The 114039-nt window shown below is 69.0% G+C and carries 110 protein-coding genes, 3 tRNA genes and 1 riboswitch (2 of these 114 only partly in view); of the genes, 58 read left to right on the forward strand and 55 right to left on the reverse strand.

From position 1 onward, the window contains the following. On the forward strand, positions 1 to 394 hold the end of the coding sequence (locus AB0M48_RS13080; RefSeq protein WP_363840139.1) for a hypothetical protein. It extends 1292 nt beyond the left edge of the window; only the last 394 of its 1686 coding nucleotides appear in the window; the start codon falls outside the window, past its left edge; the stop codon is at positions 392 to 394. A 63-nt stretch (positions 395 to 457) separates the two neighbouring features. Here AB0M48_RS13080 and AB0M48_RS13085 read toward each other — a convergent pair whose 3' ends face one another. Continuing rightward, positions 458 to 1843 (reverse strand): glycerol-3-phosphate dehydrogenase/oxidase, encoded by a 1386-nt coding sequence (locus AB0M48_RS13085; protein ID WP_363840141.1) that lies wholly within the window; start codon positions 1841 to 1843, stop codon positions 458 to 460. Continuing rightward, positions 1840 to 2415 (reverse strand): TetR/AcrR family transcriptional regulator, encoded by a 576-nt coding sequence (locus tag AB0M48_RS13090; protein WP_363840144.1) that lies wholly within the window; start codon positions 2413 to 2415, stop codon positions 1840 to 1842. The genes AB0M48_RS13085 and AB0M48_RS13090 overlap by 4 nt, the downstream gene beginning before the upstream one ends. On the opposite strand from AB0M48_RS13090, the gene AB0M48_RS13095 reads away from it, so the two are divergent. Further along, positions 2414 to 3976 carry an FAD-binding oxidoreductase gene (locus tag AB0M48_RS13095; RefSeq protein ID WP_363840147.1) on the forward strand — a complete coding sequence of 521 codons (1563 nt, stop codon included), beginning with the start codon at positions 2414 to 2416 and terminating at the stop codon, positions 3974 to 3976. The two genes, AB0M48_RS13090 and AB0M48_RS13095, sit on opposite strands and share 2 nt — an antisense overlap. 392 nt (positions 3977 to 4368) lie before the next feature. Here the strand turns inward: AB0M48_RS13095 and AB0M48_RS13100 are convergent, their stop codons facing one another. The 11 genes from AB0M48_RS13100 to AB0M48_RS13150 form a co-directional block, all read right to left on the reverse strand. Further along, positions 4369 to 5382 (reverse strand): NADP-dependent oxidoreductase, encoded by a 1014-nt coding sequence (locus AB0M48_RS13100; protein WP_363840149.1) that lies wholly within the window; start codon positions 5380 to 5382, stop codon positions 4369 to 4371. Positions 5383 to 5467: 85 nt separating this feature from the next. Beyond that, positions 5468 to 6181, reverse strand: a complete 714-nt coding sequence (locus AB0M48_RS13105) for a GNAT family N-acetyltransferase (protein ID WP_363840152.1) — start codon at positions 6179 to 6181, stop codon at positions 5468 to 5470. Beyond that, positions 6182 to 6625 carry a hypothetical protein gene (locus tag AB0M48_RS13110; protein ID WP_319990078.1) on the reverse strand — a complete coding sequence of 148 codons (444 nt, stop codon included), beginning with the start codon at positions 6623 to 6625 and terminating at the stop codon, positions 6182 to 6184. Further along, positions 6622 to 9441 (reverse strand): FtsK/SpoIIIE domain-containing protein, encoded by a 2820-nt coding sequence (locus tag AB0M48_RS13115; RefSeq protein WP_363840156.1) that lies wholly within the window; start codon positions 9439 to 9441, stop codon positions 6622 to 6624. Before AB0M48_RS13115 ends, AB0M48_RS13110 begins: the two co-directional genes overlap by 4 nt. Then, on the reverse strand, positions 9441 to 9692 hold the full coding sequence (locus AB0M48_RS13120) for a hypothetical protein (RefSeq protein ID WP_090007412.1): 252 nt from the start codon (positions 9690 to 9692) through the stop codon (positions 9441 to 9443). The genes AB0M48_RS13115 and AB0M48_RS13120 overlap by 1 nt, the downstream gene beginning before the upstream one ends. Continuing rightward, positions 9692 to 9952 carry a hypothetical protein gene (locus AB0M48_RS13125; protein WP_030481403.1) on the reverse strand — a complete coding sequence of 87 codons (261 nt, stop codon included), beginning with the start codon at positions 9950 to 9952 and terminating at the stop codon, positions 9692 to 9694. The genes AB0M48_RS13120 and AB0M48_RS13125 overlap by 1 nt, the downstream gene beginning before the upstream one ends. A 239-nt stretch (positions 9953 to 10191) precedes the next feature. Further along, positions 10192 to 10623 (reverse strand): hypothetical protein, encoded by a 432-nt coding sequence (locus AB0M48_RS13130; RefSeq protein WP_363840160.1) that lies wholly within the window; start codon positions 10621 to 10623, stop codon positions 10192 to 10194. Positions 10624 to 10639: 16 nt separating this feature from the next. Beyond that, positions 10640 to 11116, reverse strand: a complete 477-nt coding sequence (locus tag AB0M48_RS13135) for a hypothetical protein (protein WP_363840162.1) — start codon at positions 11114 to 11116, stop codon at positions 10640 to 10642. Further along, positions 11117 to 11707 (reverse strand): DUF4232 domain-containing protein, encoded by a 591-nt coding sequence (locus tag AB0M48_RS13140; RefSeq protein ID WP_363840165.1) that lies wholly within the window; start codon positions 11705 to 11707, stop codon positions 11117 to 11119. It lies immediately after the preceding gene. 64 nt (positions 11708 to 11771) lie between these two features. Next, positions 11772 to 12641, reverse strand: coding sequence for a gamma-glutamylcyclotransferase (locus tag AB0M48_RS13145; protein ID WP_363840168.1), 870 nt, complete (start codon positions 12639 to 12641; stop codon positions 11772 to 11774). A 343-nt stretch (positions 12642 to 12984) separates the two neighbouring features. Beyond that, positions 12985 to 13329: a helix-turn-helix domain-containing protein gene (locus tag AB0M48_RS13150; RefSeq protein ID WP_363840172.1), complete on the reverse strand. Its 345-nt coding sequence runs from the start codon at positions 13327 to 13329 to the stop codon at positions 12985 to 12987. 74 nt (positions 13330 to 13403) lie between these two features. Between AB0M48_RS13150 and AB0M48_RS13155 the strand changes: the two genes are divergently transcribed. Then, entirely contained in the window at positions 13404 to 14168 is a 765-nt protein-coding gene (locus tag AB0M48_RS13155) for an SDR family oxidoreductase (protein WP_363840174.1), read from the forward strand. Positions 14169 to 14367: 199 nt separating this feature from the next. Here the strand turns inward: AB0M48_RS13155 and AB0M48_RS13160 are convergent, their stop codons facing one another. The 5 genes from AB0M48_RS13160 to AB0M48_RS13180 form a co-directional block, all read right to left on the reverse strand. Beyond that, positions 14368 to 15318, reverse strand: a complete 951-nt coding sequence (locus AB0M48_RS13160; RefSeq protein ID WP_363840176.1) for a LysR family transcriptional regulator — start codon at positions 15316 to 15318, stop codon at positions 14368 to 14370. 187 nt (positions 15319 to 15505) lie between these two features. Beyond that, positions 15506 to 16780 carry a PhzF family phenazine biosynthesis isomerase gene (locus AB0M48_RS13165; RefSeq protein ID WP_363840179.1) on the reverse strand — a complete coding sequence of 425 codons (1275 nt, stop codon included), beginning with the start codon at positions 16778 to 16780 and terminating at the stop codon, positions 15506 to 15508. Between the two features lie 15 nt (positions 16781 to 16795). Beyond that, positions 16796 to 18190, reverse strand: coding sequence for a hypothetical protein (locus tag AB0M48_RS13170; protein ID WP_363840182.1), 1395 nt, complete (start codon positions 18188 to 18190; stop codon positions 16796 to 16798). Further along, positions 18187 to 19986, reverse strand: coding sequence for a dynamin family protein (locus AB0M48_RS13175; RefSeq protein ID WP_363840185.1), 1800 nt, complete (start codon positions 19984 to 19986; stop codon positions 18187 to 18189). The genes AB0M48_RS13170 and AB0M48_RS13175 overlap by 4 nt, the downstream gene beginning before the upstream one ends. 213 nt (positions 19987 to 20199) lie before the next feature. Beyond that, positions 20200 to 21099, reverse strand: coding sequence for an IniB N-terminal domain-containing protein (locus AB0M48_RS13180; RefSeq protein ID WP_363840187.1), 900 nt, complete (start codon positions 21097 to 21099; stop codon positions 20200 to 20202). Between the two features lie 221 nt (positions 21100 to 21320). On the opposite strand from AB0M48_RS13180, the gene AB0M48_RS13185 reads away from it, so the two are divergent. The 3 genes from AB0M48_RS13185 to AB0M48_RS13195 all read left to right on the forward strand — a co-directional run bounded on the left by AB0M48_RS13185 (position 21321) and on the right by AB0M48_RS13195 (position 27349). Beyond that, complete coding sequence (locus tag AB0M48_RS13185) at positions 21321 to 22544, forward strand: Hsp70 family protein (protein WP_363840190.1); 1224 nt, start codon at positions 21321 to 21323, stop codon at positions 22542 to 22544. 2 nt (positions 22545 to 22546) lie between these two features. Continuing rightward, a complete protein-coding gene (locus AB0M48_RS13190) occupies positions 22547 to 24862 on the forward strand; it encodes a LuxR C-terminal-related transcriptional regulator (protein WP_363840193.1) in 2316 nt (771 codons plus the stop codon). Between the two features lie 432 nt (positions 24863 to 25294). Then, positions 25295 to 27349 carry a diguanylate cyclase gene (locus AB0M48_RS13195; RefSeq protein WP_363840196.1) on the forward strand — a complete coding sequence of 685 codons (2055 nt, stop codon included), beginning with the start codon at positions 25295 to 25297 and terminating at the stop codon, positions 27347 to 27349. Here AB0M48_RS13195 and AB0M48_RS13200 read toward each other — a convergent pair. The 4 genes from AB0M48_RS13200 to AB0M48_RS13215 form a co-directional block, all read right to left on the reverse strand. Beyond that, positions 27324 to 27821 carry a DUF2165 domain-containing protein gene (locus AB0M48_RS13200; protein WP_363840199.1) on the reverse strand — a complete coding sequence of 166 codons (498 nt, stop codon included), beginning with the start codon at positions 27819 to 27821 and terminating at the stop codon, positions 27324 to 27326. The two genes, AB0M48_RS13195 and AB0M48_RS13200, sit on opposite strands and share 26 nt — an antisense overlap. 55 nt (positions 27822 to 27876) lie before the next feature. Beyond that, the gene (locus AB0M48_RS13205) at positions 27877 to 31686 is read right to left on the reverse strand and encodes a hypothetical protein (protein ID WP_363840202.1); all 3810 of its coding nucleotides are present in this window, start codon (positions 31684 to 31686) and stop codon (positions 27877 to 27879) included. A gap of 260 nt (positions 31687 to 31946) precedes the next feature. Beyond that, positions 31947 to 32846: an LCP family protein gene (locus tag AB0M48_RS13210; RefSeq protein WP_363840205.1), complete on the reverse strand. Its 900-nt coding sequence runs from the start codon at positions 32844 to 32846 to the stop codon at positions 31947 to 31949. 46 nt (positions 32847 to 32892) lie between these two features. Beyond that, positions 32893 to 33864, reverse strand: coding sequence for a nucleoside hydrolase (locus tag AB0M48_RS13215; RefSeq protein ID WP_363840209.1), 972 nt, complete (start codon positions 33862 to 33864; stop codon positions 32893 to 32895). Here AB0M48_RS13215 and AB0M48_RS13220 point away from each other — a divergent pair. Together AB0M48_RS13220 and AB0M48_RS13225 are read left to right on the forward strand one after the other, a co-directional pair. Further along, a complete protein-coding gene (locus AB0M48_RS13220; protein WP_363840212.1) occupies positions 33863 to 34345 on the forward strand; it encodes a GNAT family N-acetyltransferase in 483 nt (160 codons plus the stop codon). The two genes, AB0M48_RS13215 and AB0M48_RS13220, sit on opposite strands and share 2 nt — an antisense overlap. A 108-nt stretch (positions 34346 to 34453) precedes the next feature. Further along, entirely contained in the window at positions 34454 to 34936 is a 483-nt protein-coding gene (locus AB0M48_RS13225) for a hypothetical protein (RefSeq protein ID WP_363840215.1), read from the forward strand. Positions 34937 to 35003: 67 nt separating this feature from the next. Here the strand turns inward: AB0M48_RS13225 and AB0M48_RS13230 are convergent. Then, positions 35004 to 35079 (reverse strand) — tRNA-Arg (locus tag AB0M48_RS13230). A 173-nt stretch (positions 35080 to 35252) separates the two neighbouring features. Between AB0M48_RS13230 and AB0M48_RS13235 the strand changes: the two genes are divergently transcribed. Together AB0M48_RS13235 and AB0M48_RS13240 are read left to right on the forward strand one after the other, a co-directional pair. After that, positions 35253 to 36089: a hypothetical protein gene (locus AB0M48_RS13235; protein ID WP_363840218.1), complete on the forward strand. Its 837-nt coding sequence runs from the start codon at positions 35253 to 35255 to the stop codon at positions 36087 to 36089. Between the two features lie 10 nt (positions 36090 to 36099). Beyond that, positions 36100 to 36837, forward strand: a complete 738-nt coding sequence (locus AB0M48_RS13240; protein WP_363840221.1) for an FkbM family methyltransferase — start codon at positions 36100 to 36102, stop codon at positions 36835 to 36837. A 55-nt stretch (positions 36838 to 36892) separates the two neighbouring features. Here the strand turns inward: AB0M48_RS13240 and AB0M48_RS13245 are convergent, their stop codons facing one another. Further along, positions 36893 to 40093: a penicillin acylase family protein gene (locus tag AB0M48_RS13245; RefSeq protein ID WP_363840224.1), complete on the reverse strand. Its 3201-nt coding sequence runs from the start codon at positions 40091 to 40093 to the stop codon at positions 36893 to 36895. Positions 40094 to 40544: 451 nt separating this feature from the next. Between AB0M48_RS13245 and AB0M48_RS13250 the strand changes: the two genes are divergently transcribed. Then, positions 40545 to 41192: a response regulator transcription factor gene (locus AB0M48_RS13250; protein WP_030481367.1), complete on the forward strand. Its 648-nt coding sequence runs from the start codon at positions 40545 to 40547 to the stop codon at positions 41190 to 41192. Positions 41193 to 41223: 31 nt separating this feature from the next. On the opposite strand, the gene AB0M48_RS13255 is transcribed toward AB0M48_RS13250, so the two are convergent. Together AB0M48_RS13255 and bluB are read right to left on the reverse strand one after the other, a co-directional pair. Continuing rightward, the gene (locus AB0M48_RS13255) at positions 41224 to 42681 is read right to left on the reverse strand and encodes a diguanylate cyclase (RefSeq protein WP_363840227.1); all 1458 of its coding nucleotides are present in this window, start codon (positions 42679 to 42681) and stop codon (positions 41224 to 41226) included. A gap of 86 nt (positions 42682 to 42767) precedes the next feature. Further along, a complete protein-coding gene (bluB, locus tag AB0M48_RS13260) occupies positions 42768 to 43400 on the reverse strand; it encodes a 5,6-dimethylbenzimidazole synthase (protein WP_363840230.1) in 633 nt (210 codons plus the stop codon). An 84-nt stretch (positions 43401 to 43484) separates the two neighbouring features. Here bluB and AB0M48_RS13265 point away from each other — a divergent pair, with 84 nt between their 5' ends. Further along, positions 43485 to 43841: a hypothetical protein gene (locus AB0M48_RS13265; protein ID WP_363840232.1), complete on the forward strand. Its 357-nt coding sequence runs from the start codon at positions 43485 to 43487 to the stop codon at positions 43839 to 43841. Here the strand turns inward: AB0M48_RS13265 and rpsR are convergent. Genes rpsR through rpmB form a run of 4 tightly spaced genes read right to left on the reverse strand, consistent with a single transcriptional unit; the run spans position 43789 to position 44738 of the window. Further along, on the reverse strand, positions 43789 to 44019 hold the full coding sequence (rpsR, locus tag AB0M48_RS13270; RefSeq protein WP_363840236.1) for a 30S ribosomal protein S18: 231 nt from the start codon (positions 44017 to 44019) through the stop codon (positions 43789 to 43791). The genes AB0M48_RS13265 and rpsR overlap by 53 nt on opposite strands. Then, on the reverse strand, positions 44019 to 44312 hold the full coding sequence (gene rpsN / locus AB0M48_RS13275; RefSeq protein WP_030481362.1) for a 30S ribosomal protein S14: 294 nt from the start codon (positions 44310 to 44312) through the stop codon (positions 44019 to 44021). The genes rpsR and rpsN overlap by 1 nt, the downstream gene beginning before the upstream one ends. Before the next feature lie 4 nt (positions 44313 to 44316). After that, entirely contained in the window at positions 44317 to 44484 is a 168-nt protein-coding gene (rpmG, locus tag AB0M48_RS13280) for a 50S ribosomal protein L33 (RefSeq protein WP_030481361.1), read from the reverse strand. After that, the gene (gene rpmB, locus AB0M48_RS13285; protein ID WP_363840241.1) at positions 44484 to 44738 is read right to left on the reverse strand and encodes a 50S ribosomal protein L28; all 255 of its coding nucleotides are present in this window, start codon (positions 44736 to 44738) and stop codon (positions 44484 to 44486) included. Before rpmB ends, rpmG begins: the two co-directional genes overlap by 1 nt. A gap of 39 nt (positions 44739 to 44777) precedes the next feature. Here rpmB and AB0M48_RS13290 point away from each other — a divergent pair, with 39 nt between their 5' ends. Genes AB0M48_RS13290 through rpmF form a run of 3 tightly spaced genes read left to right on the forward strand, consistent with a single transcriptional unit; the run spans position 44778 to position 46071 of the window. After that, positions 44778 to 45662, forward strand: a complete 885-nt coding sequence (locus tag AB0M48_RS13290) for a GTP-binding protein (RefSeq protein WP_363840244.1) — start codon at positions 44778 to 44780, stop codon at positions 45660 to 45662. Beyond that, positions 45659 to 45910 (forward strand): type B 50S ribosomal protein L31, encoded by a 252-nt coding sequence (locus AB0M48_RS13295; RefSeq protein WP_030481358.1) that lies wholly within the window; start codon positions 45659 to 45661, stop codon positions 45908 to 45910. The genes AB0M48_RS13290 and AB0M48_RS13295 overlap by 4 nt, the downstream gene beginning before the upstream one ends. Continuing rightward, complete coding sequence (gene rpmF / locus AB0M48_RS13300; protein ID WP_030481357.1) at positions 45910 to 46071, forward strand: 50S ribosomal protein L32; 162 nt, start codon at positions 45910 to 45912, stop codon at positions 46069 to 46071. Before AB0M48_RS13295 ends, rpmF begins: the two co-directional genes overlap by 1 nt. Here rpmF and AB0M48_RS13305 read toward each other — a convergent pair. Beyond that, positions 46068 to 46715, reverse strand: a complete 648-nt coding sequence (locus AB0M48_RS13305; protein WP_363840249.1) for a histidine phosphatase family protein — start codon at positions 46713 to 46715, stop codon at positions 46068 to 46070. The two genes, rpmF and AB0M48_RS13305, sit on opposite strands and share 4 nt — an antisense overlap. Positions 46716 to 46789: 74 nt before the next feature. Between AB0M48_RS13305 and AB0M48_RS13310 the strand changes: the two genes are divergently transcribed. From AB0M48_RS13310 to lepB, 8 genes are all read left to right on the forward strand, one after another. Next, positions 46790 to 47107 (forward strand): EthD family reductase, encoded by a 318-nt coding sequence (locus AB0M48_RS13310; protein WP_363840252.1) that lies wholly within the window; start codon positions 46790 to 46792, stop codon positions 47105 to 47107. Then, positions 47104 to 47919, forward strand: coding sequence for a 3-hydroxyacyl-CoA dehydrogenase family protein (locus tag AB0M48_RS13315; RefSeq protein WP_363840255.1), 816 nt, complete (start codon positions 47104 to 47106; stop codon positions 47917 to 47919). Before AB0M48_RS13310 ends, AB0M48_RS13315 begins: the two co-directional genes overlap by 4 nt. Before the next feature lie 10 nt (positions 47920 to 47929). Continuing rightward, on the forward strand, positions 47930 to 49087 hold the full coding sequence (locus AB0M48_RS13320; RefSeq protein WP_363840258.1) for a GNAT family N-acetyltransferase: 1158 nt from the start codon (positions 47930 to 47932) through the stop codon (positions 49085 to 49087). A 53-nt stretch (positions 49088 to 49140) separates the two neighbouring features. Continuing rightward, positions 49141 to 50124 (forward strand): nucleotidyltransferase domain-containing protein, encoded by a 984-nt coding sequence (locus AB0M48_RS13325; protein ID WP_363840261.1) that lies wholly within the window; start codon positions 49141 to 49143, stop codon positions 50122 to 50124. Between the two features lie 21 nt (positions 50125 to 50145). Beyond that, on the forward strand, positions 50146 to 50757 hold the full coding sequence (locus AB0M48_RS13330) for a trimeric intracellular cation channel family protein (protein WP_363840264.1): 612 nt from the start codon (positions 50146 to 50148) through the stop codon (positions 50755 to 50757). Between the two features lie 69 nt (positions 50758 to 50826). After that, positions 50827 to 51522, forward strand: coding sequence for a response regulator transcription factor (locus tag AB0M48_RS13335; protein ID WP_090065467.1), 696 nt, complete (start codon positions 50827 to 50829; stop codon positions 51520 to 51522). Then, positions 51522 to 52904 carry a HAMP domain-containing sensor histidine kinase gene (locus tag AB0M48_RS13340; RefSeq protein WP_363841294.1) on the forward strand — a complete coding sequence of 461 codons (1383 nt, stop codon included), beginning with the start codon at positions 51522 to 51524 and terminating at the stop codon, positions 52902 to 52904. The genes AB0M48_RS13335 and AB0M48_RS13340 overlap by 1 nt, the downstream gene beginning before the upstream one ends. Before the next feature lie 10 nt (positions 52905 to 52914). Beyond that, positions 52915 to 53784: a signal peptidase I gene (gene lepB / locus AB0M48_RS13345; protein WP_363840268.1), complete on the forward strand. Its 870-nt coding sequence runs from the start codon at positions 52915 to 52917 to the stop codon at positions 53782 to 53784. Between the two features lie 60 nt (positions 53785 to 53844). Here lepB and AB0M48_RS13350 read toward each other — a convergent pair whose 3' ends face one another. The 3 genes from AB0M48_RS13350 to AB0M48_RS13360 are packed head-to-tail and all read right to left on the reverse strand — an operon-like array spanning position 53845 to position 56938. Further along, positions 53845 to 54747 (reverse strand): carbohydrate ABC transporter permease, encoded by a 903-nt coding sequence (locus AB0M48_RS13350; protein WP_363840272.1) that lies wholly within the window; start codon positions 54745 to 54747, stop codon positions 53845 to 53847. Next, the gene (locus AB0M48_RS13355) at positions 54744 to 55697 is read right to left on the reverse strand and encodes a sugar ABC transporter permease (RefSeq protein ID WP_319990030.1); all 954 of its coding nucleotides are present in this window, start codon (positions 55695 to 55697) and stop codon (positions 54744 to 54746) included. Before AB0M48_RS13355 ends, AB0M48_RS13350 begins: the two co-directional genes overlap by 4 nt. Next, the gene (locus tag AB0M48_RS13360) at positions 55694 to 56938 is read right to left on the reverse strand and encodes an ABC transporter substrate-binding protein (RefSeq protein WP_363840276.1); all 1245 of its coding nucleotides are present in this window, start codon (positions 56936 to 56938) and stop codon (positions 55694 to 55696) included. Before AB0M48_RS13360 ends, AB0M48_RS13355 begins: the two co-directional genes overlap by 4 nt. 306 nt (positions 56939 to 57244) lie before the next feature. Between AB0M48_RS13360 and AB0M48_RS13365 the strand changes: the two genes are divergently transcribed. From AB0M48_RS13365 to AB0M48_RS13400, 8 genes are all read left to right on the forward strand, one after another. Beyond that, the gene (locus AB0M48_RS13365) at positions 57245 to 59227 is read left to right on the forward strand and encodes a beta-galactosidase (protein ID WP_363840279.1); all 1983 of its coding nucleotides are present in this window, start codon (positions 57245 to 57247) and stop codon (positions 59225 to 59227) included. A 1-nt stretch (position 59228) separates the two neighbouring features. Further along, the gene (locus AB0M48_RS13370; RefSeq protein ID WP_363840282.1) at positions 59229 to 60026 is read left to right on the forward strand and encodes a DeoR/GlpR family DNA-binding transcription regulator; all 798 of its coding nucleotides are present in this window, start codon (positions 59229 to 59231) and stop codon (positions 60024 to 60026) included. Further along, the gene (galT, locus tag AB0M48_RS13375) at positions 60023 to 61111 is read left to right on the forward strand and encodes a galactose-1-phosphate uridylyltransferase (RefSeq protein ID WP_363840285.1); all 1089 of its coding nucleotides are present in this window, start codon (positions 60023 to 60025) and stop codon (positions 61109 to 61111) included. The genes AB0M48_RS13370 and galT overlap by 4 nt, the downstream gene beginning before the upstream one ends. Positions 61112 to 61381: 270 nt before the next feature. After that, complete coding sequence (locus AB0M48_RS13380) at positions 61382 to 62668, forward strand: trypsin-like peptidase domain-containing protein (RefSeq protein ID WP_363840288.1); 1287 nt, start codon at positions 61382 to 61384, stop codon at positions 62666 to 62668. Positions 62669 to 62836: 168 nt separating this feature from the next. Continuing rightward, on the forward strand, positions 62837 to 63523 hold the full coding sequence (locus tag AB0M48_RS13385; protein WP_363840291.1) for a response regulator transcription factor: 687 nt from the start codon (positions 62837 to 62839) through the stop codon (positions 63521 to 63523). A 23-nt stretch (positions 63524 to 63546) separates the two neighbouring features. After that, complete coding sequence (locus tag AB0M48_RS13390; RefSeq protein WP_363841297.1) at positions 63547 to 64407, forward strand: HAMP domain-containing sensor histidine kinase; 861 nt, start codon at positions 63547 to 63549, stop codon at positions 64405 to 64407. A gap of 5 nt (positions 64408 to 64412) precedes the next feature. Further along, positions 64413 to 64913: a molybdenum cofactor biosynthesis protein B gene (locus AB0M48_RS13395; RefSeq protein ID WP_089909148.1), complete on the forward strand. Its 501-nt coding sequence runs from the start codon at positions 64413 to 64415 to the stop codon at positions 64911 to 64913. After that, the gene (locus tag AB0M48_RS13400; RefSeq protein WP_363840296.1) at positions 64900 to 65085 is read left to right on the forward strand and encodes a hypothetical protein; all 186 of its coding nucleotides are present in this window, start codon (positions 64900 to 64902) and stop codon (positions 65083 to 65085) included. The genes AB0M48_RS13395 and AB0M48_RS13400 overlap by 14 nt, the downstream gene beginning before the upstream one ends. Positions 65086 to 65560: 475 nt before the next feature. On the opposite strand, the gene mscL is transcribed toward AB0M48_RS13400, so the two are convergent. The 4 genes from mscL to AB0M48_RS13420 all read right to left on the reverse strand — a co-directional run bounded on the left by mscL (position 65561) and on the right by AB0M48_RS13420 (position 67596). Next, positions 65561 to 66001 carry a large-conductance mechanosensitive channel protein MscL gene (gene mscL, locus AB0M48_RS13405; RefSeq protein ID WP_363840299.1) on the reverse strand — a complete coding sequence of 147 codons (441 nt, stop codon included), beginning with the start codon at positions 65999 to 66001 and terminating at the stop codon, positions 65561 to 65563. After that, complete coding sequence (locus AB0M48_RS13410) at positions 66001 to 66555, reverse strand: SAF domain-containing protein (RefSeq protein WP_363840302.1); 555 nt, start codon at positions 66553 to 66555, stop codon at positions 66001 to 66003. The genes mscL and AB0M48_RS13410 overlap by 1 nt, the downstream gene beginning before the upstream one ends. Before the next feature lie 71 nt (positions 66556 to 66626). Further along, positions 66627 to 66935 (reverse strand): FmdB family zinc ribbon protein, encoded by a 309-nt coding sequence (locus AB0M48_RS13415; RefSeq protein WP_363840305.1) that lies wholly within the window; start codon positions 66933 to 66935, stop codon positions 66627 to 66629. Between the two features lie 94 nt (positions 66936 to 67029). Further along, on the reverse strand, positions 67030 to 67596 hold the full coding sequence (locus AB0M48_RS13420) for a 5-formyltetrahydrofolate cyclo-ligase (RefSeq protein WP_363840308.1): 567 nt from the start codon (positions 67594 to 67596) through the stop codon (positions 67030 to 67032). 38 nt (positions 67597 to 67634) lie between these two features. On the opposite strand from AB0M48_RS13420, the gene AB0M48_RS13425 reads away from it, so the two are divergent. From AB0M48_RS13425 to AB0M48_RS13465, 9 genes are all read left to right on the forward strand, one after another. Further along, on the forward strand, positions 67635 to 68519 hold the full coding sequence (locus tag AB0M48_RS13425) for a UTP--glucose-1-phosphate uridylyltransferase (RefSeq protein ID WP_319990041.1): 885 nt from the start codon (positions 67635 to 67637) through the stop codon (positions 68517 to 68519). Positions 68520 to 68536: 17 nt separating this feature from the next. Then, on the forward strand, positions 68537 to 69760 hold the full coding sequence (gene glp, locus AB0M48_RS13430; RefSeq protein WP_363840312.1) for a gephyrin-like molybdotransferase Glp: 1224 nt from the start codon (positions 68537 to 68539) through the stop codon (positions 69758 to 69760). Continuing rightward, positions 69757 to 70410 (forward strand): GNAT family protein, encoded by a 654-nt coding sequence (locus AB0M48_RS13435; protein WP_363840315.1) that lies wholly within the window; start codon positions 69757 to 69759, stop codon positions 70408 to 70410. The genes glp and AB0M48_RS13435 overlap by 4 nt, the downstream gene beginning before the upstream one ends. A 156-nt stretch (positions 70411 to 70566) precedes the next feature. After that, on the forward strand, positions 70567 to 71283 hold the full coding sequence (gene glpR / locus AB0M48_RS13440; protein ID WP_363840318.1) for a gephyrin-like molybdotransferase receptor GlpR: 717 nt from the start codon (positions 70567 to 70569) through the stop codon (positions 71281 to 71283). Positions 71284 to 71340: 57 nt separating this feature from the next. After that, a tRNA-Ala gene (locus AB0M48_RS13445) sits at positions 71341 to 71413 on the forward strand. A gap of 119 nt (positions 71414 to 71532) precedes the next feature. Beyond that, positions 71533 to 72255 carry a hypothetical protein gene (locus AB0M48_RS13450; protein WP_363840321.1) on the forward strand — a complete coding sequence of 241 codons (723 nt, stop codon included), beginning with the start codon at positions 71533 to 71535 and terminating at the stop codon, positions 72253 to 72255. A gap of 93 nt (positions 72256 to 72348) precedes the next feature. Then, positions 72349 to 72723 (forward strand): cupin domain-containing protein, encoded by a 375-nt coding sequence (locus AB0M48_RS13455; protein WP_030481326.1) that lies wholly within the window; start codon positions 72349 to 72351, stop codon positions 72721 to 72723. A 210-nt stretch (positions 72724 to 72933) separates the two neighbouring features. Beyond that, positions 72934 to 73359 carry a hypothetical protein gene (locus AB0M48_RS13460; RefSeq protein ID WP_363840326.1) on the forward strand — a complete coding sequence of 142 codons (426 nt, stop codon included), beginning with the start codon at positions 72934 to 72936 and terminating at the stop codon, positions 73357 to 73359. Between the two features lie 255 nt (positions 73360 to 73614). Continuing rightward, positions 73615 to 75582, forward strand: a complete 1968-nt coding sequence (locus AB0M48_RS13465; RefSeq protein ID WP_363840329.1) for a protein kinase — start codon at positions 73615 to 73617, stop codon at positions 75580 to 75582. A gap of 142 nt (positions 75583 to 75724) precedes the next feature. On the opposite strand, the gene AB0M48_RS13470 is transcribed toward AB0M48_RS13465, so the two are convergent. Beyond that, positions 75725 to 76327, reverse strand: coding sequence for a hypothetical protein (locus AB0M48_RS13470; RefSeq protein WP_363840332.1), 603 nt, complete (start codon positions 76325 to 76327; stop codon positions 75725 to 75727). Positions 76328 to 76391: 64 nt separating this feature from the next. Between AB0M48_RS13470 and AB0M48_RS13475 the strand changes: the two genes are divergently transcribed. Next, the gene (locus AB0M48_RS13475) at positions 76392 to 76913 is read left to right on the forward strand and encodes an RNA polymerase sigma factor (RefSeq protein ID WP_363840335.1); all 522 of its coding nucleotides are present in this window, start codon (positions 76392 to 76394) and stop codon (positions 76911 to 76913) included. After that, positions 76903 to 77562: a hypothetical protein gene (locus tag AB0M48_RS13480; RefSeq protein WP_363840338.1), complete on the forward strand. Its 660-nt coding sequence runs from the start codon at positions 76903 to 76905 to the stop codon at positions 77560 to 77562. The genes AB0M48_RS13475 and AB0M48_RS13480 overlap by 11 nt, the downstream gene beginning before the upstream one ends. Here the strand turns inward: AB0M48_RS13480 and AB0M48_RS13485 are convergent. After that, on the reverse strand, positions 77549 to 79087 hold the full coding sequence (locus AB0M48_RS13485; protein WP_363840341.1) for a phospholipid carrier-dependent glycosyltransferase: 1539 nt from the start codon (positions 79085 to 79087) through the stop codon (positions 77549 to 77551). The two genes, AB0M48_RS13480 and AB0M48_RS13485, sit on opposite strands and share 14 nt — an antisense overlap. Positions 79088 to 79111: 24 nt before the next feature. Between AB0M48_RS13485 and rsmI the strand changes: the two genes are divergently transcribed. Beyond that, the gene (gene rsmI, locus AB0M48_RS13490) at positions 79112 to 79957 is read left to right on the forward strand and encodes a 16S rRNA (cytidine(1402)-2'-O)-methyltransferase (RefSeq protein WP_363840344.1); all 846 of its coding nucleotides are present in this window, start codon (positions 79112 to 79114) and stop codon (positions 79955 to 79957) included. Between the two features lie 55 nt (positions 79958 to 80012). Here rsmI and AB0M48_RS13495 read toward each other — a convergent pair whose 3' ends face one another. The 3 genes from AB0M48_RS13495 to AB0M48_RS13505 are packed head-to-tail and all read right to left on the reverse strand — an operon-like array spanning position 80013 to position 82261. Next, complete coding sequence (locus AB0M48_RS13495) at positions 80013 to 80726, reverse strand: ABC transporter permease (RefSeq protein WP_363840347.1); 714 nt, start codon at positions 80724 to 80726, stop codon at positions 80013 to 80015. Then, a complete protein-coding gene (locus AB0M48_RS13500; protein ID WP_363840350.1) occupies positions 80716 to 81648 on the reverse strand; it encodes an ATP-binding cassette domain-containing protein in 933 nt (310 codons plus the stop codon). The genes AB0M48_RS13495 and AB0M48_RS13500 overlap by 11 nt, the downstream gene beginning before the upstream one ends. Before the next feature lie 58 nt (positions 81649 to 81706). Further along, on the reverse strand, positions 81707 to 82261 hold the full coding sequence (locus AB0M48_RS13505) for a PadR family transcriptional regulator (RefSeq protein ID WP_363840353.1): 555 nt from the start codon (positions 82259 to 82261) through the stop codon (positions 81707 to 81709). Positions 82262 to 82315: 54 nt separating this feature from the next. On the opposite strand from AB0M48_RS13505, the gene metG reads away from it, so the two are divergent. From metG to AB0M48_RS13550, 9 genes are all read left to right on the forward strand, one after another. Continuing rightward, entirely contained in the window at positions 82316 to 84109 is a 1794-nt protein-coding gene (gene metG, locus AB0M48_RS13510) for a methionine--tRNA ligase (protein WP_363840356.1), read from the forward strand. Between the two features lie 26 nt (positions 84110 to 84135). Next, positions 84136 to 84930, forward strand: a complete 795-nt coding sequence (locus AB0M48_RS13515; RefSeq protein ID WP_363840359.1) for a TatD family hydrolase — start codon at positions 84136 to 84138, stop codon at positions 84928 to 84930. A gap of 302 nt (positions 84931 to 85232) precedes the next feature. Continuing rightward, positions 85233 to 86642, forward strand: coding sequence for a transglycosylase family protein (locus AB0M48_RS13520; RefSeq protein WP_363840362.1), 1410 nt, complete (start codon positions 85233 to 85235; stop codon positions 86640 to 86642). Positions 86643 to 87543: 901 nt separating this feature from the next. After that, positions 87544 to 88374, forward strand: coding sequence for a 16S rRNA (adenine(1518)-N(6)/adenine(1519)-N(6))-dimethyltransferase RsmA (gene rsmA, locus AB0M48_RS13525; protein WP_363841299.1), 831 nt, complete (start codon positions 87544 to 87546; stop codon positions 88372 to 88374). 88 nt (positions 88375 to 88462) lie between these two features. Then, a riboswitch (SAM riboswitch) is annotated at positions 88463 to 88556 on the forward strand. A 221-nt stretch (positions 88557 to 88777) separates the two neighbouring features. Beyond that, complete coding sequence (locus tag AB0M48_RS13530; RefSeq protein WP_363840365.1) at positions 88778 to 89776, forward strand: methionine ABC transporter ATP-binding protein; 999 nt, start codon at positions 88778 to 88780, stop codon at positions 89774 to 89776. Further along, positions 89773 to 90456, forward strand: coding sequence for a methionine ABC transporter permease (locus AB0M48_RS13535; protein ID WP_363840368.1), 684 nt, complete (start codon positions 89773 to 89775; stop codon positions 90454 to 90456). The genes AB0M48_RS13530 and AB0M48_RS13535 overlap by 4 nt, the downstream gene beginning before the upstream one ends. Positions 90457 to 90484: 28 nt before the next feature. After that, positions 90485 to 91285: a MetQ/NlpA family ABC transporter substrate-binding protein gene (locus AB0M48_RS13540; RefSeq protein ID WP_363840371.1), complete on the forward strand. Its 801-nt coding sequence runs from the start codon at positions 90485 to 90487 to the stop codon at positions 91283 to 91285. Between the two features lie 54 nt (positions 91286 to 91339). After that, the gene (locus AB0M48_RS13545) at positions 91340 to 92305 is read left to right on the forward strand and encodes a 4-(cytidine 5'-diphospho)-2-C-methyl-D-erythritol kinase (protein WP_363840374.1); all 966 of its coding nucleotides are present in this window, start codon (positions 91340 to 91342) and stop codon (positions 92303 to 92305) included. A gap of 125 nt (positions 92306 to 92430) precedes the next feature. Further along, complete coding sequence (locus AB0M48_RS13550) at positions 92431 to 94197, forward strand: ABC-F family ATP-binding cassette domain-containing protein (protein ID WP_363840377.1); 1767 nt, start codon at positions 92431 to 92433, stop codon at positions 94195 to 94197. A 26-nt stretch (positions 94198 to 94223) separates the two neighbouring features. Here the strand turns inward: AB0M48_RS13550 and AB0M48_RS13555 are convergent, their stop codons facing one another. Further along, positions 94224 to 95555, reverse strand: coding sequence for a DivIVA domain-containing protein (locus tag AB0M48_RS13555; RefSeq protein WP_363840380.1), 1332 nt, complete (start codon positions 95553 to 95555; stop codon positions 94224 to 94226). A 100-nt stretch (positions 95556 to 95655) separates the two neighbouring features. Between AB0M48_RS13555 and AB0M48_RS13560 the strand changes: the two genes are divergently transcribed. Beyond that, the gene (locus tag AB0M48_RS13560) at positions 95656 to 97269 is read left to right on the forward strand and encodes a fatty acyl-AMP ligase (RefSeq protein WP_363840383.1); all 1614 of its coding nucleotides are present in this window, start codon (positions 95656 to 95658) and stop codon (positions 97267 to 97269) included. On the opposite strand, the gene AB0M48_RS13565 is transcribed toward AB0M48_RS13560, so the two are convergent. The 9 genes from AB0M48_RS13565 to AB0M48_RS13605 all read right to left on the reverse strand — a co-directional run bounded on the left by AB0M48_RS13565 (position 97266) and on the right by AB0M48_RS13605 (position 105470). After that, positions 97266 to 97574, reverse strand: coding sequence for a hypothetical protein (locus tag AB0M48_RS13565; RefSeq protein WP_363840386.1), 309 nt, complete (start codon positions 97572 to 97574; stop codon positions 97266 to 97268). The two genes, AB0M48_RS13560 and AB0M48_RS13565, sit on opposite strands and share 4 nt — an antisense overlap. A 35-nt stretch (positions 97575 to 97609) precedes the next feature. After that, the gene (gene pth / locus AB0M48_RS13570) at positions 97610 to 98173 is read right to left on the reverse strand and encodes an aminoacyl-tRNA hydrolase (RefSeq protein WP_319990071.1); all 564 of its coding nucleotides are present in this window, start codon (positions 98171 to 98173) and stop codon (positions 97610 to 97612) included. Continuing rightward, on the reverse strand, positions 98163 to 98669 hold the full coding sequence (locus tag AB0M48_RS13575; protein WP_319990072.1) for a DivIVA domain-containing protein: 507 nt from the start codon (positions 98667 to 98669) through the stop codon (positions 98163 to 98165). Before AB0M48_RS13575 ends, pth begins: the two co-directional genes overlap by 11 nt. A gap of 62 nt (positions 98670 to 98731) precedes the next feature. Beyond that, positions 98732 to 99334, reverse strand: a complete 603-nt coding sequence (locus AB0M48_RS13580; protein WP_319990073.1) for a 50S ribosomal protein L25/general stress protein Ctc — start codon at positions 99332 to 99334, stop codon at positions 98732 to 98734. Positions 99335 to 99954: 620 nt separating this feature from the next. Then, entirely contained in the window at positions 99955 to 100926 is a 972-nt protein-coding gene (locus tag AB0M48_RS13585; protein WP_319989537.1) for a ribose-phosphate diphosphokinase, read from the reverse strand. Positions 100927 to 100940: 14 nt separating this feature from the next. Beyond that, positions 100941 to 102413, reverse strand: coding sequence for a bifunctional UDP-N-acetylglucosamine diphosphorylase/glucosamine-1-phosphate N-acetyltransferase GlmU (gene glmU, locus AB0M48_RS13590; protein ID WP_363840391.1), 1473 nt, complete (start codon positions 102411 to 102413; stop codon positions 100941 to 100943). Positions 102414 to 102460: 47 nt separating this feature from the next. Then, on the reverse strand, positions 102461 to 104149 hold the full coding sequence (locus AB0M48_RS13595; protein WP_363840394.1) for a GGDEF domain-containing protein: 1689 nt from the start codon (positions 104147 to 104149) through the stop codon (positions 102461 to 102463). A 23-nt stretch (positions 104150 to 104172) separates the two neighbouring features. Continuing rightward, a tRNA-Gln gene (locus tag AB0M48_RS13600) sits at positions 104173 to 104243 on the reverse strand. An 87-nt stretch (positions 104244 to 104330) separates the two neighbouring features. Continuing rightward, a complete protein-coding gene (locus AB0M48_RS13605) occupies positions 104331 to 105470 on the reverse strand; it encodes an alpha/beta fold hydrolase (protein WP_363840397.1) in 1140 nt (379 codons plus the stop codon). Positions 105471 to 105598: 128 nt separating this feature from the next. On the opposite strand from AB0M48_RS13605, the gene AB0M48_RS13610 reads away from it, so the two are divergent. Beyond that, a complete protein-coding gene (locus AB0M48_RS13610; RefSeq protein WP_363841302.1) occupies positions 105599 to 106198 on the forward strand; it encodes a TetR/AcrR family transcriptional regulator in 600 nt (199 codons plus the stop codon). 159 nt (positions 106199 to 106357) lie between these two features. Here the strand turns inward: AB0M48_RS13610 and AB0M48_RS13615 are convergent, their stop codons facing one another. Further along, a complete protein-coding gene (locus AB0M48_RS13615; RefSeq protein ID WP_363840401.1) occupies positions 106358 to 107467 on the reverse strand; it encodes a PQQ-dependent sugar dehydrogenase in 1110 nt (369 codons plus the stop codon). Between the two features lie 7 nt (positions 107468 to 107474). Further along, on the reverse strand, positions 107475 to 108008 hold the full coding sequence (locus tag AB0M48_RS13620) for a DUF4291 domain-containing protein (protein WP_363840404.1): 534 nt from the start codon (positions 108006 to 108008) through the stop codon (positions 107475 to 107477). Positions 108009 to 108161: 153 nt separating this feature from the next. On the opposite strand from AB0M48_RS13620, the gene mfd reads away from it, so the two are divergent. The 4 genes in view from mfd to AB0M48_RS13640 are tightly spaced (at most 29 nt apart) and all read left to right on the forward strand, a layout consistent with a single transcriptional unit that may run on beyond the window. Further along, positions 108162 to 111716: a transcription-repair coupling factor gene (gene mfd, locus AB0M48_RS13625; protein WP_363840407.1), complete on the forward strand. Its 3555-nt coding sequence runs from the start codon at positions 108162 to 108164 to the stop codon at positions 111714 to 111716. Positions 111717 to 111730: 14 nt separating this feature from the next. After that, positions 111731 to 112672: a hypothetical protein gene (locus AB0M48_RS13630; RefSeq protein WP_363840410.1), complete on the forward strand. Its 942-nt coding sequence runs from the start codon at positions 111731 to 111733 to the stop codon at positions 112670 to 112672. Then, on the forward strand, positions 112669 to 113589 hold the full coding sequence (locus AB0M48_RS13635; protein ID WP_363840413.1) for a MazG family protein: 921 nt from the start codon (positions 112669 to 112671) through the stop codon (positions 113587 to 113589). Before AB0M48_RS13630 ends, AB0M48_RS13635 begins: the two co-directional genes overlap by 4 nt. A gap of 29 nt (positions 113590 to 113618) precedes the next feature. Then, positions 113619 to 114039, forward strand: the beginning of a protein-coding gene (locus AB0M48_RS13640) for a S41 family peptidase (RefSeq protein ID WP_363840416.1). Its footprint extends 2750 nt past the window's final position; only the first 421 of its 3171 coding nucleotides appear in the window; the start codon lies at positions 113619 to 113621; its stop codon lies off the right edge, out of view.

Below are 114039 nucleotides of genomic sequence, written 5' to 3' on the forward strand. Positions count from 1 at the left end.
CGCGTCCGCCGCGGCCGGTGGTGCCGGTGGCGGAGCAGGCGGCGGCATGCCCAAGGGCGGCGGCGGAGGTGGCGGAGGCGGTATGCCTCCCGGCTTCGGCGGTGGCCCGGCCGGCGGCGGTGGTGCCGGCGGCACCTCGGCCACCCAGTTCGGTGGCGCGGCCGGTGTCATGGCGGCCGGTAGCGGTGCCGCTCCCGCGGCGCCGGCCGCCGCCGGTGGCGCTGGTGGTGGCCCCAAGGGCGGCGCCGGCATGGCCCCGATGATGGGTGGCGCCCCGATGGCCGGTGGAGCCGGTCAGCAGGGCGGCAGCAACGAGCACAAGCGCAAGGTGCGGATCGAGGGCGAGTCCCTGGTCGAGCCCCCGAAGGCCGCGAAGCCGGTCATCGGCGAGTGACCTGGCACCAGCACTGAGTCCTTTGCGCTGAGAACGGGGCGTCCTTCGCGGGCGCCCCGTTCTTCATGCGTTCGCCATGAGCTTCTCGATCTCGGGGGCGGCCTTCTCGCGGTCCTTCGGCACCAGGCCGATGCGCGTGCGCCGGTCGAGGACGTCGTCGGCGTCCAGCGCGCCCTCGTGCCGGATCGCGTGGACGACGTCGGCCTCGGTGACGCCCGGCGCGATCGGAGTCGTCGGCGCCGGGCTGTCGTCGACCAGGCGGATGTCCTTGGTGCGGCAGGGGATCCGCGTCAGGTTCGTCGCGTCGACCGCGTCCGCCGCCATCCTGCGATAGGTGGTGAGCTTGCCGCCGACGACCGTGATCACGCCGTTCGGCGCGGTCAGCACGGCGTGGTTGCGGGAGAGGTCCGCGGTCCGGCCCTCGGCCTCGAGCAACGGGCGCAGGCCCGCGTAGCTGCCGATGACGTCGTCCCTCGTGAGCTTCCGTTGCAGGACGTGGGAAGCGGTCGTGAGCAGGAAGTCCACATCGGACTCGGGGACCCGCGGCACGTCCGGGATGGCGTCCACGGGCTCGTCGGTGAGGCCGAGGTACGCGCGGCCGTTCGCCTGGGGCAGCAGCAATGCGTAGCGGTTCTGCTCGCCGGGGACCGGAATGGTCAGCGCCGTGCCGGTGAGGCCCGCGCTCCTCGCGTCGATCACCAGGTGCGAACCGCGCGACGGGCGCAGCTGCACCGGGGCGAGCGTGCCGGCCCAGACACCGGTCGCGTTGATCACCGCCCTGGCTCTCACGGTGAAGGTGGTGCCGGTCAGCGTGTCCTCGACCTCGGCACCGTCGCCCTGCAGCGTCCTGACCTTCGCCCGGGTGATGATCCTCGCGCCCTGCCCGGCGGCGGTCCTGGCCAGCGCGACCACGAGCCGCGCGTCGTCGACGAGCTGGCCGTCGTAGCTCAGGAGACCGCCGGTGAGCTTCGCCGGGTCGAGGCCGGGGACCAGCGCCAGGGCCTCGTGCCGCTGCACCCGGCGAGGGCCGGGCAGCACGTCCGACGGCGTGCGTGCGGCGATGCGCAGCGCGTTGCCGGCGCGGAACCCGGACATGACGAAGTGGCCCGCGGTGGCGTGCAGGGGGAACAGCATCGGCAACGTGCGCGTGAGGTGCGGTGCCGTCCTGGTCATCAGGATGCCGCGCTCGACGGCGCTCTCGTGGGCGAGCCGCACGTCACCCTTCGCTAGGTAGCGCAGGCCGCCGTGGACGAGCTTGCTGGACCACCGCGACGTCCCGAACGCCAGGTCGTGCGCCTCCAGCAGGACGGTACGGAGGCCTCGGGAAGCCGCGTCGAGCGCGACCCCCGCGCCCGTGACGCCGCCGCCGATGACGAGCAGGTCGGCGACTTCCCGTTGCGCTGCTTCGAGGTCCAGCAGGCGCCTCGCGGCGTTCAGGGACGTGTTCACGGTTTCAGGGCTCCGTCCAGCTGTTTGGCGACCTCGTCGAGGAGCGCGGTGAAGTCGAGCCCGGACGTGGCCGGTCTGGTCGAGAGCACCATCGACTGCGTGGTCAGCAGCACCACGCGGGCCTGCGTCTTGGCGTCACCGAACCGGATCGAGCCGTCGAGGTGCCCGGCCTCGACCTGCGCGACGAGGAACTGCTCGACCAGCCGCTGCGTGCTGCCCAGCCGGTCGGTGAGGTACGGCAGCATCAGGTCCGCATCGAGCTGCAGGACGCGCTGCATCAGCGGGTTGGCGTCGAGCAGCCGGATGGCGTCCACGGCCCGCTGGACGAGCTGCTCGCGCGCGTTGCCCCGCCCGCCCGACCGTTCGACCTCTTCGAGCAGCGCGGCGAACTCCCTGGTCATCAGGGCTCTGACGAGGTGGTCGACGTCCGGGTAGCGGCGGTAGAGCGTCATGCGGCTCACGTTGGCCCGTTTCGCCACGTCGGTGAGGGTCGTCCGGCGGACACCCACCTCCAGAACACACTCACGGGTGGCGTCGAGCAGAGCGTCGTGGGTGTGACGTTGAGACGTCATGTGTAACACTGTATCAGTGACCAGGGCTCGATGGACCTCCGAAACCGTGCCGTTGCCGCCGCATGCGCTGGCTTGGCTGAGTCAGCGCGTCGGGCTGGGGGAGCCCCTGCCCGAGGTGCCCGTCGCGGTGCCGCCCTCCGAGTTGAGCGAGGACGCGTTCACGGCGCTGGAGGCCGTGTGTGCGGTGTCTTTGGAGGACGCGGATCGGCTTGGGCGTGCTGGTGGGCTGTCGTACCTGGACCTGTTGCGTCATCGCGGGCATGGGGAACTCGCGGTGCCGGACGCTGTGGTGCAGCCTGCCTCGCCTGACGAAGTTCTCGAGGTCCTTCGGGTCTGCGTTGAGTACGACATCGCTGTGGTGCCGTTCGGTGGTGGTACTTCCGTGGTGGGTGGCGTTGAGGCGTTGCGCGGGTCCAAGTCCGCTGTGGTGGCGTTGGACCTTGCCGGGCTTGGGCGTTTGGTCTCCGTCGATCCTGTGTCCCGGATTGCGGTGTTGCAGGCCGGGATCAGTGGGCCTGAGGCGGAGAAGTTGTTGGGGGAGCACGGGTTCACGCTTGGGCACGTGCCTCAGTCTTTTGAGCGGGCCACTATTGGTGGGTTTGCCGCTACTCGGTCCGCTGGGCAGGCTTCGTCCGGGTATGGGCGGTTCGAGGACATGGTCGAGTCGGTCCGGGTCGCTACGCCTGTGGGGGAGTGGGTTGCTGGGGCTGCTCCCGCTTCTGCGGCTGGTCCGGATTTGAAGCAGTTGGTGCTGGGTAGTGAAGGGTTGTTCGGGGTTATCACCGAAGTTTCTGTTCGCGTGCGGCCTCGGCCTTCCGCTCCTCGGTACGAGGGGGTTGTTGTCGACGGGTGGGAGGCTGGGGTTTCGCTTGTGCGGTCGCTGGCTCAGGCTGGGGCTTTGGCCGATGTCACTCGTCTGTCCGATGTGGACGAGACTGAGGTTGCTTTGGAGATGGCCGGGGCCAAGGCTGATCTGGTGAAGAAGTACTTGCGGTTGCGTGGGGTTTCGCAGCCTTGCCTGGTGATTCTCGGGTGGGAGTGCCGGTCCCGTGCCGCGACTGTTCGTGCGTTGCGTGGGCACAAGGTTGTTCGGCTTGGGCGGGCTATGGGGGCTTCTTGGCTGCATGGGCGGTTCAACGGGCCTCGGCAGCGGGATGCCTTGTTGGATGCCGGTGTTTGTGTAGAGACTTTGGAGACTGCTACTTGCTGGTCCCGGGTTTCTGAGCTGCGTGACGCTGTTCGGGAGGCGTTGGTTGCTGAGCTTGGGAATCCTGTGGTTATGTGCCACGTCTCGCATGCTTATGAGACTGGGGCTTCGCTCTACTTCACCGTGTTGGTGCCCCGGGATCTTGGTGATCCTGTTGGGCAGTGGGCCGCGGCCAAGGTTGCGGCCTCTGATGCGATCTCTCGGCTGGGGACTATTACCCATCACCATGCTGTTGGTCGCGATCACCTTCCCTGGTTGGAGAAGGAGATCGGGGCTGTGGGGGTTTCTGTGTTGCGGGCGGTGAAGGAACGGGTTGATCCGACTGGGATTTTGAATCCTGGGAAGTTGGTTTAGTCGCGGGTCTGTTGCGTTCCCCAGGTTGCGGGCGGCGTGGTCGCCTTGCGTGCTTTCTCTGGGGGCTCTGCCCCCAGACCCCCGGCAATCTGATCGGGGGATGGCGCCGTGCGCGGGTAGATGGCACGTCTGTTGCTTTGGGCGGCTGCCGGTTGCTTTGAGAGTTGCGTTGGCGGTGGGGTCCCGTCACGAGCCGCACCAAGAGCGGGCCACACCTGAAGAAGGGTGTCAAGCGGACGAAAGCGTGTCCGCTTGACACCCTTCTTCAGGTGCAGCAAGTGCTATGGCGCGACTCGTGACGGGACCCCACCGCCCTTGCCTTCTGGTAAGGACGGCTCGCCTTCGGCATCGCTTGGGGAGGGGTGGCTCGCCTTCGGCTTCGCTTGGCGTGCTTAGAACTTGACGAGCATCTTGCCGGTGTTCTCGCCTCGCAGCATGCCCAGGAATGCGGACGGGGCCTGGCGGACGCCGCCCTCGATGACCGTTTCGGAGTACTTGAGTTCGCCGGAGGCGATCCAGGCTGCCACCTCGGACACGAACTGCTCCTGCAGGGCCTTGTGGTCGCCTACGAGCATGCCGCGCAGGGTCAGGCGCTTGGCGAGGATCTGGATCATGTTGCTCGGGCCCGACGGCTTCTCGGACTCGTTGTACTGCGAGATGGCGCCGCACATCGTGATGCGGCCGTTGAGGTTGAGGACCTCGATGGCGGCTTCGAGGTGTTCGCCGCCCACGTTGTCGAAGTAGACGTCGATGCCGTCGGGGGCGGCGTCCGCCAGCTGCTTGGCCACCGGGCCGTCCTTGTAGTTGAAGGCGGCGTCGAAGCCCAGTTCCTCGGTGAGGTACTTGACCTTGTCCGGGGAACCTGCGGAGCCGATCACCCGGCTGGCGCCCTTGAGGCGGGCGATCTGGCCGACGATCTGGCCCACTGCGCCAGCCGCGCCGGAGACGAAGACCGCGTCGCCCGGCTTGAACTCGGCGGTCGCGAGCAGGCCCGCGTAGGCGGTCAGGCCCGGCATGCCGAGGACGCCGAGGTACGCGGAGAGCGGGGCGATGGTGCCGTCCACCTTCACGGCGTGCTTGGTGTTGACCACGGCGTAGTCGCGCCAGCCCAGGCCGTGCAGGACGTTGTCGCCCTCGGCGAAGCCCTCGACGTTCGCGCCCACTGCGACGATCTCGCCTACCGCGCCGCCGTCCAGCGGGGCGCCCACCTGGAACGGGGGGACGTAGGACTTCACGTCGTTCATCCGGCCGCGCATGTACGGGTCGACGCTCATGACCACGTTGCGCACCAGGATCTGGCCTTCGCCCGGGGTGGGGATCTCGACCTCGGCGATCTCGAAGGTCTCCTCCGTCGGCCAGCCGTTGGGGCGGGACGCGAGCCGGACCTCTAGTGCGGTGTTCGACATGGTCTGAGCATCTCCCTGTCTTGAGTCATGCGGATCAGTTATCCGTTTCAACCGTCCGCTGGTGACGACTGTTCCGGAATGTGACCTAGGCCGCAGGAAGAAGTGTCGTGACGTCGCGATAGGCGAAGCCGAGCTTGCGGTACACGGCGATGGCCGGGGCGTTGTTGTTCTCCACGAAGAGGGCGCAGGTGCCGTAGAGGGTGAGCAGGGAGGAGGCGACGAACTGGCAGATGCGTCGGCCCAGGCCCTGGTTCGTGTGGGACGGGCGGACGGCCACGCCCATCATGAAGCCGACGTCGGTGGACGACCAGGCTTCGGCCGCCGTGGCGACCAAGTCGCCGCCCTCGTGCACGCCTGCCCAGCGCCGAACGCCCTTCTCGCCGGGCCAGGCCCAGGAATCCGGGTTGGCCTCGCGCAGGAGGGGTTCCACGCCGTCCGGGGTGCCCAGCCAGGCGGCCTCGGCCGGGAGGTCCAGCGTGCCCGAACGGTCCATCCAGCCGAAGGGTTTGTCCTCCAGCCACGGGGTCGGCATCAGGGACGTCACCTCCAGCGCCAGCGGGCGTTCCAGCAACGGCCGCAGCTGTACGCCCCGGCCGTGTGCCGCGAGCAGGGACGCCACGCCCTCGGCCGGTCCGGACAGGACCAGCCGGCGGCGGCGGGTGAGTGATGGCGCGTACACGGCCACCGCGTCGCCGTGTGCCCAGGCCGCACCGCCCGACGACAGTGCCTGGGCTGCCCAGCGGACCATCGGGTCGTCGCTGGCGTCCTGCACGTCGGCGGTGGTGCGTAACCGGCGCACTCAGTCCTTCTGCTTGCGGCGCAACAGGGTTCGCTTCGCGAGCGACTCCTCCAGTGCCTGGTACGCGAGGTCCATCGCCCGGTTGTACTCGCCCTGGGGGCGTGGGGGGACGGACTCGTCGGGCTGCGGGAACGTGACCATCTGCAGCCAGCGCTCGTTCCAGAGCTGCTCGACCGCCGCCTCCCAGTGCAGGGCGGCGCCCATCCGCACGACCCGCTCGCGATCGCGCACCTCGGCGATCTCGTGCTGGGTCGACGCGAGCCGCTCGGCGAGTTCGGCGCACCGCACCTCGTCCAGCTTGCGCTGGCGAGCAGCCGCGTCGGTGGCGATGGCGATGATCTCCTTGTAGCGCTCGACCGCGGAGATCGTCGGCACCTCGATCACCTCCTCGCTCTGACGCTGCGACGGGACCGACTCGAACATCGTCGTCATCATCGGGTTCATGACAGCTCTCCTGTGTCGAACGGGATGATCACTTGCGGTCGCGAGTGCTCGAACCGGTCGAAGAACAGGCCGCGGCGCGGCCTCGGCGACCACGACATCACCTGCTCCGGTCCGAGCGACAGCAGTTCCTTGCCCTGGACGTCGAACGCCACCCAGGCGCCGATGTCGTCGTAGACGCCGGGCGGGAGGCTCGCCTTCAGCCTCTGCACGCCGCGCCACCAGCCCAGCACGTGCGTGCGGTTCTCCGGGCCGTGCTTCAGAACGGTGCGGAGACTGTCCACACCGGACATCCGGGTCGCCGGATCCTTCTGCTCCAGCAACGTCTGTGCGGCGTCGACGCCGTACAGCACCAGGTAGTGCGGCGACAGCGGCGCGTCGGTCTGGCCCGTGTTGATCGACTGCAGCCTGGCCGCCGTCTCGTCCAGCAGCCTGCGGATGCCGTCGATCTGGACCACCTCGGCGTCGTGCCCGTCCGCGCTCAGGCGCTTCGACAGGTACAACGCCGAGGGCATCGCCTCTTCCACCAGGCAGGCCAGCGAGAACCTCGCCTCGTGCGGGTGGTGCTGCCTGCCCAGCGACGCGGCCGCTCCGCCGAGCACCGCGGCCGCGTCCTGGACCACGGAGCCGATCACCGCGATGTTGCGGCCCGGGGTCCGGGCGAAACGCACACGTGCCGCGCTGCCCGCGACGTCGATGACCTGTCCGAGGAGAACGGTAGGCGATGCCTCGCCCGGCCGCAGGTCGAGGAAGTCCTGCGTCGCGTCGATCAGCGGGATCTTGCTGCCGTCGAACAGGCCTGGCGCCCGGCCCGGCTGGCGGCGCCACAGCTCGGTCTGCAGGGAGTCCATGGTGCCCTTGGACGTCGAGTCCGGGACGCGGCAGATCTCGTTGCCGGGCTTGACGCCCGACTCGTGGTTGATCACCGCGTGCCAGCGGGGCAGCTCCACGGCGGCGTCGTTCTGCGGCTCGGCCAGCACCCGGCGGGCCTTGGGCAGCGCGATGCGGACGGTGAACTGCTCGAAGATCGCCGACTTGCCCCAGAAACCCTCGATGCCCGAGACGTCCTGCGACGACAGCACGAGGTGGATGCCCTGCGAACGGCCGCGGCGCGCCACGTCCTCCAGCAGTTGCGTCGCGGCGGCGGTGACCTGGTCGCGTTCGCCGAACAGGTACTGGAACTCGTCGATCACGGCGACGATCCGCGGCCAGCGGCCGGTCGGGTCCTCGGCGCGCAGGTGCTCCAGCTTGGTGACCTCGTGCAGCTTCGCCGCGTCCGCCCGCCGGCGCATCTCGTCGGACAGGAACCGCAGCAGCGCCACGCCGAACTCGCGGTCGGTGTTGACGTTCACGCCGACCAGGCGCGCGTGCGGCAGCCACGACGGGTCCTTGCGGCCCGGTGCGAACTGCGCGAACGACACGCCTTCCTTGAAGTCCAGCAGGTAGAGCTCCAGCTCGTTCGGCGAATAGCGCGCGCACAACGAACCGAGCATCGCGTAGAGGAAGTTCGTCTTGCCGGAGCCCGAAGGCCCGCCGATCAACGCGTGCGGTGAGGTGTCGCCGAGCTGCACGCAGACCTGTTCGCCGTCGTCGAAGCCGACGGGTGCGATGACGCCGGCCGACGAGTTCTCCGTCCACGGCCGGTCCGGCAGCAGGTCGTCGAACTTGCTCATGCGCGAGCGCCGTTCCTCGCGCTTCTCCGCGATGGCGGCACAAGCGCGCGGCACCAACGTGCGCGGCAGAGCGGGATCCAGCGTCACGGTCACGTCTTTGCCGGTCATCGTGCAGAACGCGGTGCCGTCGCCCCGCAACGACACCGTCTCCACCGGCGAGTTGATCGTGATCGGCACGTCCACGATGAACAGCTGCACGCCGCACGCCAAACCGTTGCGCGCCACGCGTTGCAGCTGTTGCTGCTGGTCTTCCTTCAACGCCTTGCGGTTGCCGAACAGCACGGCGATCCGCCACGGTTCGGTGCGCCGGCCCTCACCGCTGACCGCGCGAACGGTCAGGTGGCCGTCGACCAGGACCTTGGTGTGCACCTGGCGGATGTGCTCGGACATCTCGTCGAGCAGCTCGTGCAGCCGCGCCGGATCGTGCACCGTCAGCAGGTTCGCGCGGGTCAGCGGGTAGAGGCCGGGCAACGACCCGGTCAGCTGGCCGACGTCCCACACGTGCACGTGCACGAGCCCCGGCTGGAAGTGCGACAGCACGCGCAGCAACAGGTTCTCCACCAGCGTGTCCGCGAGCTGGCGGGTGTCCGGTGTGGACGAGATGTGCAGGTGCGCCTGGTCCAGCAGCGGCACCGCGACGGGGAACGGGGCGGGCGTCGGCGCCGACGTCACCACGCCGGTGCCGATCCGCCACAGCTCCGGCACACCCTCGCTGCCGTCGTGCGTGCCGGGATGGCCGAGCCACGACTCGTGCGGCAACGACGCGGGGCCGGCGGCGACCGAGTGCACCAGCTCGGTCAGCTGCTCGGGGCCCGTGGTCGTCCACTCGTGGAACGACTGCTCCCAGTCGTGCCTGATCTGGGCGAGCCGCTCGGCGAACTGCGGCATCGAGAGCGGTGCGAGACGCGGGTTCCTCGTGCGCTTCTCGTCGACCGTCAGGAACGAGGTCACGTCCTTCAGGGCGGCGTCCTGCAAGGCCTTGTCGACGCCCATGCCGCGCACGGTGAACTCGAACATGTCCTTGGCGTGCTCGGTGGCGAGCAACCGGTGTTCGCGCGCCACGGAGCCCAGCGCGGCCGAAACAGCGCGCTGGAACTCCACGAAGGCGTCTTCGATCCTCTGCCGCCGGTCGTCCCGCCTGCTCATCACAGCTCCACGGTGAGTCGTTGGATGCGCTCTAGGGTTCCCACCATCAGTTCCAGCTGATCGGGGAATCTTTCCTTCGCGCGCACGAACTCCACTGGAAGCAACGACTCGTGGTGGTTCTCACTCGACTCGGCGAGGATGGCGACCGCCTCGTCGAGGCCCTCCTGCGCTGATCGCACGTTGCGGTACGACTCACGCAGGATCTCGCCCGCCTGCTCGAGCGCGGCACGAACCTCGCCGATGGACGCCATCAAAGCCTGCTGTTGATGCCCTCGGCCCCGGAAATGCCGGCGCCGAGGTAGTTCTGCAGCTCGCTCACGCCGGACACGACCTGGGCGAACTGGGCGTTCGTCGTCTCGACGTCCGCCTGCACGGAGCCCTGCGTGACCGATGTCAGCAGCTGCTGCGCGTCCTCGGCGAGCTCAGCCGCCTGTTGGAGGGCCGACTGGCTTTGAGCCGCCTTGTCGATCGCCTGGGCAATTGCGGCACGGACCTCTTCGATGCTGGCCATGTCGACTCCCGAACCCTCCGGAACAAGATGGTCTGACGACCACCCTTAGTAGAGATTGTGCCCAGATTTTCACAGTTGAGAGCGAAGATCGGCTAACCGGGTGGATGCCTGAATCCACTCGAACGGGCCTTGATTTAATGATCAGTTCAGCCCGCCGCAGGCCGCCTGTCCACGCGTGTAGCAACTCTCACAACGACGCCTACAGCCCGTTGAGCGTTCGTGTCTACCGGCCGGGTGAATCAAGACGGCTTCGAGGGCGAGTTGTCACGCAAAGTTCCTGCCCCGAAAGGGTCATCTCCGGCCCAGACCTCGACCAGAACGCGCTCGGCGCCCGGAACGAGGTCGTTGATCAGCTCGGGTTCGTCCAGAACGGTCCACGCCGTCGGCGGCTCGCACGCCACCCGCGGCGCCGAGAAGCCCTCACCCAGCCCGCGCACGAACGTGCGAACGGCCCGCGCCAGCGCGGCGGAGACGTTGTGGGTGGCCTTCTCCGTGCTCGGCCGTGTGATCACCACGGCCCAGCAGCCCGGCTCTTCGTCGGAACAGTCGCGGGCGTCCACGATCTGAGCGCCCGCACGGCTGATGAGCGCGTCGCACGCGGCACGCGCCTGTTGCTCGTCCGCTGCCTCGACCACCACGGTGATCAGCAGCACGAGGTCGTCTTCGTCCATGACACCCGAAATGGTGTCAGATGACCCGCCGCGTGAACTCCAGCACCCGAGTGACGGCCTCGCCGTCGGTCAGCAGCCCGTCCGCGACGTACTCCTCGAACGCCGAGCCGCGGATGCGGTCGATGCCCTCGCGGGTGTCCGAGATCGGCACGATCTCGTCGTCCGAGCCGTGCAGCCACAACGTCGGCAGGTCGCCCAGCGCCGGCCCGGAGCCGACCTCGTCCATCAGGTCGGCCAGTTCGTTCGACGCGCCGTCCCACAGGCCGAGCACCGGTGACACCAGCACCAGTGCGGCGATCCCGGAGTGCGTCTGTGCACAACGGACCGCGGCGGGCGCGGCGGTGAACTGTCCAATGAGGACGACCGGCCGGTCAGCGGTCTCGATCACCGCTTCGAAGTTCTCGCTCACCACCACCGGAACGCCCGCGGTGCGCAGCGAGAAGGCGATGCGCTCGCCGTGCGGCAGCACGGCGAGCCATCCAGGTACGTGCATCTACGAAGCGTAGAAGGCGCTTATCTCGATCCGGCCACCCGAGCAGACGGGGCCCAGGTTCCACGGCAGGGACAGCGGTGCCGTCTCGTTCGGCGGGATCGCCGCGACCTTCGACGGCTCCGGCTGGCACGTGCCCTCCACCGGCTCGCCGCCCGCGGGCACGACGCTCCAGTGCAGGTTCGCGGTGGCCTTCGCGCCGGGTGCGAGTGTCAGAGCGGCAGGACCGGGGTCGGCCTTGCGCTCCAGTTTGGTGGGCACGGCGCCGGATGCGTTCTCCAGCTGGAAACCGCTGTAGCCGTTCAACGTGCACGGCACCGTTCCGCCGTTCGTCACCACGAACTTGCCGTACCTGTTTCCCGCACCGGCATCAGTGGGAACGATCTCGCCCTTCAGCGCCGCCGAGTCGCAGCGCTTCCCGTCGGGCGAGACCGCCTGGGGGTTGTCCGACGCGGGAGCGGACGAGGAATCCGTCGACGACGGTGTCGACGGTGCCGTCGGCAGCGTTTGCGCGGCCTCTTCCGGCGTTCTCGTCCCGCATGCCGTAACGGAAGCGAGCACCAGCAGTCCGCAAGCGATCAACCGTCGTGTCATGGGTGCACCTCCTACCCCGAGGATGTGCCCAATTCCCCACAAGCCAACGCAACGTGCCGGAAATTCACCGGATCTGGTGGACGTCCCATCCGTCCGGAAGTTCCGCCATGCCCTGCACAGCGGCGGTCCAGAGGTACGTCCAGGCGATGCGCCCGTCGGGCAGCACGACGCGCACGCGGCGGTAGTCGTCGCCCTCGTACTCGTCGAGCAGCGGCAGCGCGTCCTCGGGCGACTTGAGCCGCAGCACGAAGCCGGGCACGCCCAGCCCGGCGCCGGGGCGCAGCGCGGGATAGCCCTGGCCGGTGTCGAACAGCGTGCCGGGCAGGTGGGTCTCCTCGGACTCCACGACGTGCGGCTCCATCAGGTGCCAAGCGCTTGCGCCCGGCTGGAGGGTGCCGTAGACGAACAGCAGCTCGGGCCAGTCGTCGGCGGACGGCTCGCCGTGGACCTCGGTGACGTCCAGTCCGTCGCTCATCGCAGGCCTCTCGCCCAGCACGCGCGCGCCCCGCTGTGAGACGTCCGCGCAACGGACCATGCGGCCGTTGAAGAGCACGGGCATCCGCTTCTTGGAGCCTGCGGTGTACGCCAGAACGCTGTCGATGACGCCGCCGTTGTAGAGCACCACACGGCCCGTGTGCACGCGTACAAGCCGATAGCGCAGTCCGCGTCCCTCGCATCGGTCCAGCACACGCAACTGCTCAGGCGTGGCGAACCAGATGGAGTGCTCCTCAGTCACGCCGGGCGCCCCCGCGAGCGTCGCCGGCCGCTGCCCGTCACGCATGCGCAGCCCGGCGGCCCAGACAGCAGTAAGGCCCTCGCACCGTGCGCGCAGCACGACCGCGGGGCCTTCGAGACCGAGCTCCTCGCGGAGCCAGGTGAGCTTGCTGGGATTGGCGTTCGACCCGTAGCCGAGCACGGGCATTCGGCCCGCCAACGGAGGCTCACCGTGGTTCGCCAGCCATTGGTCTAGATCGATGTTCTCCGGCTCAACACGCCATCCCGACTCCATGGTGAGGTCCGGTCGCACTGGCCAGCCCGTTTCGTCGACGTGGACGAAACAGTGGTCTGGACGAGTGCCCGGATAGGGCTCAGCCGGATGGCTTTCGTCGGTGAACGGTTGGGCCATTGGTCCATTGTGCCAGTTCGAGGGGCCAGATGGCGCCCCCTAACCGTGACCCATCCGATGTCTACCCCCGATTTTCGGCGTTCAAGTGAGAACGTTCACTGCGCAATCGGGTGACTAGCCCGATGTCTGCTCGCTGCTGCTCCGGCGAACCTCAGGAGCCGTCATAGTGTTCCTGCGCCTGGGTGACCTCGGGCTGGTTCGCGGCGATCCACGAGGCGAGCGCCACGAGGTGACTGGCCGCCCCCTTGCCGAGCGGCGTCAACGTGTACTCGACGTGCGGCGGGATCACCGGATGCACCTCCCGGTGCACGAACCCGTCCCGCTCCAGCGTCCGCAGGGTCTGCGTGAGCATCTTCTCGCTGACGACCTCCAGCTCACGCCGCAGATCGCTGAACCGCCAGGAGGCCCCGTCGAACAGGGCCTGCAGCACCAGCACGCCCCACTTGCTTGTGACGTGCTCCATGACCGCCCGCTCGGGACACGTCGTGACCTGCATGCTCACCTCCACGTAAGTACCCAACTTCAAAGTGGGTACTTTCCAAAGGTTAGCGCTAACCGCAACCTGAACGCATGACGATCCTCATCACCGGAGCAACCGGCCAGTTCGGCAACGCAGTGGTCCGCCACGTCCTCGGCCGCACGAACGAGCAGGTCATCGTGTCCGTGCGCAGCCCGGAGAAGTTCACCCTCGAAGGCGTGAAGGTCCGCCAGGGCGACTTCAACGAGCCGGGGACCCTCGACTTCAGGGGCGTCGACAAGCTCCTGATCGTGTCGGCCGACGACCACGACACCGACGTGCGCATCAGGCAGCACAAGAACGCCATCGCCAAGGCCGTGGAGCACGGCGTGGGCCACATCTTCTACACGAGCATCACCGACGCCGACACGTCCCCGTCGCTCGCCGCACCGGTCCACAAGGCCACCGAGGAGGCCATCCGCGCCACGGGCGTCCCGTTCACGTTCCTGCGCAACGGCATGTACCACGAGAACTACCTCGAGGCCCTCGCCCAGGACACCGTGGCGATCTCCACGAAGGACGGCCGGGTGGCCAGCGCGTCCCGCGACGACTTCGCCCAGGGCGCCGCTGTCGCCCTCACGACCGAGGGCCACGAGAACCAGACCTACGAGCTCACCGGTTCGACCAGCTGGTCGTTCCCCGAGCTCGCGGGCGACAGGTACCGCGACGTCACCGACGACGAGCTGATCGCCGCGGGCGTGCCCCCGTTCCTGGTCGACTTCTTCAAGTCGATCCGCAACGGCGTCTTCGCCGAGGTCCGCCCGGACCTGGAGAAGCTGCTCGGCCGCCCGACCACGCCGATCAAGGTCACCGTCTGACCCGATGTCTCCGGAACTGCCGGACGTGGGCGCGTTTCATGTCCGTTGACCGCACGCGGGGAGCTTTCGTACGGTCAGACCGCACGCGGGGGCCCTGCGTGCGGTGGGAAGGCACGCGGGATCCCCGCGTGCGGGCTGGAGCGGCGGGGAAGAGGAAGGCCGGCGCTGGTTGGCTCGGACACGACCTCTGGCCAGGCGCTCAGGTGAACTCGGGATGCGCCTCCGGGTGCGCGTCCCACCACCTGCGGTACTCCGGGTTGCGGTCCAGCACCGATCGGTAGGCGTCGGCGGCGCACGCGAACACCTCGTGCGCCCGCCCCGCCACCGGCGAGTCCCTGCGCGTGGCCACGAAGATGTCCGTCATCAACGGCATCCCCCGCAACCGCCGGATCACGATCCCCTCCCCGGTCCGGGAAGGCGCCGCGGCGAACGAGACACACCCGCCGGCGACCAGCCCGCGGGCCATGCTCGCCTCACCGGTGTGGTGGGTGAGCCGGGGCACGAACCCGGCGTCGGCACAGGCCTGGAACAGCTGCGTCCGGCTGCCGATGTGCTGCTTCGGCGGAGTGACCCAGTCCCGGTCGGCCAGGGAAGCCAGGTCCACCTCTTCCAGCCCGGCCAACGGATCCGTTTCGGACAACGCCACGAACGCCGGCTCGGTCACCAGCTTCCGCAGCTCGATGCCGGCCAGGTCGCGCGCGTGCATGCCGTCGAAGAACTCGAACAGCGCCACGTGGACCTGCCCGGCCTCGAGCATCTCCACGATCTCCGCGGACGACGGCCTGACCTCGGCGCGCACGTCCGCGTTGAGCCCTCGCAGGCCCTCCACGAGCTTGGCGAAGTACAGGATCGGGATGCAGCCGAAGAAGAGCGGCCCTCGGCGGTCCGTCTCGCGGGTGTTGGCCATCAGCTGTGCCATCTCGTCGAGCACCAGCCGTGCGGTGCCCAGCACGCGGCGGCCCAGGTCGGTGGGGACGCACCCGTTGCGCGTCCGGTCGAACAGCTGGCCACCGACGAGTCTCTCGACGGTGCGCAGCTGGGCGGACAGGGCGGGTTGGGTGAGTCCGAGCCGCGTCGCGGCCCTGGTGACGCTGCCTTCCTCGGCGATGGTTCGTACCGCGCGGAGGTGTCGGAGCTCCAGCTCGGGCATAAAGACCTTGTATCCCCCTTCTGAATGCGCCGCCACCCTTCGATCGGGGCATAGTGGCATCGATCGATCTTCCGGCCCGGCGCTTGCGGCAGCGCCTTCGGGTCCGGCGCGGGAGGGTGCGCACCCCTCGGTCCGACGCTGCTGCCACGCACCCTGCGCACCGTGACAGCAGCGTCGGACCTATGCGTCAGGGGATGGGAACGGCCGCGCCCGTCACGGTCACCCGGCGGTCCTCGCGGGTGGCGTCGACCTCCAGCCGCGACGGCCTGCCCATGTCCTCTCCCTGGCTGATGACGAACCGCTGCGGCCCTTCGAGGTCGCGCAGGTAGCCACCGAACGCGGCGGCGGCAGCGCCCGTGGCCGCGTCCTCGACGACACCGCCGACGGGGAACGGGTCGCGGGCGTGCACGAGGTCCGCGGACTCCCGCCAGAACAGGTGCACCGTCGTCAGGTCGTGCGCCAGCATCAGGTCGCGCAACGCGTCGAAGTCGTAGTCGAGCTCGCGCAGCTGCTCGCGGTCCTTCAGCGGGATCAGCAGATGGCGTGCGCCGCCGAAGCCGACGTGCACCGGCCCGTCGCCGATCTCCTTGTAGCCCAACGCCTCCAGCGCGTCCGCGACCAGCGCGGGGTCCGCGGCGGACGTGCTCGTCGGCACGCTGGTCAGCGAGGCGGTGCCACCCGAGGTCTCGATGGTGATCTCGCCGGCCCGCGTGTGGAACGTCAGCGGCCCGTCCCCGATCCGCTCGGCCAGCGCGACGGACGTCGCGATCGTGGCGTGCCCGCAGAACGGCACCTCGGCCTTCGGGCTGAAGTACCGGACGTCGAACTCGCGCTCGGTCCGCGGCACCACGAACGCGGTCTCCGAGTACCCCACCTTCGCCGCGATCCCGAGCATCTCGTCGTCGCTCAGATCGGACGCGTCGAGCACCACACCCGCCGGGTTCCCGCCGGCCGGATCGGTCGTGAAAGCGCTGTACCGCAGGACGCCCTTGTCGCTCATACCCCGGTCCAACGCGTAGCAGTGCTGAAGTCTTCCGCCCGTGTTCTTGCTGGTGAAGTACCTCAGCCCGGCCTTCTCCAGCACCCGCCCGGAGGCGGCGTTCCTGGCGTCGGTCCCGGCCACGACCCGGTCCGCGATGGCGAGCGCCCGGTCCCGCAGCTCCACCGCGACCCGGGAGGCGACCCCGCGGCCCCACCAGGCGGGGTCGATCCAGTAGCCGATCTCGATCTCGCCGAGGTCCCCGTCGAGCATCTGCGCGAGCCCGATGACCACGCCGTCCTCGACGACGGCGTGCAGGCCGAAGCCGTGCACCTCCCAGTGCCGCAACGCCTGCTCGTGCCGTTCCGCCACGTAGTCAGGGGTCCAGGGCATGCCGTTGCCGACGTACGCCGTCATCCGCGGGTCGGACGCCCACCGCAGCAGGTAGCCGAAGTGCTCGTTCTCCCACCGCACGAGTTCCATGAGGACCATCGTGCCTCAGCTGAACTGCTGGAGCAGTCCCTCGCACGTGCGGACCACGACTTGGGCGGCCTTGCGATGGGCGTGGGTCGCGTGGACGTCCGCGGCCTGCGCCTGCCACCGGACCAGCGCGTCGAGCAACGCCTCGCGCAGCTCACGGACGTCGGCCTCGTACTCGAAACCCAGCCGTGCCAACGGAGCCACGCCCTCGGCGCCGACGAGCCGCAGCGCCTCGGTCTGCAGTTCGGCGGGCAGCTTCGTGCGACCGGACTGCAGCGCGGCCACGAGCCGCAGCTCGCGGAAGTCGTGCGCGGAGGCGACGACCCGTTCCAGGTCGGCCATCAGCTTGCGCGCGTTGTGCCGCGGCTCCATCCGGAACAGCACGTCGAGCGCCAGCAGCGCCGAGCGCGCCTTGAGGATCTCGCGGCGCTCGACGAAGTGGACCGCGATCGAGTCGCGCAGCTCGCCGAGCCCGCTGCGCTGCACCAGCTGGCCGGTCAGCTTCACCTGCGAGTCGAAGCCCTGCCTGATCAACGCGGTGATCAGCCGGACGCCGAAGATCCCGAACCGCTCCAGCAACGCCTGCCGCACAGCGGGTTCCATCGTCACCGGGAACTGCTCGCCGGCGAACCGGTCCGCCGACAGCAGGTGGTCCTCCAGCTCCTCGCGCCCCAGGGACGACAGCACCCGCAGGGCGGCGAACTCGTCCTCCCGCAACGTCTTCGCGGCCACCGCCAGCAGCCCGGCGACCGAGACCACGTTCTGGCACAACGGTTGCACGGCCGGGTCGCGGCGGTAGCGGCGGGCGATCTGCTTGGCCGACGACAGCGCGTCGATCCGCCCGGCCCCGATCTCGTCGGCACGGGCGAGCACCGCGACCGTGTGCACCGCGGCGGTCCTGGCGATCGGGTGGTCGTTGGCGGACTGCAGGAACTTCAGGTCCTCGTCCTGCACGTGCCGCATCAGGTACAGCAACGCGTCCGCGTCACCGAGCACCTGTTCCGGCGTGGCCTCGGACGGGGTGTCGATCAGCACGACGTCGCGCAGCGTCCGCGCGGGCCAGTCGACGACGATCCGGTCGGAGCGGTCGAACTGGCCCGTCTCGACGTGGTTGCGGCTGCCCCGCCTGCCGATCGAGACCTCGTGCGGCCGGCCGGGGCCGTGGAACACGTGCGCCCGCTGCTCGGTGCCGCCGCGGTACCAGACGAACGAGTTCTGCGGTGTGAACTCGTCGCCGACCAGCGCGTTGACCACAGTGGACTTGCCGATCCGCGACCGGCCGGCCACCGCGATCCGCACGGGTTCGGTGTAGCGCTCGACGTGCGAGCGCAGCCAGGCCGTGGCGCGAGGGCTGTCCCGGTAGACCGCCAGCGCCTCTTGCAGCATCGACCAGACGACGCGGTCCAGTGTCACGCGGTGAGCTCCATCGCGGGACCCCCGAGTGCCTGCACCCGCTTGTAGAGCGTGACGAGCTTGTCCAGCTCCTTGCGGCCTTCCCGCATCCTGCGCTCACGTTCGGTCTGGTCGTCCTGCACCGCGCGCTTGGCACTGCGGGCCGACTCCAGCAACGTCTCCTGCAGCTCTTCGGCGAGCGTGCTGAAGTGGTTGCGCAGCGAGCGCTGGATGTGCCGCCCGGAATCGCGGACGTCCTTGGAGAACTTCATGAAGAAGTCGTCCACGTGCCGTTGCGCGGCGGCCTTCGCGGCTGCCTGACGGCGCTTGAGCCGCTGGTCGCTCTCGTCCAAGATGGACTTCCCGCCGAACAGCGCGCCGGCGCCGAGCGAGATCACGTTGATCAGCGGCATGCCCGCGAGCGAGGTGACCAGGCCGAACATCAGCACGCCGCCGTAGGAGCCGCGCAGACCGGTGAAGAGCTTCTGCGGCATCGAGAACGGCTCGATCTTCGGCTTCTCCAGCTTGCTCGCCGGTTCGAGGAGGTCGTCCGGCAGCACCGAACCCGGGATCAGGTCCTCGCGGTAGACGGGGAAGTTCCTGGCGACCTTCGCCGCCACCCACTCCGCGCGTTCCATCAGCCAGGCGAAGTTCGTGGTGGCGGCCTCGTTGAGGTTGTCCTCCAGCCACTGCTCGAACTTGTCCCAGCCGATCGCGGGGTCGGCCTCGTCGTAGGTCTTGTCGACCTCGCGCAGGATCTTGCGGGTCCTGTCGCGCAGGTCGTACTCGACGTCGGAGATCAGGTCGGCCATCTCGTCGTTGAGCACGTTCTGCCAGCGCGCGGACCGGCGGCGCAGCTCGTCGACGCGCCGCTGGGCCTCCTGCAGCGTCGAGATCGTGGCGACCGTGCGGGACGAGTCGTGAGCCGTGAGCTCCTCGCGCAACGGCGTGACCAGCTGCGTGATCGCCGACGACGCCACGACGGCGACGGCGCGGCGGGCCAGCAGGTCGGCGCTCGCCACGATGTCGCTCTGCACGCACGTCACCAGTTCCGGGAACCCGGACTCGGTGTTGAGGCGCTGGTCGCCGGTCTTCGCGGCGCGCAACCGCAGCGCGGACGAGACGGGGATGAGCTTCGCGCGGATGCCGGCGCGGGCGAGCAGTGCCCGGTTGCGCTCCACGACGTGCCGCCAGCCCGGCACGAGGTCGATCTTGGTGACGACCACCGTGACGTTGGGGCAGGCCTCCATGACCTTCTTGAGCAGCGTCATCTCCGCCGAGGTCAGCTCACCCGTGGCGTCGGAGACCAGCAGCACGGCGTCGGCCTGCATCAGCGTCGCGAACGTGCTGGCGGTGTGCGCGGAGCGGGTGTCGCCGACACCGGGGGTGTCGATCAGGACCAGGCCGCTGTCGAGCAGCGCGCGCGGAATGCCGATCTCGGCCCGCACGACGTGCTGCGCGGCGGCCTGTTTCGTCACCTGGTCGATCGGCACGGCGATGCGCTCGGTCGGGGTGTGGAAGATCGATCCGCCCGCCGAGGCGTTGCGGACCAGAGCCGCGGACGGGGTGTCCGCGTGCTGGACGAAGGTCGGCACAGTCGTCGTGATGTCGTCGCCCACCGCGCACACGGGTGCGTTGAGCAACGCGTTGACGAGCTGGCTCTTGCCTTGTTTGGACTCGCCGACGACGAGAACGCGCAACTTGGGGTCCAGTTGCTGTGCCCGCTTCTCCCGCAGCCGGGCCTCCAGATCGGGCCTCCGGTGCGTGACGCAGGCCCCGATCGTCTCGTCGAGCACGTCGAGCCAGGGCGGTGCCATCACCTGACTCATAGTGCCGTGTTCACCCCCTTGGGTGAAAGCCTGGAAACCGATACCGGTTTAGTTCGCGCGGACGAGGCTGTTCGGAAGGGCGGTGACGTTGCTCACCGCGTGGAACGTGAATCATTTTGAGCTTTTTGTCAGCCAGGGACTGGAGACGACGAACCGGCCCTGTCTGCGAGAGACAGGGCCGGTTCGCGTCGCGAGGGTGGCTCAGCCGAGCAGGCCCAGGTCCAGGTCGCCGACGACCGGGACGTTGTGGGTCACGTCGGTGACGGTGCCGAGCACGTTGCCGACGCCGTGGTCACCGGCAACGCCGGTCGCGCTGGTGGCGACATCGGTCGCCGTGCCGACGAGGCCGGTCGCGGTGCTCGTGACCTGGCCGATCGTGTCGACGGAGTGCGCGCCGACGTCGCCGTTGGCCAGGTCGTCCAGGCCGCTGGTGTTCAGCACGCCCAGGCTGAGGTCGCCGCCGCCGAGCACGCCGAGCGCGTCGTGGCCGAGGCCCGTCACGCCGCCGAGCTGGCCGAGGACGCCGTCGAGGCCCGGAACGGCCGAGGTGACGCCGTCGAGCGGCGCGTCGACCGTGGCGGTGGCGGTGTCCGCCACGTCGAGGACGGTGCCGGTGACCGGGGACGCGGTCTGGTCGAGGACCGACGTCACGTCGGTCACGGCGGAGAAGTCACCGTCGATGCCCAGGCCGACACGGGCGTACTCGCCCAGGCTCTGGTTGGCCGCCGCGAGCTGCAGGCCGTCCTCGCCCACCGCGAGCATGCCGGCGGAGGAGGTCTGCAGGTCGGTGAGGTTCACGCCCGACGAGGTCAGCTGAGACGCGACCGCCTGCAGCTGGCTGATGGCGCCGAGCGGGCCGTCCGCGAGGACGTCACCGGCGGGCAGGGTCAGGTCGACACCGTCGATGGCGGGCAGGCCAGCGGGGGTGGCGGGCAGCAGGTCGAGGACGAGCGGGATGACTTCCTGCACGTCGACGGCGGTGATGTCGGCCAGACCAGCCTGCTCCAGGGTGCCCTGAGCGTCGGCCGCGAAGGCGTCCTTGAGCGACGGGTCGCTGAGCAGGTTGAGCACGAAGTCGTGGAGCGTGCTGGGCTGGATCATCTGAGGGAACTCCTGAATGAAGGCACGAATTCGGTCGGGGTGTGTGGCTGAAAGTTATGAGAGCGGGCCCCTGACCGGCATCGGGGATCACTCCCAGTGAATCCCCGTTCCCCGATGGGGTGACGGTCGTTGACCCCCTAGGGGGTTAGGGGCCTCGCTTGAGCGTCTCTTGTTCACCCGTGTAGGTACTGGTCGCTGCTGCGAACAGGTGAGGAAGAGACTTGGCGTACGTACTCGGAGTGGATGTCGGGACCACCCGGACGACGGCTGCCGTGTGCCGCCTCGACGGTGCCCGGGATGCCGAGATCGCCCTCGTGGTGCCGTCGTCGCTGCAGCTCACGGAAGCAGGAACGTTCACGGTCGGCGAGCGCGGCGTGGCCGGGTGGACCGCCTCCGGCTTCGCACGCCGGGTCGGTGACGCGGTGCCGTTCGCGATGGGCCCGGAGCTGTGCCCGGCCGAGGAGCTCACCGCGTTGCTGATCATGTGGGTCGTCGGCGAGGTCGTCGCCCGAGAGGGTGAACAGCCCCGTCACCTGGCGGTGAGTCACCCGGCCGGGTGGGGTCCCTATCGCCGGGGGCAGCTCCACGCGGCCCTGCGGGCGGTCGGACTGCCCGACGCGACGCTCGTGCCGGAGCCGCTCGCGGCCGCCGAGAACCACGCCGTGCGTTCCCGCGTGGTGCTCGACGCGTCGTTGGCGGTCTTTTCGCTGGGCAGCCACGCTTTTTCCGCGTCGGTGGTCCGGCGTGCGCAGAACCGGACGTTCGAACTGGTCAACCACGTCGACGGCGTCGACCACCACACCGGCGCCGACTTCGACGACCTGCTCTTCGGGCTGGTGCGCGGCCGGCTCGGCAAGGACGGCCACGTGTCGTCCGCCGAGTGCGAGGCGGCGAAGCGGGCGTTCGGCCCCTCCGCACCGTCGGTCGTGGTGAGCGGCGTGGAGATCGCGCGCGACGAGTTCGTGGATGAGATCCGGCCGTCCGTCGACCACCTGGTCAGCACCTTCGTGCGCGCCGTGGGGACCGTGCAGCCCGACGCGGTGCTGCTCGTCGGCGGCGCCTGCCGGATGCCCGTGATCGGCGACGCGCTGTCGTCCGCGGTCGACTGCCGCGTGCTGGCCGAGGCCCGCCCCGAGCACTCGGTCGCCAAGGGCCTCGCGGTCGCCGCACGGCTGGTCCTGATGGGCCCCGAGGTCGAGCCGGAACCGCTCGACACGTCGGTCCTCGTGCACACCCGCGAAGCCGCCATGCGCTTCCCCGTCGGCGAGGTCCCGAGCCTCGACGACGAGTTCGCCCCGCCACCGCCCCGCCCGCCGGTGGACGTGTCCCCGCTGGAACTGCCGCCGAGGCGGGTGAAGCGCGTCGCGCGCGTGCTGAAGCCCGCCGGTCGCCGCGCCGGTTCCAGCAGCTCCCGATCCCGAGACGATGATGAGGACGGCCGTTGAGCGTGACCACGCGAGCCAGGTTGGTGCTGGACGCCCCGGTGCGGGGTGTCCTCGACCGGATCAACGAAGCCGCCGCCGGCACCCGCCTGCGCGTTGTCGTTGCGGCGCCTGGTGGTTACGGCAAGACAGCGCTGCTTTCGGAGATCACCAACTCCGCTGTGCGTGTGGTGGACGACGCGCACCTGCTGGACGACGCCTCCCTGCGCTCGCTTGCCGCGGAACCTCTTCTGGTGCTTGCCCACCGGCCCTGGCCACGCCGTGCGGCGCTGGCCGAACTGAGCCGCGCCGCCGTTGTGGTGCCGCTGGCGCCGCTGTCCCGTGAGGGTGTCCGCGAACTGCTCGGCGCCGCCAAGCCGGTCGCCGACTTCGTGTTCGCGCAAACCGGTGGCGTGCCGCTGTTCGTCGAACGCCTCGGAGCTGTGTCCGAGGTTTCCGCTGACGCGCTCGGCGCGTTCCGCGCGGATCTCGACTGGCTGGACGCGGACCTGCAGAAGTTCCTGCTGGCCGCCGAGGCGGGTGCCGCCCAGCGGCTGGACCTGCTGTCCGCGTTGCTGGACAAGGACTTCGACGAAGTCAGCGACATCATCGAGGCCGCGCGGGCGACGGGCATGCTCGCCGAGGACGGCACCCTGCTGCCGTTGGCGCTGCGGGCCGTCGGTGCGCTGACCCGCGCCGAACGCCGGATCGCGGTGCGGCAGAAACTGGCGCAGCTGCAGCTCGACCGAGGTGGGCCGGTGCTGGACCTGGTCCGGCCTCTGCTCGACACCGGGATCGGCGGACCCGTGTTCGTCGCGGCTGCCCGTGAGGCCCTGGCCGCCGACCCCGCACTCGCCGCCCGGTTGTTCAAGGCCTCGACCGGCGGAGGCACGCCTTCCGCGGAAACCGCTGCCTCCTGGGCCACCGCTTCGGCCATGGCCGGGGACCTGGACGGCGCTCTGCGCCTTGCCGACCAGGTCATCAGCGTCGCCGACTCGCCGCACCGGCGGACCGCCGCCGAGGTGGCGGCCGTCGCGCTGGCCCACCGCGGACAGCTGGCGCGCAGCACCGAGTTGTTCCGGTGGGCTGCCACTCCCTACGCGGCTGCCTTCGCCGGGATCGGGCTGATCGGCACCGGGCATCTGTTCGAGGAGACGCCTCCGCAGCCTCCCACGATGCTGGGTGGAGCGGCTTCGTTGATGTTGCAAGGGGTTCGGCAGTCGGTGGCCGGCGGCGAGACCGCGGCACTGTCCACTTTGGTACGTGCTTCGTCGATGCTCGAACCTGCCGGTGGAGCGGTGTTGCTGCCGGACAGCCCGGCTGCTCTGGCCGCCCTGGTCGCTGTGCACTGCGGTGAGCCGAACGTCGCCGAGTCGGTGCTGGACCGGGCCGTCGAGACCGGTACCGGCGGGGTGCTGATGTCCGTCCGGCACCGGTTGTTGCAGGCTTGGCTGCAGATGTTGCGCGGGAACCTGGCCGTGGCCCGCGAGACGCTGATGTCCGTTCGAGGGGCTTTCGAGCCCCGTGACTGGATCTTCGCGGTGGCCCTCGAGGTCGGGGTGGCCCGGCGGAACTCCGATCTCGCGACGTTGCGGCGGACCTGGGAGCAGGCCTGCGAGGCCGTTCTCCGGCATCCTGTGGATCTGTTCAGCCTGTTGCCGTTGGGGGAGTTCGCCGCTGCTGCTGCCCGGTTGAGGGACAAGGAGCGGTTGGCTCCGCACCTGGCCCAGGCCGCTGCGTTGTTGCGGTCGTTGGGGAATCCGCCGCTGTGGGCCACGCAGCTGCACTGGAGTCTGCTGCACGCGGCGATCATCGACGAGAACACCGCGGCTGCTGAGGAGCATGCCGCGGCGCTGGCGGTTCATCGGGAGCGGAGCCGGTACTGCGCGATCTTGTCCGCCGCGGCTGAGTGCTGGCTGGACGTCGTCGCTGGAGATGTCGACGCGGACCGGGTCGAGGAGTCTGCTCGCAGTCTGCACGCGGTCGGGTTGTGGTGGGACGCTTCCCGGCTCGCCGGGCAGGCTGCGATCCGGACCTCTGATCGGCAGGCGATGGTTCGGCTGCTGGACTGTGCCCGGTTGTTGCAGGGGAGGCCGGTTTCCGCTCGGCGTGCTGCTGAGGCTGATGTCGTGGCCGTGGCCGAGGATGCCGGGAAGTTGAGCGATCGGGAGCGGGAGGTGGCTCAGCTGGTGGTGGAGGGGATGACCTATCGGCAGGTGGGGGATCGGTTGTTCATCTCCGCCAAGACTGTTGAGCACCACATGGCTCGGATGAGGCAGCGGTTGGGGTCCACGTCTCGGTCCGATCTGCTGGCCCAGTTGCGGCACATCGTCGGGGGTTGAGGGTCCGGGCTTCCTGGGGCTCCGCCCCGGACCTCGCGTGATCCTGGGGCTCCGCCCCAGACCCCGCCAATCTGATCCAAAGCCGGGGTCCGCGCCGTGCGCGGGTAGATGGCACGCCTGTTGCTCTGGGCGGAGGCGCGTTGCTTAGTTTGGTTGCGGTGGTGGGGTGGCTTCGCTGCGATCAGGTGCTTGCCGTGAGTGTGCTGGCGTTTGCCTGGCCGTTCGCCCTTGCCAAAGCTCCGTTGGCCGTGCGTCAGTCGATGTGACGTCGAGGGTTGGGGCGGTTCGTGAGAAAATTGGTCCGATCGAGCTAGTAATTGTTGTAACGCGCAGAGATCGTTATTACCCCGTTGGAGGGAACGTCTTCGCGCGTTTCGACGGTGTGGGTTGCTGGCGGTAGGCTTCCGCACCGTTGCTCGCCGAGCAGGTCAGGTGGAACGGTTGCCGAGCCAGGACGACGCGAGACCGTCACGTCAGGTGGGACGTGACGAACTGGCGCGCGACTGGGCGATGAAGATCAGTCGCACCTCGTACATACCGCTTTCCGCGGAGAAGCTGACCGAAGAGTTGCGTGAGCTGCTCAACGTGGTGGCTGAGGCGGTTGCCGACGAACCTGGCGTGGCCTCGTGGGTCGGTACCCGGCTGGTCGAGATGCACTGCGTCGGCGCCGAGAGCTTGCTGGAGTCGGTCGAGATCCTCGCGCGGTTCGTCGTGCAGGAGGGGGCGGACGCCCAGCAGGCCGCATTGGTGATCGGTGCCGTGTCTGCCGCTTACACGGCGGCGATTCAGTCTTTTGTGCTGGAGCAGCAGGAAAGTGTCAGTCAGGCGTTATTGCGGGCGAATCGGGCTGTGCAGCTTGATTTGCAGGCCAGCGAGGAGCGGTTCGAGGACATTTTCGCGCACTCGTCCACCGGCATTGCGATTGTCGGTCTCGACGGGGAGTTGCTGCGGGCCAACGAGGCGTTGTGCACCATCCTCCGGCGTGACGACGTTGCCGGGATGACGCTCACGGATTTGATCGCTCCCATCGACTTACCGCTCGTCAACGACGCGCTGGCCGGTCTGCGGTACGGGCGGATGCGGCGGGTCGAGGAACGACCCCGGCTCATCGATCGCGATGGCGAGCACTTCCGGGTGTTGCTCGCGGCGACCCTGCAGAAGGACGCCGAGGACAACCCCCGGCACTACGTGGTGATGATCGACGACGACAGCCAGCTGACGTTGCTCGGCGGGCGGTTGCAGTACCAGTCGTTGCACGACGCGCTGACCGGGCTGCCGAACCGGCAGTACCTCACCACCCGGCTGGAATCGTTGCTGCACAGCGACATCGAGCACGGGGTGACGCTCTACCACCTCGATCTCGACGCCTTCGCGGTGATCACGGACGGGCTCGGGCGCGAGGTCGGGGACAAGGTGCTGAGGCTCGTCGCCGAGCGGCTCAGTTCCGTGTTCTCCGCTGAGAAGGCGATGGTCGCTCGCCTCGAGGGTGACGAGTTCGCCGTGCTGGTGGAGAACGGGGTCGACACGCCGGACGTCGACACGACGATCCGGACGATCGAGCACGAGCTCGCCGAGCCCGTCTACTTCGGTGAGCACGGGGTCGCGGTGTCGGCGTCGATCGGGGTGTTGCCCCGGTTGCACCCTGGAGATCATCCCGCCGAGGTGCTGCGGGCCTCGGACATGACGTTGCGGCGGGCCAAGCGCAGTGGGCGGCGGCAGTGGGGGCTGCACGACGCGACGCAGGACAAGCGGGAGCAGGAGGACCTCGCGCTTGCCGCCGTGATGCCAGGGGCCTGGGAGAGCGGCGAGATCGAGGTCGTGTTCAACCCCGTCATGAAGCTCGACGGGTCGGCGCGGGTGTGCGTCGAGGCCGAGCTGAACTGGCGGCATCGCGACGTCGGGCTGATCCAGCACGAGAAGTGCGTGTCGATGGCCGAGCACACCGGGCTGATGCCGCCGCTCGGCGAGTGGATGTTGCGGACGGCCGCCGAGACCGCCTGCCGGTACGACGAGATGCTCGCGGTCTGCCTGACCGAGAGCCTGGCGAACAACCCGGACCTCGTTCGGGACGTGCGGCGTGTGCTCGCGGACACCGGGTTGCAGGCCGGGCGGTTGTTGCTGGGCTTCCCCGTGCACGTGCTCGCGTCCCAGGACAGCGAGGCCGCCGACAACCTGGATCTGTTGGCGGACATGGGCATCCACATCGGGGCGCGCGACTTCCAGGGTTCCACCGCCGAGATCGAGCTCGTGCGCTCGCTCGGGGTGGCGGCCGTGCGGGTGAAGGGGCGTTGCCAGAAGCCGGACGACTTGGTGTCGCACGTGCTCAGCGACCTCATCGGGTTCGTGCACGAGGCCGGTGGGCTCGTGGTGGTCGACTCGATCGAGGACGCCGAGCAGCGCGACTGGTGGGACGAACTCGGCGCCGACGCGGGTGTCGGGCCGGTGTTCTGCGTGAAGCCGACTACTGCGTGGCCCGACGCGGGTTGAGGTGCACGAGGATCAGCGCGAAGCCCGCGATGGTCACCATGCGCAGAGCCGCGCCGATGCCGTTCCAGTCCTTCGACTGCCACATCGCGAACCACTCGCCGCCGATGGTGATGAAGCCGCCGAGGAACAGCGCCACGATCATCAGCAGTCCGGCGGACGCGAACTTGCGCGCGCTGTCCTCCTTGTCGCGGAGGTAGGCGATGGTGCCGGCGGTCAGCAGGACCGCGGAGATCGCCTCCCACAGGATGATCGCGACGTAGACGATCGTCACGACGGCCGGGCTCGTGATGGCCCGCCACTTCAGCCCCTCGCCGAACGTGGTGTCCATCGCCAGGACGTGCTGCACGAACGCCTCGTTCGTGCCGTAGTCCGTGACGTTGCCGAGCACCACCAGAATCATGTTGAGAGCGATGAACCCGACGGTCACCGCGACGATCGCGCGCAAGCTGCCGACCCGAGCAAGAAGACGCATGAGGCGGACAGTAACCGATGCGGTGCCGGCTGTGAGAGCAGTTGCGCGATGAGGGTCAGCAGGGATCCCGGAAGTCCATCTGAGACAGACGTTCCTGCCACAGCGCGGGCGTCAGCACACCCCTGGTGGCCGTGCAGATCCGCTTGATCTCGTGCTCCACGTCGAGGTCCCACAGCCGGACGATGCCGTCCGCGTTGCCGGTGGCGAGCACGTCGCCCTGCGGCGCGAACTGGGCCAGCGGTTCCGCCGCCCAGTCGCCCGCGATCTGCCGGCCCAGGTAGTACGGCTTGGCCGGGTCCTCGACGTTCCACAGCCGGAACGTCCTGTCGGCGCTGCTGCTCACCAGCGTCCTGCCGTCCGCGCTGACCGAGATCGCGCTGATCGTGCCGGTGTGCCCAGACAACTCGCTGATCCGCACGGGGTGCTCGCGGTCGCGCACGTCGTAGAGCCGGATCACCTTGTCCTGCCCCGAGGTGATGAGCGTGTGCCCGTCCGCGGTGAAGATCGCCTGTCCCACGACCTGCGGCGCCTTGATCGGCTCTCCCAGCTGCCGCGGCCGCGCCGGATCGCTGACGTCCCAGAGCCGCACCGTCTTGTCGCTGCTCGCCGTGGCGACCGTGCGGCCGTCCGGGCTGAACTCCGCGTCGTTGACGTAGGCGTCGTGCCCTGTCAGCGGGACACCGAGTGGCACGGGCCGCGCCGGGTCTCGCACGTCCCACAACCGCACCGACTCGTCGGTGTTGCTGGTCAGCAGCACCTGGCCGTCCGGGCGGAACACCGCCCACGCCGAGAACCGGTTCGACAGGACGAGCGGTTCGCCCAGCTGTTTCGGATGCTCCGGATCGCTCACGTCCCACAGCCGCACGGTCTTGTCGCCGGCCGCGGTGGCCAGCACCTTGCCGTCCTGGCGGAACCGCGGCCTGCTGACCGAACGTTCGTGCCCCAGCAGTGGTTGCCCGATCTGCTTGGGGTGCTGCGGGTCCGAGACGTTCCACAACCGCACGGTCTTGTCGCCGGAGCCGGTCGCGACGATCTTGCCGTCCGGGCTGAACGAGGGTGTCGTCACCTGGGAGGAATGGCCGATGAGCATCGCCTGCGGCAACGACCACAGGTTCACCGCGTTCTCCAGCGACCCGGTCGCGAGCGAGTCGCCGTCCGGGCTGAAACCGACCGCGAAGAGGCCGGCTCCGCGTGCGGCGAGCGGCCGGCCGAGCGGGGTCGGTGAGGCCGGGTCGGTGAGACTCCACAGCCGTGCGGTGGCATCGGACGCGCCGGAGGCGAGCGTGCGGCCGTCCGGGCTGAACTTCACCGACCACACCGGTCCGGTGTGGCCGACGAGCGGCTGCCCCACCGGTTCCTGCGTGGCCGGGTCCCACAGCCGCACCATCTTGTCGTCGGCGCCGCTCGCGAGCAGCTTGCCGTCCTGGCTGAACGCCACGCTGTGAATGCCGAGCGTGTGGCCCGTCATCGGCTTGCCGACAGTCCTTCTCGTGGCGACGTCCCACAGCCGGATCGTCTGGTCGTCGCCCGTGGTGGCCAGGGTCCTGCCGTCCGGGCTGAACGCGAGCGAGCGGACCGAGGCGGTGTGCTCGCGCAGCGGCTCGCCGGACGGCTGGGGGTTCGCCGGATCGCGGACGTCCCACAGCCTCGCCGAGCGGTCCTCGTTCGCCGCGGCGAGCAACGTGCCGTCCGGGCTGAACTCCAGCAGGTACGAGGGGCCGTTGCCGGTCTCGATCGTCTTCAACGCCCTGGGGGAACTCGGGTTCGCCACGTCCCAGAGCCGGATCGTCGCGTCCTGGCCGGTGGTCGCGAGCACCTTGCCGTCCGGGGAGAACACCGCCGAGCTCAGCCAGTTCCTGTGCTCGGCGATCACCGCGAGCTCCTTGGGGCGGCTGCGGTCACGGACGTCCCACAGGCGTGCGGTGCGGTCGTAGCTGGCGGTGGCGAGCAGGGAGCCGTCCGGGCTGAACGTCGTCAGGTAGACCGCGCCGGTGTGCCCGACGAGCGGCACGGCCAGCGGGACCTGCTGGATGGCGAGCAGCTTCGCGACCACGCCCTGGTCGGCCGGGCGCATGCGGTGCGCGACCATCAGGAACTGCGCCGACAGCGACGGATCACTCGCGGTCAGCCGGTCGGCCTCGGCGACGACCTGGCGGAACTGGGCGTCGTTGCGCTGGTTCACCGCTATCACGGCCGCACCCGCCGCGATCAGTGCGAACACCGCCACCAGCGCGACCGCAGACCTGCGCAGCCAGACGTTCTTGCGGTGCTGCCGTTCGGACGTGCGCACGAACTCCTTGGCGATCGTGGTGACGTCCCGCTGCTGCCGCACTCCCTCCAGCCGTGCGCCGCGATAGAGCAGTGACGAGTCGCGGTCGTGCGCGGACCACGTCGCCGCGTCCTCCTCCAGCCGCTGCCGGGTGAGGTTGCCCGCCCGGTCCTCGTCGATCCAGCTGCGCAACCGGGGCCAGGCCTGGAGCAACGCCTCGTGCGTGATCTCGACCGAGCCCGCGTCCGCGGTGACGAGGCGGGCGTGCGTGAGGACTTCCAGCGCGCGTTCCGTGGCGGGGAGGTTCGTGCTGGCTTCGAGCAGGCTGTGACGGCTGGAGCGGCGGCGGGTGTCCTGCGTGTCGTCGCCGACCCTGACCAGGCGCAGGAGCAGCTGCTTCGCGGCGGCCCTGGCCGGTTCGTCGAGATCCGACCAGGCTCGTTCGGCGGTGGCGGCGACGGCACCCTGGATGCCGCCGGCCGCCCGGTAGCCGGCGATCGTGAGGCGCCCCGCCTGCCTGCGTTGCCACGTCACCAGCAGTGCGTGGCTGAGCAGGGGGAGCGCGCCGGCGTCGTACGCGTCCTTGCCGCGGCGGTTGTGCGTGCCCAGGTCGCGCAGCACGAGGTCGACCAGACCGGCCTCCAGCTGCAGGCCGGCGGCCTTGGCCGGGCTCGTCACGGCGTCGCGCACCTCGGCCGCGGACATCGCGCCGAGCACCATCTGCCTGCTCTGCAGGGCCTCGGCGAGCTCGGGGAAGTCGAGGCAGCGGGCGTAGAAGTCGGCCCGCACGCCGAGCACTACCGCGCTCTTCTCCGCCGCCGCGTGCAGGGCCTGCACGAAGATCCGCAACCGGTTCTCGTCGCCGCCGAGGGTGAACGCCTCCTCGAACTGGTCGACGATCACCACCCGGTCGCCGATCGCGAGCTGCACCTCGTGCGTGAGGTCGACGTGCCCGTCCGCGGCGACCGCCGACTCCAGCGCGGGGATCAGCTCCGGCACCTGGAGCCCGAACTCCTTCAGCGGATCGGTGCCCGGCGAGATGACGATGGTCTCTTTGTCCAGCCGCGGCAGCACGCCCGCTTTCATCAAACTGGACTTGCCGGCGCCGGACGCGCCCACGAGCATTGTGATGCCGTTCTCGTTCAGCCGGTCGAGAAGTGCGTTGGTCGCCATTTCCCGGCCGAAGAACCAATTCGCGTCCTGCGGCCCGAATGCGCTCAGACCCATGTACGGGCAGACGGAGTCGTCTCCCTGAGGGGGTGCGTCGGTTTCGGTGACGGGGCTCGCGAGCGCCTCTTCCCACAGAGCGCGCCACGCGTCGAGTTCGTACAGGCCGTCGATCGCGGGCTGGGGCTTGCGCTTGCGGGCCTCGCCGACGAGGACCTCGAGGACGGCGCTCAGCCCGCTGAACCTGGCGGGGACGTTGCGCCCTCGCCGCCAGTCGCTGACCCGCTGGGCGGGCACTCGCAGCGGCCTGCCCTGCTCGTCCGATCGGCGGGCGCGGGTGACCGATTCCGTGACCCTCTTCAGGGGAGGGTCGCCTGCCTCCGCGTAGAGCAGCGCGAAGCGCTCCGCGAAGACGCCACGGGGTCCCAACCGGCCTCCTCCTCGTCCGGACCGGAAAACGAGGACCGCCCGTCTGAGCTGCGGCGCACGCACCGCACAGGCAGTCAGAGACCCACCATAACGAGGTGGTCTGACAACCTCGACCCCACGTCCTTCACGAGCAGGGGAGAGCGCCATCGTGAGAGTGACCGACTGGGGCAGAGCGACCACGGCTGAGGAGCACTGGGGGTCTCCTCAGCCGTGGCCAGCGGGTCCGCTTCCCGGTGAGTGGCAGGGAGCGGTCTGCTAGGTCAGGCGGCCTGCCAGAGCGCGTCCGCCTCCGGTTGCTTCGGCTGGACCCGGTTCGGATCGGGGAGATAGGTCTCGGTCGGGAGCGTCACGTACGTGATGGCGTCCGGTTTCAACGCGGTGAGTTTGCCCGCGAGATCGGCCAGTTTCGGAATCGAGCCGATTCCGGTGTCCGTCACGACGGACTTCGTGAGGATGTCGGCGAGTTCGAGCGTTTTCGCCGGACTGGCGAGCCAGTTCTCGTTGGCCAGTTTTTCGCTCAGCGCCCGCATGAACAGCTGCTGGTTCTTGATGCGGTTCAGGTCGCTGCCGTCACCGATGCTGTAGCGGGTGCGCACAAATGCGAGTGCCTGAGTTCCGTCGAGCTTCGTGGGCCCGGCCGGCACGTGCAGCCCGCTCTTCTCGTCGTCGATCGCCTCGGGCATCGTGACGTCGATGCCGCCGAGCCGGTCCACGACGTCGCGGAACCCGTTGAAGTCGATCTGCACGAAGTGGTCGATCCGGATGCCGCTCATCTGCTCGACCGTCGCCACGGTGCACGCGCCGCCGCCGGTGGAGAAGGCGCTGTTGAACATGGCGATCGCGGCCGGCGGGCTGTCCCCGCAACGCGGCCTCGGCACCATCGTGTCGCGTGGGATGCTGATCACGCGGGCCTGGTCGCCCTTCGCGTTCAGCTGGACGACCATGGCGGTGTCGGACCGGTCGTCGTCCTTGCCGACGAGCAGGATGTTGAGGGGCCGGCCAGGCGTCGACGGAGGCCTGGGATGAGTGATCTCCTTGGCGAGATCGACGGTCTTGAGATTGCTCTCGAGCCGCCAGTAGGAGCCCCCGGCCACGACGCCCGTCGCGATGACCACGGCGGCCCCCGAGACCGCGAGCCATCGTTTCAAGTGGACGTTCATGCTTCTCACGGTCCCCGTCGTTCGTCCAGGTCCCGTCGGTGGTTCGTCATGGTTGTGTCACAGCGTGCCTCAGTTGGCCGAGGAACCGGGCGTTGTCCGCCGTGACGGCGTACTTGGCCCTCGTGCGTTCGGTGGCGACGTCACGTCCGAACGGGCTGCCCTCAGCCAGGACCCGCTGGTCGGCGACGATCTTGCCGCGCGTGTACCGGCCGGTGAGCTCGATCGCGAACCGGTCCTCGTGATAGGTCGCGAGGTCGGGGTCACACAGGATCGCCGCCGCGAGCGGGTCGTGCGGGACGAAGCCCTTCTTGCCGAGGAAGCTGCCGTAGAAGTCGGCGTAGAAGCCGAGGATCCGCCTGGGGAAGCAGTCGAGGGGCAGCGCGTCGAGCCACTCCTGCGGCGCGTGTCCCTCCATGGTGACGTCGAGCCCGACGATCGTGAGGTCCTCGAAGCCGGCGGCGAGGACGAGGTCGGCCGCTTCCGGGTCGTGCCAGAAGTTGGCCTCGGCCTGGGAGGTGATGTTGCCGGGCACGTTGAGCGCGCCACCCATGACGACGACCTTGCCGAGCAACCGCGGCAGGCGCGGCTCGATCTGCAGGGCGAGAGCGACGTTCGTGAGCGGTCCGATCGCGAGGAGGCTCAATTCCCCTGGGTTCTCCCGTGCCAAGTTCGCCAGCTGCTCGGCAGCGCTTTCTCCGGTGGGAGATGCCGTGGGCTCGTCTCCCGCGTGCCCGCCGAGGCCGTCCGGGCCGTGCACGTCCTCCGCGGTCATGAGGGGCTGCGCCAGCGGTTTCGCCGCACCCATGGCCACCGGAACGTCGAGCCCGAGCCGTTCGGTGAGCCTCAACGCGTTGGACGTGGCCTGCTGGACCGGCACGTTGCCGTGGACCGTGCCGATGGCGACTATTTCGATTTCCGGCCGCGCCCGCAGGTAGTACAAAGCGAGGGCGTCATCGATGCCGGGGTCCGCGTCGACGATGATCCGCATGCGTTCGATCATGCCAGTGGGGGAAGCCATGACGGTCCGTCTCGCAGTCACCTCCGACGCTCCAGCCGTAGCGTCGGTGCACGTCCAGACCTGGCAGGCCGCTTACCGAGGCCTGGTGCCGGATCCCGTGCTGGACGACCTCTCCGTCGAGGAGCGTTCGTCGATGTGGGAGCGGGCCATCCCGCGCGGCGGGGTCTGGGTCGGCCTCGCCGACGACGCCGTGGCCGGTTTCTGCGCCGTCGGCCCGTCCAGCGAGCCCGACGCCGCGTTCCAGCTGTACGCGCTCTACGTGCTGCCCTCGGCGTGGGGCACCCCGCTGGGGTACGAGCTGGCACGTGCGGCGCTCGGCGCGGAGCAGGACGTGGTGCTGTGGGTGTTCGACGACAACCCGCGGGCGCGGCGGTTCTACGAACGCCTCGGGTTCCGCGCCGATGGCACGGCCAAGACCGAGAGCATCGGCGGGGTCGAGCTGAAGGAGATCCGCTACCGGCTCACGGGCGTCGCAGCCTGATCTCGATCAGCACGCCTGGGCTGTCTTGTCCATACAGGACTCGGTTATGTGGGTGTACCCCGTGACATCCTTGCCTGACCAGCCCGAAGCCAGAGCAGGGGAGCCATCGTGGTGTTCCGACCTGTGTTCCGCCGCAACCTGGAGTCGCACGAGGCCTCGATAGCCCGCGAGGTGTTCGGCGACGCCCTGGACATCAGCGCACTGAGCCTCGCCGAAGGCGGCCTCCTGGGCAGCTTCGGCGTGGCCCGCACCCTCCCGCGCCTCGTCACCTTCCCCAAGGGCGTCCTGACCAGACCGCAACACCAGGCCCGTTACGAGCGCTGGCTGGTCCACGAACTGACGCACGCCTACCAGTACCAGCACGGCCGCAGCGTCCTGAGCCTCCTGCCGACCGCGATCGCCGGGTTCTTCGCGAAGGGCCTCTACGACTACGGCGGCCCGGAGGGCCTGGTCGGGAAGACCTTCGCCGACTTCAACACCGAACAGCAGGCCAACATCGTGGCCGACTACTACTACCTCAGCAGGTACGAACCGTCGCGTGACCTGTCGGCCTACGAGCCGTACATCAGTCACGTCCGCGCCGGCAGGTGACTGCTCGAAAAGATCAGGGCCCGACAGCGTTTCAGCATGTCAGACCCTGATTTCACCCGGCGAAAGGTGGTGCCCCAGGCAGGATTCGAACCTGCGACACACGGTTTAGGAAACCGATGCTCTATCCCCTGAGCTACTAGGGCTGGCGACAGCAGTCTACCGGGGTGGCGCCAGCGAGTTGACCAGCGCCCCCGGCTACCGCCGACAGGCAGGTCGCTCACGCACCGTGAGGGCTGCCCAACCGAAGCTGCGGCCGTTGGAGGGAAGTGAGGCAGGCCACCTTCTGCCGGGCACAAACGTCAGGTAGGGAGAGGGCGTGAGCAGACCCTGGCCCGACTTCCGTCCTGGCCCGCTTGGCTCCCTCAAGGCCTGGTGGCGCAGGAGGGTGCCCAAGCGCGTCGACGACATCACCTTCGTGCCGCCGGCGAGCAGTCATCAGCAGGAGTTCGAGACGCCGTTGGCCAGTGCGGTCTACGGGCTGGACTTCCACTTCAAGTTCACCGTGGTGTGGCGGCTTGATCTGGCCACCGGGTTGCGGCACAACTCGCCGCGCAGTGCGGCCATTCATCACGTTCTGCAGCGGGCCAAGGAGATCAGTTCCAAGGCGATGCTGGTGCATCACGCCGCCCTGCAGGTGCAGTTGGGGGATGAGCTCGCCACCGAACGGCAGGTGCCCGGGACGCATGTCTGGGCGCGGGCCGAGCAGGTGAAGATCACGGTCGGGGACGAGGACCTGGAGATGGCCCGGAAGCACATCGAGCTGTTGCGGAACTCCACGTTCAAGCTGGCCGAGCGGGATGTCGAGCGGGCCGAGATCCGGTACCTGCGTGACGAGGTGCTGACGGACGTCGGTACGGCGACGATCTGGTGGTTGCAGCGCAACGGGTATCAGGTCGAGGAGGCGGTCAAGCTGGCTGATCACCTCGCCGAACTCGTGAAGCTCGCGCAGCGGGAGCCGGCTGCGAACTGGGCGGAGTCGTTGGTCAGCAGTGTGGAGCGGGCGATGCCTGAGCTCGAGGACGCTCATCGGCGGGACTTGAGGCTGCACCTGGTCAAGGCCCTCAGTGTCTACGGTGGGGCTCGGGTGGCTGCGGAGTTCGCTGACCAGGTCGGGTTGCCCGCGGGGGAACTACGCAACAACGGGCACGTCTAGGGTGACTGGGGTGTTGACCCAACTTCGCAGTGCCGCTGTTGTTGCCGGGTTGCAGGCTCTTGCCCGGCTCACGCCCTATGCCGAGGCTGAGCTCATCGGACTTCGCAAGGTCGTCAAGCCTGGGGACGTCTGCGTCGACGTGGGGGCCGCGCTGGGGCTCTACACGGTGACCTTGTCGAGACTGGTTGGTCCACAAGGGACTGTGCACAGCGTCGAGCCGCTGGTGTTCGCGCACCCTGCGCTTTCGTACGTGTTGCGGCCGCGTGAAGGGGCCAACATCAAGAGGCACTCGGTTGCGCTCGGTGCTCAGAAGCAGGGGCGTGAGGTCATGTCCGTGCCGGTGCGGCACGGGAGTCCGGTCACCGGGCGGTCGTTCCTCACGGTGGGGGCCAACGGGCTCGGGTCCAACGAGGAGTTCGACCAGCACCTGGACGTGCTGGTCAAGACGGACACGCTCGACCACTTCGTCGAGGAGCAGGGGATCACCCGGCTCGACTTCGTGAAGGCCGATGTCGAGGGGGCCGAACTCAGGGTTCTCGAAGGGGCGACGGAGACCATCGAGCGGCTCAAGCCGGCTTTCCTGCTCGAGATCGAGGAACGGCACGTCGAGCGGTTCGGGTATCACGCGAAGGACGTCGCCGACTTCCTCGCCGAGCGCGGGTACCGGATGAGCACGTGGCACGGCGGTGAGTGGGTGCCGACCGGCACCATCGGGGACGAGGTCAGGAACTACCTGTTCAGGGCCTGACATAAGTAGAGGACGCCGACCCCTGGGGGTGGATCGGCGTCCTCATCTCGAAGGTCTACGAAACGTAGACCTCAAGCTCGTACAGGGAGTACCCGTACTGATTGGCCCGTTGGGTGCCCGTCAGACGTAGGTGCCTCGCGTCCTGTGGTGTGAACGCTACGACATCATCGCCGCCATCGCCACTACTTGTGGAGAAAACGTTCCGCCAGTTCGTGCCGTCATTGGAAATCTCGATGCGGTATCCCCTGGCGAAGGCTGATTCCCATCGCAACACCGTGCGACCGATTCGTTGCACTGAGCCAAGGTCCACCTGGATCCACTGGTTGTCGCTCCAGTCGCTGGCCCAGCGGGACGTCGGGTTTCCGTCCACCGCGTTCGACGGCGGGAGGGTGTTCCAGCCCTTCTCGTGCGACGACGCGGTGGCGGTGCGGCCGGCCGCCAGGTTGGTGATGGTCTGGCCCCGGCGGGACGGGAACTGCACGACCTGCTGGTACGTCGGGCGGTTCTGCCAGTGGATCTTGTCCTGGGTGATGCCGCCCATGGCGCGGTGGATGATCGTGTCCGCGCACCACTGGTCGCCTGCGGCGCAGTCCGCGTCGCCCGGGTAGACGGCGTTCGCCGGCTTCGCCACGGCCGCCTGCAAGGACGAGACGAGCGCCGTGCGGCAGCCGGAGAGAGTGCCGCCACCGCAGTAAGCCTGCGGGAACGCGCCCTGGACCGGGTCGCCGAGGACCTTGCGCAGGTCCTTGTCCACGTAGCCCCACCAGCCGTACTGGAACGACGAACCCTTGTGCGGCGCGGCGCCGTGCGCGTCGGACGGGGCCTCGTCCACCTGCTGGGCGGCGACCAGGGCGTTGTACAGCCCGTCACCCAGCGACGGTTTGAACTGCGACTCGACGAGCAGGGGCCACCAGGCATCGAGAATCCGGATGGCTTCGGCGTAGGCGTAGGCCTTGCTGCCCTTCGCGGTCTCCTTGCGCAACGAGCCGGAGCGCTGCCAGTCCTTCAGCTTCTGCACGACCGGAGCCAGGGAGGCGTCGACCGGAGCGGACTCCAGCACCCGCAGCAGCTCGGGCAGCACCTGCTCGGCACGCAGGTCGGCCACCGCCGCCTCGGCCATCACGCGTGTCAGGGACGCACGCGTGACCTTCTGGCCGGAAGCGATCAGGGCACGCGCTCGAACGTCGAGCAGGTCGCCGCGGTGCACGGCGCTGTGACCGAACCCGCCGAACGTGAAGTCCTTGGCCTGCTTGTTGTTCCAGGACACGTAGTAGTCCTGGTTGATCGAGTTCGGGTGCGCGGCGAACGGCATGTAGGCAGCAACGTTCTCGTCGCCGTTCCAGTCCACCCACTCGTACTCGGCCCGGCCCCACGTCGGTAGGTTCGGGTCCACAGTGGATCGGCGGACCGGGTTCAGGCCCGAGTTGAAGTACGCGGAGTCGCGGGAGTCGACGTAGAACCAGTTGAACGCGTAGCCGATCTTGTTGGCCGCGCGCTGGAAGTCGGTGGCCGAACGGATCGCGGACGGGTCGTTGAGCTCCTGGAAGCCGATTATCGAGTCGACCTCGTGCATGTAGGTCGAACGCAACGTCGTGTACGCCACGACCTTGCCGCCGACGGTCGCCCTGCTCGTGACCAGGCCGTACTTGGTCCGGTACATCACCAGCGTGTACGAACCGGCGGGTGTGCCGTCCGCGACCGTGGGCTTCCAGGCGTTCTTGCGCTCCAGCCGTTCCATCGGCAGGCAAGAGCCGTGGAACAGGTAGTGCGAAGAGGTCTTGGTAGGAGCGGAGCCGTCCGGGTTGCACAGCTCGACGGCGTAGGTGTCGACGATGTCCTGACCCGACGAGGTGGCGCTCCACGAGTAGTCGACACCCCGGCCGAGCTGCACGTACATCGAGACGCCCGCGAACGAGACGCCGCGCGAACGGATGCCGGGCCCGTTGAGCTCCTGCAGCAGGAGCAACTGCGGCGCGAAGTAACCGGTCTGCGGTCCCCACACGGCGATCGGGTTGCCGCTGTCCGTGTGCGCACCCGACACCGCGAGGGCGTTCGACATGCCGTGCTTCTTGTTCAGCAGGTCGGCGGGCAGCACGCCGTCGGCGAAGATGCCGCGGGCCTTCGCCACGTCCTCGGCAGCGGGAACGGCGACGGAAGTGCCCGTGCCGCCCACCTCGTCGTAGACCATGCGCTCCGGCGTGACGCTGCCACCGTCGGGAAGTGCCACGCCCTGGGGCGAAGCGGGCGAGGCGGAGTACGGGAACGACTGTCCGTCGTGGAGGGTCAGCACGGCCTCGGGGTCGTTCTGCGCCCGGAACGCCTTCCACACCTGCTCACCGGTGGCAGCGCCGTACTTGTTCTGCGCGGCCAGCTTCACCAGCGCCGACTGGACCTCGCCGCCACCGCCGGCGCCGAACAGGCCACCGACCACGGACGCGATCGCCACCATGTCGGTCGTCTTGAACGGCTGGATGTCGTTCCAGTTGGTGATCGAGTCGGCGTGCCCGGTCAGCACGTACTCACCGGGGAAGTTCCGCGCGGAAACAGCCTGTGTGATGTACGCGTTGATGCCCGCGGTGTAGTCGGTGACGTCGGCCAGCGCCTGCCGCCCGCGCTCACCGCCGTTCGCCGTCGCGCTGTCGATCTGCTTCTGCAGGTCCGCCTCGGTGTACGGGATCTGGTTGAAGAAGCTCTGCTCCAGCACCCGGTTGCCCGGCGCGCCACCGGCGAAGCCGGTCAGCTGGCCGCGCCCGAGGTGGCGGAAGACGTCCATCAGCCACAGGCGGTCCTGCGCGGCCGCGAAGCCGGCGCCGAACATCGTGCCGGACCGCGTGGTCCCGGTGATGTGCGGCATGCCGATCTTCTTGTCGCGCACGATCGTGACGTCGGACCGCGGCTTGATGGTGCTCTCGACCTGGTCGGACGGCACGCCGAACGACGCGTCGTTGAAGAAGTCCGTCAGTTGCGAGTTCGTCAGTCCGCCGTAGCCGTTGACCAGGGCGTCGTACTTGCCGAGCTGGTCGGCCGAATGCGCCGGCCTGGTGCCGAACGCCTTGTGCGCGAGGATCTCCGCCAGCGTCGCGTTGCCGTTGTTGCCGGGCGGCAGGATGTCGCTGCACTGCCCGAGGCAGTAGTCGTCGGCGGCGAACGCGGCCGCGCGCGGGGTTTCTTCGGCGGTGGCCGACGGAACGATCAGAAGCGAGGCGGTGACGGCGGCGGTGGCCAGCAGGGTCGTCACCGGATTGGCTCTCCGCATCGCGCGAAGCTCCTCTCCGTGCAGGGCAGGGCTGTTGTGACGCACGTTACTTTCCGGTACGGCTATTGCGAAAGAGCTTCGCGTTTTCGAGATCAGAGCGAGATGGCCTGTATCGATCCCGAAACCCATTGACAAGCCATATGGGCAGAAACGAGACCAACCGAGACATCTGAATCGGATTACCGAGGCCGTATCCGTGTTTCTGGTACCGCATTCCACTCAGTGGGATATCGATGTTTCGTCACTCAGTGTTCCGGTGGCCCCTCTTAGTGCCTGGTGGCCTGCCTACGCAGCGAAGTCAGAGCTCAATTCCGGTAACTGTGAACGCCGTCGGCGATCTCGAAAATCCGTAACCACATGATGAGATAACTGAGAATTAACGTGACCTTCGGCGTGCGTACGCCAAGATCACGAACATGAGGGAGCACGGAACGCCAATGCGGGAGGCGTCGTGATCAAGGTTTTGCTGGCCGACGACGAGGACCTCGTCCGCTCCGGCCTTCGCATGATCCTGAGCAGCGTCGGAGACATCGAAGTTGTTGCTGAGGCCGATGACGGACATCTGGTAGCCGACCTGGCGCGCCAGCATCGTCCGCACGTTGTTCTGCTCGACATCCGGATGCGCACCTCGGACGGACTCGTGGCCCTGCGGCGGCTGCGGACCCTGCCGGACCCACCTAGGGTCTGCATCCTCACCACGTTCGACGTCGACGAATACGTTTCGGAAGCACTGCGTCTCGGCGCGGCCGGCTTCCTCCTCAAGGACACCGAACCGGAACAGCTCGTCAAAGCCGTGCGTGATCTTGCGCGCGGAGGCGCTGTTCTCGACCCCGGTGTGGCGGCGAGAGTTCTCGCGGCCGTCGCCGACGGCGAACGAATGGCGGAGCCGGCACGCAGGCTTCTCCAGAGCCTGTCCGAACGCGAGCGCGAAGTGCTCGTGCTGATCGGCCAGGGCATGTCCAACGCGGAGATCGGCGGCACCCTGCACCTGTCGGAGGCGACGGTGAAGGGCTACGTCTCGTCCGTGCTCGGCAAGATCGGCGCGGTCAACCGCGTGCAGGCCGCACTGGTGGCCTACCGCGGCGGCCTGATCGCCTAGACGCCGAGAACCCCTGAATCGCCGGGAACCACTAGTTCCCGGACACGATCTCGGGCACCTCGTCCACCGAGGGCTCGACCTCGACCCTGTTGCGGCCGTGCCGCTTGGCGCGGTAGAGCGCCATGTCGGCGGCCGCGAACAGCTGGTCCAGTTTGGCCGGTCCCGCCGCGACACCGATGCTGACCGTCGGGCGGCGGACCGCGCCGAGCACCATCGTCCAGTCGTGCCCGTCGACGGCCGCGCGGATCCGCTCGGCCACGTTGGGGCCGACGTCCATGTTCGGCCCGGTGTCCCCGAGCAGCACCACGAACTCGTCACCGGCCCAGCGCGCCACCAGGTCGTCCGAACGGCACTCGCGCCGCAGCAGCGCCGCGATCTCGCGCAGCGCCGCGTCGCCCGTCGCGTGCCCGGCGTCGTCGTTGACGCTCTTGAACCAGTCCACGTCGACCAGCACCAGCCACGGCACCCGCCCGCGCGCCGCCGTCGACTCCAGCAACGCGGCGGCCGCCCGTTCCAGCCCGAGCCGGTTCGCCAGGCCCGTCAACGGATCGCGCGCCGCGGCCTCCTGCGCCGCCACCGCGAGCCGTTGTGCCTGAACGGCCACCCGGCGCTGCTCCAGCGCCTGGCCCAGGCCCTCCTGCAACGTCTCCGTGGCCGTGCGGGAAGCCGCCACCGACCGCCGCAACGCCTCGGCCTCGCCCACCGAGTCACCCAGGGCGTGGCAGATGTCCGCCAGCTCCGTGGAGAACCGCAGCAGCAGTGACGTGTCGTTGATGCGTTCGGCGTTCGCCACCGCACGCGCCGCGTGTGTGCGCGCCTCGTCGAAATCGCCCTGTTCGCGACGCACGACGGCGAGAACCCAGTTACCGACCGAGATCCCCCACAGGTCGGTCGCGTCGACCGCGAGCCGCAGGGTCTCCTCGGCGATCTCCTCGGCCTTCTCCAACTGCCCGACGCCCGCGAGGGACCGTCCGAACGCGCCCATGAGAGCGCGCCGGTGCACCTCGTCCTTGACGATGCCGAGGCCCTCGTCGAGGTACGCCAGGGCTTCCTCGAAGATCGCCGGCGCCGCCGCGGGAGGCCCGGAGCAGGCGCGGAAGTTCAGCGAACCACCGAGGCGCTGCAGGCAGTGCGCCAGCGTGTCGGTGTTGCCCGCCCGCCGCGCGACCTGAACGGACAGTCGCAGCATGTCGAGCGCCGCACGCCGGTTGCCGATGCCCTCCATCAGATAGCCGAGCGAGCCCATCGTCTGGGCCACGGCGGGGCTGTCCGAGCGGTCGGCGTCGAGATCGGTCCACCCCTCGGCGGCCAGTTCCAGCGCGAGGGGGATGCGGCCGAGGCGCCAGGCCATCACCGCCCGGTTGACCAGCACCGCCGATCGGACCCAGCGGTCGGCGCCGGGGGACACCTTGGTGACGACCTCGTCGAAAAGACTGTTCGCCTCCGGCAAGCGGCCAGCGTTGAGCAACGCGCGGACCTCTCGGTCCAACCGCGGAATCTGGCCCGCTACCAGCGGATCGCGTTGCTCCACTCGTTCATCGACTCCGTTCCGACTGGCCGAGCGGCCCGCACAGGCTACCGGGTCTGTCGCGCCCCGTACCGATCGTGGTGCAGGACGTCATCGAGGGGTAGTCGGTTGCGCCAACCGTGACGTTCCAGATCGGGCGTCTCGGGCAGTGATCGAACCGGACCGACGCACAGCCACGCAACCGGACGGACCCTTGTGGGGATGTCCAGCAGACGGCGCAACACATCTTCCCGGTAGAAGCTCACCCAGCCCACACCGAGTCCCTCTTCCGTCGCGGCCAGCCACAGGTTCTGGATGGCGAGACACACGGAGTACAGGCCGGCGTCGGCGATCGCGTGCCTGCCGAGCACCGCCGGCGAGCCCCTGTCCGGGTCGTAGGTGACCACGATGCCGAGGGTCGACTCCATGACTCCCTCGACCTTGATGCGGGCGAACGTCTCCGCCCGTTCCTGATCAAGCTCGGCTGCGAAGACACTGCGCTCGGCCTGGACGTGATCCCGGAAGGCGCGCCGGGTGGATTCGTCGCGTACGAGCACGAAGTCCCACGGCTGGGACAGTCCGACGCTGGGGGCGGCGTGTGCGGCGGTCAGCACCCGGCGCAGCACGTCGTCCGGGATCTCTTCACCGGAGAACTCGGCGCGGGTGTCCCTGCGGCGGTGGACCACGTCGTACAGGTTCATTCATGCGATCGTGCCTCACTCGAAAGCACCAACTTCACGCTGGAGAGGTGGCGCTGATCTCACCTGAGGCGCTAGACCGATCGGATGCGAAGAATGAGAGGCGGGTACGGCTCGGCGCTCGGATTCGGCTGCGGAGTCGGCGTGACCACGTTCACCGGCGCCTGGCCGCTGGTCGCCCTGTTCCTGCTCGCCGCCGTCGTGGTGATCGTCTCGCTGCGGACCACCATCGTCGGCGCCGGCCTGGCCGCGCTGCAGTGCTGGGGCCTCTACGCGACCTTCTTGGTGGGTGTTCGTGGCGATCTGACGGTCGACGAACACACGACCTGGGTGCTCGCGTTGCTGGTGCAGCTCGCCGCGCTGGCCTTCCTGGCCAGCGCGGCGGTGCGGGTCATCGCGCTTGTGACGGGTACGGCAGCAGGGCCATCTCCCGTGCGTTCCTGATCGCCGTGGCGACCTGACGCTGCTGCTGCGGCGTCAGGCCGGTCACCCGGCGGGACCGGATCTTGCCCCGGTCCGAGAGGAACTTGCGCAGCAGCGTGACGTCCTTCCAGTCGACGACGGTCACGCCCTCCTTCGCGAGCAGGTTCTGCCTGCGCTTGAGCGGCCTCTTCTCGCGCATCACCAGCTCGCCTTCGAGACGCCGGGCAGCTCACCGCGGTGGGCCATCTCCCTCAGCCGGACGCGGGACAGACCGAACTTCCGGTTGTAGGCGCGCGGCCGTCCGTCCACGACGTCGCGGTTGCGCAGCCGGGTCGGCGACGCGTCGCGCGGCAGCTTCTGCAGGCCCTGCAACGCTTCCGCGCGCGTCTCCGGGTGCCGCAGCATCTCCTTGAGCTCGGCCCGCCGTTCCGCGTAGCGCGCCACGACCTCGCGCCTGCGCAGGTCCGCGGCGATCTTCGACTTCTTCGCCACGTCCTCAGCGCTCCTCTTTGAATTCGACGTGCCGGCGCGCCACCGGGTCGTACTTGCGCAGCACCATCCGGTCCGGGTCGTTGCGGCGGTTCTTGCGGGTCACGTAGGTGTAGCCCGTCCCGGCGGTCGACCTCATCTTGATGATCGGCCGCACATCGGTGCTCTTGGCCATCAGACCTTCACCCCCTGCGCGCGGAGCCGGGCCACGGCGGCCTCGATGCCCATCTTGTCGACGGTCTTGATGCCCTTTGTGGACAGCGTCAGCGTCACAAACCTGTTCAGCGACGGCACGAAGTACCGCTTGCGCTGGACGTTCGGGTTCCACCGGCGCCGCGTCTTGCGTTGCGAGTGCGAGACGCGGTTGCCGAAGCCCGGCTCACGGCCGGTCAGCTGGCAGCGCACGAGTACCTCCAGGAAGATGGACACAGATTGAAACGACTTTCGTTTTCATCTACGGTACCTCACATGGAAACCGTTGTCGTTATGGTGGCGGGGCTGGTCGACCACGACGTCGCCGTGCGGGTGTGGCGCGACCGGCCCGGTTCGGTGCTCGTGCGTCACGTAGCTGCGGAAACGTGCGTGCGCCGCTGGGTCGACGGCATTGCGACCGACATCGACCTGCTGCACGGCTGCGTGTCCTGCACCGTGCGGGAGGACCTGCGCGAGCTGCTCGACGGCCTGAAGGGCCACACGGTCGTGCTGCACCTGGACCCGCTGCTGGAACCGGACGCGGTGCGCCGCAAGCTCGGCATCGACGTCGAGTGCGTGATCACCGTGCTCGACGCGGCGACCTGGCTGGACGACGCCCTGGGCGACGCCTCGATGGTCAGCGACCAGCGGACAGTGGCGCAGGTCGTCGTCGCGCAGGCCGAGGCCGCGGACGTGCTGGTGCTGCAAGGAGACGCGGACGAACGCACGCTCGCCGTGCTCGACCGGCTCGCTCCTGGCGCGCACCGCTGCACGCCCGAGACGGTGGTCGTGCGCAAGAGCACCCGGCCACGACTGATGCCTCTCACGCCCGAATGTGGTGTCTCGACAGCGGTTTTCACGGCGGACCGGCCGTTCCACCCGGCACGGCTGAACGACGCGCTCGACTCGTTGCTGGACGGAACGGTCGTGCGCTCGCGCGGCCGGCTCTGGGCGGCGGACGAGCCGGACGTCGCGCTGCGCCTGGAATCCGCGGGTTGCGGCCTGCACGTCGGCGAGGGCGGGCCGCGCGGGGGCAAGACCACCCAGATCGTGGCGATCACCCTGGGCGAACCGGACTCCATCACCGCGGCGTTCGCCGAAGCACTGCTCACCGACGACGAACTGTCCTTCGTGGACTCGATCCGAAAGCTGGCCATATGAAGCCCGGAATCCACCCCGACTACCACCCGGTCGTCTTCCAGGACGCGTCCACCGGCAAGACGTTCCTGACCCGCTCGACCGCGAAGTCGTCCAGGACGATCGAGTGGGAGGACGGCAACTCCTACCCGTTGCTCGTCGTCGACATCACCGCCGACTCGCACCCGTTCTGGACGGGGACGCAGCGGCTCGTGGACACCGCCGGCCGGGTCGAGAAGTTCAACCGCCGCTACGGAAAGCGAGAGCGCTGATGGCCGTTCCCAAGCGCAAGACGTCCCGGTCCAACACCCGTCACCGCCGCTCGCAGTGGAAGGCCACCGCGCCGGATCTGGTGCGCGTGCGGACGCTGGACGGCAAGGAGCTGCTCGTGCCTCGCAGGCTGGTCGCGGCCTACAAGCGCGGGCTGATTTAAACGGGGTGCTGGACCGTTCCGTCCGGTGAGTCGCGCCACTGGTCGAAAGGGCGGTCCAGCCTCCACCCCGTGCCGTCGTGGTCGAGCACGCGGTTCTCGCAGGTGTCCGGATTGGACAGTGACTCGAACAGCTCGATGCTCCAGTCGAAGAGCCTGCGGCACAGCAACCTGATCGTCAGGCCGTGCGACACGACCAGCACCGTCTTGGGATGCTCCTCGTCCTTGTGCATCCGGACTTCCAGGCCGTCGAGGAACGCCGCCACCCGGTCGTCCACGTCCGCGCCGGACTCGCCGTTGGGCAGCCGGAAGAAGAAGTGGCCGAACGCGTGCCGCTGGTGCTTGAGCACCTCCTGCTGCACCGGGTCCTGGAGGTTGCCCCAGTCCTGCTCGCGCACCCGCGGCTCGGTGACGATCCGCTCCGCGGAGATCCCGAGCAGGTCGAACGTCCGCTTCGTCCTCGTGTACGGGGAGACGTAGGCCGCGACCGGGTTGTCACCGATCAGGGCCCTGATCGCCGGACCGGCCGCGCGCGCCTGGTCCTCGCCGGTCTCGGTGAGCGGGAGGGCGTGGTCGGGGATGCGGCAGTAGGCGAGCTCGTCGACGTTGCCGAGGCTCTGTCCGTGGCGCAGCAGGATGATCCGCACCCCACCATCGTGCCTCAGCTCCGCGGGTGGCCCGGGCGTTACAGTGCTCGGCGAGTCGAGGAGGATGGTGTCACATGATCAAGTACATCGCGCTGTACAAGAAGCCCGCCGACCCCGAGGGCTTCGACCAGAAGTACTTCGAGTCGCACCTGCCGATCGTGAACTCGGTTCCCGGCCTGGTCCGTGCCGAGGTGGCCAAGGTGCAGCAGGTGTTCCTGGCCGGCTTCCTCGGGGAGAACGAGCCGCACCTGATCGCGGAGATGTACTTCGAGTCCCACGAGTCGTTCAAGGCCGTCCTGCAGTCGCCGGAGTGGGCCACCTCGGGCGCCAACCTCGCCGAGATCGGCGGTATGGAGCTCGTCGCCATGTTCAGCGCCGAGGTGGTTTCGTGAAGGCCGTCGTCATCGGTGGCGGCACGATGGGGGCGGGCATCGCGCACCTCCTGCTCGCGAACGGCCACGAGGTCACGCTGTCGGAGGCCGACGCCGAACGCGCCGAGCAGGGCAGGCAGGCGGTCAGGCGCTCGCTCGGCAAGGCGCAGGAGAAGGGCAAGCTCGCCGACGCGGAGGCGGTGTTCGCGAACCTGAGCACGGGGGAGCTGCCCGCGGACGCGGAACTGGTCGTCGAGGCCGTGCCGGAGAACGTGCCGCTGAAGCAGAAGGTCCTGGGGTTCGCGGCCGGGAAGTGCCCGAACGCGGTCCTCGCCTCCAACACGTCGTCGCTGTCGATCTCGGAGATCGCCGCCGGCCTGCCCGGCGAACGCGTGCTGGGCATGCACTTCTTCAACCCGGTCCCGGTGCAGCAACTCGTCGAGCTCGTCCACCACGAGGGCGTCGACCCCGCGAACGTGGCCAAGGCGCGGACCTGGGCCGAGCAGATGGGCAAGACCGTCATCGAGGTGCGCGACTCGCCGGGGTTCGCCACCTCGCGACTCGGCGTCGCCGTGGGCGTGGAAGCCATCCGCATGCTGGAGGAGGGCGTCGCCTCCGCCGCGGACATCGACACCGGCATGAAGCTCGGCTACCGCTGGCCGATGGGCCCTCTGGAGCTCACCGACCTGGTCGGACTGGACGTGCGGCTGGCGATCGCCGAGCACCTCGCGGCCGAGCTCGGGCCGCGGTTCGATCCGCCGCAGCTGCTGCGGGACAAGGTCGCTCGCGGTGAGCTGGGAAAGAAGACGGGTCAAGGCTTCTTTTCCTGGTAGATAGGTGTTCGTGCACATCCGTGAGTTCACCGAGGACGACCGCGACGCCGTGTTCCGGCTCCGCAGGGTCGCGTTCAACGGGACCAAGCCGTCGGGACCGCTGCTCAGGCCGGGTTCGCACGGTCTGCTCACCGAGATCGACGGACGGGTCGCGGGTGTGCTCGGCATCGGCTCCTACGCGCAGTTCTACGGCGGCGCCGCGGTCCCCATGGGCGGGATCGGCGGCGTCGCCGTCGACGGGGCCTATCGCGGCCGTGGGATCGCGAACGCGCTGCTCGACGCCGCGCTGACCACGATGCGGGAGCACGGCCAGCCGCTCTCGGTGCTCTACGCGACCGTGCCGACCCTGTACCGGCGCCGCGGCTGGGAACGTGCCGGGGTCTTCGAGTGGGTCGAGCTGCCGATGGACAGGCTGCTCACCATTCCGAAGCCCGCCGAGCTGATTCCCTCCCGCCCGGCGGAGAAGAGCGACCTCCCCGCGCTGCACGAGTGCTACCTGGAGGTGGCGCGGACGATCGACGGCATGGCCGACCGCAGGCCGCCGCGCGTCGACCTCGGCAAGGTCCTGGAGATGGACCTGGTGACCGTGCTGCCCGGCCCGAACGGCCTGCGCGGCTACCTGACGGCCACTCGCGAGCCCGGCGGCGACATGGGCCGGCTCAAGGTCCACGACCTCATCGGCGTCGACGTCGACGCCCAGCTCACCCTCCTGGCCTCCCTCGCGTCCTGGGCCGGCACGCTCGAGGCGATCGACCTGCGGATCACCGACCCGGCGACGCTGAACTTCCTGGGCGGCACGCCGTTGCGCCACTCGGTGTGGACCTCGACCTGGATGCAGCGCGTCGTCGACCTGCCCGCCGCCGTGGCCGCCCGGGGCTGGCCGCGCCTCGCGAACGCCGCCGTGGACCTGGAGGTCGTCGACGACCACGCGCCGTGGCACGCGGGCCTCCAGCGCGTCGTCGTGGAGGACGGCTCGGTGCGCGTCGAACCCGGCGGCACCGGCGCGGTGCGGATGCACGCGCGGGCGCTCGGACCGTGGTTCTCCGGCGCGCAGAACACGCATGCGTTGCGGCGCGGGGGTTTGCTCGAAGGCGACCCGGCGGACGCGGTGGTGCTCGACCAGCTCACCGGCGCGTCGGGCATCCCCCGGCTCGCGGACTTCTTCTGACGACCGGCCGTTCGCAACGGGACTCTCACGTGTCCTTCGGTCACAATGGGCGCGTGGCGGGGGACCAGGACGAGGTCAGGCATGCCTACGGCGACAACATGGGTTGGCGCCTGAAGGGCTACGCGAAGCACCGCAGCGGCTCACCGGTCAGCGAGCGGGAGATCTCGCGGGCCCAGTTCCTGACGATCAGACCGTTCTTCGACGCCGAGGACAACCCGTGGCTGGTGGACCTGAACGAGGTGCTCCCCGCGATCCGGCCGTGCGTCGAGCACGTGCTCGGCCCGCTGGACCCCGACCAGGACTACTACGTCACCGGCTACCCGCTGGACTGGGACAAGGACCCGGTGCAGGTCGCGCGGGACCTCCTCGACGTCAAGTACCCGCTCGCGAGGGCGGCGTTCCTCGGCGGCAGCGTGGCGGCGGGCAACTACACGGCGAACTCCGACCTGGACATCGTCGTGATCGTCGACGACCTGCCCGGCGCGTTCCGCGAGACGCTGCGGTACCGCGGCTGGCCGGTCGAGCTGTTCTGTCACACGATCGAGTCGTTCCAGGACTTCGTGGCCCGTGACACCGAGGGCCGGCGCCCTCCGTTGCTGAACATGTGCGCCGAGGGGTTCCTCATGCTCGACGCCGACGGCACTGGTCAGCGCATGAGGTCCGAGGCACGTGTCCTGCTCGACGCGGGCCCTCCTCCCGCGACGGTCACCGAACTGGAAGACCGTCGCTACGGCACCACGGACCTGCTCGAGGACCTGATCGGCGCACGGGACGAGGACGAGCGTCTGTTCGTCGCGGCCCGGCTGCTGAGCTGCGCGGGAGAGCTCGCGCTGGTCATGCAGAACCGGTGGCTCGGGCACGGCAAGTGGCTGCTGCGCCGGCTGCGTGACGCCAAGGAGGACGAGCTCGTGGACTCCTACCGGGCGTTGGTGCGGGGCGAGGGCGCCGAGCGGTTCATCGCCGTCGTGGAGGCCGTCCTGGCGTCCGCGGGAGGGCGGCTGGACGCCGGTTACCGCCGCGCGGCGCCGCCCCGATGACCGGCACTACCCTCTCCGTTCGTGCTGCTCATCGTCCTGGAGCTGATCGGTCTCGCGGTGTTCGCCGCCTCCGGAGCGGTGGCCGCGGTCCGTGCTCGCCTCGACGTGTTCGGCGTGATCATCCTGGCGCTCACCACGGCGCTGGGCGGCGGCATCATCCGTGACGTCCTGCTCGGCGTGCACCCGCCGACGAGCCTGCGCAACTGGCCGTACCTGCTGGTCGCGGGCGGTACGGGCCTGATCGTCTTCTGGTTCCACCCGCACGTCGCCAAGCTCCGCCGCAGCGTGCTGCTGCTCGACGCCGTGGGCCTCGGCCTGTTCGTCACGTCCGGCACGTCGACGGCGTTGGCTCTCGGCGCGACCCCCTACGCGGCGTGCCTCATCGGCATGACGACGGGCATCGGCGGTGGCGCGGTCCGTGACGTGCTGCTCCGTGAGATCCCTTTGGTCCTCAAGAGAGAGATCTACGCCGTGGCAGCGCTGTGTGGCGCGGTCGTCGTGGCACTGGGCGAATGGGCGGGGCTGCCGAAAGGCCTGGTCTCGCTGACCGGTGCGTCACTGATCATCACCATCAGGCTGATCGCGCTCTGGCGGAAGTGGAATGCTCCCGTCGCCAGGGGCTTGGAAGGCTAACGCCGAACTCACACCTGCAGTTAGGGCCCTTCTCAGGCACTTCTCAGATCCCTCGGCAAGACTGCCCCCATGCGCATCCTCGTTGTCGATGACGATCGGGCGGTCCGGGAGTCACTCCGCCGCTCGCTGCAGTTCAACGGCTACCAGGTCGAGACTGCCGGAGACGGCATGCAGGCCCTGGAGTCGGTGACCGCCGCCAGGCCGGACGCGATGGTGCTCGACGTGATGATGCCCCGCCTCGACGGCCTCGAGGTGTGCCGCAGGCTGCGCAGCACCGGTGACGACCTGCCGATCCTCGTGCTGACCGCACGCGACGCCGTGAGCGACCGGGTGTCCGGTCTGGACGCCGGCGCCGACGACTACCTGCCCAAGCCGTTCGCGCTGGAGGAGTTGCTGGCCCGGTTGCGCGCGCTGCTGCGCCGGGCCGCCCACGACGACGACGCGGCGAAGCAGTCCGCCGCCGTGCTGAAGTTCGCCGACCTGGAGCTGGACCCGTCCACCAGGGACGTCCGCCGCGGCGAGCGTCCGATCAGCCTCACCCGCACCGAGTTCGCGCTGCTCGAGCTCCTGCTGGCGCACCCGCGCCAGGTGCTCACCCGCAGCCGCATCCTGGAGGACGTGTGGGGGTACGACTTCCCGACATCGGGCAACGCTCTCGAGGTCTACGTGGGGTACCTGCGCCGCAAGACGGAGCTGGAGGGCGAGCCGAGGCTGATCCACACGGTGCGCGGGGTGGGCTACGTCCTGCGGGAGACCCCTCCGTGATCGTGGAACCACAGGGACGCCTGCAACGGGCGTCGTTGCGGGCACGCGTCACCTGGCTCGCGGCGTTCTGCGTGGCCGGAGCCGTCGCGTTGGTGTCTCTCGGCGCGTACATGGTCGTCCGCAAGAGCACGTACGACGCCCTCGACGACGGCCTGCGCCAGCGGGCCGCCACGGTGGCGAACGGCACGAAGGTCACCACGCCGGACGAGGTCGCGAACTACCCGGCGGCGTTCCTCGCGGCGGGCGACGTGAAGATGGGCGTGCTGCTGGCGGACCCCGGGAAGATCATCTTCCCGAAGGACTCCACCCCGCCGCCCAGCGTCCAGGAGGCCTGGGACGTCGCGGACGGCGACCGGCCCGAGGTCATCTGGACCGACCACAAGACCGAGACGCGGGTCATCGCCGTCGCGTACCAGCCCGGCCAGGCGATCATCATCGCCCAGTCGATGGTGCCGCAGCGGACGACGCTCGCGAAGCTCAGCGTGGTCCTGCTGCTCATAGGCGGCGCCGGCGTGCTGCTCGCGGCCATCGCGGGCACGGCCGTCGCACGCACGAGTCTGCGGCCCGTGCAGCGGCTCACCGAAGCCACCGAACGCGTCACGAACACGGGCGACCTGACCCCGATCCCGGTCGCGGGCGACGACGAGCTGGCGCGGCTGACGCACAGCTTCAACGCGATGCTCGGCGCCGTCGCGGAGTCGCAGGAACGGCAACGCCGCCTGGTCGCCGACGCGGGCCACGAGCTGCGCACGCCGCTGACGTCCATGCGCACCAACCTGGAACTGCTGCTCGCCTCGGAACGCCCGGACGCCCCGACGTTGTCGCAGGAGGACAAGACGGAGATCCAGGCGGACGTGCGCGCCCAGATCGACGAGCTGACCACGCTCATCGGCGACCTGGTCGAACTGGCCCGCGAGGACGCGCCGCAGGTCATCCACGAACCGGTCGACCTGCACGAGGTGGTGGAACGGGCGCTGGACCGCGCGCGCCGCCGCGCCTCGAACGTCACGTTCGACGTGCAGCTCCAACCATGGACACTTCTGGGTGATTCCAGTGCGCTGGAACGGGCGGTGCTCAACCTCCTCGACAACGCGGTGAAGTTCAGTCCCGCGGGCTCGGCGGTGCGGTTGCACCTCCGTCAGGTGGGCGACGGCAGCGCCGTGGTGGAGGTCGCGGACGCGGGTCCCGGCATCGCGGACGCCGATCTACCTCACGTTTTCGAGCGGTTCTACCGTTCGACCGAGGCGCGGACCCTGCCGGGCTCCGGCCTGGGGCTCGCCATCGTCAAGCAGGTGGCGCAACGCCACGGCGGCACGGCCACGGCGGGCAGAGCCCCCGAGGGCGGGGCCCTGTTCACGTTGCGCCTACCCGGACGACCGTAAGGTGGGGCGTGTGAGTCATCGCGTGAACGACGATTCTTCGTCGACCTGGGAGACGACCCCTCCCTCCGGAGACGGCCCCGAACCCACGTCGCGCTTCTCGACGTCCGGTTCGTCGGCTTCGTCGGCCTCGTCGTACGAGGACCGCTCGTCGCGTTCCTCCGCCTACGAGGACGACCCGGCGCCCAGGTTCCACAAGAAGAAGGCGAAGAAGAAGCAGCCGTTCTGGAAAGAGCTGCTGGTCATCTTCAGCGTCGCGCTGCTGCTGACCGTCGTCATCCAGACGTTCGTCGCGCGCGTGTTCGTCATCCCGTCGGCCTCGATGGAGACGACGCTGCACGGCTGCACGGGCTGCGTGAACGACAAGGTGCTGGTCGAGAAGATCACGTACCTGTTCAACGACCCGCGCCCCGGTGACGTCATCGTCTTCCGCGGCCCGCCGAACTGGACCGGTGGCAAGCAGCCCCCGAACTTCGTGGTCGGCACCCTGCAGGACCTCGGCTCGATGGTGAACCTCTCCGAGCCCAGCGGCACGGACTTCATCAAGCGCGTCATCGCCGTCGGCGGCCAGACCGTCGAGTGCTGCGACGAGGAGGGCCGCGTGATGGTCGACGGCAAGCCGCTGGACGAGCCGTACCTCAACTTCGGCGGCGGGCCCCGGCAGCAGGACTCGTTCGAGAAGGTCACCGTCCCCGCGGGCAAGCTGTGGGTGATGGGCGACAACCGCAACAACTCGTCGGACTCGCGCAAGCACGGCGACCCGACGCCGGCCGACGGTGCCATTCCGATCGACAACGTGGTGGGCAAGGCCCGCGTGATCGTGATCCCCGTCGGACGCTGGGGTTCGATCTCCGACTACAACCCGCAGACCGGCGGGAACTAGTCGCAGGCACGCGAAAGGGGCGAGGTGCCTGGCACCTCGCCCCTTTTCCGTTCCGCGCTCTCAGCCCTTCGTCGACCCCAGCGTCAGTCCGCCCACGAACTGCCGCTGCAGCACGAAGAACACCACCAGCGTGGGCAACGCGACCAGCAACGACCCCGCGGCGATCAGGTTGTTGTCGGTGAAGAACGTGCCCTTGAGGTTCTGCAACGCCGAGGTGACCGGCATCTTGTCGCCGTCCTGGATCAGCACCAACGCCCACAGGAAGTCGTTGTAGATCCAGGTGAACTCCAGCGTCGCCAGCGCGGCGAGCACCGGCCGGCACAGCGGCAGGGTCAGCTGCCAGTACTGCCGGAACACCGACGCCCCGTCGACCCTGGCGGCCTCCGTCAGCTCGTACGGGATGGTCTTCATGTAGTTCGACAGCACGAACGTGCAGAAGCCCATCTGGAACGCGATGTGGATCAGGATGACGCCGAGCGGTGAGTCGATCAGCGACTCGCTCTCCGACATCCACGCCGGCAGCTCGATCAGCCGGTACAGCCTCCACAGCGGCGTCACGATCACCTGCTGCGGCAGCAGGTTGCCCGCGGTGAACAGCATCAGCAGCGCGATGTTGAACTTGAAGCTGAACCGCGACACCGCGAACGCCACCATCGAGCTCAGCAGCAGCGTGATGAGCAGGGCGGGCACGGTGATCAGGAACGTGTTCCAGTAGAAGTGCGGCAGGTCGCCGATCTCCCACGCCTTCGTGAAGTTCTCGAACGTCAGCGACTTCGCGATGGAGAAGTAGCCGTTGACCGACGTGTCGTCGTACGTCCGCAGCGATGCGTAGACCGCCCACAGCAGCGGTGCCAGCGTCATCAGGCACGTCAGGACCAGGAAGACGTGCAGCGCGACCCGTGCCGGAGTGATCGGCCTGGTCTTCTTCACCGGCACCGAAGGCCGTTCCAGCGTGGCCGTCACGTCCGGTTCTCCTTGCTGAACACCTGGTACAGGTACGGGATGATGACGCCGAGCGAGATCGTCAGCAGGATCACCGCGACCGCGGAACCCCGGCCGATGCGCGAAGCCTCACCGATGATGTTGTCGGTCACCAGCACCGACAGCAGCTCCAGACCGTTGCGCCCCTTGTTGATGACGTACACGATGTCGAACGCCCGCAGGGCCTCGATCACCGTCACCACGGCGACCACGATGTTCACCGGCTTCATCACCGGGAAGGTCACGCGGAAGAACGTCTGCGACGCCGAGGCGCCGTCGAGTGACGCGGCCTCCTTCAACGCCGGGTCCACCGACTTCAGGCCCGCCAAGTACAGCAGCATGATGTAGCCGGTGTGCCGCCACGCCGCCGCGACCATCACCGCGTAGAGGTTGATGTCCGAGTCGCCGATCCAGTCGACCGGTTTGTCGAGGCCCAGCACCGAGTTCAGCAGACCGCCGTCCGGCGTGTAGATCAGCTGCCAGATGAACCCGACCAGCGCGAGCGACAGCACCATCGGCATGTACAGCGCGCTCTGGTAGATCCGGCTGAACCTCAGCTCGCGGTCCAGCAGCACGGCGAGCAGCAGACCCGCCGAGGTCGGCACGATCAGCAGGAACAGCAACCAGATCAGGTTGTGCTGCACCGCCGGCCAGAACCGCGGGTACTCGGTGAAGATCTCGACGTAGTTCCCGACACCGATCCACTCGATGTCCTCGAAGCCGCCGATGCCGTTCCACCTGCTGAACGACAACGCGACCGAGCCCAGCGTCGGGATCCACACGAACAGCAGGTGCACGACCGTGGGGATGCCGAGCATGAGCGCCAGCACCAGTTTGTCCGTGCCGGCGAGGGCCGTGGCACGCTTTCCACGCCGACGAGGCGGCGGCCCGGAGGGGGCCACCGCCTTCGGCTTCTCCTGCAACGCGGTCACTTGAAGATGTTCTTCGCCTGATCAGCCATGCCCTTGAGCACGGAGTCGATGTTGTTCGGGTCCTTGATGAACTCGATGAGGCCGTTGGTGGCCGCCTCGCTCGCGAAGCCGGGGTCGGTGTCGCGGTCGAGGAACTGCGTGATGTGCTTGGCGTTCTTGATCGTGTCCGCCACCTTCTTCTGCAGCGGGCTGTAGCTGGCCTGGTCCGCCTTCTGGTTGGTCGCGACCGCGGTCGGGTCGGCCTTCAGGTAGGCGAGCTGCGGCTCGGCGGACGACAGGTACTCCAGCAGCTTCATCGCACCGTCGGAGTTGGACGGCTTCTTCGCCATCATGTAGCCGTCGATCGGCGCCTCGACCGTGTCGATGCCGTGCGCGGGGTTGATCTCCGGGAACGGGAAGAAGTCCAGGTCCTCCTTCTCCGCGTCCGGGAACTGCTGGCCCACGAACGCGCCGAGCAGGTACATGCCGGACTTCTTCTGCTGCAACGTCTGCGCGGCTTCCTGCCACTCGCGGCCCAGCGCGTTCTCCTGGTGGAACGGCAGCAGCCGCTTCCAGGTGTCGAACACGTCCTTGACCCGCTTGTCCTGCCAGTCCTCCTTGCCCGCCAGCAGGTCGACGTGGAACTGGTAGCCGTTGGTGCGGAAGTTGAGCTGGTCGAACGTGCCCATGCCGGGCCAGCCCTGCTTCTGCGCGAAGGCGATGGGGATGAGGCCGTCGGCCTTCATCTTCGTCGCGAGGGCGACGAGCTCGTCGAGCGTCTTCGGCACCGCGTAGCCGCGTTCCTGCCACACGCTCTTGCGGTAGAACATGCCCCACGCGTACTGGGTGAACGGCACGAAGTACTGCTTGCCGTCGGTGCCCGTGGACGCCTGCTTGAGCGCGTCGGAGTAGTTGCCGCCGACCTTGCCCCAGAGGTCGCTGAGGTCGCCGGTGAGACCCTGGTCGGCGAAGAACCGCATGCGGTAGCCGGCGAACCACGCGAGCACGTCGTCCGGCTTGCCCTGCAGGTAGTTGTTGATCTGCTCCTGGTACTGCTCGTGCTGCTTGGTGTTGATCGTGACGGACAGCCCGCCGGACTGGGTCTCGAACGCCTTCACCGCCGCGGTGATCGCGTCCTTCGGCACCTGGTCGGACAGGTTGTTGCCGAAGGTGACGACCTTCGAGTCACCGCCCGTGCCCGAACCGCCACCGCACGCGGAGAGCAGGCCGCCGGTCGCGGCGACGCCGGCCCCGGCCAGCATGACGCGCAGCATCGTTCGCCGACCGAAATGCGGTAACGGAGTGGAACCAGGCGTGTGCAGAACCATCATCGCTCCTACAGGTGACACTCGCTCGTGCGAACCGAACAGGACTCCAACAAAGTTGCGCACAATGTGGTCCCAGGCACACATCCTGTCAAGTCCCGTTACGGAGCTGTTAAACCGCTGCACAGCCACGTGCGCGCCTTTTCCCGGTACTTGTCCCGGTCGCGGGCCGAACAGACCCCAACGCCAAGTTGTGTTTGCTTGTGTTGACGTTGGGGGTTGTTGTCGGCCACGCTTGCGGCCGTGACGACATGGCCCACAGACCTGCCCGGCCTCGGCTGGGGGGCTGACTACAACCCCGAGCAATGGCCCGAACACGTCTGGGCCGAGGACGTCGAGCTCATGCGGCGCGCCGGGGTGACCATGGTCAGCCTGGGCATCTTCAGCTGGGCCAAGATCGAGGTCAGCAAGGGCGAGTACCGGTTCGACTGGCTCGACCGCGTGATGGACCTGCTGCACGCCGGCGGCATCCGCGTCGACCTCGCGACCGCGACCGCCGCACCCCCGCCGTGGCTCACCACCGAGTACCCCGAGATGCTGCCCGTCCGCGCGGACGGCGTGCGGCTCTCGCACGGCTCACGGCAGGCGTACTGCCCGTCGTCGCCCATCTACCGCGACCGCGCGACGGCGCTCGCGGCCGAGATGGCCTCGCACTACCGCGACCACCCCGCGCTGGCCGCGTGGCACGTCGGCAACGAGTACGCGTGCCACGTGAAGCGCTGCTACTGCGACACGTGCGCCGCGTCGTTCCGCGAGTGGCTGTCGAGCCGCTACACGCTCGACCAGCTCAACGACGCGTGGTCGACGGCGTTCTGGAGCCAGGGCTACACCGACTTCGCGCAGGTCCTGCCCCCGCGCGTGACGCCGACGTTCGCGAACCCGGCGCACGTGCTGGACTACGACAGGTTCTCCGACGACGCGATCCTCGAGCTGTACAAGGCCGAGCGCGACGTGCTGCGCATGATCACGCCCGGCGTGCCGATCACCACGAACTTCATGGTCAACTGGACGTTCGGCGACCTCGACTACTGGAAGTGGGCCCGCGAGGTCGACTTCGTCTCGAACGACCACTACACCGAGGCCCAGTCGCCGGACCGGCACATCGAGCTCGCGATGTCCGCGGACCTCGTGCGCGGCCTCGCCGGCGGCAAACCGTGGCTGCTGATGGAGAACTCGACGTCGGCGGTGAACTGGCAGCGGCGCAACATCGCCAAGCTGCCGGGGGAGCAGCGGCGGCACTCGTTCCAGAACATCGCGCGCGGCGCGGACGGCACGTTGTTCTTCCAGTGGCGGCAGTCGCGCGGTGGCAGCGAGCGCTACCACTCGGCGATGGTCCCGCACGCCGGCACGGACACCAAGGTGTACCGCGAGGTATGCGAGGTCGGCGCCGAGTACGCGAAGCTGGCCGAGGTCGTCGGCTCCACTGTGGACGCCTCCGTGGCGGTCCTGTTCGACTTCCAGTCCGGCTGGGCGCTGCGCCAGGACGCCCACCCGACCAACGACTTCGACTACTGGCAGCACGTTCTCGGGTACTACAAGGCGCTCTGGCAGGCCGGTGTCACGGTCGACTTCGTGGCGCCGGGCACGAACCTCTCGAAGTACTCGCTGGTGGTCGTGCCGGCGTTCTACGCGGTGTCCGACGCGCACGCCGCCGTCATCGCGGACTACGTCGCCGGCGGCGGTCATGTCGTTGTCACTTACCTGTCCGGTGTTGCCGACCAGTACACGCGAGTGCGACTCGGCGGGTACCCCGGCGCGTTCCGCGACGTGCTGGGCGTCTGGTCCGAGGAGTTCTACCCGCTGAGGGAGGACGAGACGGTCTCGCTGACCGACGGCTCGACCGCCTCGTTGTGGACGGAGCACCTGCACACCCGCACCGCTGACACCGTTGTCTCCTATGCGGACGGGCCGTTGCCCGGCGTCGCGGCGGTGACGCGCAACGCGTTCGGCAACGGTGTCGCCTGGTACGTGGCGTGCGATCTCGACGAGGGCGGTCTCGGCCGAACGGTGGAAAACGCGCTTTCCGGCGCGGGCGTCGCGGTGTCGCCTTCGCCGATCGAGCTCGTGCGGCGCAAGGGCGACGTATCGTTCCTCTTCGCCGTCAACCACACCGGCACCGACGTGCAGGTCGAGGCGTCCGGTGTCGACGTGTTGTCCGGCGCGCAGGTCTCCGGACGCCTCACCGTGCGAGCCGGGGACGTCGTCGTCCTCAGGGAAGAGGTGTGAGGTGCTGGCACGTCAGCGGCAAGCGGTAATCATCGAAGAGGTCCGTCGTACGGGTGCGGTGCGCGTCAGCGACCTCGTCGTGCGGCTCGGCGTCTCGGACATGACCGTGCGCCGCGACCTCGACGTGCTCGCCGCGCGTGGCCTGGTGGAGAAGGTCTACGGCGGTGCGACGTCCGTCGTCGGGCGCTCGACCGACGAGCCCGGGTTCGAGGCCAAGTCGGTGCGGCAGCTGCCCGAGAAGGAGGCGATCGCGGCCGCTGCCGCGGGCCTCGTGCGTCCCGGCACCGCCATCGGCCTGTCCGCCGGCACGACGACGTGGACTTTAGCCCGGTTCCTGGACGACATCCCGGACCTGACCGTCGTCACGAACTCGATCCGCGTCGCGGACGTGCTGCAGCAGAGCGGGCGCACGGACCGCACGGTCGTGCTGACCGGCGGCGTGCGCACGCCGTCCGACGCGCTGGTGGGCCCCGTGGCCGTGCAGGCGCTGCGATCGCTGCACCTGGACGTGGTGTTCCTGGGCGTGCACGGCATGGCCGAGCGCTCCGGCTTCACGACCCCGAACCTCAACGAGAGTGAAACGGACCGGGCCCTCGTCGACGCGGCAGGACGCGTCGTCGTGGTCGCGGACCACGAGAAGTGGGGCACGGTCGGCATTTCCACGATCGCGGACCTCGACGAGGCGCACGTCCTGGTGACGGACGAGGGTTTGCCGGACGACGCGCGGGCGATCCTCTCCGAACAGGTCGGCGAGTTGGTGTTGGCTCATGTTCCGGGAAGTGACGAGGAGTTCGCGTGAGGCGTACCGCGGGAAAGCTGGCGGACGGCCGGGAGATCATCTACTTCGACGACAGCGCTGAGGCGCCACCGAGAGTTGCGGTGGACACCCGGGACCTTCCCGAGACCCAGCCGATGTCCGAAGTCCGGCTGGACCCGTTGACCCGCGAGTGGGTCGCCATGGCGGCTCACCGCCAGACACGCACGTACAAGCCGCCGGCGGACCTCTGCCCGTTGTGCCCGTCGACGCCGGGCCGGCCCACCGAGGTCCCCGAAGCCGACTACGACGTCGTCGTGTTCGAGAACAGGTTCCCCTCGCTGGCGCAGAACGTGCCGAACGTGCCGTCCACTGTGGATGGTGAGCCGCTGTTCGAGCGGGCGCCGGGCCGTGGGCGGTGTGAGGTCGTGTGCTTCACGTCGGACCACAACAAGTCGTTCGGCGAGCTCTCCGAGTCGCGCGTGCGCACCGTCGTGGACGCCTGGGCGGACCGCGTCGCCTACTTGTCAACGTTGCCAGGGGTCGAACAGGTCTTCCCGTTCGAGAACCGCGGCGAAGAGATCGGCGTGACGCTCTCGCACCCGCACGGCCAGATCTACGCCTATCCGTTCGTGACACCGCGCACCGAACGGATGCTCAACGCGGCCCTGGACTACTACGCCGAGCACGGGCGCCCGTTGTTCGGTGACGTGCTGGAGGCCGAGCTGCGCGCGGGCGCGCGCGTGATCGAGGAATCCGCGCACTGGGTCGCCTTCGTGCCCGCCGCCGCCCGCTGGCCCGTCGAGGTCGTGCTGGCCCCGCGGCGCCAGGTGCCCGACATCGCCGCGCTGTCCTCTGTGGAGCGCGACGACTTCGCGTCGCTCTACCTGTCGGTGCTGCACCGGCTGGACGCGCTCTACGACCGGCCGCTGCCCTACATCGCCGCCTGGCACCAGGCACCGGTCAACGCGGGCCGCGACGAGATGTGGCTGCACCTGCAGGTCTTCTCGGTGCTCAGGACGAAGGACAAGCTCAAGTACCTCGCGGGCTCGGAGTCCGGTGAGGCCGTGTGGATCAACGACGTGACGCCCGAGCAGATCGCCGAGCGCCTCCGGGGAACACACAACTAGCTCCCAGGCTGGTCTAAGGGTTCTCTCAGGACGGGCCGCGAGACTATGGCCATGACCGAGAGCAACAAGCCAGCGCCGCAGCCGGAAGAGTCCCCCTCCGTGCCGACGAGCGCCGGTCAGACAGACTCCGGCGCACGGGAGCAGGGCCCGTCGCTGCCGGATCCCGGCCAGCCGGATCCTTTGCAGGGGGGATCCGGCCAGGCTGGGGCACCCAGCGCCCCTGCGGGCCTGGGCGATCCGCCAGCCTCCTACTCTTCGGCCCAGCCGCAGGTGCCAGCACCTGACGCGGGTCAGGCGCAGCTCGGCGGGTCCGGACCCGGCCAGCAGCTTCCACCTCCAGGGTCCGGCCAACCTCACCCGCTCGGCCTCGGCGCCACGACCGCGCAGTTCGGCGCGGAGCCGCCCTTCGCAGGGCCTCCGCCGGGACCGCAGACGGGTCAGTACTACCTTCCGCCCGGCTACCAGTCGCCGCCCGTCCCGCCGCAGTCCAAGGGCCGCGGGAAGGTCGTGGCGGGCGTCGCGGCGCTCGTGCTGCTCGTGGGCGGGCTCTCCGGTGGCCTCGGCGGCTACCTGGGCTACAACTTCGCGAACGAGTCGTCGTCCGTGAGCTCCCTCGACACGCCCCGCCCGGCCTCGCAGACCTCGAACGCGCCCGCGGGCTCGGTCGAGGACGTGGCGAACAAGCTGCTGCCGTCCGTCGTCCAGATCCAGGTCGTGACGCGGTCCGGCGCCGGCGAGGGTTCCGGGTTCGTCATCTCCGGCAACGGCCAGATCGTGACGAACAACCACGTCATCGAGGGCGCTGCCTCCGGCGGAGAGATCAAGGTCGTGTTCCAGGACGGCAGGACGGCGTCCGCCAAGATCCTCGGCCGCGACCCGAGCTCCGACATCGCCGTCATCCAGGCCGAAGGCGTCTCCGGCCTGCCGATCGTCCAGCTCGGCAACTCCGGCGACATGAAGATCGGCCAGGGTGTCGTCGCGATCGGCTCGCCGTTCGAACTGTCCGGCACCGTCACCTCCGGCATCGTCAGCTCGGTGAACCGCCCGGTCTCGGCCGGCGGCGACGCCCGCAACTCGCAGGCGACCGTGCTGAACGCCATCCAGACCGACGCCGCGATCAACCCCGGCAACTCGGGCGGACCGCTGGTGAACATGCAGGGCCAGGTCGTCGGCATCAACTCCGCGATCTACAGCCCGAACTCCGCCGGGGGCCAGGCGGGGTCGGTCGGCATCGGCTTCGCGATCCCGATGGACCAGGCACGCCGCACGATCGACGAGATCGTGAAGACCGGCAAGCCCAAGCAGACGGTGCTCGGCGTGAAGGTCGAGTCGACCGAGCAGGGCGCCCGAATCTCCGAGATCACCTCCGGCGGTGCCGCGGAGAAGGCCGGGCTCAAGGCCGGAGACGTGATCACGAAGTTCGGTGACCGCCGCATCGACGAGTCGGACACGCTGGTGGCCGCCGTGCGGTCCAAGGCGCCCGGCGACAAGGTCACGATCACGCTGTCCGACAACAGGACGGTGGAAGCCACCCTCGACGGTGTCGAGGTGGGATAGGTCGGGGGACGCTCGGTGTCCGGCATCCGCCGCCCGCCGGAAACCGAGCGTGACGACCCCGGAGAGGCCCCTTGCTGTGCGCACCTGCCCCGCACACAGGAAGGGGCCTCTTCTTACGTCCTCGTGACAGACGGGGCCGTGCGGGGGTTCGTGGCTTAGCGTGGTGACGTGGTGGAACGGGTCCTGGTCGTCGACGACGACACGACGGTGCGCGACGTGGTGCGCCGCTACCTAGAACACGCCGGGTACGAGGTCGAGCTCGCCGGTGACGGGGAGCAGGCGCTGCGGCTGATGGGCGCGAGCGAGCCGGACATCGTGGTGCTGGACCTGATGCTGCCGGGCATCGACGGCCTCGAGGTGTGCCGGCGGATCCGGGAACGCGGGAGCACGCCCGTCGTCATGCTGACGGCGCTGGGCGAGGAAGAGGACCGCATCGCCGGGTTGCAGATCGGCGCGGACGACTACGTCACGAAGCCCTTCAGCCCGCGTGAGCTGGCGTTGCGCGTCTCGTCGGTGCTGCGGCGCTCGCATCGGGCCTACGAGCCGCGGGTGGTGCGGGACGGGAACCTCGTGCTGGACGTGGCCGCGCACACCGCGACGCTGGACGGGCGGCCGTTGCAGCTGACGACCCGCGAGTTCGACCTGCTGGCGTTCTTCATCGGCAACGCGGGCAAGGCGTTCGGGCGGTCGGAGCTGCTGGAGCGGGTGTGGGGCTGGCAGTTCGGCGACCAGTCGACCGTGACCGTCCACGTGCGACGGTTGCGGGAGAAGATCGAGGAGGACCCGGCGAAGCCCCGGCGGCTGAGCACGGTGTGGGGCGTCGGCTACAGGTATGACCCGTGTTCGATCGACTGAGCCGCGTCTCCCTCACCACCGCGATGACCGTCATGGTCATCGTGCCGGTGGTCGCGACCATCGCCGGCGTGCTGGTGGTCAGCGGGTTCATGTTCACGCCGATGCTCAACGCCACGCTCATGGCGTGCGTGCTGGTCGGGGTGGTCACCGTGCCGTTCTCGATCATGCTGGGCCGGGCGATCGCCCGGCGCACCATGTGGGAGCGCGAGGCCGAGGCGGCGCGGCGGCAGCTGGTGGCGTGGATCAGTCACGACCTGCGGACGCCGTTGGCCGGGATCCGGGCGATGACCGAGGCGCTGGAGGACGGGGTCGTCTCCGAGCCGGGTGAGGTCGCCGTCTACGCCAAGCAGATCGCCCTGGAGGCCGACCACCTCTCGAAGCTGGTGGACGACCTGTTCCAGCTCTCGCGGATCACCGCGGGCGCGTTGAACCTGCCGATGCACGACGTGGCCTTGGCCGACGTGGTCAGCGACGTGGTCGCCGCGTCCCGTCCGGTCGCCGCGCGCGAGGGTGTCGAACTGCGCGCGGACGCTCGCGCGTGGCCGGTCGTGAAGGGCTCTGATCCGGAACTGATGCGTGTCGTGCGCAACCTTGTGTCCAACGCCGTCCGCCACACGCCGGAGGGCGGCTCGGTGGCCGTCCAGGTCGATGTGGACGGACCTGAAGCGGTGGTGCGGGTGGACGACGCGTGCGGCGGCATACCCGATGACGTGCTGCCACAGGTCTTCGACGTCGGATTCCGCGGCTCGTCCGCACGCAATCCGTCCGGTGCGGGACTGGGTCTTTCCATCGCGCGGGGCCTCGTCGAGGCGCACCACGGGCGAGTCGGCGTCCAGAACCACGGTCCTGGCTGCCGCTTCGAAGTCAGACTCCCGCTACGGTGATCGGTATGGAACGCAGCGCGCAGCGCCTTGGCCGCGCTTTGGTCGTGATCGTGGACGACCGGGTGGCGCACGGCGAGCAGGACGACAACTCCGGGCCTCTCGTCACCGAACTCCTGGAAGAAGTGGGCTTCATCGTCGACGGCACCGTCGCGGTCGAGGGTGAGGTGGTCGACATCCGGGCCGCTCTCAACACGGCCGTCATCGGTGGCGTCGACCTCGTGGTCACCGTGGGCGGCACAGGCGTGTCCCCGCGCGACGTCACCCCCGACGCCACGCAGGGCGTGCTCGACCGGCCGATCCACGGCATCGCGGAAGCCCTCAGGGCGTCCGGGCTGGCCGCGGGTGCGGTCGACGCGGGCATCTCGCGCGGCCTCGCCGGTGTCTCCGGCAGCACGCTCGTCGTGAACCTCGCGGGCTCACGCTCCGCGGTCCGCGACGGCATGGCAACGCTGTCGGCTCTGGTGCCCTACGTGATCGAACAGCTGAGTGGTCTTGACGAAGAGTGAGTCGCCGAAGCCGGCCGACGACGACGCCGCAGCGCGTCGTCGCCGGTTGGCCGAGGTGTTCGGCGACGTGCTCCCGGAGACGACGTCGGACGAGCGCGGTGGTGGCGGGGGTTCCCCGGACGACCGCGAGGCCTGGTACCGGGAGAACAGGCCGCCGCATCACGGCGGTTGACGCGGTTGTGGCGGGTGTTGCTTTCGGGCTCTGCCTGTGTGGCTGAACGGCTTGGGCGTGTTGCTGGCGGGCTGACATTGCAGACGTCTGGCGTGTGGGCCGTTCGACGCGGTGGTGGCGGCGCTGTTCGGCCTTCGGGTCCCGCCGTCGGTGCTGAGAGACTCAGACGTGTGCTGCGGGCCGCCGATGCTCGGCGTGCGGGTCGTGTTGACGCGCCCCGCTGAGGGCGCTACCCGGACTTCGCCGGTACGACTGAACTCGTACACGCCGCAGGTGGCTGCTGACTGTCCGAGCGTGGGTGCCGGAGTCGTCGGTGCGCCCGAAAGACTTCGAGGTCCTGAAGGCCTCGGCTCACGGTCTGCGGGTCAGGATTCGCCGGTCTCGCCGCGCAGTCGACTGCTTGGCCAGGACAAAGCGCGCGGGACCGCGGTGGAGCGGCGGGTGCGCGCTTCGTCTCGGCGGGGACGGATGGAGATCAGATCGCGGGACCGCGGCGGTCCGGCGCCGTGTTCTGCACCGGGGTGGTCTGCTGCTGGTTCGCGAGCAGGTCGCGGATCTCGAGCAGCACCTCGACGTTCGTCGGCTCGGACGGGCCGGCCTCCTCGCCCCTCTTGCGGCGCTCCTGGATCTTCTGGATCGGCAGCACCAGGACGAAGTAGACGACAGCGGCCACGATCACGAAGTTGATCGCGGCGTTGATGACGTTGCTGAAGTCGAGGTACGTGTCCTCCTTGCCTGACCGGATGTAGAAGCCGAGGCCCTTCGTCTCGGCGCTGCCGAGCGAGGCGATGAGCGGCTTGATGAGGCTTGTGGTGAACGCGGTGACGATCGCGGTGAACGCCGTGCCGATGACCACGGCCACAGCCAGGTCGACGACGTTCCCACGCATCAGAAAGTCTTTGAATCCCTTCAGCATCAGCGGAGAGTAACGGCTAATGCATGATCCAGTGACATCGCGGCCACACGAGTTGCATTAAGTCTCGGCAACGTGAGCACGACGACTTGGCCGCGTGTCTCGCGCACCGCCGCGTTCTCCGCGAGCACCTCGCCGGACGACGACACCACGTCGACCCGGCTGCCCAGCCGCACCACGTCGGCGAGGCCCTGGTCAGCCACCCGGACGGCGACCGACGCCTGCTCTTCGGAGGTGCTCGCGAGGTCGAAGTCCGTCAACGGGACGCCTGCGCGCGCAGGGGACGCCAGCGCTCTGCCCACCAGCTCGGCGGGATCGGGGAAGGTCCCCACCACGGGTGAGGCCAGCGAGACCAGCCGGAGGTCGGAGGCGGACAACGACACGCCTGCCGGCAGATCTCTGGCCGCGACCACCGCCGGATGGCCCACGTCGGGCCAGAAGAACGTCAACAGCCCTATCAGGGCCAGGCCCAGGGCCAGAAAACGGCGCCACGCAACGGAAGGGCGGCGGCGGGACAGCGTGCGGACCCGGTCCAGAACGGTCGTGGAAAGGCTCATGCCTCCGACCGTAGGGTGGTCGGAGGCAGGTTGGACGGGGCTGAGCGCAAGTTGTGGACAACTCGCGATCTTCAGGACGCGGCGGCCGCCGGAGCGCTCGTCGAGGCCTTCGAGTCCGATGAGGACTTCGTGTCCGAGGACTTCTTCTCGGACGGCTTCGAGTCCGAAGAGGACGTCGTGGACGCCGCACTCTTGGCCGCGCCCGACCGGCTGTCCGTGCGGTAGAAGCCGCTGCCCTTGAAGACGACGCCGACGGCGCCGAAGAGCTTGCGCAGCTTGCCCGAGCACTCGGGGCACTCGGTGAGGGAGGCGTCGCTGAACGACTGCACCGCCTCGAACCGGTGCTCACACGCGGTGCAGGCGTACTGGTACGTAGGCACTGGGTTTGCTCCTAGCTCTGGCACTCGACCGTTGTGAGTGCCAACACGATTTTCGCTCAGGACCTTCCCGGAGCGCAAACATGCCAGGTCAAAGTCACAGCCATCGCAGGCCTGCCGAGGGCGTCAGCACGCCGTTCATCCGCACGTCGTGAGGTTCGCCGGGCACCTCGGCGAGCACCTCGCAGTCCCGCACGACACCCACCAGCGGGGCTGTGACCAGCGGCAACGAGCGGTCGTAGTGGCCCTGCCCCTTCCCGATCCGCACCCCGTCCACCGACACGGCCAGCGCGGGCACGAGCACCAGCGACGCTCCAGCGATCGCCGAGGCGCCGAGCCGGGGACCGGTGGGCTCCAGCAGCTTGAACCCGGCGGGCGCGAGCGCGGACGGCCCGTCGTACACCGCCCAGTCCAGCGGCGAGTCGCCCGTCACGATCGGCAGCAGCACCCGGCACCGCAGCCCGTCGAGCCACGACGCGTCACCGGGCTCCGATCCGACCGGCAGGAACGCGCACACCGTCTGATCAGGCGTGACGTCCAGGGCGGCGACGTGCGCGGCCAGCGCGGCGGCTTCGGAGGCGCGGACTTCGGCCGGCAGGGAGCGCCGCGAGGCCAGCAACCGTGAACGCAACGTGGCCTTACGGTCACGAAGATCGGACGTCATGATGGGTATCCCTCGGTATGTCGTTAGCATCGCAGCCCATGAGCAGCGCCTTCCACACCGCTATCGTGCCCGCGGCCGGTCTGGGCACCCGTTTCCTCCCCACGACCAAAGCCGTGCCGAAGGAACTGCTGCCCCTCGTGGACACCCCCGCCATCGAGTACGTGGCGCGCGAGGCGGCCGAGGCCGGCGCCAAGAAGCTGGTCATCGTGACGTCGCCGGAGAAGGCGGCGGTCGCGAACTACTTCGACGCGAACCCCGAACTCGAGGAGACGCTGGCCGCGCGCGGCAAGGCCGACCTCGTCGAGAAGATCCAGCGCGCTCCCAAGCTGATCAAGGCGGAGACCGCGATCCAGGAGCAGGCGCTCGGCCTGGGCCACGCCGTCGGCTGTGCCGAGGGCAACCTGACCGGCGAGGACGAGGCCGTCGCGGTGCTGTTGCCCGACGACATCATCCTGCCGACCGACGCCCTGAAGAAGATGGCGAAGGTCCGCGAGGAGAAGGGCGGCAGCGTCCTGCTGGCGTTCGACATCCCGCGCGAGCAGATCTCCGCGTACGGAGTGTTCGACGTCCGCGACACCGGCAACGACGACGTCAAGCAGGTCGTCGGCATGGTCGAGAAGCCGAAGCCGGAGGACGCTCCGTCGACGTTCGCGGCCGCCGGGCGCTACCTCCTCGACCGGGCGATCTTCGACGCGCTCAAGCGCATCACGCCCGGCGCGGGCGGGGAGCTGCAGCTCACCGACGCCATCGCGTTGCTGATCAACGAGGGTCACCCGGTGCACGTCGTGGTCCACCGCGGCGGGCGACACGATCTTGGTAATCCCGCCGGATTCCTGCGGGCTGCGGTTGACTTCGCACTCAACACCCCGGAGTACGGACCCGATCTGCGTGAGTGGTTGCGGGAACGCCTCGACAACTCCTGAGCGCGAGGACCAATCACATGAGGTCAGTGGACGAGCAGCTCGCTCGGGTGATCGCGGCCGCGGTGCGGCCCGCACCCGTGCGGGTGGCGATCTCGGAGTCGCAGGGCCTGCTCTGCGCCGAGGAGGTCGTCGCGGAACGCGCGTTGCCCGGCTTCGACCAGGCCGCCGTGGACGGCTACGCGGTGCGCAGCGTCGACGTGTCCGGCGCGAACGCGAGCCCCGTGCAGCTGCCGGTCGTGGGTGAGATCCCGGCCGGCTCCCGGCAGCCGCGCAGGCTGCAGCCCGGCCAGGCCGTGCGGATCGCGACCGGCGCGCCGCTGCCCACGCTGGCCGACGCGGTCGTGCCGCTCGGGTACACCGACGGCCACCAGGCCAAGGTGACGGTCAGCCGCAGCGTGCCGTCCGCCGGGTTCGTCCGCCGCACCGGCGAGGACGTGCAGACCGGCGACGTCGCCGTCCGCCGCGGCGCGTCCATCGGTGCTGCTCAGGTGGGTCTGCTGGCCGCTGTAGGACGCAACAAGGTGCTCGTGCACCCACGTCCGCGCGTGTCCGTGATCTCGCTCGGCGAGGAGCTCGTCGACGTCGACCGCACGCCCGGCCAGGGCCAGGTCTACGACGTGAACTCGTACGCACTGTCCGCCGCCGCACGCGACGCGGGCGCCGAGGTCAGCCGGGTCGGCATCATGTCGGCCGACCCGCGCCGGCTGCGCGAGGTGATCGAGGGCAGGCTGCTGCTCTCCGAGATCGTCGTCATCGCCGGTGGCGTGGGCGGCACGGTCGGCGACGAGGTCAGGGCCGCGATCACGGACCTGGGCGACATGGACGTCACCCGCGTCGCCATGCACCCCGGCTCGGCGCAGGGCTTCGGCCGGCTCGGCCCGGACGCCGTGCCGACGTTCCTGCTGCCCGCGAACCCGATGAGCGCGCTCGTCGTGTTCGAGGTGCTGGTCAGGCCCCTGATCAGGGCGGCGCTGGGCAAGAAGAACCCGTACCGCCGCGCCGTCAGCGCACGCCTGCTGTCGCCGCTGCAGTCGACCAAGGGGCGCCGGGGCTTCCTGCGCGGCCAGCTGCTGCGCGACGCGGACAACGGCGAGTACCTGGTGCAGCCGCTCGGCACGTCCGGGTCGCACCTGCTCGCGTCACTGGCCGAGGCCAACTGCCTGATCATGGTCGAGGAGGACGTCACCGAGATCTCCGTCGGCGAAGAGGTGCTGGTCAGCTTCCTTGCGCAGCGTGGATGAGCGTTTTCGCCGATCTGGGCAGACACCCCGGCTGGCCGGTCCGGCTGGGGCCTCTCCAGGTGCGCGCGGGAACCGTCGAACTGCGCGGGCCGAGGCTCTTCGACGGCGGTAAGTGGTCGAGGCTGCGCATCCGCGACCGCGCCTACCTCGAACAATGGGAACCGACGGCGCAGGAGGGCTGGGACGAGCGCAACGCGACGCTGTCCTGGCCCGCGCAGTGGTCGTCGTTGCGCGGCATGGCCCGGCGCGGCACCACGCTGCCGTTCATGATCCTCGTGGACGGCGAGGTCGCCGGTCAGATCACGGTCGGCAACATCGTGCGCGGCTCGTTGCTGTCCGCCTGGATCGGCTATTGGGTAGCCGCTGATCGGGCGGGAGGCGGCGTCGCAACGGCGGCCGTGGCGTTGCTCACCGATCACGCTTTCCGCGGCGCTGGTCTGCACCGGCTCGAAGCCACCGTCCGTCCCGAGAACGGCGCCTCGATCCGCGTGCTCACGAAGTCCGGGTATCGCGAGGAAGGCCTCTTCAAGCGTTATCTGGATGTTGCCGGGCAGTGGCGCGACCACCTCTGCTTCGCGCTCACGACCGAAGAGGTCCCGGATGGCCTAGTGCGCCGTTTGGTCGCACGCGGAGAGGCCCGTCTTCCCTGACGTCCGCTTCCATTTGCCGTAATCACTTCACCCGAAAGTGGGTGATACACCACACTTTGGTACGCACCGAGTTCGGCGTGCCTCCGAGACAGGTGTGACTGTTGTGACTAGCGTGGTTGACAGCACCACGCGTGGGCCGGGGGAGGTGAACGGGGAATGCCGAGTTCGCTGATCATCGTTGCGCTGGTCGTCGCCTGGCTCGTGGTCCTCGTCCCCATGTTGGCCCGCAAGCGCCAGGAGAGTGCGCGCAGCGTGGGGGAGGAGTACGACGCCATGCCAGATGCCGAGTACGACGACATCCACGACATCGACGACGACTACTTCGACGAGGAGGAGTACGTCGAGCGCCCGTTCCGGCGTGGCCGTGGTGGCTACGACCCGGAAGCCGCCGTCCTGGTGGCGCAGGCGAAGTACGCGTTCCGCCGCAGAGTGGTGGCCTTCCTCCTGATCGCCGCCGTGGTGTCGGGAGTCGTCGCCGGAGTGTTCTACGCGAAGCTCTGGTACGGACACGCCGCGCTCGACCTGCTGCTCGTCGGCTACCTGACGTACCTGCGCCGCCAGGTGCGGATCGAAGAGGAGATCCGCGCCCGCCGGCTCGCCCGCCTGCAGCAGGTGCGCCGCCGCCGTGAGACGGGCCCGCAGCAGCAGGAGACGCCGGCCGTCGTCGCCGAGATCCCGCAGCAGGCCGCCGAGGAGTCCGAGACCACCCAGGTCGAGGTCGTCGACGACGGGCCCGCGCTGCCGCCGCTGCCGCGCTTCGAGCACCGCGTTCTTCCGGGCACCATCCCGGTCGACTCCGACGACGAGGACCCGGTCTTCGTCGAGTTAGACGGACTGGAGTCGCTGCGGTACCGAGGTGCTGTCGGGGCTTAGGAGGGGGTGGTGAAACACCCCTTCTGGGACTGCTATAGTTCTCTCGTAACACCGCAAGGGGCTGTAGCACAGTTGGTAGCGCGTCTCGTTCGCATCGAGAAGGTCAGGGGTTCGATTCCCCTCAGCTCCACGTAAGAAGAGAGCCGGTGGTCATAGCGACCACCGGCTCTCTTCTATTGCGTGGTCAGTAACTCGTTCGGCCGTTCCTCCGGCGGCGGATATCTTCTGCGCGTGAACAATCTTGGGGGATTGAAAGCTGTATTCGTCGTGTGCGCGGCTCTTGCCGCCGTCAGCTGCTCCACGGGTTCGGGAGACCAGCAGGCGACGACGCAGGAGAAGCACTTCGACGTGACGGGCTGGGGCAAGCTGAAGCCCGGAATGTCCAAACAGGACGCACTGGCGACCGGTGAGCTCGGTGCGACCGCCGCCGGCAAGACCGGCGACTGCGAGGACTACCGCTACCAGGGCGCGCCGGTGCCCGATCCGAAGCAGCTCGCGGAAGACGCCGAGATCGAGCAGAAGTACGAGGCCGCGAAGAAGGCGGCGGACGACGCCGACGCGGCGGTCGGTCCCGCGCCAGGTGCGAACGCGGGTGCCGCGGCCTATGCCGCCCACGCTGAGAAGCTCGCCGCGGCCGCGGAGGCGGGGGCCAAGTCGGTCGAGCTCTCCGCGGAGTCCACGAAGCGCATCGCCGCGCGGGCCGAGGCGCGCGAGGCCAACGGTGGTGTCCTGTTCGCCGGCGACAAGATCCGGATGATCGTGCCGCCGCCGGGGGCCACGACGGCGAAGAACATCGGCAAGGGCGCCACGGTCGAGCAGCTCAAGGCGGCCTACCCGAACGCCGTGGACAAGGACAGCAAGGGCTTCGAGGTGCCGGTGCCCGATCAGCAGGGCGTCGTGCTGAGCTTCCACTTCACCGACGGGAAGCTGACGACGTTCCTGCTGTTCAACGGTGAGGCCGAATGCGGCTGAACTGAGTGAGTCCGGGCCGCCCGCAGTAATGTGGGCGGCCCTTTCGCCTATATAACGGCCGTAAGCTCGTTCGGCTCCCGAAAGGCTGTTCCCATGAGCGACGTGCCGCAGGACAAGGTCACGGTCCTGTCCGCCGAAGCCCTCGCCCAGCTGAAGGCGTTCCCGTTGCACGGCGACGAACGGCTGCAGAACAAGCTGCTGTGGAAGTCGCCGAGCGGCGACACCATCGTCGGCCTGATCCAGATGGCGCCGGGCGCGCGCGACGTCGGCCACAACCACCCGTCGGCGACGCAGCACACGTGGGTCATCGACGGCACCGTGAGCATCGGCGGGGTGGAGGCGACGGCGGGCTCGTACGCGTTCGTGCCGCCGGGCGTCGACCACGAGACCGTGGCGGGCGACGAGCCGGTCACGATGTTCTACGTCTACCAGCCGTTCGCTCCCGAGCACGACCACCACGACCACTGAGGAGTTAATGCTCGTTTTTCGTGCTCACCCACCCGTGGGGTGAAGTTCGGTGATCAACGCGGCGTCCACAAATAGTTTTGTCTCATGAGATCTGTGGTCGCCGCGTTATTACTCGGGGCCGTCACCTCCAGCGGTGCAGCGGCGTCGACCGAAGCCCCTGCCGCCCGGTGCACGGCCGCCCGTCCTGTCGTCTCCAGCACGGAGACAGCTGTGGAAGCGCGCGTTCTCACCGGCTGCACGGCCGGTGAGCTCGTCGTCTTCCGGGCCGCCCTGACCTTCCGTGCTCACGGCACGGCCTGCACCGCTGTCTCCGAGGAACTCGAAGCGGACCCGGCCACCGAGCCGCAGTGGATCCGCACCCGCCTGGAACTGGCCTGCGCACCCGGTGAGAAGGGCCTGCTCGGCTCGCAGATCACCGTTGAGATGCACGACCAGAACACCCGCGTCGCCACCTACGGTCTCGGCGACTCCTACGTGGAGCGCAACCCGGCCGCGCGGCACCTGTGGACCGTCGAGTTCATCGCGGGTCTCGGTGACCTGCCGGTGGCCCCCGATCCGGCCGGCCGAAACGCCGGCGCGTCGTCGGGCCGCGGCAGTTCCCGCACCTTCTCCGATCACCAGGTTCACGACGGCTGACGTCGTATTTCCACCCGTTCGCCAGGTGTCCGCTCGTCCTGCCTTCGATAACGAAATGCGCAGAACGGGCGACCTCTGTCAACGGAGCCGTCCATCGCAACGTGTTAGAGCCAAGAGGCTCAACGCGAGCCGGACGGAGGTACAACGCGGTGATCAAGGAAAGGGTTGCTGTGGCGTCAACCGCAAACCAATCACGCACCGTACGCTGACAGACCGCCTAGGCTGGGGGTGATCTCGGAAGGGGTGGTGTGAGTCGTGGGGCTCGCTGAGTCCTTGCTCACGTGGCTGCACGGCTTCGTGGGTGCGAGTGTCTGCCCCGGTGACTGGGTGTGGACCACCACGGCGCTCGGTGCGGTGCTCGGGTTGTTCCCGACGATCGGGGCGCTGCTGTCCATCGCGGTGCGCCGGGTGGTCGGCAACTCCTACGGACCCGTGACCGGTGCCATCTTCACCGTGCTCGGCGTCGCCAGCTGCCTGGTGCTGCCGTGGCTCGTCATGCGCGGCACGGTGCAGGGTCTGTCCGGTCGCGACATCCCCGGATCGGCCTCCCTCGACGAGTCCACCTGCTTCGGGACGTTCTCCCAGGGCAGCTACCTGGTCGACGGGGCGCCGTCGATCATCGGCGTGATCCAGCGGCCGACGGAGCAGCCGCTGTTCCTGGCCGCCGCGGGCATCACGGCGGCGCTCGCGCTGCTGTGCCTGCTGTTCGTCATGCTGCAGTCAGGCTCGGCGTTCCGGCTCGGGCCGAACTGGCCGCGCCGGGTGTTCTGGCCGATGTTCCTGGTACTGCTGGTGACGACGTCGGCATTCCCCGTAACGCTCGTCGGCCATGTGCTCCTCGGGTTTCTGCCGATTGCGATAATCGGCTCACTCGTCGTGCGGATTTTCGGGTTGACTACCGCCATGCTGAACCGCCCCGGCCGCGACCGGTCCCAGGACCGGAACCCGCAGAGCTCGCCGCCACCGCAGCCGGTGGCACGCAAGCCCCAGCCTCAGAACAACCAGCTTCCGGCCGGTCAGCCGCAGAAGAAGGCGCCGACCAAGCCGATCACGGCAGCGCAGCACCAGCCGCCGCACAACCCGGGCCAGAACCCGCCGCCGTACCAGCCGGCGCAGGTGCCGAAGTACCAGCCGGCGCCCATGAACCGGCCGATGCGCCCGGTGACGCAGCCGCAGAACCAGCCGCCGCGCCAGTACCCGCCGACGCGCGTCGCCGAGGTCCTGCCGCAGCCGGGTCCTCCGCAGCAGCCGTCGAACCCGGCGGTGCTCGCGGACACGCCGGGCCCGCTGCCGTTCGGTCCGGGCGCGGCCAACGCCGAGTCGCCCGCGCCGGTGCAGAAGTCGGGCAAGGTCTGGAACCCCGGCAACGGCAGGTTCCGCCGCGTCCGCCAGCTCGGTTCCGGCGGCTTCGGCACGGTCTGGCTGGCCGTGGACGAGCAGCTCGACCGCACGGTGGCGGTGAAGCTCGCGCACGCCCCGGACAACGACACCGAGGCGCGGATGCTCCGCGAGGCACGAGCCCTGGCCGCGGTCCGGCACCCGAACTGCGTGCGGGTCTTCGACATCGTCCAGGACCCGGACGGCCTCGCCCTGGTCATGGAGTACATCGAGGGCGCCTCGCTGTCCGAGACGGTCCTGAAGAACGGCCTGATCGACGACAAGCTCGCCGCACGCCTCTGGCTGAACATGGCCGACGCGCTGGCGGCGGCACACGACCGGGGCGTCCTGCACCGCGACGTGAAGCCGTCCAACGTCATCGTCGACAACCAGGGCACCGCGCACCTGATCGACTTCGGCATCGCCCGCTCCAAGGGCGACAGCACCCTCACGGCCACCGGCATGATGGTCGGCACCCCGGACTTCCTCGCCCCGGAGACGGCCCGCGGCGAGACGGCGTCCCCGGCGTCGGACTCCTGGCAGCTGGCCGCCACGGTCTCCTACGCCCTGACCGGCCACCCGCCGCGCGGCTCCCGCGAGAACCCGATCTCCTCGCTGATGGCCGCGGCCCAGGGCGAACCGATCACCAAGCTGCCGCAGAACAGCAAGCACGCGCGGCTCCTGCTCGCGGCGATGGACCCCGAACCGGGGCGCCGTCCGTCGCTCGCCCAGGTGCGCGGGCAGCTGTCGCAGTTCCTCGACCAGGAGGGCATGAGCAAGGAAGGCCCGGTCACCAAGATGATCAGCAAGCCGACGCCGCCGCCCACGAGGCACATGCCGATGTAGGCATCCGGGTGAACGTGGGACCGGTCGGTAACGGTGGTTCACCGTTCAACGACCTAAGCCGTGGTTCACCCGGAAGGCCTCGGCATCTCACGGGATGCCACGCGAAGAGTGGTGAGGCGGTTTCCGCCGATCGCCTCACCACTCACCTTCGGCCGTTCGGCCGCAACCTCTTGCGCAGCAGCAGGAACACACCGGCCGCGCCGGCGACGACGAGTCCGGCGACCCACACGGGCAAGGGCTTTCCCGACGACTCCTCCGGCACCACCGCGGCGGCCGGGGCGGGTGAGGCGGAGACCTCGAGTTCCGGCAGTGGCGGCGCGATCTCCTGCCACGGCGACGGGCCGTCCACGGTTCTCTGCACCCTCTGCGGGTCCACCGGCTTCACCAGCAACGTGCCCGGCACGGTCAGCGTGCCCAGCGGGTGCTCCGGGAACACGCCCTGCACGCCGAACACCTCGTACGCGCCGGCGGGCAGGGAGAACGTCACGGCGTAGTGCGCGGGTTCGCCCAGCGCGACGCCGACGAAGTCCCGCGTGTCCGGCCCGGACTTGAAGCGCAGCCCCGTCTTGCCGAGGTCGCCGGAGAACGGATGGGTGCCGTGCTGGAGCACCCAGTAGCCGACCGTGTGGGTCACGGAGGGCTGGATCGACGGCACCGGGTCGACGTACGTGACCGCCCAGCCGCCCGCGAGCGCACTCGGTGCGCTGATCAGCAGGAAAGCGCACAACAACGCCAGAATCCTCATGGCGCGAGTACACCGGGAACCGAAGCCGGGTTCCCGGTGTAGAGAGGGCATCACGGACGAAGCGGTGGCACGGGCGATCGCAGGTGACCAGGCGGCCTACGGCGAGCTGGTCGCCCGGCACACCGCGCTCGCGCACCGGACGGCGTACCTGCTCGGGGCCGGCGCGGACGCCGGTGACGTGGTGCAGGAGGCGTTCGTGAAGGCGTACCGGAAGCTCCACACGTTCAAGCCCGAAGCCGACTTCAAGCCGTGGCTGCTCAAGATCGTCGCGAACGAGACGAAGAACCTGCACCGCGGCAGACGGCGGCGCAACCTGATGGAGCTCAGGCTCGCGGCCATCACCGAGACCGTCGACCACGACGATCCCGGCACGCTCGTGGACGACTCCCGCGTCAAGCTCCTGAAGGCCGTCCAGAGCCTGAACGAAGCCGACCGGCAGGTCGTGACTTGCCGGTACCTGCTGGACCTGAGCGAGGCCGAGACCGCGCAGACCCTCAACCTGGCCAAGGGAACCGTGAAGTCGCGGTTGTCGCGCGCCCTGGCCAAGCTGCGCCCCATGCTGGAGGAGGTGGCCCATGACCGATGACCGGGCAGAGGCCGCCCTCCGCGATCTGGGCCGGCAGATCCACGTGCCGGAACCGCCGGACGTCACCGCCCAGGTGCTGACCAGGATCAACGCGCCCCGCAGGCGAAGCCGTTGGCTCACGGCACTGGTGGCCGCGATCACCGCGTCGGCGATCGCCTTCGCGGTGTCCCCGGCGGTGCGGGCGGGTGTCCAGCAGCTCCTGGAGTTCGCCGGTGTCGAGTTCCGCACGGAGGCGCCGCGATCAGTCGCTCCTCCGTTGCCGAGCCAGGACGTCTCACTCGACGAAGCCCGGAAGCAGATGCCGTTCGAGATCCACCTACCGGTGGAACTCGGCACGCCGGACCACATCACCGTCCACGAAGGACGGTTCGTCAGCTTGCACTACGGCGGCCTGAGGCTCGACCAGTTCGACGGCACCATCAGCTCGACCGTCGGCAAGCTCGTCCACCAGGAGGGCGTCGAGCAGATCGGCGACAAGATCTGGATCCCGTTCCCGCACGTGTTCTTCTACATCGACCGCGACGGCGCGTGGCACACCGAGGAACCGCAGCTGACCGGTCAGACCCTGCTCTGGCAACGAGGTCAGGTCACCATGAGGCTCGAAGGCGACCTGACCAGGGAACGAGCCCTCGAGATCAGCGCCAGCTAGGCAGCCACAGCTGCTGCTGCCACATCTCCGGTGTGATCGGGTTGCCGTTCAGGATCGGCCACAGCCACACGAAGTTCGCCACCACGATGCCCACGTACAGCGCGACGACGAGCAGTCCGGTGCCGCGCCGTTCGGAGCCCGCTGTGCGCCGGCCCAGGATCTCGCCGAGCGCCAGCACGATCAGCAGCACCAGGAACGGCGCCATCGGCGTGACGTAGAAGAAGTACATCTGCCGGTCGAGGTTGAGGAACCACGGCAGCAGGCCCGCGGCGTAGCCGACCAGGACACCGGCGTAGCGCCAGTCCATGCGGCCGATGGTGCGGTACAGCGCCCAGCCGATCACCGGGAACGCGAGCCACCACATCGCGGGCGTGCCGATGAGCATGATCGCGCCGAGGCACGACGCCGCGCCGCAGCCCGTGACGGAGTTGTCGTAGTAGTAGAGCATCGGACGCAGGCCCATCGGCCACGTCCACGGCTTCGACTCCCACGGGTGCCGGTTGGTCTCCGAGGTGACCAGCTCGACGTGGAACTTGTAGACGTTCTTCGCGTTGTACCAGAGCGACTGCAGGACGTCCGGGACGTACGCGATGTCCTTGACCTTGCCGCCGACCACGTGCCGGTCGATGCCGGTCTCACTCGCCATCCACGGGAACCACGTCGCGACGTAGACGAGCACGGGCACCGCGACCAGGCCGCCCAGCGACGGCAGGACGTCCTTCACCAGTGCGCCCAGCCACGGCTCCTCGACGCCCGCGGCACGCCGTGCCAGCGCGCTCCAGATGACCGTCAGCAGCCCGAACGCGGCGATGTACCAGATGCCGGACCACTTGATGCCGCACGCCGCACCGAGCATCACGCCCGCACCGAAGCGCCACCAGCGGAAGCCGATCCACGGACCGAACGCCGAGTTGTTGATGAAGCCCTCGCGCACGGCCACGGCGAGGCGCGCGCGCATCTGTTCGCGGTCGACGACCAGGCAGCCGAACGCGGCCACGACGAACAGCGCGATGAAGATGTCGAGCATGCCCATCCGCGACTGGACGTGCGAGACGCCGTCCGCGATGAGCAGGACGCCGGCCAGCGCGCCCAGCAGGTCCGACCGGGTCAGGCGGCGGGCGATCCGGACGATCAGCAGGATCGTGATCGCGCCGGCGAGCGCGGAGGCGAACCGCCAGCCGATGCCGTCGTAGCCGAAGAGCTCCTGGCCGATCGCCATCAGCTGTTTGGCGAGCGGCGGGTGCACGATCAGCTCGTAGCCGGGGTTGTCCTCGTAGCCGCCGTTGCGCAGCACCTGTGCCGTCTGCGGCACGTAATGCTTCTCGTCGAAGATCGGCGTGCCCTTGTCCGTCGGATATCCGACGTTCCAGAAGCGCACGACGGCACCGATCAGCGTCACGACGGCCGTCATGAGCCACCCGCGCATGCGGTCCCCGGACGGTGGCGGGTCTAGTACCGCCGCACGATCCGTAGGCGGCTCCTCGACGACGACGGGCGCCTCTCCTGGCTGCACGAGGACTGTCACGCCGCCGATCGTAGGGTGAAGCTTGTGAGTCCTGTATCCGGTTCAGGCCGTCTTGTCCTGGCAGCCACCCCGCTCGGGGACATCCGCGACGCCTCCGCGCGCCTGATCGAGGCACTCGGGACGGCCGACGTGATCGCCGCCGAGGACACCAGAAGGCTGCACAGCCTCGCGGCAGCGTTGCAGGTCAAGCCGTCCGGGCGGGTGATCAGCTTCTACGACCAGAACGAGGTCGGGCGCCTGCCGGGACTGCTCGAATCGCTCCACGGCGGCGCGACCGTGCTGCTCGTGACGGACGCCGGAATGCCGTCCGTTTCCGATCCTGGCTACCGGCTCGTCGCCGCGTGTGTCGAGCAGGACGTCACGGTCACGTGCCTGCCGGGGCCGTCCGCGGTGACGACGGCGCTCGCCCTGTCCGGCCTGCCGAGCGACAGGTTCGCGTTCGACGGCTTCCCGCCGCGCAAGTCCGGTGAGCGCAAGCGCTGGTTCGCACCTTTGGCCACCGAGCAGCGCACGGTCGTCTTCTTCGAGGCTCCCCACCGGCTCGCGGACACGCTCGCGGACGCCGTCGAGGTGCTCGGGCCGGACCGCCGTGCCGCCGTGTGCCGTGAACTGACGAAGAAGTACGAAGAGGTCGTGCGCGGCTCACTGGCCGAACTCGCCGAGTGGGCCGTGGAAGGCGCACGCGGCGAGATCACCGTGGTCCTCGGCCCGGCCCCCGTCGAGGACAAACCCGACCTCGACACGCTCGTCGCCGAGGTCAAGCAGCGCGTCGCCGACGGGGAGCGGATGAAGTCGGCCGCCGCCGAGGTCGCGGAGGCGGCCGGGATCAGCAAGAAGACGCTCTACGACGCGGCGATCAAGTCAAGCTGAAGCGCACGCGGGGACCTTTCGTACTCTCATGCGGTACGAAAGGTCCCCGCGTGCGTCAAGCTGACTCCTTGTTGAACGTGCGGACGCCGTAGAACACGCCGACCAGGACCAACGCCACCACGGAGATCAGCCCGTACAGCATCGTGCCGGGGTTGAAGATCGACCGTTCGGCGTCGACGACGTGCGCCAGCGGGTTGAGCCGCGACAGCCAGTAGAGCCACTGCGGGCCGTTCGACATCGGCAGCAGCACGCCGGAGAGCAGCATCAACGGCACGATCGACGCCGACAGCACGGACGCGAAGACGTACTCCAGCTTCACCTTCAGCGCGATGGCGTACGACACCGAGCCGATCGCGATGCCGAGCAACGCCACCAGCCCGAGTCCGAGCAGCATCTGCCCGGCCGTGGCCCGGAAGCCGAACAGCATCGCGGCGAGCATGATCAGCAGGCTCTGCACGACCAGCAGCACCACGTCCTTGCCGACCCTGCCGACGAGCAGCGCGATCCGGCTGACCGGGGTGACGCGCAGCCGTTCCATCACGCCCGTGCGCACCTCGGGCAGCAGCGAGAAGCCCGCGTAGGCGGTGCCGAACAACGCCATTTGCACCAGCAGGCCCGGCACGAACCACTGCCAGCCGGTGTCGCCGAGCAGCGGTCCGAAGAGCCCGAGGTAGAGCAGCGGCTGGGCGATCCCGAACACGACGGCCACAGGGTTGCGCAGGACCGGCAGCATCACGCGGCAGAACACGAGCCAGGTGTCACGCAGCATCGGCTTCCTCCCTCAGGGAGCGGCCGGTCATGGTCAGGAACACGTCGTCGAGCGTCGGCCGGTGCACCTGCACCGAGTGCAGCTCGACGCCGATGTTGTCGAGGTCGCGCAGGAGGCCCGGCAACGCGCGGTCGCCGTTCGGGATCCGGAAGCTGACCTGCTCGCCGTCGACGACCGCGTTCTCGAACTTCGAGGCGACGACCGAGGCCTGCGGTGTGCCGAGCACGACGAGGTCGCCGGAGACGCGGTGCTTCAGCTCGTCGGGTGAGCCCTCGCCCACGATCGAGCCGTGGTCGATGACCAGCAGCCGGTCGCTGAGGTAGTCGGCCTCGTCCAGGTAGTGGGTGGTCAGGAAGACCGTGACGCCGTCGGCCTTGAGCTGCCTGATGTGATCCCACAGGTTGCGGCGGCTCTGCGGGTCGAGTGCCGTGGACGGCTCGTCCAGGAACAGCAGCCGCGGGTCGTGCAGCATGCCCATCGCGATGTCGAGCCGGCGCTGCTGGCCGCCTGACAGCGTGACGACGCCGCGCTTCTCCAGGCCCTGGAGGTCGAACCGTTCGAGCAGGTCGGCGACCTTCCTGCGGGCGTCGGGCCGGGACAGGCCGTAGAAGCGGGCCTGGAACTCCAGTTCGTCGGCGACGCGCTGGTCCTGGCCGGCGCCGTTCTTCTGGCCGACGTAGCCGATGTTGCGGCGGACCCCGGCCGGGTCGGTCAGCAGGTCGTGCCCGGCGATCTCCGCCTCACCGGCGGTCGGCTGCAGCAGCGTGGTGAGCATGCGCAACGTCGTGGACTTGCCTGCCCCGTTAGGGCCGAGGAACCCCACGAGCTCGCCCTCGGCGACGTCGATGTCCACCCCTCTGACCGCGTCCACCGGACCGGTCTTCGTGGTGAATCGGCGCGCGAGGCCGCGTGCCTTGATCATGACGAAACCCCCTCTAGTCAACTTTGACTAGAGGCTAGCGGGAACTAATCAAATTTGACTAGTCCTTCAGCTCGTACGCACCGGCCTCTAGGCGTTCGATCAGCTCCTGAGTCCAGCGCACCTGGCCTTCGAGATGGACGAGCCAGAGTCGAAACAGCTCGCTGACGTGCGCGGGCTTGCCCATCTCCGGCATCGACTCGACGCCGTGCCGGGTGGGGGTGAGCTGCCCTTCGAGGCCCGCCAGCCGGTTCTTCAGCAGCACGACCGCCTGCTTGCGCGGGACGAGGTTGAGCATCGCCACGCCCGCGGAGACCTCGTCGTTGCCCGCGGCCGGATCGGCCAGCGCGTGCCCGAGCAGGTCCTGCAGCTCGCGCTCACCCGCGGCGGTGATCCGGTAGGTGGTGCGGGCGGGGCCCTCGCCGGGCTCCTCGGTGCCGACCGGCTCCAGCAGGCCGTCCTTGGCCAGCGACTTCAGCGCGTGGTAGATCGAACCCGGCTGCACGTTCGCCCAGCTGTCCGCCGACCACGACTTCAGCTCGCGGCGCACCACGTAACCGTGTGCCTCGCCGACGAGCTTCACCACGCCGAGCACCAGCATTCTGGTCGCGGACAAACAGACCTCCCACTCGGTGAAAACCCCCTGGCACCGCCTCCGTAGGCTATTGCCATGAGTGCCTCCGTACTGACCGCGGTGGCCTGGCCTTACGCCAATGGCCCCAGGCACATCGGTCACGTCTCCGGTTTCGGTGTCCCGTCCGACGTCTTCTCCCGCTACATGCGAATGTCCGGACACCGGGTGCTCATGGTCAGCGGCACGGACGAGCACGGCACACCCATCCAGGTGCAGGCCGAGAAGGAAGGGCTCACGGCTCGTGAGCTCGCCGACAAGTACAACCGTGTGATCGCGTCTGACCTCCAGGGCCTCGGCCTGTCCTACGACCTCTTCACCCGCACCACCACCGGCAACCACTACCAGGTGGTGCAGGACCTGTTCTCCGCGCTGTGGAAGAACGGCTACGTCGTCCCCAAGACGGAGATGGGCGCGATCAGCCCGTCGACCGGCCGCACGCTGCCCGACCGCTACATCGAGGGCACCTGCCCGATCTGCGGGTACGAGGGCGCGCGCGGCGACCAGTGCGACAACTGCGGCAACCAGCTCGACCCGTCGGAACTGATCAACCCGCGCTCGAAGATCAACGGCGAGACGCCGAAGTTCGTCGAGACCGAGCACCTGTTCCTCGACCTGTCCGCGTTCATCGACTCGCTGGGCAGCTGGATGGGCACGCGGTCGGACTGGCGTCCGAACGTGCTCAAGTTCTCGCAGAACCTGATCAAGGACCTGCGGCCGCGCGCCATCACCCGCGACCTCGACTGGGGTGTGCCGATCCCGCTCGACGGGTGGAGCGACCAGCCGATGAAGCGGTTCTACGTGTGGTTCGACGCGGTCATCGGGTACCTGAGCGCGTCCGTCGAGTGGGCGCGCCGCACCGGCGACCCCGACGCCTGGAAGGAGTTCTGGACGGGTGACGCCCAGGGCTACTACTTCATGGGCAAGGACAACATCGTCTTCCACTCGCTCATCTGGCCGTCGCTGCTGCTCGGGCAGAACGGCGCGGGCGACAAGGGCGGCGAGCCCGGCCGGTTCGGCACGCTGAACCTGCCGACCGAGGTCGTGTCGTCGGAGTACCTGACGATGAGCGGCTCGAAGTTCTCCACCTCGCGCGGCACCGTGATCTACGTCGGCGACTTCCTCAAGGAGTTCGGGCCGGACGCGCTGCGGTACTTCATCTCCGTCGCCGGTCCCGAGAACCAGGACACCGACTTCACCTGGGAGGAGTTCGTCCGCCGGACGAACTTCGAGCTGGCGAACGAGTGGGGCAACCTGGTCAACCGCTCGATCTCGATGGCGCACAAGAACGTCGGTGCGATCCCGAAGGCCACGGCGCTGACCCCCGCCGACCACGAGCTGCTCGCGCAGTCCAAGGCGGCGTTCGACACGGTCGGCGCGCACCTGCGCCGCTCGCGGTTCAAGCAGGCCTCCGGCGAGGCCATGCGCGTGATCTCGCTGGCGAACAAGTACCTGTCCGACCAGGAGCCGTGGAAGCTCAAGGACGACCTGGACCGCCGCGACTCGGTGCTGCACACCGCGTTGCAGGTCGTGCAGGACGCGAACACGCTCATGACGCCGTTCCTGCCGCACTCGGCGCAGAAGATCCACGAGGCGCTGGGTGGCACGGGCGTGTGGGCCGCGCAGCCGGAGCTGACCGAGGTCGACGACCTCGACATCCCCGACCGCTCGTACCCGGTGCTCACCGGTGACTACGCGGGTGAGCAGGCCAAGTGGGAGTCCACGCCTCTTGAGGTCGGCCGGCCGCTGCAGAAGCCGTCGCCGCTGTTCACGAAGCTGGACTCGAAGCTGGGCGAGGTCGGGCCCGAGTGGGCTCCGATCGTGACCGAGTAGTGGCGGACAAGCGTGAACGACCACCGGTGCCGGAAGCTCTTCCGGCACCGGTGATCGACGCCCACACGCACCTCGACGCGTGCGGGGCCACCGATGCCGCGGACGTGGCGGTCCTGCTCGATCGGGCAGAGGCCGCCGGCGTCTCGCACGTGATCACGGTCGCGGACGACCTGAAGGCCGCGCAGTGGGCCGCCGAAGCGTCCACTTGGGACTCCCGGGTCTACGCCGCGGTCGCCGTGCACCCGACGCGCACCTCCTCGTTCGGTGACGAGGAGAAGGCCGAACTGGAGCGGCTGGCCGTCCTGCCCCGCGTGGTCGCGATCGGCGAGACCGGTCTGGACTACTACTGGGACTACTCGCCGCCGGCCGCGCAGCACGAGGCTTTCCGTTGGCACATCGACCTTTCCAAGCGCGTCGGGAAGCCGTTGATGATCCACGACAGGGACGCGCACGAGGACATCCTCAAGATCCTCGACTCCGAGGGCGCACCGTCCACTGTGGTGTTCCACTGCTTCTCCGGTGACGCGGACTTCGCCCGGCGGTGCGTCGACGCGGGGTACGTGCTGTCGTTCGCTGGCCCCGTGACGTTCAAGAACGCCCGTGCGCTGCGGGAAGCGGCCGCTTTCGTTCCGCAGGACCAGCTCCTGGTCGAGACGGACGCGCCGTTCCTGACGCCCCATCCCTATCGTGGGCGTCCGAATGAACCATATTGTGTGAATTACACAGTTCGCGATCTCGCCACGTTGCGTGGCGAAGATCTTTCTGAACTCTGCGTCGCCGTCACCCGTACTGCTCAACGAGTGTTCGGGCTTGATCACTGAAATGCGGCTTAGAGCGAACGGAGCAAAGGGTTCCTACCTCCATGAAGTGACTGAGGTCACAACATTGGCGGGGGTGTTTGCGCAACGTCGGCTACCCCGTTACTGTCCCGTGACCGTGCCACCTGAGTCGACCTTGTCGGTTCGGAGCACGCCCGCAGTCGGGGCGGGACCGAAGCCAGAAGCGCGAAGAAGCGAGACCACGTAGGAGGAGTTGCCGGGAACCTTCGAGCTCCAACTCGAATGATCTTGTCAACGCCAACTGTGCGGTGGCCTCACAGCTTCCGCAATGGAGGTATCGACCCTTGTCTGGTAGCGACAGAGCTGCTGCTCCGTACGACTTCAACGACGACACCGACTGGTTCACGCCGGTCGGCGGCACGGCCGTTGACGTCGCCGACCCCCACCCGAGCTTCCCCGCCGGTGCGCTGACCATCACGCCCGCGGACGTGCTCGAGGTGCTCGGCCCGGACGCCGACGACCTGCTCGCCTCGGCCAACGTCGACGTCGACGAGCTGATCCGTCTCATCAACGCCGAGACGACGATCATGCCGCCGCTCGTCCTCCCGTCGGAGGACGAAGAGCTCGACGACCCGCAGGTCCTCGTCAAGGCGGCCTCGACGTGGAAGCGCCGCTTCCTCAAGGGCACCGTCGCCGCGGTCCTCGTGTCGATCTCCGGTGGCGGCGTGACCGCCATGGCGATGGACAAGTCGCTGACCGTCGAGGTCGACGGCGCGATGCAGACCGTCCACTCCTACGAAGGCACGGTCGGCGAAGTCCTGGCGGAGGAAGGGATCGTCGTCGGTGAGCACGACGCCCTGTCCCCGTCGCTGAACGCCCCGATCTCCGACGGCGGCAAGATCAGCCTCGACCGCGGCCGGCTGCTCAAGATGAGCATCGACGGCCAGGCCCGCGAGGACTGGGTCCGCTCCGTCACCGTCGAGGAGGCCGCCAAGCAGCTCGGCGTGCCGCTCGAAGGCGCCTGGATGTCGGCCCCCGGCTCGCACGACGTGCCGCTCGAGGGCATGAGCGTCGAGGTCAAGACCCTCAAGAACGTCAAGCTGTTCGACGGCGCGAACCCGGTCCGCGAGGTCAAGACGACCGCGCTGACCGTCGACGAGCTGCTCAAGAGCGAGAACCTCTCCCTCGGCCCGGAAGACGCCGTCGCCTCCGGCACGGACGTCAAGCTGGCCACGGGCGCCGAGATCTACATCTCCCGCACCGGCGTCACGGTCATCAACGTGAACGAGCCGGTCGCCCCGCCGGTCGAGAAGACCAACGACCCGAACATGACCGCGGGCCAGCAGACCGTCACCGACCCCGGCACCCCGGGCGAGCAGACCAGCACCTACCGCGTGACGGTGAAGAACGGCAAGGAGATCAGCCGCGAGAAGATCGGCGGCAAGATCACCAAGGAGCCGAAGCCCAAGAAGATCACCGTGGGCACCAAGCCGCTGCCCGACGGCGAAGTCTGGGACCGCCTCGCCAAGTGCGAAGCAGGCGGCAACTGGGCCATCAACACCGGCAACGGCTACTACGGCGGCCTCCAGTTCTCGGCCAGCACCTGGGCAGCACACGGCGGCCAGGCCTACGCCTCGCTCCCGCACCAGGCAACCCGCGAACAGCAGATCGCGGTAGCCACCAAGCTGCGCGACCGCGCAGGCGGCACGTACGGCGCGTGGCCGGGCTGCCGCGCGAAGCTCGGCCTGCCGTAAACCTCTTTCCCGTCCCCCTGACTGAGGCCGCCCTGGTTCGCCACGGGCGGCCTTCGTCGTTGCCGGGGTCGCTCGCGTCGAGATCCGGCGCACCGAACAGGGTTCGGCTGGGCCGGGAGTGGCCGGGCAGCGATTGGGGCGCGGCAGGGCGGGTAGCGGCGAGCATCGGACGGGCTGTGGCAGGGCACGGTGGCACATGGCGGGCGAGATGCGGCATGCAGGCATCGCGCAGGGCGACGGCGGCCCGGTCACCTTCTCGCCCATGGCAATGGCGAACCGAGGCGTCCCCCCCAGCGCACAGGGCAACGGCGGAGCCAAGCCCACCCTCCCGCCCACGGCAATGGCGAAGCCGAGGCGTCCCTCCGCACGCAACAGGCAACGGCGGAGCCGAGCCACCTGTCGCCAGCGGCAATGGCGGAGCCGAGGCGTGTGAACCTTGGTCTGCTGGTCAAGCGGTAATGAAGCGACCACCGCACTGCGATTGGGGCTTGACCTTGAGGGGGCGGGATGCTCCCCTCACGGGCACGGCCGGGCGCTTTTCAGCCCGGCCTTTTCCGGCCGTCCAGCATCCCGCCAGAGGCTCAAGGTCAAGCCCCAATCGCTATCGTCGCGAAGCGGCGATGACCGGCACCGGCCCGGTCCTGCCTGGGCGACCACCCACACAAGGTGACCTGAGCGCATTGGCGACCCACCCCGCTGGAACGCGACAGGCCAACGCAAGCCGACCCGCGCGCTGCCCAACTCCGGCCCCTCGCAAGGCGACCACCCGCAAGGCAGGCGATCCGCCCCGCTGGAACGCGACAGGCCAACGCAAGCCGACCCCGGCACCCCACCACAGGCCCACCAGCAAGGTCCCAGCCCAGCCCTCCGCCACCAAGCCTGCGAGAATGCCCAAGTGAGCCTGCTGGGTCCTGCCGAAGTCCGCCGTCTAGCCGCAGAGCTGGACATCCGCCCGACCAAGAAGCTGGGCCAGAACTTCGTGCACGACCCCAACACCGTCCGCAAGATCGTCGCCGCGGCCGGCCTGACCCCGGACGACGTCGTCCTGGAGGTAGGCCCGGGCCTGGGCTCCCTGACCCTCGCCCTGCTCCCCAACGCCAGCAAGGTCGTAGCGGTCGAGATCGACCCCCCGCTCGCACACCGCCTCCCGCAAACGGTCAGCGAGATGGACCCGGAGAACGCCGGCAAGCTCCACGTCGTCCTCAAGGACGCCATGAAAGTCACCCAAGAAGACCTGCCGGCGCAACCTACCGCGATCGTCGCGAACCTGCCCTACAACGTCGCGGTCCCGGTGGTGTTGCACCTGCTGGCCGAACTCCCCAGCCTGCAAAAGGGTCTGGTGATGGTGCAGGCGGAGGTGGCCGACCGCATGGCCGCCAAGCCCGGGAACAAGATCTACGGCGTGCCCAGCGTGAAGCTCGCCTGGTACGCCGAGGCGAAGAAGGCCGGCGCGGTCGGCAAGAACGTGTTCTGGCCCGCGCCCAACGTGGACTCCGGTCTGGTTTCCTTCCAGCGTCACGAAAAGCCCCTGTCCACTGTGGATCGCAAGAAGCTCTTCCAGATCGTCGACGCCGCGTTCGCCCAGCGCCGCAAGACGTTGCGGGCCGCGCTCAGGGGCTGGGCCGGTAACCCGGGGAACATCGACGAACTGCTCGCGAAAGCGGGCATCGATCCCCAGGTTCGGGGCGAGCAGCTGAGCGTGATCGACTTCATCCGGATCGCTGAGGTCTAGGCCGGGGATCCTTCGGCCAACAGTGTGATCTGTCGAACGAATCCGGTTTTGGCTTGCGCAACCGAACGTCCGTCCGGTTGACTGCTACTTGCCATCCGGAGCGACTGAGAGACCTGGCTCTACGACGTCGCAGCAACCACCCGCTGGATGCGGGCAGGTGCTAACGCCAGGACCGATGGAGGAGCACCATGGGTACCGTGCGAATGCTGACGCGCCGTCGAGTCATCGACCAGTGCCGTCGCTCGTCTTCTGCATGTCGTCGCCAACTCGTCTAGGGCGCCTTCTCAAAGTCCTCTGACGCGCACTCATTCAACGAGTGGCGCACACACCTGAGCAGAACCTTCGACCGCGCACGTCCGCCACGAACGGACTGTGTGCCGTCGCGCGCAGCCGTGGAGCAGACGTGATCACTGTCGAAAACCTCACCAAGTCCTTCCAGGGCGTCAGTGCCCTCAACGGCGTGACCCTCGACGTCGAGGCCGGAACCGTGCTCGGCGTGGTCGGCCCGAGTGGCGCCGGCAAGTCGACGCTCGCTCGTTGCGTCGCGCTGCTGGAGCGTCCCGACTCCGGGGCGATCCGCGTCGACGGCACCGATATCACCAGCCTCGACGGGTCGGCCCTCAGGGCCGCTCGCCGACAGATCGGCGTTGTGCCGCAAGGGGATTCGCTTCTCCGTCAGCGCACGGCGGCCGGCAACATCGCGCTGCCGCTGGAGTCCGCGGGCGTCCCCGGACCGCAGCGCCGCACCCGTGTGGGCGAGCTGCTGGACCTCGTCGGGCTCACCGACAAGGCCGCCTCGTACCCCGACCAGCTGTCCGGCGGGCAGCGCCAGCGCATCGCCGTGGCGCGCGCCCTCGCCGCCAACCCGTCCGTGCTCCTCGCCGACGAGCCCACGTCCGCGCTGGACCCGGAGACCACCGGTTCCGTGCTGACCGTGCTCGACCGTGCGCGCGCTGAGCTCGGTGTGACCGTGCTCGTCGTCACGCACGACATGAGCGTGGTCCGGAAGATCTGCGATGACGTCGCCGTGCTGGAGCAGGGCCGCGTCGTCGAACACGGCAAGGTGCTCGACCTGGTCAACGACGTCGCGAGCCGCACGAGCAGTGCGCTGCTGCCCGCCGTCGACCTCAACCCGATCAACGAGAGCAGCTACGACCGCGTCGCGGACGTCGTGCTCGTCGGGTTCGCCGCGGTCGGCGCGCTGCTGCCCGAGGCCTCGCACCGGTTCGGCGTCGAGCTGAACATCGTCGGTGGCGGCCTCACGCGACTGGGCGAGACGCCCGTCGCGCGGTTCCGGCTCGGCCTGAACGGCGAGCGCTCGGACTCCGCTCTGGAGTGGATCGGTGAGGCCGGCGGCTCCGTGCAGAGGTCCTTGAAGGGCCCCCAGGGAGTAGCTGCGTGAGGTCTGCAACACCCTGGTCCGACGTCGTCAGCTTCCTCGTCGAGGCCACCGGCGAGACGCTCTACATGGTCGGCGTCTCGACCGTCATCGCCACAGTTCTCGGAGTTCCCGTAGGTGTCTGGCTGCAGCTCACCGCCAAGGGTGGGCTGCGGCCGAACGCCGCCGTGCACAGGATCCTCAGCTTCGTCACCGACCTGGGCCGCTCGATGCCGTTCATCGTGCTGCTCGTCGCGCTCACGTCGGTCACCCGCCTCATCGTCGGCGGCTCCATCGGCAGCACGGCGGTCATCGTGCCGCTGGCCGTGGGAGCGATCCCGTTCGTGGGGCGGCTCGTGCAGAACATCCTGTCCGAGGTGCACGTGACCGTGGTCGAGGCCGCGATCACGACCGGTGCCTCGACGTTGAGGATCGTGCGCAGCGTGCTCATCCGCGAGTCGCTGCCCGCGCTGATCAACGCCATCGGCGTCACCGTGATCGCCCTGATCGGGTACTCGGCGATGGCAGGCGTGATCGGTGGCGGTGGCCTCGGTGACCTGGCCATCCGCGAGGGCTACCAGCGCTTCAACGACCGGATCCTGTGGAGCACCGTGGCGTGGCTCGCCGTGCTCACCACCGTGATCCAGTTCGGTTTCACCCGTGCCGCCCGTGCGTCCGACCGGCGCCGGCACGCCTCGGTCTGACCCGTAGCAATTTCTCAAAAGGAACGTCATGCGTATTCGTGCTGCCCTGATCGCAGTAGCTTTGACCGGTTTGGCCGCTCTGTCCGCTTGCTCGTCCGGCGGTGGCAGCGCGTCCGACACGCTGAAGGTCGGCGTCTCGCCGGTCCCGCACGCCCAGATCCTCAAGTACGTGGCCGACAACCTCGCCGCGCAGAAGGGTCTGAAGATCGAGGTCGTCGAGTTCACCGACTACGTGCAGCCGAACACGGCGCTGGTCGACGGGTCGCTCGACGCCAACTACTTCCAGACCGTCCCGTACCTGGAGACGTTCACCAAGGAGAGCGGCGCGAAGGTCGAGTGGGTCCAGCCCGTCCACGTCGAGCCGCTCGGCCTGTACTCCAAGAAGGCCAAGAAGCTCGACGAGCTCCCGAACGGGGCCAAGATCGCGGTGGCCAACGACGCCACCAACGAGGCCCGCGGCCTGAAGCTGCTGGAGGCCAACGGCCTCATCAAGCTCAAGGCCGTCGACCAGCCGACCGTGCGCGACCTCGCGGAGAACCCCAAGAACCTGCAGTTCGTTCCTCTGGAGGCCGCCCAGCTGCCCAGGTCGCTGGAGGACACCGACGCGTCCGTGATCAACGGCAACTACGCCATCGACGCGGGCCTCAAGCCGGCCACCGACTCGCTCGCGCTGGAGAAGGCCGAGGGCAACCCGAACGCGAACGGCCTGGTCACCCGCGCCGAGCTCAAGGACGACAAGCGCGTCCGCGACCTGGCGGAACTCCTCGGGTCGCAGCAGGTCAAGGACTACATCAAGCAGACGTTCAGCGGCTCGGTCATCCCGGTCTGACCGTGACAGTGACCGGGGGAGGAGTCCGGGACCCCAGAACGCCCGTACGCTGACATGGTGCTCGCAGTCGTTCCTCCCCCGGTCACAGTTCGCGTCCCGGCCAAGGTCAACCTGCACCTGGCCGTAGGTGACGTGCGCCCGGACGGTTACCACGACCTGGTGACGATCTTCCAGGCGCTGTCGCTGGTCGACGAGGTCACGGTCGCGGTCGCCGACGAGCCAGGCGTCGAGGTCCACGGCGAAGGCGCCGACCAGGTGCCCACCGGAGCCTCGAACCTCGCCTGGCGTGCGGTCCAGCTGCTCGCCGCGCACGTCGGCAAGGACGCGGACGACCCCAAGGTCCGCGTCGTCATCCGCAAGGCCATTCCGGTCGCGGGCGGCATGGCGGGCGGCAGCGCGGACGCGGCGGCGACGCTCGTCGGCCTGTCGTCGTTGTGGCGCCTGGACATCAGCCGTGACGAGCTGGCCGGACTGGCCGGCAAGCTCGGCGCGGACGTCCCCTTCGCCCTCTACGGCGGCACCGCCCTGGGCACCGTCCGCGGCGAGCGGATCGTGCCCGTGCTGGGCCGCCACCAGTTCCACTGGGTGCTGGCGTTCGACCGCCGTGGACTGTCCACTCCGGACGTCTTCGACGAGCTGGACCGCCTGCGCGCGGACGGAGATCCGCCGCGGGTCGGCGCGGTCGAGGCGGTGCTGGAGGGCCTGTCCTCCGGCGACCCGAGGCAGCTCGCCCTGCTGCTCGGCAACGACCTGCAGGCCGCCGCGGTCTCGCTGCGCCCGAACCTGCGCCGGACGCTCCGCGCGGGTGTCGACGCGGGCGCGCTGGCCGGCATCGTGTCCGGTTCCGGCCCCACGACGGCGTTCCTGTGTGAGGACGCTGACGCGGCTGTGCGCGTGGCCGCCGAACTCGCCGGCGCCGGTGTGTGCCGGACGGTGCGCGTGGCGCACGGACCGGTGCCCGGAGCGCGGGCGATCGCGACTGAAGAGCCCAAGCCGACGCCGCCCGAGGTGCACGCTTAACTGCACGCGGGGCCCTTTCGTACTGTCAGACAGTACGAAAGGGCCCCGCGTGCGGTCAGGAGCAGGCGCTTTGGCGGTGCTGGGTAGCCTGCATCGGGCAGTTTCTTACTAGTCGTGAGGTTTTGATGGCCAACCTGGTCAACCTGGAGTCCGTGTCGAAGTCGTTCGGCGTCCGGCCGCTGCTCGACGGCGTGTCGCTCGGCGTCAACGAAGGCGACCGCATCGGCGTCGTCGGCCTGAACGGCGGTGGCAAGACGACGCTGCTCGAGGTGCTGGCCGGGGTGGAGCCCGCTGACGACGGCCGCGTGTCGCGGTCGCGCGACCTGCGGATGGCCGTCGTGACGCAGCGGACCGAGCTGCCGGACGGGTCGACCGTGCGCAACGCGGTGATCGACCCGCTCGGGTTCGACGCCGAGCACGAGTGGGCGGCCGACGCCCGCGTCCGGTCCATTTTGGACGGTCTCGGCATCACGGCGCTGGGCCTCGACTCCGTGGTGTCGCGGATGTCCGGTGGTGAGCGGCGCCGGGTCGTGCTCGCGGCGGCGTTGATCCAGGACCTCGAACTCCTCGTGCTGGACGAGCCGACCAACCACCTCGACGTCGAGGGTGTGCGGTGGCTCGCGGAGCACCTGCTGGCCCGCAGGTGCGCGCTCGTCGTCGTCACCCACGACCGGTGGTTCCTCGACACCGTCTGCAACCGCACGTGGGAAGTGGTCAACGGCAAGGTCGAGCAGTACGAGGGCGGCTACGCCGACTGGATCTACGCGCGTGCCGAACGGCAGCGGCTCGCGGACACGCTGGAGGAGAAGCGGCAGAACCTGGCGCGCAAGGAGCTCGCCTGGCTGCGCCGCGGCGCCCCCGCCCGCACCTCGAAGCCCCGCTACCGGATCGAGGCGGCGGAAGCGCTGATCGCCGACGTGCCTCCGTTGCGGGACAACGTAGAGCTGCTGGCGTTCGCGAAGAAGCGCCTGGGCCGCACGGTCATCGAGGTCGAGGACGCCACACTGTCCATTCCGGACCGGGTGTTGGTGCGCGACCTGACGTGGCGCATCGGGCCGGGCGAGCGGATCGGGCTCGTCGGCGTCAACGGGTCGGGCAAGACGACGCTGCTGAAGCTGCTGGCCGGTGAGCGCGAACCCGAGACGGGCAAGCGGATCCAGGGCCAGACGGTCAAGATCGCGCACCTCTCGCAGGAGCTGCTCGACCTCAACGGGTCGATGCGCGTGCTGGAGGCGATCGAGGAGGTCGCTCGCCGCGTCGTGCTCGGCAAGTACGAGATGTCGGCGTCGCAGCTGGGCGAGCGGTTCGGCTTCTCGTCGCAGAAGCAGTGGACGCCCGTGTCCGACCTGTCCGGTGGCGAACGGCGCCGGCTGCAGCTGTGCCGGTTGCTGATGGCCGAGCCGAACGTCCTGCTGCTCGACGAGCCGACGAACGACCTGGACATCGACACGTTGCAGCAGCTGGAAGACCTGCTCGACTCGTGGGCCGGCACGCTCGTCGTGATCTCGCACGACCGCTACCTGGTCGAGCGCGTGTGCGACAAGGTCGTCGCGCTGTTCGGCGACGGCGGGCTGACCGAGCTGCCCGGTGGCATCGAGGAGTACCTGAAGCGCCGCGACTCGATGCGCGACAGGGAGTCCGCCGCCCCGGCCGCGGACAAGGCCCCCTCGAACGCAGCCGACCAGCGCGCCGCCCGCAAGGAGCTGGCGCGGCTGGAACGGCGCCTCGAAACGCTGCACAAGAAGGAAGCCGAGCTGCACGCGGCGCTCGCCGAGGCCTCGACCGACTCCGCCAGGCTGCTCAAGCTCGACGCCGAACTCCGTGCCGTGCTGGCGGAGGAGTCCGACGTGGAGGCTCAGTGGATGGCCGCGGCCGAGGCCGTCGAGGGCTGAGCCGCGTGATCTGATCGCCGCCGGGGCTACTTGCCGCGGCGGCGCAGTTCGGCGGCGAGCAGGGGCAGCAGCTCGTCGATGAACGACGTGTCGTAGCCCTGGCCGGAGAGCAGCGCGTAGCTGAAGCGCGCCTTCATGACCTCGTCGGCGGTCGCCCCGAGCATGCCGTCGAGCGCGACGCCGATCTCCTCCAGCATCCGGTCGACCTGCGCGGTGCGGTAGCCGCGCTGCCCGGACGCCGCCTGCGGGATCCGCAGCTGGCGCAGGTCCTTCCACGACTTGACCGTCGGCATGCTGCTGCGCACCGGTCCGGAGAGCTGCTGCTCGATCTGGCCGAGGAACCCGTCCACCTCGGTCTCGTCGTAGCCGCGCCTGCCGATCAGCGGGCGGGAGAACCTGACGTCGCGGACGTCCTTCGCGGTCAGGTTGTCCTGGCCGAGCAGCGTCGCCTCGATGCGGTCGAGGAACGCGTCCACCTGGGACTCCTGGTAGCCGCGGCGGCCGCGGGGAGGGCGGTGGAACGCGATGTTGCGGATGTCCGCCGCGGTGAACTTGGCCGCTTCGACCGACGGCTGCGAGGCGGGCTGCTGCGCCGGCGGTCGTTTCTGCGGTGGGGACTGCCGGGGGCGCTGCTGGGGCCGTGGATCGGGCTGTGCGCTGCGCTGCTGTGGCCGCTGCTGTTGCTGGGGGAGCGGCGGGAGTTGCGTGGTCGGCGGGCCCGCGTCGCGCGGCGGCGGAGCGACCTCGAACATCAGCACCACGAGGTCGAGGAACGTGTCGACGTCTTCCTCGTCGTAGCCGAACGTGCCGGGCGCGGTCTCGCCGAACACGGCGTCCTGCACCTGTTGCGCGGTCAGGTTGTCCCTGCCCCGCAGGGTCTGCTCGATGCGGTCGAGGAACGCGTCGATCTGTCCCTCGTGGTAGCCGCGGGTCCCCGGTCTCGGCTTGTGGAAGCGCACAGCGGCCACGTCGTCGGGCGATAACCGGACCGCGGGTCTCATCGCCTGCGACGTGGCGTGCGCGCCCTTGGCCGGCGCGGAGGCCTGCGCGCGTTGCGGAGTGGACCTCAGCGTGTCCGCCACGAGTTCCATGAAGACGTTGACCTCGTTCACGTCGTAGCCCGGGTCCCGGGTCGCGGTGCTGAACTTGACGTTGAGCACGTCTTCACGCGTGAGGATGTCCTTGCTCTTCATGGTGCCCTCGACCCGGTCGAGGAACGCGTCCACCTCAGCCGCGTCGTACCCGCGCTGACCTCGCGGGGGACGGTGGAACGCGACCAGGGCCACGTCCTGCGCGGAGAGCAGAGGTGCCGGATGCGCGGGTAGACGATGTTGCGCTCCGGGGCCGCCCCGATCCACCAATGACCTCCTCCTGCGTACCTGTACTGGGGAGTATCGCGTTTCGCGTGGCATAACGTTTCGCCCTGATGGACCAAACGGCGCCACTACGATCGCGGACATGAGTCAGTTCGTGGATGTGATGCTGGCGACGGCCTCCAGCGGCGGGGACAGGGGCATGACGACGGGTGAACCCGCCGAGCCAGTCCGCCGGACCTGGGCCGAGGTGCACGAACGCGCCCGGCGGATGGCCGGTGCGCTCGACGTGGCGCCGGGCACCGCGATCGCCGTGCTCGCCGCCGAACCAGCCGTGATCGCCCCAGCCGTGCAGGCCGCATGGCTGTGTGGAGGCAGCGTCACGATGTTGCATCAACCCACACCGCGCACCGACCTGGCCGAGTGGGCCGAGGACACGCTGCGGGTGCTTGCCATGATCGATTCGCACCTGGTCCTGCTCGGCAGCCCTTTCGACGCTCTGGCTGCCGTTCTGGACCAGCACGGAGTGCCTTACAAACTGCTCTCCGAACTCGACGCGGAACCGATCGCTGCTCCTGTTCCCACCCCCGAGGATGCCACGGCACTGCTGCAGTTGACGAGTGGATCGACCGCCGATCCGAAGGCGGTGCGCATCACGCACCGCAATCTCATGGCCAACGCCGAGGGCATGCGCGTCGCGGCGGCGCTCGATCCCGCCTCTGACGTCATGGTTTCGTGGCTGCCGCTGTTCCACGACATGGGGATGGTCGGGTTCCTGACCGTCCCGATGCTGTTCGGCCTGGAATTGGTGAAGGTCACACCCGTCGACTTCCTGTCGCGCCCGACGTTGTGGGCCGACCTGATCACCCGGCACCGCGGCACGATCACCGCCGCGCCGAACTTCGCCTACGCGATCGTGGCGCGCCGGCTCGCGTCCTCGTCCGATTCCTTCGACCTGTCCTCGTTGAGGCTGGCGCTGAACGGCGCCGAGCCGATCGACCCGGCCGCCGTGCAGTCGTTCGTGGACGCCGGTGCGCGGTTCGGGCTGCGGCCCGAGTCGATCCTCGCGGCCTACGGCATGGCGGAGACCACTCTGGGTGTGGCCTTCGCGCCCTTGTTCACCGGACTGTCGGTGGACGTCGTCGACGCGGACGCGGTGGAGGCGGACAAGAAGGCCGTGCCCGCCGCGGACGGGCGTGCGTTCCCGTTGCTCGGGCCGCCGTTGCCGGGCCTGGAACTGCGGGTGGTCTCGGACTCCGGTGAGGTGCTGGGCGTCCGCGACGTCGGCGAGCTCCAGATCCGCGGCGAGGCCGTCACGCCCGGCTACCTCACGGTGAACGGTCCACTGGCGACACAGGACGCCGAAGGGTGGCTGTCCACCGGGGACCTCGGGTACGTGGTGGAGGACGGCCAGGTGGTCGTCTGCGGGCGCCGCAAGGACGTCATCATCATGGGCGGCCGGAACATCTACCCGACCGATGTGGAGCGTGCCGCCTGCTCGGTGGACGGGGTGCGGCCCGGCAACGCCGTCGCCGTGCGGCTCGACGCCGGGACGCAGCGCGAACGGTTCGCCGTCGTGGTGGAGTCGAAGCTGGCCGGGGACGCCGAGGCCGAGAGGGACTTGGTGAAGCAGGTCACGGCCCGTGTTGTGGACGCCGTGGGGCTGCGGCCGTTCGCGGTGGTGGTGCAGCCACCGGGGACGTTGCCCAAGACGCCGTCCGGCAAGCTCAGGCGGTCCGCGGCGGCTGCTCTGGTCTAGTAGCGGGCGTCGAGCTCGTCGAGTCGCCTGCGCAGCTCCCTCGCGCTCCTGCGGGGGAGTGCGCGGGCGACGAAGCCGAGTAGCCGGCGTTGTTCGACTGGACGTGGGCAGCAGCCGCAGTCGTCGACGGAACTGTCGTTCAGCCAGAAGCGGCGAGCCGGGGAGTTTTCGTACCGGATCCACGCTTCGAGAGCGAGCGCGGTGCTGCCCGGCCAGAGGTAGTTGCGGGTGCGTTCGAGGCGGTCCAGGTCGGCGATGAACCGGCCGGAGAAGCCCCTCAGCACGTCGAGGCGCCTACGCGGCATGGACCTTTCGGTTCGTCATGCCGTCCATTGTGCCGCTAGTGGAAAGCGTTTTGTGCGGCTTCCAGGCCCTTGGTGACCAGCGCCTCGGCCGCGTCCGCCGCCCGGTCGATCTCCAGCGCGAGTTGCTTGCGCTCGACGGTCGAGAAGTCCTTCAGGACGTAGTCGGCCGGGTCCTGGCGGCCGGAGGGACGGTCCACGCCGAAGCGGAGGCGGTGGTAGTCCTTGGTGCCCAGGGACTTCGTGATGGAGCGGAGTCCGTTGTGGCCGTTGTCGCCGCCGCCGAACTTCATGCGCAGCGCGGCGAACGGGAGGTCCAGCTCGTCGTGGATCACGACGACGGTGGTGGGCTTGAAGAACTTCACGGCGCTCGCGACGGGGCCGCCGGAGAGGTTCATGAAGCTGCGCGGCTTGGCGAGGACGACGCGGTGGCCGGACAGGCGGCCCTCGACGATCTCGGCGCCGGACTTGTGGGCCTTGAACTTGCCGCCGACGCGGGCGGCCAGTTCGTCGAGGACCAGGAAGCCGATGTTGTGGCGGTTGCCCTCGTACTTGGGGCCTGGGTTGCCCAGCCCGACGATGAGGGCGAGGTCAGCGTCCACGGAACCGCAACTCCTGCTCGAGATCGTCCAGCAACGTGTCCACGGCCTGCACCTGGTACCCCTTGCCCAGCAGGCCGGACGTGGTGCTGAACCGGGTGTTGCGGACCTCGGTGGAGGTCATCGCTCCCCGGCCGTCCAGGTTGGCCGCGGCCCGGATGATGAAGGCGTCGACTTCGGCGCGATCGTATCCGGTGCTGGATCTCGGGAGCTTGCGCGCGTACAGGTCCTCGCCGGTGTTCAGGCCCGTCGGCGGCACGATGCCGTTGCGGACCTGGAACTCCAGCAGGTGCAGGACGCCGTCGACGCTGAGCGGGTCGTAGCCGTTGGGGACCGTGGCGAACCTGACGGTGCGCACGTGGTCCGGGTTCAGGCGGAGACGACCGGCCAGGGCGTCGGCGACGATCTGCAGGAACTCGTTCACCTGGTCCGGGTCGTAACCCTGCCGCTTGCGGCGGAAGGTCTTCGACCGGACGTCGGCGGGCCGCAGGTACGGCAACGGCGCGTCGCCCCCCTTGTGAGGAGGTGACGCGCCGTCGTTTCGGCCCGACGTGATGGGGCTCAGCTTTCCTCGGTGGCCTCAGCCGCCGGAGCAGCCTCGTCACCCTCGAGCTGCGCCGCGGACGGCGCCTCGTTCACGGCGACGACGAGCGCGTCGGCGTCCGTGATCAGGACGGCGCCCTCGGGCAGGGTCAGGTCGCTGGCGTGGATCTGCGTGCCCGCGGTGACACCGGCGATCGACAGCTCGATCTGGTCCGGAATGTTCATGGCGTCGGACTCGATCTGGATCGTGCTCAGGTCCTGCGTCAGCAGCGTGCCCGAAGCGGGCTCGCCGGAGATGACCAGCGGCACCTCGACGGTGACCTTCTCGCCGCGCTGCACGAGCAGCAGGTCGACGTGCTCGATGTAGTTCTTGATCGGGTGCGTGGTGACGGTCTTGGTGAGCGCCAGCTCAGCCGCGCCGTCGAGGGCGAGGGTGAGGACAGCGTTCTGGCCGTGCTCACGGACGACACGGGCGAACTCGAGCGCCGGCAGGGCCAGGTGCTTCGGGTCGGAACCGTGGCCGTAGAGCACCGCGGGGATCTTGCCGGCGCGACGGGTACGGCGGGCGGCGCCCTTGCCGAATTCAGTGCGCTGCTCAGCGGCGAGACGGACCTCGGACACGGTGGGGTACTCCTTACAAGTCTGGCCTTGTACGTCGGGGCGGTGCACAAGTGTCAGCGGATCAGCTAGGGGGTGGCCAGCGGTGGCGAGCAGCACACGGATGACTTCAACACGCGCGGCATCGAGCCACCGCGTCGATCACGTTGAGCTGGAAAGCTCGCCCTCGCCGAGGCAACCCGACCAGTGTAGGTGAGTGGGTGGCTGGGGTGTTAATCGGGGGTGGGCAGGTTGGGGGATGGGGTGGTTTGGGGGTGGTGACCCGGTGGGCGTGGCCTGGCTGGTGGGTCACTTTGCGGGCGGCCTGTCGCCTTAAGTGCTTTCCCCTGGGGGCTCTGCCCCCAGACCCCCGGCAATCTGATCGGGGGTGGCGCCGCCCGTAGGTAGATGGCACGCCTGTTGCGTCGGGCGGCCGCCGGTTGCTTAGAGGGTTGCGGTGGCGGTGGGGTTCCGTCACGAGCCGCACCAAGAGCGGGCAGCAAGTGCTATGGCGCGACTCGTGACGGGACCCCACCGCCCTTGCCTTGTGGGAAGACGGCTCGCCTTCGGCATCGCGAGAAGCAGAAGGGGCCTCCCGCAGTCCGTTCACGGCTGCGGGAGGCCCCTTCTGGGGATTGCTGGGGTTAGGCGTTGCCGTCGAACAGGGACGTCACGGAGCCGTCCTCGAACACTTCCTGGATCACGCGTGCCAGCAGTGGCGCGATGGACAGGACGGTCATGTTCGGGAAGCGCTTTTCCGCCGGGATCGGCAGCGTGTCGGTGAAGACGACCTCGCGGGCGCCCGAGTCGCGCAGGCGCTGGGTGGCGGGGCCGGAGAGGATGCCGTGCGTCGCGGCGATGACCACGTCGGAGGCGCCCTCGTTGAGGAGTTGCTTCACGGCGCCTGCGATGGTGCCGCCGGTGTCGACCATGTCGTCGATCACGATGCAGAGGCGGCCCTCCACCTTGCCGACCACGCGGTTCGAGACGACCTCGTTCGGGCGGAGGGGGTCTCGGGTCTTGTGGATGAACGCGATCGGGGTGCCGCCGAGGGTGTCCGCCCACTTCTCCGCCAGCTTGGTGCGGCCGGAGTCGGGGGAGACGACGGTGATCTCGTGGCCCGCGTACTTGCCGCGGATGTGGTCTGCCAGGAGCGGCATGGCCCACAGGTGGTCCACCGGGCCGTCGAAGAAGCCCTGGATCTGGGCGGTGTGCAGGTCGACCGAGACGAGGCGGTCGGCGCCCGCGGTCTTGAACAGGTCGGCTACCAGGCGGGCCGAGATGGGCTCGCGGCCGCGGTGCTTCTTGTCCTGACGGCTGTACGGGTAGAACGGCATGATCACGGTGATGCGCTTGGCGGAGGCCCGCTTCAGGGCGTCGACCATGATCAGCTGTTCCATCAGCCACTGGTTGATGGGTGCGGTGTGCGACTGGATGACGAAGGCGTCACAGCCTCGGACGGACTCCTCGAAGCGGACGAAGATCTCGCCGTTCGCGAAGTCGTAGGCCGACTGAGGAGTCACCGTGACGTTGAGGTGCTTCGAGACCTCTTCCGTCAACTCCGGGTAGGCACGCCCGCCGAAGAGCATCAGGTTCTTCTTCGGTGTGCCGGGCATCTGCGGGTTCACGGTCAGCGACCCTCCTCTGTGTTCTCGTCGGCATTCTGCTTCGCCAGGGCCTCGGCTGCTGCCTGAGCGGCGGCCGTGCCAACACGTCGGCTGAGGACCCAGCCTTCGAGGTTGCGCTGCGGGCCTCCGGACACGGCGAGCGCGCCCGGTGGGACGTTGCGGCGCAGGACGGTGCCCGCGCCGGTGTACGCGCCGTCGCCCACGGTCACCGGCGCTACGAACATGTTGTCCGAGCCGGTGCGGCAGTGGGATCCGACGATCGTGCGGTGCTTGTTGACGCCGTCGTAGTTGACGGTCACCGATGCTGCACCGATGTTGCTGTGATCGCCGATCGTGGCGTCGCCGATGTAGGACAGGTGGGGGACCTTCGAACCGTCGCCGATCTGCGAGTTCTTCGTCTCGACGAACGTGCCGATCTTGCCCTTCACGCCCAGGGAGGTGCCGGGGCGGAGGTAGGCGAACGGGCCGACGGACGCGCCGTCGCCGATCACCGAGTCGCTGCCGTGGGTCCTGATCACCGAGGCGCCCTCGCCGACCGTCACGCCGGACAGCGTCGTGTCCGGGCCGACCACGGCGCGGGCTCCGATCACCGTGCCCGCGCGGAGCTGCACGTTCGGCTCGATCAGCGCGTCCTGGCCCACCCGGACGTCCGCGTCGACCCACACCGAGGCGGGGTCCACGACGGTCACGCCGCCGCGCATCAGGCCCTCGACGATGCGGCGGTTCATCTCGGCGCCGACGGCCGAGAGCTGCACGCGGTCGTTGATGCCCTCGACCAGCCACGGGTCGGACGCGATCAGCGCGCCGACGCGCCTGCCGTCGCCGCGGGCGATGCCCAGGACGTCGGTGAGGTAGAGCTCGCCCTGCGCGTTGTCGGTGGACAACCGCGAGAGCCCGTCGCGCAGCACGGCCGCGTCGAACGCGTAGACGCCGGAGTTGATCTCGTTGATCAGCTGCTCGGCGTGGTCGGCGTCCTTCTGCTCCACGATCCGCTGGACGGTGCCGTCGGCGTCGCGGACGATCCGGCCGTAGCCGGTGGGGTTGTCCACCACGGCCGTCAGGACGGTGACCGCGTTGCCTGCCGAGCGGTGCTCGGCCAGCAGCGCGGTGAACGTCTGGGTGTCGAGCAGCGGCACGTCGCCGTAGCTGACGATCACCGTGCCGGCCAGGTCGTGCGGCAGCTCGGCCAGGCCGCACGAGACGGCGTGCCCGGTGCCCTTCTGCTCGGCCTGCACCGCGACGGTGACCTTGCGGCCCAGTGTCCCGGCGAGGGTCTCCAGATGCTCGGTGACGGCTTCACGGCCGTGACCGACGACGACGGCCAGGTGGTCGGGGTCTGTGCCGGCCGCCGCGCGCACCGCGTGTTCCACGAGTGAGCGGCCGGCGATCCGATGCAGCACCTTGGGCGTGGACGACCGCATGCGGGTGCCTTCCCCGGCGGCGAGCACGACCGTGCTGACAGGGCCCTCGAGCATCAATGCTCTCCCTAACAGGCTGGGTGTTTCGAAGTCCGCGGAACAGCCTAAGCCTCCGCGGACGGCTCCCCGGCCACGGCCGCAACCTGGCAGCCACCTTGGCGCTTCGCCACGTACATCGCCGAGTCCGCCCTTGACAGGGCCTGGTTGGCGGATTCGCGGGGGCGCAGCGAGATGACGCCGACCGACAGCGTCACGCCCCGGGAGAGGTCGATTGGCAAGCCCGCCACCGCATCCACGGCCCGGCCGAGTGCCGCTTCCGCGGCGTGCAGAGGGGCCCCCGGCAGCAGCACGACGAACTCGTCGCCGCCGTAGCGGGCCACCATGTCGTCACCCCGCAGGGCCTGCCGGAGTGTGCTGGCAATCACCCGAAGAACATCATCACCGTCGGCATGTGAATGCCGGTCGTTCACGCCCTTGAACCCGTCCAGGTCGACCAGCGCGATCGAGAACGGGTTGACCTGACCGGCGATGAGCTCGCCCATCTTGTCGTCGAGCGCGCGGCGGTTCGGCAACCCGGTCAACGGGTCCTGCAACGCCTGCTGCGCGATCTGGCCGTGCGCGCGCGTCAGCCGTTCGTGTTCACGGCGCGTCTGCAGCGTGGCCACGCGGGACTCCCGCATCTGCCACAGCTCCAGCTCCAGGGCCGCGTTGTAGGCCTGCAGCGCCGACGTCGTGTGCGGACCGCTCAGGTGCGCGTACTCGCGCTCCAGCGACAGCACCAGCGACGGCTCCGACGTGTCGTGCTCCATCTGCGTGCGCGTGTCGTCGAGGACCTTGAGCGCGTCGTCCAGCCGGTTGGCCTCGACCAGGCACCGGGCCAGCGCGATCGCGACGATGATCAGCTCCCGCGCGTACATCGACAGGCCGCGCAACGACCACAGCCGGTCGAGGTGGCTTTCCCTGGGGTTCGTCAGCGCGTGGGCGGCACCGAGGATCGGCACCTGCTCGGCGGCGTCGAGGTCGCGCCGGCCGGGGTGCAGCGACTGCCGGAACGGCACCTCGGCGGCCTCGGCGAGTCCGGAGGCGACCTTGAACTGCTCGTGCGCGGCGTCGTGCAGGTTCACCCGTTCGAGACGCAGACCCCAGCCGATCCGCAGCCGGGCGCGGTTGACCAGGTGGACGTAGATCTGGTGCGGCTGGCCGCTCTCGCGCAACGCGTTGTTCGCGCCCGCCAGCACGTCGTCCGCCATCTCGTAGACCCCGAGCTGGGTCAGCACCAGGGCGATGTCCTGCAGCGTCGTGGCGAGCAGCTGGTCCCAGATCCGCTTGTCGAAGACCGGGTCGACCTCGGGTTCCTCGTCGAGCATCATCGCCAGGGCTGACGCGATCTCGGTCAGCGCCTTGTCCTCGGCGTTGCCCAGCAGGAACCGGCGGCCGCGCAGTGCCCGCGCGTCCGCCTCCAGCACGATCAGGCCGTGGCGGCGGCAGTGGGCGAGCATCTCGTCGAGCTGCGGATCGGACATGTCGACGAGGCCGGGCGTGACCAGCCTGACCACCGCCGCGGCCCTGAGCAGCTGCGCGACGATGCGGGGCTCGCCGCGGCCCTGCGCCTCGGCGAGGATGCGGTCGATCTCCGAAGCCGCGTCCAGCTGCGCGGCGAGGTGGCTGCTCTGGGCCACGGCGACGAGTTCGCTCGCGCGACCCACCAGCCACGCGTCGGACATCTCGTGATGGCGGTGGCCCACGTTGCCCTGCTCGTCGACCGTTTCCTCGGGCAGCTTCGCACCTCCCAAAGACCACACTGACTCGTGCCCAGCTCCGCCACCAGGATTCGAACCTGGACCATCTGAACCAAAATCAGAGGTGCTGCCTTTACACCATGGCGGAATGAGCGAACTCGCGTCCGCTCAGGCACATGTTGTCACGAGTGGTCCTCTTCTTGTCCAACCACCACTCGCCCGGCTCAGTTCAAGATCACGGCTTCGCGCCGACTGACCTGGTCAGAAAGTCGCCGAGCGCGGTGCGATACGTGTCCGTCGCCACATTCCACCCCGACGTGTGGTCGGCGCCCGGGATCTCCACGTACTGCAGCGGCCACCCGAGCCCGTTCGCCGCGGTCGCGAGGTCGCGCGACGACTGGGCGGGCACCGTGCCGTCCGCGGAGCCGTGCACGAGCAGCGTCGGCGGCTTGAGCGCGGGCGGGCTGCGGACCAGGTCGAACCGGTCGAAGTCGATGTCCGCGCGCCAGCCGGACACCACCTCGGCCACCGGCGTGAGCCACGTCGGCACGCCCCGGTTCTCCGCCTGCAGGTTCAGCGTCTGCGTCCAGTTCGTGACGGGGGAGTCGAGCACGACGCCGCTCACGGACGCCGCGAGGCCGGACCGGGCGAGGGTCTGGCCGACGATCGCGCCGCCCATCGACCAGCCGTAGAGCACGATCTTCTTCGCGCCCTGGCCCTGCGCGTACCTGATGGCGGCCTCGACGTCGTGCCACTCGGTGTCGCCGAGGTGGTAGAGGCCGTCCGGCGACTTCGGGACGCCGGGATCGTTGCGGTAGGTGATCAGCAGGACGGGGAGCCCCGCGCCGTGCAACTGCGGAACCACCCGCAGCGCTTCTTCACGCGACGCGCCACGCCCGTGCACGGTGATGACCCACGTGTCCGGGTTCGACGCCGGGACGAACCACGCGGGCATGTCGCCGAGCTCGCCCGGGATCGCGACGTCGCTGTAGACCAGGCCGAGCGAGGTCTTCGGGTTGCCCTGGTAGACGTTGGTCTCCATGCGCACCTTGGTGCCCTCGGGCGGTGCGGTGCCCTCCAGCAGAGGGCGTTCCACGCGGCCGTTCCTGGTGGACGCGATGTCACCGACCTTCGCGGTACCGCCGGGCCAGACGACGCCGAACGTACCGCGTTGCAGCGTGAGCTTCGATTCGGCGAGGACGACGTTCTTGTCGTCGACGCCGAGCGCGGTCTCGGGATAGCGCCGCGGCACCTCGGCCGGTTCGAGCAGCTCACCGCTGTAGTACCAGCCGACGCCGCCCAGAGCCGCCGTGACCAGCACGAGCAGGACGAGCAACGAGGTCGCGGTGATCCGGATGATCTTGCGTCTGGCCATCACCCGATGATGCCGGGTCGAGGTCTCGATTCCGGGCGACACAGCGTGCCGTTCCTGAGAACTGCCCGTGAGTGGGTCTCCGGTGGCCGGAACCGGCTTTGTAGGCTGAGTCGATGGCCAGGGTCAGGATGACGGGCAAGGAACGCCGAGAGCAGCTCCTGGACGTCTCCCGGGCCCTGTTCGCCGACAAGGGCTTCGACGGGACCTCGATCGAGGAGATCGCGCACCGCGCCAGCGTGTCGAAGCCCGTCGTCTACGAGCACTTCGGCGGCAAGGAAGGCATCTACGCCGTCGTCGTGGACCGCGAGATGCAGCGCCTGATGGACCAGATCACGAACGCGCTGGACGGCGGCTCGCACCCGCGTGAACTGCTCGAACAGGCAGCCTGCGCGTTGCTCGGCTACATCGAGGGCTCGACCGACGGGTTCCGCATCCTGGTGCGCGACTCGCCCGTCGCGTCGACCTCCGGCACGTTCTCCTCCCTGCTGAACGACATCGCGTCGCAGGTCGAGCACATCCTCGGGCTGCACTTCGCCGAGCAGGGCTACGACCGCAAGCTCGCCGCGTTGTACGCGCAGGCGCTGGTCGGGATGGTCGCGCTGACCGGGCAGTGGTGGCTGGAGGCGCGCAAGCCCAAGAAGGACGAGGTCGCGGCGCACCTGGTGAACCTGGCGTGGAACGGCCTGTCGGCGATGGAGCACAAGCCCAAGCTGCGCAGCCGTTCGTGACCTGCTCTTAGTGCATCTGCACGCAGGACGGGTGTGGTGTTAGTGCATGGCGCCTAATGCGCGGCGACAGTGAAACGGTCCGGGTGCGCCTGAGCGATGTCTCCCAGTGGAGCCTCGCGTCCGAGCCGTTCGTCGAGGGGTCGAACGGCTCGGGCGGGCTCATCCGTTTCCGGAAAGCCTGAGCAGCTTGTCGTCGGTGCCGTTGGACGTCGTGAGGTAGAGCGACCCGTCCGGCGCGGTGCGGGCGGCGCGGAGGCGGCCGTACTTGTCGTTCAGCTCCTCCGGGACGCTCACGTTCTGCACCTTGCCGGCCTGGTCGAGCGTGAAGAGCAGCAGCTTCGAGCCCTTCAGGGCGGTGATCGCGAGCTTGCCGTTCCAGAACGCCGCCTGGCAGATCGCCTCGGTCGGGGAGCCGGACGACCAGATCGCCGGCACCGCGTCCGGGAACCGCTGCAGGTCGGTCATCGGCACGCTCTCGTCGTACCCGCTCTTCGTGCCGCCCTCGGACGGGTCCCAGCCGTAGTTGGCGCCCTTCTGCAGCAGGTTGACCTCGTCGTCGACGCTCGGGCCGTGCTCGCTGGAGAAGATCTGGTCGCCGTCCGGCCGGAACACCACGCCCTGCACGTTGCGGTGACCGTAGGTGTAGATGCGGCGCTCGTTGGCGTTCGCGGAGGTGATGAACGGGTTGCCGGCCGCGCCCTCGCCGGTCTCGGGGTCGATCCGCAGCACCTTGCCGCCGAGGCTCGTGCGGTCCTGCGGGTTGCGGGCCTGCGCGATGTCCCCGGTCGCGACGAACATCGAGCCGTCCGGCGCGAGCGTCGGCCGGCAGCCGGAGTGCCGCCCGCTGGAGTTCGACGGCATGCCGGTGAGCAGGTCCTTGGTCTTGGTCGCCTTCGTGCCGTCGAGGCGGAACGTCACGAGCCGCACATCCCTCGACGTGTTGTAGCAAACGGTGAAGCGCTGGTTGTCCGGGTGGATCACCAGCCCCATCAGGCCGCCCTCGCCCCGCGCCTGCAGGCCTTCCAGGTCCATGTCGACGGGCGTGACCTGACCGTCCTTGACCAGCTTGACGCCGCCGGGGCGTTCGGTGACCAGCAGCGAGCCGCCGGGCAGGAACCCGATGTCCCAGCCGTGCTGGAAGCCGCCCGCGACCTCCTCGACCTTCAGGCCCTGCGGCGCCGGAGCCTTCGACGGCGCGTTGCCGCCCGGTTCCGGCGACGAGCACGCCGCGACGACCAGCACCAACCCAGCAGCAACGAGTGCGCGCATGTCCCAACTATGCGTTTTGTGCCGTGGAGGTTCCGTAAGGCCGCTCGACGGGCAGCAACGCGCGCGCTCCGTCCAGGTCACGCGCACGCACCTTCTCGTGGATCTCGCGCGCGAGGGCCGTCACGTCGGTGATGCCGATCGTCCACTCGTTGACGTACATGTCCACGGCCTCGCGCGTCAGTCCGATCTGGATGGAGCGGTGCTCCAGGGCTTCGTGGTTCAGCCCGCGTTCCGGGTCCCACTGCACGCGCACCGACGGCTTGCCCTTGATGCTGCTCTCGACCGCGTTGGAGACCGCCCAGTCGAACCCCGCACGGGTGATGCGCACGGCCAAGACGCGCTCCTGGCCCTCCTTCCGGGCGTAGCCGCAGCGGTACATCATCCAGAGGAACGACGGCTTGATCCACGTCATCCGCTCCAGCTTGAACGGCGGCACGAACCGTTGCGCGGCCACGGCGGGCTCGGCGATCGCGGGCGAATAGGCCTGGTAGACCACGATGGACTGATCGTCGTAGTCAGCCCTGATCTCTCTTGTCGACACGTGCACAGGATGGCCGCCGGGGGCGTGCTCAAGCCACCCGATAAGGGGGCGCGGAACGAGCTAAGGTGGGTGGTGAGACCCCTCGTCCCAGGCAGGGGTCTGTCCGGCGTTCGCAGTTCGTCCGGCAATCCGCACTCGACCGGGGTTTCTCACATGCCGCTGCTCGGCCTGCTCGATGGTGTCCTGCCCGACAAAGCCCTCCGCACGTTGATCGAATCCGCCGGTGTCCCCGAGCTGGAGCTGGACGGCCCGCTGGCCGCCCGCCCGCTCGTCACCGCCGCGCTGTCCACGGTCCGGCCGGTGCTGGCCGTGACCGCCACGGGCAGGGAAGCCGAAGAGCTGACGAGCGTCCTCAAGGACCTGATCGGCCCGGACAAGGTCGCGTTCTTCCCCAGCTGGGAGACGCTGCCGCACGAGCGCCTGAGTCCGCGTGCGGACACCGTCGGCGCGCGCCTGCAGACGCTGCGCCGCCTCAAGCACCCCGAGGGCAACCCGATCAGGGTCCTCGTCACGACGGTCCGCAGCCTCATCCAGCCGATGGCGCCGGGTCTGGGCGACCTCAAGCCCGTGCACCTGAAGGTCGGCGAGGAGCAGGACTTCGCCGAGCTGCTCACCACGCTGGGCGAGAACGCCTACAGTCGCGTCGACATGGTCGAGAAGCGCGGCGAGTACGCCACGCGCGGCGGCATCCTCGACATCTTCCCGCCGACCGCCGAGCACCCGTTCCGCGTCGAGTTCTGGGGCGACGAGGTCAGCGAGATCCGGCCGTTCTCGGTGCAGGACCAGCGATCGCTGCCCGACGAGGTCACCGATTTCGTCGCGCCGCCGTGCCGCGAGCTGCTGCTGACCGACGACGTCCGGCACCGCGCGGCGGAGCTGGCCGAGGAACACCGCTCGGACGCGCACCTCGCGGAGATGCTGGAGAAGATCTCGGGCGGCATCGCCGTCGAGGGCATGGAGGCGCTCATCCCGGCGCTGTGCCCCGGCGAGCTGCAGCTGCTCACGGACGTGGTCGAGAAGGGCACGCACGTCCTGCTCAACGACCCGGAGAAGATCCGGGCCCGCGCGGCCGACCTGGTGCGCACCGGGCAGGAGTTCCTCGAGGCGTCCTGGATGGCGGCCGCCGCGGGCGGCAAGGCGCCGATCGACCTCGGCCGCAGCGGTTACCAGGGCATCGGCGAGATCTCCGAGCACGCGAAGGCAGGCGGCCGTCCCTGGTGGACGCTCAGCCAGCTCACCAGCGACGCCAAGGACGTCGTCCACCTCGACGTCAAGCCGGTCGAGGCCTACCAGGGCGACGTCGAACGGGCGTTCGCGGACCTGAAGGCGCACACGGCGACGGGCGGCGCGGCCGTGCTGGTCGTGCCCGGCGCCGGTACCGCGCAGCGCGCCGTCGAACGGCTCAAGGAGGCCGAAGTCTCGGCCGTCTGCGTCGACTCCCTCGACGAGGCGCCGAAAGCGGGCACCGTCACGGTCGTGCGCGGCTCGCTCGAAGACGGGTTCGTGCTGCCGGACCTCGCGCTGGTGGTGCTCACCGAGACCGACCTGACGGGTGGTCGCGGCGGCACGTCCACGAAGGACATGCGCCGGATGCCGTCCAAGCGGCGCAACGCGGTCGACCCGCTCGCGCTCAAGGCCGGCGACTTCGTGGTCCACGAGCAGCACGGCATCGGCAAGTACGTGGAGATGGTCCAGCGCACGGTCGCCGGGGCCACCCGCGAGTACCTGGTCCTGGAGTACGCGTCGTCCAAGCGCGGCCAGCCCGGCGACCGGCTGTTCGTGCCGACCGACCAGCTCGACGAGGTCAGCCGGTACGTCGGCGGCGAGCTGCCCACGCTGAACAAGCTCGGCGGCAGCGACTGGAAGAACACGAAGTCCAAGGCGCGCAAGGCGGTCAAGCAGATCGCGGCCGAGCTGGTGCAGCTCTACGCGGCCCGGCAGAGCGCCCCCGGCCACGCCTTCTCGAGCGACACGCCCTGGCAGCGCGAGCTGGAGGACGCGTTCGCGTTCACCGAGACGCAGGACCAGATGGCCGCGATCGACGAGGTCAAGGCCGACATGGAACGGTCCGTGCCGATGGACCGCGTCATCTGCGGTGACGTTGGCTACGGCAAGACGGAGATCGCGGTCCGCGCGGCGTTCAAGGCGGTGCAGGACGGCAAGCAGGTCGTCGTGCTGGTGCCGACGACGCTGCTCGCCCAGCAGCACCTCAACACGTTCGCCGAGCGCATGCGCCAGTTCCCGGTGAACGTCAAGGGGCTTAGCCGCTTCACCGACCCCCAGGAGTCCGCGCAGACCATCGCGGGCCTCGCGGACGGCGAGGTCGACATCGTGATCGGCACGCACCGGCTGCTGCAGAAGAACGTGCGGTACAAGGACCTGGGCCTCGTGATCGTCGACGAGGAGCAGCGGTTCGGTGTGGAGCACAAGGAGCACATCAAGGCCCTGCGCACGCACGTCGACGTGCTGACGATGTCCGCGACGCCGATCCCGCGCACGCTGGAGATGTCGCTGGCCGGCATCCGCGAGATGTCGACGATCCTGACCCCGCCGGAGGAACGGCACCCGATCCTCACCTACGTCGGCGCGTACGACGACAAGCAGGTCGGCGCGGCGATCCGGCGCGAGCTGATGCGCGACGGCCAGGTCTTCTACGTGCACAACAGGGTCTCGACGATCGAGAAGGCCGCGAAGCGCATCCGCGAGCTGGTGCCGGAGGCCCGTGTCGTGACCGGGCACGGCCAGATGAACGAGGACAAGCTCGAACACCTCATCCAGGGGTTCTGGGAACGCGAGTACGACGTGCTCGTCTGCACCACGATCGTCGAGACGGGCCTCGACATCTCCAACGCCAACACGCTGATCGTCGAGCGCGGTGACCTGCTCGGCCTGGCCCAGCTGCACCAGCTGCGCGGCCGCGTCGGCCGTGGCCGCGAGCGCGGGTACTCGTACTTCCTGTACCCGCCGGAGACGCCGCTCACCGAGCACGCCCACGACCGGCTCGCGACGATCGCGCAGAACACCGAGCTCGGCGCCGGCATGGCCGTGGCGATGAAGGACCTGGAGATCCGCGGCGCCGGCAACATTCTCGGCGCCGAGCAGTCCGGTCACATCGCGGGCGTCGGGTTCGACCTGTACATCCGGCTGGTCGGCGAGGCCGTCGAGGCGTTCCGCAAGCACGCGGGCGCCGACGGCGGCGAGGTCGAGGAGGAGCTCGCCGAGGTCCGCGTCGACCTCCCGGTCGACGCGCACATCCCGCACGAGTACGTGCCGGGCGAGCGGCTGCGGCTGGAGGCGTACCGCAAGATCGCGGCCGCCTCCGACGAGGCCGCGCTGAAGTCCGTCTGGGACGAGCTCAAGGACCGCTACGGCACGCCGCCGGAGCCCGTCGAACGCCTGCTCGGTGTGGCCCGCCTGCGGCACGCCTGCCGCCGCCACGGGGTCACCGAGGTGATCGCGATGGGGCAGAACCTGCGGTTCGCGAAGCTGGACCTGCTCGACTCGCAGCTGGTCAGGCTGCGGCGCCTGTTCCCGAAGGCCGTCTACAAGCAGGCCATGGGCACCGTCACCGTGCCTAGGCCGACGGAGGGAGCGGCGGGCGGCCGGATGGGTGCACCGCAGTTGCGTGACCAGGCGCTGCTGGACTGGTGCGGTGCGTTCCTCGACTCACTCGCGGGGACTCCCGTGACCCCGGTCACCAAGGCGTGAGAAGGTAGATCCTCGTGAGCACTGTTCTGAAGCGTTTCTCGCTGGTCGGTGTGGCTGTGGCGCTCCTCGCCACCGGATGCGCGACCGGGCCCGCGAAGGCCAGTTCGGCGGCGATCGTCGGCGACCAGGCGATCGGCCTGCAGACCGTCCAGGACCGCACCGTGAAGGTGCTCAAGAAGGAGCCCGCGGCCCAGCAGATGCAGGACCAGGGCAAGCTCGACCAGGTCTCGAAGCTGGTGCTGGCCGACGAGATCAGCCACCGGCTCGCGGCCACCGCGGCGCAGCGCGAGAACATCACGGTCGACGAGACCAAGGTGTACGACGCGATCAAGGAGAAGGGTGGCGCCGAGGCCGCCGCCAAGCAGAGCGAGCAGGACGAGACCACGATCTACCGCCGTCAGCGCGACGTGCTGGTGATGGGTGAGCTCGCCCGCCGCAACCTCTCCACGCTCGAGATCGTGATCGACTTCTTCCAGGTCCAGGACCCCAAGGTTGCCAAGGAGAAGGCCGCGGAGGTCACGGCCGACCCGTCGAAGATGTCGAGGTTCATCCAGGAGGCCCCGCGCACCACCGGCGGCCAGCAGGCGTCCGCGACGAACCAGCGGGTCCGCGTCACCGAGAACCCGTCGCTGGTCCACACGATGCTGTGGGGTGTGAAGCCCGGCACCGTCGTCGCCTTCCCGGCCGACGAGCAGCAGTCCAGCTGGATGGTCGCGCTGGTCAAGGAGCGCAACAAGGTCTCGCCGACGCCGGGCGAAGAAGACCTGATCGAGCGCATCGACCCGCAGCTGCTCGCCGCGTTCGGCCTGCGGATCGCGCAGTTCCTGACCGCGGACCTGAACATCGAGGTCAACCCGCGCTACGGCGTGTGGGACCCGACCAACGCGCAGGTCGTCGGCAACGCCGGTGAGAGGGCCGGTTTCGTCGGCGTGCCGGCGGTCAAGAACAAGTCTTGATCACCGTCGTCGTTCTGAGCGAGCGGCTGGGCGCCGTGCTGCCCGCCGCCGCCCTGCCCGCGTTGCGCAAGGCCGAGGCCGTCTACGCGGGCGAGGGCGTGCCCGTGGAGTTCTGGTCGGAGCTGGGTGTCGACGGGCCCGCGCCCGCCGTCGTCGAGGCCGGCGCGGTGGTGATCACCACCTCGGCCGACGCGTACCCGGACGCTCACGTGATCGCGACGCCGGAGCCGCTGGGTGCGGGGCTGCTCGACGCGGCCGCGGTCATGCACCGGCTGCGCTCGCCCGGCGGATGTCCGTGGGACGCCGAGCAGACGCACGACTCGTTGCGCCAGTACCTCGTCGAGGAGACCTTCGAGCTGCTGGAGGCGATCGAGGACGGCGACCGCGCGGCTATGCGCGAGGAGCTCGGCGACGTGCTCCTGCAGGTGCTGTTCCACGCGCGTGTCGCGGCCGAGGCCACCGAGGACCCGTTCGACATCGACGCCGTCGCGTCCGAGCTGGTCGCGAAGCTCGTCGGCCGGCACCCGCACGTGTTCGAGGGCAACGACCCGGCCGTGCACGACGCGACCTCGCAGCAGCACCGCTGGGAGGAGCTCAAGCAGGCCGAGAAGCAGCGCGAGTCCAGTGTGGACGGTGTCGCGCTGGGTCAGCCGGCCGTCGCGCTGGCCGCGAAGCTGGTGCAGCGCACCAAACGCGCGGGCTTCCCCGTCGACCTGCTGCCGGAGGGCGACGACACGGGCACGACGTTGTTCGCCGTGACCGCGCTGGCGAAGCTCGCGGGCGAGGACCCGGAGACGGAACTGCGCCAGGTCTGCCGCCGATTCGCCGCGAACGTGCGCGAGGCGGAGGCCAAGGCACGGGCCGAAGGTCTTGATTCTCTTGCGGCTGAGGACTGGCGGCGTTTTTTGCCCTCCTGAAACGGTGAGCGTGGGCTAACGTCGATCTCGTGACTTACCTGCGGTATCCGCACCTTCGCGGTGACTTGGTGACCTTCGTGGCCGAGGACGACGTGTGGCTCGCGCCCGTCGACGGAGGAAGGGCCTGGCGCGCGTCCGCTGATCAGGTTCCGGCCCGTACACCTCGTTTTTCGCCCGACGGCACACATCTGGCGTGGGCCAGCGTGATCGACGGCGCTCCGGAAGTGCGCGTGGCGCCTGTGGACGGTGGCCCGGCACGCCGGTTGACGCACTGGGGCGTGGCCCGGACGGCCGTGTCCGGGTGGACACCGGACGGGCGAGTGCTGGCGGTGTCGACCACCGGTCAGATGTCGCGCAACCGCAAGCGGGCGCACGCCGTTCCGCTGGACGGCGGACCGTCCGAGGTGCTGCCGTACGGCTGGGTCAACGACGTGTCCTTCGGCCCGGACG

This window comes from Lentzea sp. NPDC051208, from assembly GCF_040682435.1.
Taxonomy (GTDB): Bacteria; Actinomycetota; Actinomycetes; order Mycobacteriales; family Pseudonocardiaceae; genus Lentzea; species Lentzea kristufekii.

Bases quoted from the DNA above. Each gene is read 5' to 3' on its own strand.
- AB0M48_RS13095 (WP_363840147.1), top strand. From the start codon at position 2,414: ATGTGTAACACTGTATCAGTGACCAGGGCTCGATGGACCTCCGAAACC.
- AB0M48_RS13090 (WP_363840144.1), bottom strand. From the start codon at position 2,415: ATGACGTCTCAACGTCACACCCACGACGCTCTGCTCGACGCCACCCGT.
- AB0M48_RS13100 (WP_363840149.1), bottom strand. From the start codon at position 5,382: ATGTCGAACACCGCACTAGAGGTCCGGCTCGCGTCCCGCCCCAACGGC.
- AB0M48_RS13110 (WP_319990078.1), bottom strand. From the start codon at position 6,625: ATGAACCCGATGATGACGACGATGTTCGAGTCGGTCCCGTCGCAGCGT.
- AB0M48_RS13115 (WP_363840156.1), bottom strand. From the start codon at position 9,441: ATGAGCAGGCGGGACGACCGGCGGCAGAGGATCGAAGACGCCTTCGTG.
- AB0M48_RS13120 (WP_090007412.1), bottom strand. From the start codon at position 9,692: ATGGCGTCCATCGGCGAGGTTCGTGCCGCGCTCGAGCAGGCGGGCGAG.
- AB0M48_RS13125 (WP_030481403.1), bottom strand. From the start codon at position 9,952: ATGGCCAGCATCGAAGAGGTCCGTGCCGCAATTGCCCAGGCGATCGAC.
- AB0M48_RS13130 (WP_363840160.1), bottom strand. From the start codon at position 10,623: ATGGACGAAGACGACCTCGTGCTGCTGATCACCGTGGTGGTCGAGGCA.
- AB0M48_RS13135 (WP_363840162.1), bottom strand. From the start codon at position 11,116: ATGCACGTACCTGGATGGCTCGCCGTGCTGCCGCACGGCGAGCGCATC.
- AB0M48_RS13140 (WP_363840165.1), bottom strand. From the start codon at position 11,707: ATGACACGACGGTTGATCGCTTGCGGACTGCTGGTGCTCGCTTCCGTT.
- AB0M48_RS13150 (WP_363840172.1), bottom strand. From the start codon at position 13,329: ATGCAGGTCACGACGTGTCCCGAGCGGGCGGTCATGGAGCACGTCACA.
- AB0M48_RS13155 (WP_363840174.1), top strand. From the start codon at position 13,404: ATGACGATCCTCATCACCGGAGCAACCGGCCAGTTCGGCAACGCAGTG.
- AB0M48_RS13160 (WP_363840176.1), bottom strand. From the start codon at position 15,318: ATGCCCGAGCTGGAGCTCCGACACCTCCGCGCGGTACGAACCATCGCC.
- AB0M48_RS13165 (WP_363840179.1), bottom strand. From the start codon at position 16,780: ATGGAACTCGTGCGGTGGGAGAACGAGCACTTCGGCTACCTGCTGCGG.
- AB0M48_RS13175 (WP_363840185.1), bottom strand. From the start codon at position 19,986: ATGGCACCGCCCTGGCTCGACGTGCTCGACGAGACGATCGGGGCCTGC.
- AB0M48_RS13180 (WP_363840187.1), bottom strand. From the start codon at position 21,099: ATGATCCAGCCCAGCACGCTCCACGACTTCGTGCTCAACCTGCTCAGC.
- AB0M48_RS13200 (WP_363840199.1), bottom strand. From the start codon at position 27,821: ATGCGTCTTCTTGCTCGGGTCGGCAGCTTGCGCGCGATCGTCGCGGTG.
- AB0M48_RS13210 (WP_363840205.1), bottom strand. From the start codon at position 32,846: ATGAACGTCCACTTGAAACGATGGCTCGCGGTCTCGGGGGCCGCCGTG.
- AB0M48_RS13220 (WP_363840212.1), top strand. From the start codon at position 33,863: ATGACGGTCCGTCTCGCAGTCACCTCCGACGCTCCAGCCGTAGCGTCG.
- AB0M48_RS13215 (WP_363840209.1), bottom strand. From the start codon at position 33,864: ATGGCTTCCCCCACTGGCATGATCGAACGCATGCGGATCATCGTCGAC.
- AB0M48_RS13245 (WP_363840224.1), bottom strand. From the start codon at position 40,093: ATGCGGAGAGCCAATCCGGTGACGACCCTGCTGGCCACCGCCGCCGTC.
- bluB (WP_363840230.1), bottom strand. From the start codon at position 43,400: ATGAACCTGTACGACGTGGTCCACCGCCGCAGGGACACCCGCGCCGAG.
- AB0M48_RS13265 (WP_363840232.1), top strand. From the start codon at position 43,485: ATGCGAAGAATGAGAGGCGGGTACGGCTCGGCGCTCGGATTCGGCTGC.
- rpsR (WP_363840236.1), bottom strand. From the start codon at position 44,019: ATGCGCGAGAAGAGGCCGCTCAAGCGCAGGCAGAACCTGCTCGCGAAG.
- rpmG (WP_030481361.1), bottom strand. From the start codon at position 44,484: ATGGCCAAGAGCACCGATGTGCGGCCGATCATCAAGATGAGGTCGACC.
- AB0M48_RS13290 (WP_363840244.1), top strand. From the start codon at position 44,778: ATGGAAACCGTTGTCGTTATGGTGGCGGGGCTGGTCGACCACGACGTC.
- AB0M48_RS13295 (WP_030481358.1), top strand. From the start codon at position 45,659: ATGAAGCCCGGAATCCACCCCGACTACCACCCGGTCGTCTTCCAGGAC.
- rpmF (WP_030481357.1), top strand. From the start codon at position 45,910: ATGGCCGTTCCCAAGCGCAAGACGTCCCGGTCCAACACCCGTCACCGC.
- AB0M48_RS13310 (WP_363840252.1), top strand. From the start codon at position 46,790: ATGATCAAGTACATCGCGCTGTACAAGAAGCCCGCCGACCCCGAGGGC.
- AB0M48_RS13335 (WP_090065467.1), top strand. From the start codon at position 50,827: ATGCGCATCCTCGTTGTCGATGACGATCGGGCGGTCCGGGAGTCACTC.
- AB0M48_RS13360 (WP_363840276.1), bottom strand. From the start codon at position 56,938: ATGCTGGCCGGGGCCGGCGTCGCCGCGACCGGCGGCCTGCTCTCCGCG.
- AB0M48_RS13390 (WP_363841297.1), top strand. From the start codon at position 63,547: ATGACCGTCATGGTCATCGTGCCGGTGGTCGCGACCATCGCCGGCGTG.
- AB0M48_RS13395 (WP_089909148.1), top strand. From the start codon at position 64,413: ATGGAACGCAGCGCGCAGCGCCTTGGCCGCGCTTTGGTCGTGATCGTG.
- mscL (WP_363840299.1), bottom strand. From the start codon at position 66,001: ATGCTGAAGGGATTCAAAGACTTTCTGATGCGTGGGAACGTCGTCGAC.
- AB0M48_RS13410 (WP_363840302.1), bottom strand. From the start codon at position 66,555: ATGAGCCTTTCCACGACCGTTCTGGACCGGGTCCGCACGCTGTCCCGC.
- AB0M48_RS13420 (WP_363840308.1), bottom strand. From the start codon at position 67,596: ATGACGTCCGATCTTCGTGACCGTAAGGCCACGTTGCGTTCACGGTTG.
- AB0M48_RS13425 (WP_319990041.1), top strand. From the start codon at position 67,635: ATGAGCAGCGCCTTCCACACCGCTATCGTGCCCGCGGCCGGTCTGGGC.
- glp (WP_363840312.1), top strand. From the start codon at position 68,537: ATGAGGTCAGTGGACGAGCAGCTCGCTCGGGTGATCGCGGCCGCGGTG.
- AB0M48_RS13435 (WP_363840315.1), top strand. From the start codon at position 69,757: ATGAGCGTTTTCGCCGATCTGGGCAGACACCCCGGCTGGCCGGTCCGG.
- glpR (WP_363840318.1), top strand. From the start codon at position 70,567: ATGCCGAGTTCGCTGATCATCGTTGCGCTGGTCGTCGCCTGGCTCGTG.
- AB0M48_RS13455 (WP_030481326.1), top strand. From the start codon at position 72,349: ATGAGCGACGTGCCGCAGGACAAGGTCACGGTCCTGTCCGCCGAAGCC.
- AB0M48_RS13470 (WP_363840332.1), bottom strand. From the start codon at position 76,327: ATGAGGATTCTGGCGTTGTTGTGCGCTTTCCTGCTGATCAGCGCACCG.
- AB0M48_RS13480 (WP_363840338.1), top strand. From the start codon at position 76,903: ATGACCGATGACCGGGCAGAGGCCGCCCTCCGCGATCTGGGCCGGCAG.
- AB0M48_RS13495 (WP_363840347.1), bottom strand. From the start codon at position 80,726: ATGCTGCGTGACACCTGGCTCGTGTTCTGCCGCGTGATGCTGCCGGTC.
- AB0M48_RS13500 (WP_363840350.1), bottom strand. From the start codon at position 81,648: ATGATCAAGGCACGCGGCCTCGCGCGCCGATTCACCACGAAGACCGGT.
- metG (WP_363840356.1), top strand. From the start codon at position 82,316: ATGAGTGCCTCCGTACTGACCGCGGTGGCCTGGCCTTACGCCAATGGC.
- AB0M48_RS13540 (WP_363840371.1), top strand. From the start codon at position 90,485: ATGCGTATTCGTGCTGCCCTGATCGCAGTAGCTTTGACCGGTTTGGCC.
- AB0M48_RS13545 (WP_363840374.1), top strand. From the start codon at position 91,340: ATGGTGCTCGCAGTCGTTCCTCCCCCGGTCACAGTTCGCGTCCCGGCC.
- AB0M48_RS13550 (WP_363840377.1), top strand. From the start codon at position 92,431: ATGGCCAACCTGGTCAACCTGGAGTCCGTGTCGAAGTCGTTCGGCGTC.
- AB0M48_RS13560 (WP_363840383.1), top strand. From the start codon at position 95,656: ATGAGTCAGTTCGTGGATGTGATGCTGGCGACGGCCTCCAGCGGCGGG.
- AB0M48_RS13565 (WP_363840386.1), bottom strand. From the start codon at position 97,574: ATGCCGCGTAGGCGCCTCGACGTGCTGAGGGGCTTCTCCGGCCGGTTC.
- AB0M48_RS13585 (WP_319989537.1), bottom strand. From the start codon at position 100,926: ATGCCCGGCACACCGAAGAAGAACCTGATGCTCTTCGGCGGGCGTGCC.
- glmU (WP_363840391.1), bottom strand. From the start codon at position 102,413: ATGCTCGAGGGCCCTGTCAGCACGGTCGTGCTCGCCGCCGGGGAAGGC.
- AB0M48_RS13605 (WP_363840397.1), bottom strand. From the start codon at position 105,470: ATGGCCAGACGCAAGATCATCCGGATCACCGCGACCTCGTTGCTCGTC.
- AB0M48_RS13610 (WP_363841302.1), top strand. From the start codon at position 105,599: ATGACGGGCAAGGAACGCCGAGAGCAGCTCCTGGACGTCTCCCGGGCC.
- AB0M48_RS13615 (WP_363840401.1), bottom strand. From the start codon at position 107,467: ATGCGCGCACTCGTTGCTGCTGGGTTGGTGCTGGTCGTCGCGGCGTGC.
- mfd (WP_363840407.1), top strand. From the start codon at position 108,162: ATGCCGCTGCTCGGCCTGCTCGATGGTGTCCTGCCCGACAAAGCCCTC.